Origin of the sequence: Pandoraea sp. LA3 (assembly GCF_022696215.1) — a bacterium.
In the GTDB taxonomy this organism is placed as follows: domain Bacteria; phylum Pseudomonadota; class Gammaproteobacteria; order Burkholderiales; family Burkholderiaceae; genus Pandoraea; species Pandoraea capi.
Genome location: NZ_PTPY01000035.1, coordinates 402465 through 517323, shown reverse-complemented (window position 1 = coordinate 517323; position 114859 = coordinate 402465). Strand labels below are relative to the sequence as shown.

Annotated in this window: 104 protein-coding genes and 1 pseudogene (2 of these 105 only partly in view); 56 read left to right on the top strand and 49 right to left on the bottom strand. The window is 64.1% G+C overall.

Features of this window, described 5'->3' with window-relative positions:
- The 4 genes from C5N93_RS17685 to C5N93_RS17670 all read right to left on the bottom strand — a co-directional run.
- A protein-coding gene (locus tag C5N93_RS17685; protein ID WP_242560314.1) for an MFS transporter crosses the window boundary here: on the bottom strand, positions 1 to 573 show its 5' portion. Its footprint begins 792 nt before the window's first position; the window shows 573 of its 1365 coding nt (coding positions 1-573); the start codon lies at positions 571 to 573; its stop codon lies off the left edge, out of view.
- A gap of 145 nt (positions 574 to 718) precedes the next feature.
- Positions 719 to 2044, bottom strand: a complete 1326-nt coding sequence (locus C5N93_RS17680) for a pyridoxal phosphate-dependent aminotransferase (RefSeq protein WP_242560313.1) — start codon at positions 2042 to 2044, stop codon at positions 719 to 721.
- Between the two features lie 9 nt (positions 2045 to 2053).
- Positions 2054 to 3022, bottom strand: a complete 969-nt coding sequence (locus tag C5N93_RS17675; protein ID WP_242560312.1) for a threonine/serine dehydratase — start codon at positions 3020 to 3022, stop codon at positions 2054 to 2056.
- Between the two features lie 2 nt (positions 3023 to 3024).
- Positions 3025 to 3957 (bottom strand): 3-hydroxyacyl-CoA dehydrogenase NAD-binding domain-containing protein, encoded by a 933-nt coding sequence (locus C5N93_RS17670; RefSeq protein WP_242560311.1) that lies wholly within the window; start codon positions 3955 to 3957, stop codon positions 3025 to 3027.
- Between the two features lie 125 nt (positions 3958 to 4082).
- Here C5N93_RS17670 and C5N93_RS17665 point away from each other — a divergent pair, with 125 nt between their 5' ends.
- Positions 4083 to 5486 (top strand): PLP-dependent aminotransferase family protein, encoded by a 1404-nt coding sequence (locus tag C5N93_RS17665; protein ID WP_242560310.1) that lies wholly within the window; start codon positions 4083 to 4085, stop codon positions 5484 to 5486.
- A gap of 94 nt (positions 5487 to 5580) precedes the next feature.
- Here C5N93_RS17665 and C5N93_RS17660 read toward each other — a convergent pair whose 3' ends face one another.
- Positions 5581 to 6498, bottom strand: coding sequence for a LysR family transcriptional regulator (locus C5N93_RS17660; RefSeq protein WP_242560309.1), 918 nt, complete (start codon positions 6496 to 6498; stop codon positions 5581 to 5583).
- A gap of 137 nt (positions 6499 to 6635) precedes the next feature.
- Here C5N93_RS17660 and C5N93_RS17655 point away from each other — a divergent pair, with 137 nt between their 5' ends.
- Positions 6636 to 7400 carry an SDR family oxidoreductase gene (locus tag C5N93_RS17655; RefSeq protein ID WP_242560308.1) on the top strand — a complete coding sequence of 255 codons (765 nt, stop codon included), beginning with the start codon at positions 6636 to 6638 and terminating at the stop codon, positions 7398 to 7400.
- Between the two features lie 160 nt (positions 7401 to 7560).
- On the opposite strand, the gene C5N93_RS17650 is transcribed toward C5N93_RS17655, so the two are convergent.
- The 4 genes from C5N93_RS17650 to C5N93_RS17635 all read right to left on the bottom strand — a co-directional run bounded on the left by C5N93_RS17650 (position 7561) and on the right by C5N93_RS17635 (position 10388).
- On the bottom strand, positions 7561 to 8220 hold the full coding sequence (locus C5N93_RS17650) for a carbonic anhydrase (RefSeq protein ID WP_069341249.1): 660 nt from the start codon (positions 8218 to 8220) through the stop codon (positions 7561 to 7563).
- Between the two features lie 138 nt (positions 8221 to 8358).
- Positions 8359 to 8991, bottom strand: a complete 633-nt coding sequence (locus C5N93_RS17645; RefSeq protein WP_242560307.1) for a DJ-1/PfpI family protein — start codon at positions 8989 to 8991, stop codon at positions 8359 to 8361.
- A gap of 156 nt (positions 8992 to 9147) precedes the next feature.
- Entirely contained in the window at positions 9148 to 9819 is a 672-nt protein-coding gene (locus C5N93_RS17640; RefSeq protein ID WP_242560306.1) for a helix-turn-helix domain-containing protein, read from the bottom strand.
- 128 nt (positions 9820 to 9947) lie between these two features.
- Positions 9948 to 10388, bottom strand: a complete 441-nt coding sequence (locus C5N93_RS17635; protein ID WP_242560305.1) for a cupin domain-containing protein — start codon at positions 10386 to 10388, stop codon at positions 9948 to 9950.
- A 296-nt stretch (positions 10389 to 10684) separates the two neighbouring features.
- Between C5N93_RS17635 and C5N93_RS17630 the strand changes: the two genes are divergently transcribed.
- On the top strand, positions 10685 to 11950 hold the full coding sequence (locus C5N93_RS17630; protein WP_242560304.1) for an MFS transporter: 1266 nt from the start codon (positions 10685 to 10687) through the stop codon (positions 11948 to 11950).
- A gap of 130 nt (positions 11951 to 12080) precedes the next feature.
- Positions 12081 to 12416, top strand: a complete 336-nt coding sequence (locus C5N93_RS17625) for a ferredoxin family protein (protein WP_242560303.1) — start codon at positions 12081 to 12083, stop codon at positions 12414 to 12416.
- Between the two features lie 35 nt (positions 12417 to 12451).
- On the opposite strand, the gene arsH is transcribed toward C5N93_RS17625, so the two are convergent.
- The 5 genes from arsH to C5N93_RS17600 all read right to left on the bottom strand — a co-directional run bounded on the left by arsH (position 12452) and on the right by C5N93_RS17600 (position 16065).
- Positions 12452 to 13222 (bottom strand): arsenical resistance protein ArsH, encoded by a 771-nt coding sequence (arsH, locus tag C5N93_RS17620; RefSeq protein WP_242560302.1) that lies wholly within the window; start codon positions 13220 to 13222, stop codon positions 12452 to 12454.
- Positions 13222 to 13644, bottom strand: coding sequence for an arsenate reductase (glutaredoxin) (gene arsC, locus C5N93_RS17615; RefSeq protein ID WP_242560301.1), 423 nt, complete (start codon positions 13642 to 13644; stop codon positions 13222 to 13224). The genes arsH and arsC overlap by 1 nt, the downstream gene beginning before the upstream one ends.
- A gap of 17 nt (positions 13645 to 13661) precedes the next feature.
- A complete protein-coding gene (gene arsB / locus C5N93_RS17610; RefSeq protein WP_242560300.1) occupies positions 13662 to 14726 on the bottom strand; it encodes an ACR3 family arsenite efflux transporter in 1065 nt (354 codons plus the stop codon).
- Positions 14723 to 15064, bottom strand: coding sequence for a metalloregulator ArsR/SmtB family transcription factor (locus tag C5N93_RS17605; protein WP_242560299.1), 342 nt, complete (start codon positions 15062 to 15064; stop codon positions 14723 to 14725). The genes arsB and C5N93_RS17605 overlap by 4 nt, the downstream gene beginning before the upstream one ends.
- 101 nt (positions 15065 to 15165) lie before the next feature.
- The gene (locus C5N93_RS17600) at positions 15166 to 16065 is read right to left on the bottom strand and encodes a LysR family transcriptional regulator (protein WP_242560298.1); all 900 of its coding nucleotides are present in this window, start codon (positions 16063 to 16065) and stop codon (positions 15166 to 15168) included.
- 134 nt (positions 16066 to 16199) lie between these two features.
- On the opposite strand from C5N93_RS17600, the gene C5N93_RS17595 reads away from it, so the two are divergent.
- Entirely contained in the window at positions 16200 to 16937 is a 738-nt protein-coding gene (locus C5N93_RS17595) for an SDR family oxidoreductase (protein ID WP_242560297.1), read from the top strand.
- A gap of 70 nt (positions 16938 to 17007) precedes the next feature.
- Positions 17008 to 17892 (top strand): SDR family oxidoreductase, encoded by an 885-nt coding sequence (locus tag C5N93_RS17590; RefSeq protein WP_242560296.1) that lies wholly within the window; start codon positions 17008 to 17010, stop codon positions 17890 to 17892.
- Between the two features lie 22 nt (positions 17893 to 17914).
- On the opposite strand, the gene C5N93_RS17585 is transcribed toward C5N93_RS17590, so the two are convergent.
- The 6 genes from C5N93_RS17585 to C5N93_RS17560 all read right to left on the bottom strand — a co-directional run bounded on the left by C5N93_RS17585 (position 17915) and on the right by C5N93_RS17560 (position 23942).
- Positions 17915 to 18556 carry a DUF1109 domain-containing protein gene (locus C5N93_RS17585; protein WP_242560295.1) on the bottom strand — a complete coding sequence of 214 codons (642 nt, stop codon included), beginning with the start codon at positions 18554 to 18556 and terminating at the stop codon, positions 17915 to 17917.
- Positions 18553 to 19098 (bottom strand): sigma-70 family RNA polymerase sigma factor, encoded by a 546-nt coding sequence (locus C5N93_RS17580; protein ID WP_277990366.1) that lies wholly within the window; start codon positions 19096 to 19098, stop codon positions 18553 to 18555. The genes C5N93_RS17585 and C5N93_RS17580 overlap by 4 nt, the downstream gene beginning before the upstream one ends.
- A gap of 260 nt (positions 19099 to 19358) precedes the next feature.
- The gene (locus C5N93_RS17575; RefSeq protein WP_242560294.1) at positions 19359 to 20138 is read right to left on the bottom strand and encodes a YkgJ family cysteine cluster protein; all 780 of its coding nucleotides are present in this window, start codon (positions 20136 to 20138) and stop codon (positions 19359 to 19361) included.
- A gap of 121 nt (positions 20139 to 20259) precedes the next feature.
- The gene (locus C5N93_RS17570; RefSeq protein ID WP_242560293.1) at positions 20260 to 21141 is read right to left on the bottom strand and encodes a CoB--CoM heterodisulfide reductase iron-sulfur subunit B family protein; all 882 of its coding nucleotides are present in this window, start codon (positions 21139 to 21141) and stop codon (positions 20260 to 20262) included.
- Between the two features lie 9 nt (positions 21142 to 21150).
- Positions 21151 to 22158, bottom strand: coding sequence for a 2Fe-2S iron-sulfur cluster-binding protein (locus tag C5N93_RS17565; RefSeq protein ID WP_242560292.1), 1008 nt, complete (start codon positions 22156 to 22158; stop codon positions 21151 to 21153).
- 32 nt (positions 22159 to 22190) lie between these two features.
- Entirely contained in the window at positions 22191 to 23942 is a 1752-nt protein-coding gene (locus tag C5N93_RS17560) for an FAD-binding protein (RefSeq protein ID WP_242560291.1), read from the bottom strand.
- A gap of 308 nt (positions 23943 to 24250) precedes the next feature.
- Here C5N93_RS17560 and C5N93_RS17555 point away from each other — a divergent pair, with 308 nt between their 5' ends.
- From C5N93_RS17555 to acnB, 3 genes are all read left to right on the top strand, one after another.
- Positions 24251 to 25552, top strand: a complete 1302-nt coding sequence (locus tag C5N93_RS17555; protein ID WP_242560290.1) for an MFS transporter — start codon at positions 24251 to 24253, stop codon at positions 25550 to 25552.
- 204 nt (positions 25553 to 25756) lie between these two features.
- Positions 25757 to 26584 (top strand): helix-turn-helix transcriptional regulator, encoded by an 828-nt coding sequence (locus C5N93_RS17550; protein WP_150722980.1) that lies wholly within the window; start codon positions 25757 to 25759, stop codon positions 26582 to 26584.
- Positions 26585 to 26816: 232 nt separating this feature from the next.
- Entirely contained in the window at positions 26817 to 29402 is a 2586-nt protein-coding gene (acnB, locus tag C5N93_RS17545; RefSeq protein WP_069341267.1) for a bifunctional aconitate hydratase 2/2-methylisocitrate dehydratase, read from the top strand.
- Between the two features lie 103 nt (positions 29403 to 29505).
- On the opposite strand, the gene C5N93_RS17540 is transcribed toward acnB, so the two are convergent.
- Positions 29506 to 30372 carry an endo alpha-1,4 polygalactosaminidase gene (locus C5N93_RS17540; protein WP_242560289.1) on the bottom strand — a complete coding sequence of 289 codons (867 nt, stop codon included), beginning with the start codon at positions 30370 to 30372 and terminating at the stop codon, positions 29506 to 29508.
- 209 nt (positions 30373 to 30581) lie between these two features.
- Between C5N93_RS17540 and C5N93_RS17535 the strand changes: the two genes are divergently transcribed.
- From C5N93_RS17535 to C5N93_RS17475, 13 genes are all read left to right on the top strand, one after another.
- Positions 30582 to 31196: a 3'-5' exonuclease gene (locus C5N93_RS17535; protein ID WP_150722978.1), complete on the top strand. Its 615-nt coding sequence runs from the start codon at positions 30582 to 30584 to the stop codon at positions 31194 to 31196.
- Between the two features lie 133 nt (positions 31197 to 31329).
- On the top strand, positions 31330 to 32112 hold the full coding sequence (locus tag C5N93_RS17530) for a GntR family transcriptional regulator (protein ID WP_242560288.1): 783 nt from the start codon (positions 31330 to 31332) through the stop codon (positions 32110 to 32112).
- Between the two features lie 205 nt (positions 32113 to 32317).
- Positions 32318 to 34099 (top strand): fumarate reductase/succinate dehydrogenase flavoprotein subunit, encoded by a 1782-nt coding sequence (locus C5N93_RS17525; RefSeq protein ID WP_242560287.1) that lies wholly within the window; start codon positions 32318 to 32320, stop codon positions 34097 to 34099.
- Between the two features lie 26 nt (positions 34100 to 34125).
- A complete protein-coding gene (locus C5N93_RS17520) occupies positions 34126 to 34371 on the top strand; it encodes a ferredoxin family protein (protein ID WP_242560286.1) in 246 nt (81 codons plus the stop codon).
- Positions 34372 to 34442: 71 nt separating this feature from the next.
- On the top strand, positions 34443 to 35888 hold the full coding sequence (locus C5N93_RS17515) for an ABC transporter substrate-binding protein (RefSeq protein ID WP_242560285.1): 1446 nt from the start codon (positions 34443 to 34445) through the stop codon (positions 35886 to 35888).
- Between the two features lie 11 nt (positions 35889 to 35899).
- Positions 35900 to 36748 carry an ABC transporter permease gene (locus C5N93_RS17510; protein ID WP_242560284.1) on the top strand — a complete coding sequence of 283 codons (849 nt, stop codon included), beginning with the start codon at positions 35900 to 35902 and terminating at the stop codon, positions 36746 to 36748.
- Positions 36745 to 37611 (top strand): ABC transporter ATP-binding protein, encoded by an 867-nt coding sequence (locus C5N93_RS17505; protein WP_242560283.1) that lies wholly within the window; start codon positions 36745 to 36747, stop codon positions 37609 to 37611. The genes C5N93_RS17510 and C5N93_RS17505 overlap by 4 nt, the downstream gene beginning before the upstream one ends.
- Positions 37608 to 38636 carry a HEAT repeat domain-containing protein gene (locus tag C5N93_RS17500; RefSeq protein WP_242560282.1) on the top strand — a complete coding sequence of 343 codons (1029 nt, stop codon included), beginning with the start codon at positions 37608 to 37610 and terminating at the stop codon, positions 38634 to 38636. The genes C5N93_RS17505 and C5N93_RS17500 overlap by 4 nt, the downstream gene beginning before the upstream one ends.
- Positions 38637 to 38695: 59 nt before the next feature.
- Entirely contained in the window at positions 38696 to 40135 is a 1440-nt protein-coding gene (locus C5N93_RS17495) for an allophanate hydrolase (protein WP_242560281.1), read from the top strand.
- 158 nt (positions 40136 to 40293) lie between these two features.
- Positions 40294 to 41742, top strand: coding sequence for an amidase (locus tag C5N93_RS17490; protein WP_242560280.1), 1449 nt, complete (start codon positions 40294 to 40296; stop codon positions 41740 to 41742).
- A gap of 275 nt (positions 41743 to 42017) precedes the next feature.
- On the top strand, positions 42018 to 42947 hold the full coding sequence (locus C5N93_RS17485) for an NrtA/SsuA/CpmA family ABC transporter substrate-binding protein (protein WP_242560279.1): 930 nt from the start codon (positions 42018 to 42020) through the stop codon (positions 42945 to 42947).
- On the top strand, positions 42944 to 43804 hold the full coding sequence (locus C5N93_RS17480; RefSeq protein ID WP_242560278.1) for an ABC transporter ATP-binding protein: 861 nt from the start codon (positions 42944 to 42946) through the stop codon (positions 43802 to 43804). Before C5N93_RS17485 ends, C5N93_RS17480 begins: the two co-directional genes overlap by 4 nt.
- Complete coding sequence (locus C5N93_RS17475) at positions 43801 to 44637, top strand: ABC transporter permease (protein WP_242560277.1); 837 nt, start codon at positions 43801 to 43803, stop codon at positions 44635 to 44637. Before C5N93_RS17480 ends, C5N93_RS17475 begins: the two co-directional genes overlap by 4 nt.
- An 89-nt stretch (positions 44638 to 44726) precedes the next feature.
- On the opposite strand, the gene C5N93_RS17470 is transcribed toward C5N93_RS17475, so the two are convergent.
- The 4 genes from C5N93_RS17470 to C5N93_RS17455 all read right to left on the bottom strand — a co-directional run bounded on the left by C5N93_RS17470 (position 44727) and on the right by C5N93_RS17455 (position 49034).
- The gene (locus C5N93_RS17470) at positions 44727 to 46079 is read right to left on the bottom strand and encodes an MFS transporter (protein WP_242560276.1); all 1353 of its coding nucleotides are present in this window, start codon (positions 46077 to 46079) and stop codon (positions 44727 to 44729) included.
- A gap of 306 nt (positions 46080 to 46385) precedes the next feature.
- Positions 46386 to 46547, bottom strand: coding sequence for a hypothetical protein (locus tag C5N93_RS17465; RefSeq protein ID WP_174981417.1), 162 nt, complete (start codon positions 46545 to 46547; stop codon positions 46386 to 46388).
- Between the two features lie 52 nt (positions 46548 to 46599).
- Complete coding sequence (locus tag C5N93_RS17460) at positions 46600 to 48069, bottom strand: putative sulfate exporter family transporter (protein ID WP_242560275.1); 1470 nt, start codon at positions 48067 to 48069, stop codon at positions 46600 to 46602.
- 281 nt (positions 48070 to 48350) lie between these two features.
- Positions 48351 to 49034, bottom strand: a complete 684-nt coding sequence (locus C5N93_RS17455; protein ID WP_242560274.1) for a TetR/AcrR family transcriptional regulator — start codon at positions 49032 to 49034, stop codon at positions 48351 to 48353.
- Between the two features lie 182 nt (positions 49035 to 49216).
- On the opposite strand from C5N93_RS17455, the gene C5N93_RS17450 reads away from it, so the two are divergent.
- Genes C5N93_RS17450 through C5N93_RS17420 form a run of 8 tightly spaced genes read left to right on the top strand, consistent with a single transcriptional unit; the run spans position 49217 to position 57161 of the window.
- On the top strand, positions 49217 to 50503 hold the full coding sequence (locus tag C5N93_RS17450) for an alpha/beta hydrolase (RefSeq protein ID WP_242560273.1): 1287 nt from the start codon (positions 49217 to 49219) through the stop codon (positions 50501 to 50503).
- Positions 50504 to 50547: 44 nt separating this feature from the next.
- Positions 50548 to 51195, top strand: coding sequence for a VOC family protein (locus C5N93_RS17445; protein ID WP_347403314.1), 648 nt, complete (start codon positions 50548 to 50550; stop codon positions 51193 to 51195).
- A complete protein-coding gene (locus C5N93_RS28475; RefSeq protein ID WP_347403313.1) occupies positions 51192 to 51476 on the top strand; it encodes a hypothetical protein in 285 nt (94 codons plus the stop codon). Before C5N93_RS17445 ends, C5N93_RS28475 begins: the two co-directional genes overlap by 4 nt.
- A 54-nt stretch (positions 51477 to 51530) precedes the next feature.
- Positions 51531 to 53243 (top strand): AMP-binding protein, encoded by a 1713-nt coding sequence (locus tag C5N93_RS17440; protein WP_242560272.1) that lies wholly within the window; start codon positions 51531 to 51533, stop codon positions 53241 to 53243.
- Positions 53240 to 53752: an acyl-CoA thioesterase gene (locus tag C5N93_RS17435; protein WP_242560271.1), complete on the top strand. Its 513-nt coding sequence runs from the start codon at positions 53240 to 53242 to the stop codon at positions 53750 to 53752. The genes C5N93_RS17440 and C5N93_RS17435 overlap by 4 nt, the downstream gene beginning before the upstream one ends.
- On the top strand, positions 53749 to 54528 hold the full coding sequence (locus tag C5N93_RS17430; RefSeq protein WP_242560270.1) for an Asp/Glu racemase: 780 nt from the start codon (positions 53749 to 53751) through the stop codon (positions 54526 to 54528). Before C5N93_RS17435 ends, C5N93_RS17430 begins: the two co-directional genes overlap by 4 nt.
- A gap of 42 nt (positions 54529 to 54570) precedes the next feature.
- Positions 54571 to 55722, top strand: coding sequence for an FAD-dependent monooxygenase (locus C5N93_RS17425; protein ID WP_242560269.1), 1152 nt, complete (start codon positions 54571 to 54573; stop codon positions 55720 to 55722).
- A 56-nt stretch (positions 55723 to 55778) separates the two neighbouring features.
- Positions 55779 to 57161 (top strand): MFS transporter, encoded by a 1383-nt coding sequence (locus tag C5N93_RS17420; protein WP_242560268.1) that lies wholly within the window; start codon positions 55779 to 55781, stop codon positions 57159 to 57161.
- Between the two features lie 109 nt (positions 57162 to 57270).
- On the opposite strand, the gene C5N93_RS17415 is transcribed toward C5N93_RS17420, so the two are convergent.
- From C5N93_RS17415 to C5N93_RS17385, 7 genes are all read right to left on the bottom strand, one after another.
- Positions 57271 to 58509 (bottom strand): AMP-binding protein, encoded by a 1239-nt coding sequence (locus C5N93_RS17415; RefSeq protein ID WP_242560442.1) that lies wholly within the window; start codon positions 58507 to 58509, stop codon positions 57271 to 57273.
- A gap of 122 nt (positions 58510 to 58631) precedes the next feature.
- Entirely contained in the window at positions 58632 to 59444 is an 813-nt protein-coding gene (locus C5N93_RS17410) for an ABC transporter ATP-binding protein (RefSeq protein WP_242560267.1), read from the bottom strand.
- A gap of 146 nt (positions 59445 to 59590) precedes the next feature.
- Complete coding sequence (locus tag C5N93_RS17405) at positions 59591 to 60865, bottom strand: ABC transporter substrate-binding protein (RefSeq protein ID WP_242560441.1); 1275 nt, start codon at positions 60863 to 60865, stop codon at positions 59591 to 59593.
- A gap of 138 nt (positions 60866 to 61003) precedes the next feature.
- Positions 61004 to 62080 (bottom strand): branched-chain amino acid ABC transporter permease, encoded by a 1077-nt coding sequence (locus C5N93_RS17400; protein ID WP_242560266.1) that lies wholly within the window; start codon positions 62078 to 62080, stop codon positions 61004 to 61006.
- A 55-nt stretch (positions 62081 to 62135) separates the two neighbouring features.
- Positions 62136 to 63050, bottom strand: a complete 915-nt coding sequence (locus C5N93_RS17395) for a branched-chain amino acid ABC transporter permease (protein WP_242560265.1) — start codon at positions 63048 to 63050, stop codon at positions 62136 to 62138.
- A gap of 41 nt (positions 63051 to 63091) precedes the next feature.
- Positions 63092 to 63898 carry an ABC transporter ATP-binding protein gene (locus C5N93_RS17390; protein ID WP_150722964.1) on the bottom strand — a complete coding sequence of 269 codons (807 nt, stop codon included), beginning with the start codon at positions 63896 to 63898 and terminating at the stop codon, positions 63092 to 63094.
- 102 nt (positions 63899 to 64000) lie between these two features.
- On the bottom strand, positions 64001 to 65974 hold the full coding sequence (locus C5N93_RS17385; RefSeq protein WP_242560264.1) for an AMP-binding protein: 1974 nt from the start codon (positions 65972 to 65974) through the stop codon (positions 64001 to 64003).
- Between the two features lie 346 nt (positions 65975 to 66320).
- On the opposite strand from C5N93_RS17385, the gene C5N93_RS17380 reads away from it, so the two are divergent.
- Together C5N93_RS17380 and C5N93_RS17375 are read left to right on the top strand one after the other, a co-directional pair.
- Entirely contained in the window at positions 66321 to 66992 is a 672-nt protein-coding gene (locus C5N93_RS17380) for a Crp/Fnr family transcriptional regulator (protein ID WP_069341281.1), read from the top strand.
- A 26-nt stretch (positions 66993 to 67018) separates the two neighbouring features.
- A pseudogene (locus tag C5N93_RS17375) lies at positions 67019 to 67582 on the top strand (GNAT family protein); the annotation flags it as partial.
- A 577-nt stretch (positions 67583 to 68159) separates the two neighbouring features.
- Here C5N93_RS17375 and C5N93_RS17370 read toward each other — a convergent pair.
- The 9 genes from C5N93_RS17370 to C5N93_RS17330 form a co-directional block, all read right to left on the bottom strand.
- Positions 68160 to 69260: a diguanylate cyclase gene (locus C5N93_RS17370; protein ID WP_150722961.1), complete on the bottom strand. Its 1101-nt coding sequence runs from the start codon at positions 69258 to 69260 to the stop codon at positions 68160 to 68162.
- Positions 69261 to 69550: 290 nt separating this feature from the next.
- A complete protein-coding gene (locus C5N93_RS17365) occupies positions 69551 to 69907 on the bottom strand; it encodes a RidA family protein (protein WP_069341285.1) in 357 nt (118 codons plus the stop codon).
- 55 nt (positions 69908 to 69962) lie between these two features.
- Positions 69963 to 71396 (bottom strand): NAD(P)/FAD-dependent oxidoreductase, encoded by a 1434-nt coding sequence (locus C5N93_RS17360; RefSeq protein ID WP_242560263.1) that lies wholly within the window; start codon positions 71394 to 71396, stop codon positions 69963 to 69965.
- Entirely contained in the window at positions 71393 to 71701 is a 309-nt protein-coding gene (locus C5N93_RS17355; protein ID WP_069341287.1) for a (2Fe-2S)-binding protein, read from the bottom strand. The genes C5N93_RS17360 and C5N93_RS17355 overlap by 4 nt, the downstream gene beginning before the upstream one ends.
- Positions 71679 to 72779: an FAD-dependent oxidoreductase gene (locus C5N93_RS17350; protein ID WP_069341288.1), complete on the bottom strand. Its 1101-nt coding sequence runs from the start codon at positions 72777 to 72779 to the stop codon at positions 71679 to 71681. Before C5N93_RS17350 ends, C5N93_RS17355 begins: the two co-directional genes overlap by 23 nt.
- Positions 72780 to 72782: 3 nt before the next feature.
- Positions 72783 to 73598, bottom strand: coding sequence for an ABC transporter permease (locus tag C5N93_RS17345; RefSeq protein ID WP_069341289.1), 816 nt, complete (start codon positions 73596 to 73598; stop codon positions 72783 to 72785).
- A gap of 14 nt (positions 73599 to 73612) precedes the next feature.
- Positions 73613 to 74437 carry an ABC transporter permease gene (locus C5N93_RS17340; RefSeq protein WP_242560440.1) on the bottom strand — a complete coding sequence of 275 codons (825 nt, stop codon included), beginning with the start codon at positions 74435 to 74437 and terminating at the stop codon, positions 73613 to 73615.
- 110 nt (positions 74438 to 74547) lie between these two features.
- Positions 74548 to 75657: an ABC transporter ATP-binding protein gene (locus C5N93_RS17335; protein ID WP_242560262.1), complete on the bottom strand. Its 1110-nt coding sequence runs from the start codon at positions 75655 to 75657 to the stop codon at positions 74548 to 74550.
- 49 nt (positions 75658 to 75706) lie between these two features.
- Positions 75707 to 76771 carry an ABC transporter substrate-binding protein gene (locus C5N93_RS17330; protein ID WP_242560261.1) on the bottom strand — a complete coding sequence of 355 codons (1065 nt, stop codon included), beginning with the start codon at positions 76769 to 76771 and terminating at the stop codon, positions 75707 to 75709.
- Between the two features lie 172 nt (positions 76772 to 76943).
- Between C5N93_RS17330 and C5N93_RS17325 the strand changes: the two genes are divergently transcribed.
- A complete protein-coding gene (locus C5N93_RS17325) occupies positions 76944 to 77834 on the top strand; it encodes a LysR substrate-binding domain-containing protein (protein WP_240493466.1) in 891 nt (296 codons plus the stop codon).
- A 12-nt stretch (positions 77835 to 77846) separates the two neighbouring features.
- Here C5N93_RS17325 and C5N93_RS17320 read toward each other — a convergent pair whose 3' ends face one another.
- Entirely contained in the window at positions 77847 to 78743 is an 897-nt protein-coding gene (locus C5N93_RS17320; protein WP_242560260.1) for a LysR family transcriptional regulator, read from the bottom strand.
- Positions 78744 to 79021: 278 nt separating this feature from the next.
- Here C5N93_RS17320 and C5N93_RS17315 point away from each other — a divergent pair, with 278 nt between their 5' ends.
- The 4 genes from C5N93_RS17315 to C5N93_RS17300 all read left to right on the top strand — a co-directional run bounded on the left by C5N93_RS17315 (position 79022) and on the right by C5N93_RS17300 (position 83232).
- Entirely contained in the window at positions 79022 to 80284 is a 1263-nt protein-coding gene (locus C5N93_RS17315) for an amidase (RefSeq protein WP_242560259.1), read from the top strand.
- 95 nt (positions 80285 to 80379) lie between these two features.
- A complete protein-coding gene (locus C5N93_RS17310) occupies positions 80380 to 81732 on the top strand; it encodes a dicarboxylate/amino acid:cation symporter (RefSeq protein ID WP_242560258.1) in 1353 nt (450 codons plus the stop codon).
- 168 nt (positions 81733 to 81900) lie between these two features.
- Positions 81901 to 82641 carry a response regulator transcription factor gene (locus C5N93_RS17305; protein WP_242560257.1) on the top strand — a complete coding sequence of 247 codons (741 nt, stop codon included), beginning with the start codon at positions 81901 to 81903 and terminating at the stop codon, positions 82639 to 82641.
- A gap of 165 nt (positions 82642 to 82806) precedes the next feature.
- Positions 82807 to 83232, top strand: coding sequence for a cupin (locus C5N93_RS17300; protein ID WP_242560256.1), 426 nt, complete (start codon positions 82807 to 82809; stop codon positions 83230 to 83232).
- Positions 83233 to 83396: 164 nt separating this feature from the next.
- Here C5N93_RS17300 and C5N93_RS17295 read toward each other — a convergent pair whose 3' ends face one another.
- The 4 genes from C5N93_RS17295 to C5N93_RS17280 all read right to left on the bottom strand — a co-directional run bounded on the left by C5N93_RS17295 (position 83397) and on the right by C5N93_RS17280 (position 94460).
- Complete coding sequence (locus C5N93_RS17295) at positions 83397 to 84596, bottom strand: cytochrome P450 (protein ID WP_150722950.1); 1200 nt, start codon at positions 84594 to 84596, stop codon at positions 83397 to 83399.
- Positions 84583 to 85719 (bottom strand): hypothetical protein, encoded by a 1137-nt coding sequence (locus C5N93_RS17290; RefSeq protein WP_150722949.1) that lies wholly within the window; start codon positions 85717 to 85719, stop codon positions 84583 to 84585. Before C5N93_RS17290 ends, C5N93_RS17295 begins: the two co-directional genes overlap by 14 nt.
- Before the next feature lie 7 nt (positions 85720 to 85726).
- The gene (locus tag C5N93_RS17285; protein WP_240493467.1) at positions 85727 to 86284 is read right to left on the bottom strand and encodes an RNA polymerase sigma factor; all 558 of its coding nucleotides are present in this window, start codon (positions 86282 to 86284) and stop codon (positions 85727 to 85729) included.
- Between the two features lie 223 nt (positions 86285 to 86507).
- Positions 86508 to 94460, bottom strand: a complete 7953-nt coding sequence (locus C5N93_RS17280; RefSeq protein WP_242560255.1) for a discoidin domain-containing protein — start codon at positions 94458 to 94460, stop codon at positions 86508 to 86510.
- A 565-nt stretch (positions 94461 to 95025) separates the two neighbouring features.
- On the opposite strand from C5N93_RS17280, the gene gspG reads away from it, so the two are divergent.
- The 12 genes from gspG to C5N93_RS17220 are packed head-to-tail and all read left to right on the top strand — an operon-like array spanning position 95026 to position 105706.
- Entirely contained in the window at positions 95026 to 95484 is a 459-nt protein-coding gene (gspG, locus tag C5N93_RS17275; protein WP_242560254.1) for a type II secretion system major pseudopilin GspG, read from the top strand.
- Positions 95485 to 95522: 38 nt separating this feature from the next.
- Positions 95523 to 96737, top strand: a complete 1215-nt coding sequence (locus C5N93_RS17270; RefSeq protein WP_242560253.1) for a type II secretion system F family protein — start codon at positions 95523 to 95525, stop codon at positions 96735 to 96737.
- Positions 96734 to 98437 (top strand): GspE/PulE family protein, encoded by a 1704-nt coding sequence (locus C5N93_RS17265; RefSeq protein WP_242560252.1) that lies wholly within the window; start codon positions 96734 to 96736, stop codon positions 98435 to 98437. Before C5N93_RS17270 ends, C5N93_RS17265 begins: the two co-directional genes overlap by 4 nt.
- Positions 98430 to 99299, top strand: a complete 870-nt coding sequence (locus C5N93_RS17260; protein ID WP_242560251.1) for a hypothetical protein — start codon at positions 98430 to 98432, stop codon at positions 99297 to 99299. The genes C5N93_RS17265 and C5N93_RS17260 overlap by 8 nt, the downstream gene beginning before the upstream one ends.
- Positions 99296 to 99859 carry a PilN domain-containing protein gene (locus C5N93_RS17255; protein WP_242560250.1) on the top strand — a complete coding sequence of 188 codons (564 nt, stop codon included), beginning with the start codon at positions 99296 to 99298 and terminating at the stop codon, positions 99857 to 99859. The genes C5N93_RS17260 and C5N93_RS17255 overlap by 4 nt, the downstream gene beginning before the upstream one ends.
- Complete coding sequence (locus tag C5N93_RS17250; protein WP_242560249.1) at positions 99835 to 100431, top strand: hypothetical protein; 597 nt, start codon at positions 99835 to 99837, stop codon at positions 100429 to 100431. The genes C5N93_RS17255 and C5N93_RS17250 overlap by 25 nt, the downstream gene beginning before the upstream one ends.
- A complete protein-coding gene (locus C5N93_RS17245) occupies positions 100428 to 101084 on the top strand; it encodes a hypothetical protein (protein ID WP_242560248.1) in 657 nt (218 codons plus the stop codon). The genes C5N93_RS17250 and C5N93_RS17245 overlap by 4 nt, the downstream gene beginning before the upstream one ends.
- A complete protein-coding gene (locus tag C5N93_RS17240) occupies positions 101081 to 103243 on the top strand; it encodes a secretin N-terminal domain-containing protein (RefSeq protein WP_242560247.1) in 2163 nt (720 codons plus the stop codon). Before C5N93_RS17245 ends, C5N93_RS17240 begins: the two co-directional genes overlap by 4 nt.
- Positions 103243 to 103791, top strand: coding sequence for a type II secretion system protein (locus tag C5N93_RS17235; protein WP_277990338.1), 549 nt, complete (start codon positions 103243 to 103245; stop codon positions 103789 to 103791). Before C5N93_RS17240 ends, C5N93_RS17235 begins: the two co-directional genes overlap by 1 nt.
- Positions 103792 to 103827: 36 nt before the next feature.
- Positions 103828 to 104376: a prepilin-type N-terminal cleavage/methylation domain-containing protein gene (locus C5N93_RS28470; protein WP_347403312.1), complete on the top strand. Its 549-nt coding sequence runs from the start codon at positions 103828 to 103830 to the stop codon at positions 104374 to 104376.
- Positions 104363 to 105175, top strand: a complete 813-nt coding sequence (locus C5N93_RS17225) for a type II secretion system protein (RefSeq protein WP_242560246.1) — start codon at positions 104363 to 104365, stop codon at positions 105173 to 105175. The genes C5N93_RS28470 and C5N93_RS17225 overlap by 14 nt, the downstream gene beginning before the upstream one ends.
- A 6-nt stretch (positions 105176 to 105181) precedes the next feature.
- Positions 105182 to 105706: a lytic transglycosylase domain-containing protein gene (locus C5N93_RS17220; protein ID WP_242560245.1), complete on the top strand. Its 525-nt coding sequence runs from the start codon at positions 105182 to 105184 to the stop codon at positions 105704 to 105706.
- A gap of 67 nt (positions 105707 to 105773) precedes the next feature.
- On the opposite strand, the gene C5N93_RS17215 is transcribed toward C5N93_RS17220, so the two are convergent.
- Positions 105774 to 106310 carry a cytochrome b gene (locus C5N93_RS17215; RefSeq protein WP_242560244.1) on the bottom strand — a complete coding sequence of 179 codons (537 nt, stop codon included), beginning with the start codon at positions 106308 to 106310 and terminating at the stop codon, positions 105774 to 105776.
- Positions 106307 to 107338 (bottom strand): catalase family peroxidase, encoded by a 1032-nt coding sequence (locus C5N93_RS17210; RefSeq protein WP_301232333.1) that lies wholly within the window; start codon positions 107336 to 107338, stop codon positions 106307 to 106309. Before C5N93_RS17210 ends, C5N93_RS17215 begins: the two co-directional genes overlap by 4 nt.
- A 286-nt stretch (positions 107339 to 107624) precedes the next feature.
- Here C5N93_RS17210 and C5N93_RS17205 point away from each other — a divergent pair, with 286 nt between their 5' ends.
- From C5N93_RS17205 to C5N93_RS17175, 7 genes are all read left to right on the top strand, one after another.
- A complete protein-coding gene (locus tag C5N93_RS17205; RefSeq protein WP_242560242.1) occupies positions 107625 to 108161 on the top strand; it encodes a sigma-70 family RNA polymerase sigma factor in 537 nt (178 codons plus the stop codon).
- Positions 108158 to 109096, top strand: coding sequence for an anti-sigma factor (locus C5N93_RS17200; RefSeq protein ID WP_242560241.1), 939 nt, complete (start codon positions 108158 to 108160; stop codon positions 109094 to 109096). The genes C5N93_RS17205 and C5N93_RS17200 overlap by 4 nt, the downstream gene beginning before the upstream one ends.
- Positions 109097 to 109226: 130 nt before the next feature.
- On the top strand, positions 109227 to 110258 hold the full coding sequence (locus tag C5N93_RS17195; RefSeq protein WP_242560240.1) for an acetamidase/formamidase family protein: 1032 nt from the start codon (positions 109227 to 109229) through the stop codon (positions 110256 to 110258).
- A 28-nt stretch (positions 110259 to 110286) separates the two neighbouring features.
- Positions 110287 to 110544 carry a DUF1427 family protein gene (locus tag C5N93_RS17190; protein ID WP_242560239.1) on the top strand — a complete coding sequence of 86 codons (258 nt, stop codon included), beginning with the start codon at positions 110287 to 110289 and terminating at the stop codon, positions 110542 to 110544.
- 10 nt (positions 110545 to 110554) lie between these two features.
- Complete coding sequence (locus tag C5N93_RS17185) at positions 110555 to 110746, top strand: DUF1427 family protein (protein ID WP_039397456.1); 192 nt, start codon at positions 110555 to 110557, stop codon at positions 110744 to 110746.
- 87 nt (positions 110747 to 110833) lie between these two features.
- Positions 110834 to 113221, top strand: a complete 2388-nt coding sequence (locus C5N93_RS17180; RefSeq protein WP_242560238.1) for an acetamidase/formamidase family protein — start codon at positions 110834 to 110836, stop codon at positions 113219 to 113221.
- 96 nt (positions 113222 to 113317) lie between these two features.
- Complete coding sequence (locus C5N93_RS17175) at positions 113318 to 114151, top strand: AraC family transcriptional regulator (RefSeq protein ID WP_242560237.1); 834 nt, start codon at positions 113318 to 113320, stop codon at positions 114149 to 114151.
- On the opposite strand, the gene mnmH is transcribed toward C5N93_RS17175, so the two are convergent.
- A protein-coding gene (gene mnmH / locus C5N93_RS17170) for a tRNA 2-selenouridine(34) synthase MnmH (protein WP_242560236.1) crosses the window boundary here: on the bottom strand, positions 114087 to 114859 show its 3' portion. Its footprint extends 331 nt past the window's final position; 773 of the gene's 1104 nt are visible here — the last part of the coding sequence; the start codon falls outside the window, past its right edge; its stop codon occupies positions 114087 to 114089. The two genes, C5N93_RS17175 and mnmH, sit on opposite strands and share 65 nt — an antisense overlap.

The following is a 114859-nucleotide window of genomic DNA, read 5'->3' as shown; positions in this document are numbered from 1 at the left end:
GTACCCGGCCACACCTTCCATCGAATGAAGAATCATGCCGGTCAACGGACCGCCGATCACACCGGCAACGCATAACGAAACCATCAGCAACGACGTCACGCGAGCACGTCTTGCCTCGGGGAACCAGTAAGTGAGGTACAACACGAGTCCCGGAAAAAAACCAGCCTCCGCAATCCCAAGCAATGTCCGAACAACATAAAATTGCATTGGAGTACTTACAAATGCAGTCGAAGCTGAAACTAGCCCCCAAAGCACCATGATCCGTAACAGGGTCTTGCGTGCACCGATCTTCTCCATCAAGAGATTGCTCGGCACTTCGAACAGGATATAACCCACAAAAAATATACCGGCGCCGAATCCATAGGTGACGTCGGTCAAGCCCACGTCGTCCTTGAATCGGAGGTAGGCGTAGCTGACGTTCGAGCGGTCGATGTAGCACACGACGTACGCAATGAAGAGAAGCGGAATCAGGCGCCACACTATTTTCCGGTAAATTCGCGCCTCCTCCGATACGGTCGGCATATCGCCGACGACGACCGAAGGAATGGCTCGGCTTTGGGAAAGATTATTCATTTATGGTCTCCTCGAATCCCAGTAGTGCGCTTGGCGCACGCGGCCAGCACAACGAGGGACCCTGGTAGGGAGCGGCCTTCCGCCGGTCATATCCCGTACGGAAGGCAATAGAGTTGACGAGGTCGAAAGACTGATCGCTGAACGCTTACCTGTCGCGGGTTCGCAGAAACTGCTGGAGACGTTTCATGCCCGCCTCAAGCTGTGGCGGCTGTCTCGCAATATTGATCCGGATGTAAGGCGACGCACCACAATCCGCACCCGGCAACACCAGCACACCGGTGTCGTTGAGCAATGCCTCGGCAAAACTGCGATCATCGTCGGCATAGGCGGAAACGTTCACAAATAGATAAATACCGCCAGCACCGGCGGCAACCCGGAGTCCCTCCATCGCACCGATCATATCGATGGCCAGCCTGCGATTTTGAGCCACGCGCTGGACAATCGCTTCCCGCGCCGTACCGCCATCGACAAGCGCGGCAAGCGCTGCGGCCTGCCCAATGCTCGAAGGCGACGACGTGATCTGCGACTGAACCTTGGCCATTTCAGCGATCAGTTCCGGGGCACCGATGCCCCAGCCAATACGCCAGCCCATCATCGCGTAGGACTTGGAGACGCCCCCGACGCTCAGCACGCGGTTCTTGAGCGCCGGCGCAATCGCTGCCAAAGCCACATTTTTCTGGCCATCGCAAACAAACGCTTCATAAAGCCCATCCCACATGACCAGCACATCGGGATGCTCAATCAGCACCCCGGCCAGCGCCAGCAAATCCTCGGCGCCGTAGACCGCCCCCACGGGACTCGATGGGCTATTCAGGATCAACCAGCGCGTACGCGGGGTAATGGCCGATGCCAAAGCTGGGGCAGTGAGCTTGTAACTGCTCGACGCGTCACACGAAACGATGACCGGCGTACACCCCGCCATGACGGCCATATCGATGTATGACGACCAGTAAGGCGCGGGAATGATCACTTCGTCGCCGGGCTCAGTCGTCACGAAGAGCCCGTTGTAAAGCGCCTGCTTCGATCCTGTCGAAACAATGACGTTGCTGTCGTCGACCGGCACGGCGTATGTCGTGCAATAGGCTTGGGCGATTGCGACCTTGAGTTGCCCTTCACCATCCACATTCGTGTAGCCAACAGTGCCCGAGCGCGCCGCCTTCAGGGCCGCATCGATGGCGATTTGGGGGGTCGGGAAATCGATGTCACCCGATGCGAAATTAATCACGCTTTTGCCTTGCGCAATCATTGCGCGAGCCCGCCTGGAAAGCGTCGTGGCGGGGCTTTCTTTGATTTCCAACGTCCGTGATGAAAGGTGCACACCCACCTCCTCATGAAATCTGCATTTCGGTGCCATCGGACACCAGCTCAACGCCATGACCGCCGTCATGGATAGCCAACTTTGTGTCGATTCCCGCCGCTGCCCCCGTGATTTTCGGCAGCCCCCGTCCAGTCGGATGTCGATCGAGTTCACGTTGCAAGGTCATTGCCCGATACACTCCATAAACGTATTCCGATCAACGTTCCCACCCGACAGAATCGCGAGAACCCCTGAAGGTTGATGCCTGAACTTGCGGGTCAGGAGCGCTGCCAGCGCCACCGAGCCACTCGGTTCGAGAACCAGTTTCAGCTCGTTGAAGGCGAAGCGCATGGCGGCTCGGACTTCGTCGTCCGACACCCGAATGCCTTCGACGTCACAGCGACGCATGACATCGAACGTCATCACCCCCGGTGTTGGCACGACAAGCGCGTCGCAAATCGTCCCGGACTTCCTTGCGTTGGACCGTCGCACGCCCTGTTCCAGGGATCGACCGGTATCGTCGAAGCCTTCTGGTTCCACCGCATAAATACGGCTCTGCGGGATGAGCGAGCGGAACGTCGTCGCCCAGCCCGAAGTCAGTCCCCCGCCGCTACAACACACCATGGCGGTGTCGATACCGGCGTAATCGCCGATCTGTTCGAGCGCCTCAAGTGCCCCGGTGCCAGCCCCAGCCATGACGTCGTAGTCGTCGTAAGGCGGAATGAGCGTCAGACCTCGCTCCTTTATCAACGCAGCACAGAGATGCTCTCGATCATCGCTCTCCCGGTCATACAGCATGACCTCGGCCCCATTCGCTTTAGCCCCCCGAACCTTGACCGCCGGCGCATCGTGCGGCATCAGCACGACAGCATGAACCGAGAACTGTCTGGCGGCGACCGCCACGGCCAGCGCGTGATTGCCCGACGAATAAGCGATCACTCCCGCCTTCCGTTGCTCAGTGCTCAACGTCAATATCTTGTTGACAGCACCGCGAAACTTGAAGGCACCGGCTTTCTGCAAATTCTCCGCTTTGAGCAGCACCCTGGTGCCGGCAATACGATCGAGTTCGGCAGACTGGATGAGCGGCGTAGTGAACGCGATGCCCGCAATTCGTGCGGCCGCTTCGCGTACGCTTTGCATCGTGATCGACATGTTCAGCCCTCCTCAGCGCTCGGCACAGGCCCCAGCACCTGAGCAGCGCGCATGAGCGCCGTTTCGTAGCGTGCCCGCTCTTCAGCAATTTCCGCGTCGGTCCAACTGCGCATGCCTTGTTTGGCCTTCATACCGAGATGACCTCGAGCGACCAGTCCGGCGAGCGTTCTGCTCGGCACAGTGTCGTTGCACAGCGACGGATAGATCACCGTGGCAGCGGCATGCTGTGTGTCGAAGCCAGCAAACTCCTTGAGCAGAATCGGACCTGCCGCTGCGTACCGGAATCCAAAGCCGAACTGCACGGCAATATCGACATCGCCAGCACTTGCGAGTCCACTATCGATCACCGAGAAGGCCTCGCGCATCAGCGCATGCTGAATACGATTCGCGAGAAAGCCCGGCACATCCTTGTTCACACGCACCGGAGCGCGTCCCAACTCGCGGAAGATCGCATGCAGCGCATCGATCGTTGCCACATCGGTTCTTTCCCCCTTGGCAATTTCGACGAGCGGGACCAGATGAGCCGGCTGAAAGAAGTGCGTGTTGGCCATCCGAAACGCGGTCTCACAGTGTTGTGCCAGGTCGCTGATTCGCATGCTCGAACTGTTCGATCCAATCGGGACGTGGGGCGGAACCATATGGTCCAACGATTCGAAGAGCTTACGTTTCGCCTCAAGATTCTCCGAAATAGCTTCCAGAACCACATCGACATCGCTCCAAACCACGTCGCTGAGCCCGGTTCGGAAAACCAGTCTGTCTCGCTCGAATGCCCCACCCAGTTGTTGCACGGCTGCCGCGATGAGCTGTGCGGCTTCGGCCCATTTCGCCTCGTTCGCCTCGACGACCTGCACCGTCCATTCTCCGGCCAGAAAAATCGCTGCGATGTCGCGGCCCATAATCCCGCAACCAATGATGACACCTTGCCTGTATTGCATACACCCACCTTAATTAGCTATAAAATTACATACACCAATCACTGAGCAATCCCTTGAAAGTGCTCGAATTTTTCACTTACAAGTAGAAAGCGTAGCGGTCGAAAATTGTGGTCACAAGGATCTGTATGGAAAACCACGTAGCGGTGTATGTAGCCAATCACATGACCACGGGCCATGGGCCGGCCTACATCCGAATCGTCAAAGCGCTTGCAAGCGGCATCGATTCCGGAGAACTCAGAGCGGGTTTGCCGATGCCATCTCAACGAGAACTGGCCCGCCACCTGGGTCTGCACTTCACAACCGTGACGCGGGCGTGGGGCGAAGCACGGAAAAGAGGATTGGTTCACACCCGGCCGGGGCTGGGAACCACGATCGCTGCCGGAGGCATGCGCCCCGGCTCAACACGAGAAGACGCCGTTACAGGATCGGAGGTGATGGATCTTTCTTCGGTATGGTCGCCAGTGCTGAAAATTCCCTTTGATCTGTCAAGCGCATTGGTCGCGCTTGGTGGGGATCAAGGTATTGCCCTGTTCTCGGCCCGGACAGGACGCAAGGAGAATCGCGTAACTTCGGCGGCGACCGAATGGCTACAACCGCGATTCACAAAGTCGATCGAGGCGCGCGTGGTCACCAGCGCTGGTGCGCGGGCTGCGTTGCTCGCCATGATGCGACTTGTGGTGGGAAACGGGGGCACGCTACTCACAGAATCGATGACTTGGCCGACGGTCCGGGGTATGGCCAGCATGCTCGATATCCGGTTGCGCGGCGTCGCAATGGACAACGAGGGAATGATGCCGGCTTCGCTTGAGCAAGCTGTGCGTGAAACCGGGGCTCGGGCTTTGTATTGCGTTCCGACGTCCCAGAATCCTACGAACGCCGTGATGTCGGCCACTCGCCGAATTGCAATCGCGCAGATCGCTGTCAGACTTGGCCTGACCATCTTCGAAGATGACGCCTATGGTCAACTGGTCGAGCATCCATTACCACCACTGGCCGAGTTCGCGCCGGAGTCCACGTACTACATCGCGGGCCTCACCAAATGCCTTTCGCCAAGCATGCGCGTCGCGTACGTCGTCGCACCGAGCGTGCGTGCAGCCTCCCAACTCGATGACTTACTACGTACCACCATGCTATGTCCCGCGCCCATCGAAGAGGCGTTGGCCAACCAGACCATGGCCGATCATTCCGCCACACGGCACATCGCAAAAGTCCGTGCGGAAGCACGTCTTCGGATGTCGATTGCCGAGTCGGCTTTCGCTGAATTTCGCCATCTCGTGAACGTCGGTCCGCTCTTTATCTGGTTGAAGCTACCGACTTACTGGCATCGAGCTCAATTTGTCGAGGCCGCCCGAACTCGAGGCGTCATCGTCTTGCCAGCCGATATCTTCGCTGCAGATGGCGAGTGCAGTGAGAACTGCGTACGGATAGCGACAGGTTCCGCGCAGAATCAGGCACGGTTGCGCAAGGCGCTTCAGATCATCGCAGATATCGTTTCCACGCCGGCAGCGCTTTCCGTCTCCGGCAATTAGCGGTTTGATCCGCGTCGATGCGACGGACGGTTGAAGACGAGATGCCCGGCAGGGTCGTACGCCGTACTTCGTCACATTAGCGGCAACGCCCCTGCTACTTCGGCCATCGCCAAACCGGATCCGAAAGATGCTCAGCGAAGTAGTCCGACAGCGCCGCCACCTTCGCAGGGCGCGCTCGCGCCGATGGCGTGACGAAGTACAAACCACCTTTGGTGAGCGACCAGTCGGTCAGCAATGCTTCGAGGCGTCCGTCGGCGAGATATTCACCCGCCATGAACTCCGGCAATTCCGCGATGGCGAGACCGTCGAGCAGCATCGGCAGCAGCGCCTCGGAGTTGGTCACACGCAACGGCCCCCTCGGGCTGATGGCCTCCTCTTCCCCCGCGTCGTTCGTGAAACGCCACACATCACTGCGGGCGCGGTACGCGTAAGACAGGCACGGCCGATCCGCGAGTTCTCGCGGGTGCACCGGCCGCCCTTCCCGCTTCAGATACGCAGGCGACGCCACGACGAATTGCGTCACCGCACACAACCGTCGGGCGACCAGGGACGAATCCGGCAGCGCGGCAATACGCAGCGCCGCGTCAAATCCGTCCGCCACGATATCGACCGATGCATCCGACAGGTGCAGGTCGATAGACACCTCGGGATACGCCCGGAAGAACCCCGGCAGCAGCGGCGCGACCCAGCGCAGCCCGAACGCCATCGGCACCGCCAGACGCACCAGCCCCCGCGGCTTCACCGACATTTCCCGAGCAGCGCTTTCCGCCTCCTCCGCCTGACGGTAGATATCCCCGGCCTTCTCGCAGATCGTCCGGCCGAACTCAGTCAGCGAAAGCTGCCGGGATGTACGGTTGAAGAGCCGCGCGCCCAGCCGGTCCTCCAGCCGCGCAACGCCACGCGACACCGTCGCCACGGAAACCCCCATCGTCCGCGCCGCCGCCGCGAACGATCCCTCCTCGGCAACCTTCGCGAACATCGCCAATCCTTCGAAGTCAGGTAGCTTCGCCATTCGCCCTCATCATTTCATTTTTGCAATGTTTGTTTGCAATTGATTCTATTTCGAAAAGATCGGGGCGTCGATATTCTCCTTACATCGCAGCACGCAACACCTCGCGCGCTCACTCACTGGATGGAAGGAGAAACATCATGGCAAGCAAGCTCGACCGCAAGATCGCACTCGTCACCGGCGCCAGCAGCGGGATCGGCCTCGCCACCGCACAGCGTTTCGCGGCAGAAGGCGCACACGTCTATCTCACGGGACGCCGTCAGGCAGAACTCGATGCCGCCGTCGCAGGCATTCGCGAAGCCGGCGGCAGCGCCACGGGCGTCAACGTCGATTCCACGAAACTCGACGAACTCGACGCGCTCTATGCGCAGATCGACAAGGAAAAGGGACGTCTCGACGTACTGTTCGTCAACGCCGGCGGCGGGTCGATGCTGCCGCTCGGCGCTATCACCGAGTCGCACTATGACGACACGTTCGATCGCAATGTGAAGGGGGTGCTGTTCACCGTGCAAAAAGCACTGCCGCTGCTTGCCGAAGGCGCATCGGTGATTCTCACGGGCTCAACCGCTGGCAGCGCGGGTACGGCGGCATTCAGCGTGTACTCGGCGTCGAAGGCTGCGGTGCGGGCCTTTGTCCGTAGCTGGATTCTCGATCTCAAGGACCGTCGGGTGCGTGTGAACACGATCAGCCCGGGCGCAACCCGCACGCCAGGCCTGCTGGATCTCGCTGGCAACGACGCCGCCCAACGTCAGGGCCTCGCCGATTATCTGGCCGCACAGATTCCGATGGGACGTCTGGGTGAGCCCGGCGAAATCGCCAGTGCCGCACTCTTCCTCGCCTCCGACGACGCGAGCTTCGTCAACGGCATCGAGTTGTTCGTCGACGGCGGCCAACAGCAAATCTGAAAGCACTTCGGGCGTGGAGGCCATCTTTGTAGATCGCATCCACGCCCGAAATGTCTGGCGCCCATCACGGACACCACCTGACCGACACTCGCCCGCGACGCGCTTTCACGGCAATGACTCCGGCATCGCCTGAAAACGCGGACTTGCGGGCTAATCCAACTTAACGTCCGTCGAGATTACGCGACGTGACCGCCACGGTCGTCGGCGAATCCGCCAGCGAGACGAACTGACGCGTTGCGCCGTCGAGCGCTTCGATGCCGCCAGTCTCGATGTCGTAGACCCAACCGTGCAGATTCATGCGCCCCTGCTCCAGCGCCAGCGCCACGGACGGGTGCGTGCGCAGGTTGGCCAACTGAGCAATGACGTTCTCCCGCACCAGCCCGTCGAGCTTGGCATGCGGCGTATCGAACGAGTGCGCTGCGTTGATCACTTTCGCGGCATCCGCATGGCGCAACCAGTTGGCGACCGCCGGCATATGGTCCAGACACGTGCACCGCGAGATGGCCCCCATCGCGCCACAGTCCGAGTGACCGCAAATCACGATGTCTTTGACGCCCAGCACGGCGACCGCATATTCAACGGTCGCGGAAACGCCACCAGGCTCAGGGCCGTACGACGGAACGATATTGCCCGCGTTGCGGATGACGAACAGTTCACCGGGCTCGCGCTGCGTCAGCAGCTCCGGCACGACGCGGCTGTCCGAACATGTCACGAACAGCGCTTTGGGGTTTTGGCTTGTGGCGAGCTGTTTGAAAAGCTCGGCACGCTGAGGATAGGCCTCACGCTGAAATCGCAGGAAGCCGTCGATGATGTCACGCATAGCGAATCTCTGAGTTAAGACGCCGACACAGGCGTGCCCCAGTGCGCGAAGCAACGTCCGGCCTGCCGACGGACGCCCATTATCGCCGATCTCTGCGAAAGGCAAAATGGCGTCGCATCATCAGCCCTGCGATCAGTCCTACGCGCCCGATGCGCCAACGATAACGGGGAGCCGTAACCGATTGGCCGCCCACGACGCCGCATACTCCATGATCCGCGCCGTTTCCCGCGCCACATCGGCCCCAAGAAAGCGTTGCAGCAGATACAACGTCGTGTCGATCCCCAGCGTTACGCCCCCGCCGGTGACAATCCGCCCCTCGTCGACGACCAGCGCCTCGGTCGAGGCGATGCCGAAGCGCTCACGCAACACTGTCAGCGGCGGCCGTTCGGCGGGCGTCACCTCGAACTTGGTCGTCGCGCGTTTGCCGTCCAGCAAACCCGCCGCCGCCAGAATCATCGCGCCGGTGCAGACACTCGCCACCACCTCGCCGGCAGCATACCGACCTCGGACGAAATCGAGCATCGGCGGATGTTGGGCCTGCGCCTGCCATCCGGGACCCCCGGTCACGATCACTACGTCCACGGGCGGCGCCGACGCAAAGTCGTGATCGACCTGCACGGTGAACCCGTTTTGCAACGTGAGCGCGCCCCTCTGCTCCGCGACCGTGAAATATTCAAGTTGATCGGTCACACGGGTCGCCATGGACAACACCCCCACCACGGCAAGATCGATCGGCTCAACAGCCTCATACAACACTACGGCGACTTTCAATTGGCATCTCCCAGGAGAAATCGGGGCAAATCATTGCGAATTAAATTCGGATTCCGAATTAAATAAGAGAATTTCTACCGCACCCATCACCCCATCCTCCATCGTCGCCCACGTCCGGCCATGGCATCCCCATGACCTGAACGCGGGCCTTGCCGGTCAATGCTCGTCCGCCTCGCCCTCGGCCGCCCCCTGCATGACGACCATCGCTTGCGCCTCGCCTTCCAGGCTGTAGCCACGATGCGGCAGACTGGAGTCGAAGTAGATGCTGTCACCGGCTTCGAGCGTATAGGTTCGCTTGGCGTCGCCCAGCATGACCTCGAACGCCACCTTGCCCGACAGCACGTAGATAAACTCCTCGCCCGCGTGCTGAAAGAACTGGTCGACGTCGCCCGACGCCGGGAATGTGAACGCAAACGGCTCCATCAGCTTGTTGGCGCGCTTGTGCGCCAGACTGACATAGTCGTACCCGAACGCCGAACCGCCGCGCGTCACAGGTTTGCGCTCCCACTTGTGCACCACGGAGACGCGGGACTCATCCAGTCGGGCAGACGTGCTGGTGACGTCGTCGACGAAGAAGCAGCTCAACTCCTGCCCCAAGGCCCGCGCGATCTTCGCCAGCGATGCGATGGGAGGCGCCTTGCCACCGTTTTCGATCCGGGACAGGTATCCCTTCGTGAAACCGGAGAGCGCCGCCAGCGCTTCGAGCGTCAGTCCCTTTTCCGTGCGAAGCGCACGCAGTCTGCGACAAACGGCCTCTTCATCGTCGTTGAACAACTCGCCGTTGGTTTCGATGGAACGGATGTGTGCTGCGGTCTGTTTCTTGGTCATATTGCAGTGTGTGCCCGGATTCCAGGAAGCGCGAACGGCGCACCCTGTCTCGAAGGTGCACCGTTCAACGCCCCGATTGTAACCCTTTTGGGAAACTCTCGGCACCACACTGGTGCTGATGTTTCCGATCAGTACTTCTTATTCTCGAAACCAGCGACCGCATTGAAGAACGTATTCGGCTTGCGGTAGACGGCGAGAAGCAGGCACCCTTCGTCGGAATGGGTCTCGTGCAGCGACCCCGGCACGCGATACACATATTCACCTGCCCGGCAGATCCCGTCGTGGTCGTAAAACGACCCTTCGAGCACGAAACTCTGCTCGATTTCCGGATGACGGTGAAACGGCAGCGTCGCGCCCGGCTCCCACTTCAGCAACACCGTCATCTCCCCCTCCTGATCGTTGCGGTACAGCACCTTCATCCAGATCTTGTCGAACTGGGACTTCTGCCACTCCATCGACTTCGGGTCGACGTACACGGACCCGCCCTTCGTCGGCTCCAGCTTTCCCTGCAACCGCTGGTTGAAATGTTTCGCAGGAGTGTTCTCTGCCATCGCTTCAATCGTGTCCATAGCTTCGTTTCCTTGACTGGATGAATCGCCCCGCCTGTGCCGGCGGGGGGTTAGCTGCACTGTACGTCCGTGTTTCCTAATAAGACATCAGTGTTTACGATTATGAAACTATTTTTGATTTGTTTTTTATCAGGGCTACGCTTGTTTCATGTTTGTGTTCCTCGGGCAGGACCGAAGTCCCGCGTCAAGACGGCGCATTCATTTTTTGGAGAAGGGAAATGGCACTTACGGGCGTAGAACACCTGGACTCGCTACAGACGGCAGCCAGCCGGACGGCCGCCGCCGAGCGATCTCGAATGCGAACCATCATGTTGTCGAGCGTGATCGGCACGACGGTGGAGTGGTATGACTTTCTGCTTTACGGCGCAGCAGCGGCCCTGATTTTCAACAAACTGTTCTTCCCCGCGTTCGACCCGCTGGTGGGGACGATTGCGGCGCTTGCGACCTTCGCCGCCGGCTTTGTCGCACGCCCGCTGGGTGGCGCGATCTTCGGCCATTTCGGCGACAAGCTCGGGCGCAAGACCATGCTCGTCATCACCATGTTCATGATGGGCGGTGCCACGTTTCTGATCGGCTTGCTCCCGACGTACGACCACATCGGCGTCTGGGCGCCGCTCGCGCTGGTCTTCCTCAGAGTGATTCAGGGTATCGGGCTTGGTGGCGAATGGGGTGGCGCGGCGCTGATGGTGATCGAGCATTCCCCGCCCGGGCGGCGCGGACTCTACGGCGCCATCGTGCAGGTGGGCTTTCCGCTGGGCATCGTGCTATCGACCGCCGCGTTCGCGCTCGTGAGCCGATTGCCCGACGCGCAGTTCCTCACCTGGGGCTGGCGCCTGCCGTTCATGGTCAGCATCGCGCTCGTCTTCGTCGGTCTGCTGATCCGTCTGCGCGTGACCGAATCCCCCGAATTTCTGCGTGCCATGAAGGATGAACACGCCATCAAGCTCCCGCTGGTCGAAGTCTTCCGGTCGTACAAGCGCAGCCTGTTCATCTCCATCGGACTGAAGGTGTCGGAAGTGGCGTGGGTTTACCTGCTGTCCGTATTCGTCGTGATGTACGGCTCGCAGGTCGTGGGCATTCCGCGTGACGTCATGCTCAACGGCGTGCTCATCGCCGCCGTGCTGGAGTTCGTGACGGTGCCGCTCGCCGGATGGCTCTCCGACAGGATCGGCCGGCGTCCGCTGTACTTTTTCGGCGCATTCTCCACGATCGTCGCTTCGCTGCCGCTCTTCTATTTCGTTCAGACGGGCAGCCACACGGCCGTCATCGTCACGATGGCCGTCTGCATGAGTCTGGGGCACGCCACGCTTTTCGGGCCGCAAGCGGCCTTCGTTCCGGAGCTTTTCGGCACGCGTGTGCGATGCAGCGGCGCCTCGCTGGGCGTGCAGATCGCCGCCGCGCTGGGCGGGGGACTCACGCCGATGGCCGCCACCTGGCTGCTCGCCAGGACCGGACACATCGAATCCGTCGCAGCACTCATGGCAGCGCTCGGGTTCATCACGCTGGTCGCCACGTGGGCCGCGCGTGAAACCTATCAGGAGAATCTTTCGGAAACGCCGTAAGTGATCGGGGAACGCTGACCAGATGACGCTGGCAGACGAACCGCCTGCGATGGTCCGTCGATTGCGACGGCCATCGCGCTAGCGCTTGCGTGCGCACCACTCGTGCGCCGCGCGATTGAGGAGACACGCAATGACTTGCGTCGTAACGGAACCCTGCATCAAATGCCGCTTCGGGGACTGCGTTTTCGCATGCCCCGTCGGCGCCTTTCACGTCGGACCGGAATTCGTGGTGATCAACCCGGCCGTGTGCGTCAATTGCACGACTTGCGTCATCGTCTGCCCGGTAGGCGCGATCGTGCCGGACTATGAGCTGCGCCCCGATCAGAGGTGGTTTGCCGAGGAAAACGCCCGGCTCGCCGGCGTCTATCCGCAAGCCGACGAACCGGTCACACCGCTGCCCGATGCCGAAGCGTGGGCGCTCAGGACGGACAAGAAAGCATGGCTCGCGACGCCTTCGGGCAAATAGCGCACGGCCATCCTCATCGCAGCCGGACGGGCGCGTTATTCGGCGTCGCTTCCGCCGGCGTCGCTCGTTTGCGCGGCAGCCTCATGACGCATGGCGGCCGCGGCCAGCGACGCCGCAACCGCAGGCGCAGCATCCTTTCGTTCACTGTACCGGTTCGTGAGGTATTCGCTCCGGTCCCTGACCAGCAGCGTGAACTTGTAGAGCTCTTCCATGACGTCGACGACCCGGTCGTAATACGGCGACGGCTTCATGCGCCCATCCGCATCGAACTCCTGATACGCCTTGGCCACGGACGACTGATTCGGGATCGTCACCATCCGCATCCATCGTCCCAACACGCGCAGCGCATTCACCGAGTTGAACGACTGCGAACCGCCGCTCACCTGCATGACGGCAAGCGTGCGTCCTTGTGTGGGACGCACCCCGCCCATCTCCAGTGGCAACCAGTCGATCTGATTCTTGAAGACCGCCGTCAACGTGCCATGACGCTCCGGACTGCACCAGACCTGCCCCTCGGACCACTCGGAGAGCTTGCGCAGTTCCACCACCTTGGGATGATCGGCCGACACGCTATCGGCCATCGGCAAACCGGACGGATCGAAAATGCGCGTTTCCGCACCGAAACGACGGAGAATCCGCTCCGCCTCCTGCACCAGCAACCGGCTATACGACGTGGCTCGCAACGAGCCGTAAAGCAGCAGGATTCGCGGCGGATGAGCGCTAGGGGTCACCGGATTGAGCTTGGAAAGATCCGGCGTATCGAAGACGGATTCCCTGACGTTCGGCATATTCAGCATGTCGGACATCACGCAATCCTCCGGCCGTTGACGTCCACTACCGGCTGACCATCCTCTTTGACGAAGGCCCCCTTCTGCGGCGACGGCAGAATGTCGAGCACCACTTCCGACGGGCGACACAGCCGCACGCCCAGCGCCGTCACCACGAAGGGCCGGTTGATGAGGATCGGATGCGCGAGCATGGCGGCGAGCAGCGCATCGTCAGACAGCGACGGATCACCTAGCCCCAACTCGGCGTATGGCGTGCCTTTTTCCCGAATGGCGTCGCGCACCGTCAGGCCCGCGTCGCAAATCATCGACTGTAAGGTCTGGCGGTCCGGCGGCGAACGCAGATACTCGATCACCGTGGGCTCGATACCGGCGTTGCGAATCATCGCCAGCGTGTTACGCGACGTCCCGCAATCGGGATTGTGATAAATAGTGACGGACATGATGCTCTCTCATTGCCTCATGGCGATTCATACCAGCGTTGCGATCGATTGACGACGCCGACGACCAGCAGCATCACAGGGACCTCGATCAGCACGCCCACCACGGTGGCGAGCGCAGCGCCGGACTGGAAACCGAACAGACTGATCGCCGTGGCGACCGCCAGCTCGAAGAAATTACTGGCGCCGATCAACGCCGACGGCCCCGCCACACAATGGACGACCCCCAACTTTCGGTTGAGCCAGTAGGCGAGCGCGGAATTGAACAGCACCTGAATGAGGATCGGAATCGCCAGCAGCGCAATGATCAGCGGTTGCTTGACGATGGCATTGCCCTGAAAGCCGAACAGCAGCACCAGCATGAGAAGCAATGCAGCAACCGAATAGGGCCCCAGTGCGCCGACGACTCGCTGGTAGGCGGCCTCGCCGCGCGCCAGCAACGCTTTGCGAACGACCTGCGCGATCACGACCGGCACAATGATGTACAGCCCGACCGAGATCACCAACGTATCCCAGGGCACGGTAATCGACGACAACCCGAGCAGCAGCGCCACGACAGGCGCGAAGGCCACGATCATGATGGCGTCGTTGAGCGCGACTTGCGACAGCGTGAAATAGGGATCGCCCTTGCACAACTGCGCCCAGACGAAAACCATCGCCGTGCATGGCGCCGCCGCGAGCAGGATCAACCCGGCAACGTAGCTATCGAGCTGATTCGCAGGCAGCCATCCGGCAAACAGATGGCGAATGAAGATCCAGCCCAGCAGCGCCATCGAAAACGGTTTGACGAACCAGTTCACGAATAGCGTGACGCCGATGCCGCGCCAATGTCCGGCTACCTGCCCCATCGCGCTGAAGTCGATCTTGATGAGCATCGGAATGACCATGACCCAGATCAGCAGCCCGACCGGCAAGCTGACCTGCGCGACTTCCATCGTGCCGATCGTCTGGAAAAGCCCCGGCAGCCATTGACCGAGCAAGACCCCGGCGACGATGCACAATGCGACCCACACCGTGAGATAGCGCTCGAAAAATCCGATGGCTGGCGGTGGCGGCGCGACGACCGTCTTTTGCGAAAGGCTCATCGCGACTTCCCGGGCGTTTCGCCAACCTTGCAGGCGGCATCAGGCAAACACGGCACACCGCCGCAGCAGTTTTCCGTGAGGTAGCCGAGCAATCCGTTCATGGTCTCGAAGTGCGCCATGTAGATGATGGAGCGGCCTTCCTGACGGCTCGTCAGCAAATCGGCGCGATGCAGTTCCTTGAGATGGAACGACAAAGACGACGCCGGCATCGCCATCAATTCCGCAATGCGACCGGCGGGCAACCCTTCGGGGCCCGCCTGGACCAGCAAGCGGAAGACCGTAAGTCGGACGGAATGCGCGAGCGCCGCCAGGGCAGTGAGTACGTTGTTAGTTTCCATATTTCGAATTTAGTCGAAATATGGAAATGTTGCAAACGGAAATTTCAGAACAGCGGCAGCACACCGGGGAAGCATTGACGGGCGGGCATGCTCCCGCCGAGTCAAAGCGACACGTTTCTCGATTTGAATTCGTCGCCCGCCCACTCCAGGAAGACGCGAACACGCGGCGACAGTTGACGTTTGCGCGAATAGAGCAGCGACACCGGGGCAGACGGGGGTCGTGCATCCGCCAGAATTTCGATCAGCTTGCCGGTTTTCAGATCGTCCTCGACATGGAAACGCGGGACCTGCGCAATCCCAAGGCCCAGCCGGATTCCGGCGAGATAACTCTCGGTGCCGGTCACGATGAGCGGCCCTTTGAGCGACAGCGTCTGCAATCCGTTCGCGTGCTCGAACTCCAGAGGCGTCACCAGCCCCGTCGTAATGGAGCGCAGCCCCACCATGCGGTGCCCATCGAGCGCATCGATGCTGGCAGGCGTGCCGAACTTCGCCAGATAGCCGGGTGTTGCACAGGTCAGTCGCGTCAACGTCGCGACACGCCGCGCCACGAGATCGCTGTCCGGGAGATGTCCATATCGCACCGCGCAATCCACGCCTTCGTGCACGAGATCCACCCATCGATCGCTTTCGCTCATTGAAAACTCGATTTGCGGATAGCGCTCAAGAAACGCGGACAGGCCCGGCATCAGGAAATGACGCGCCAGCGTGCCCTGCACTTCCACGCGCAACTGCCCCGTGGGATGCGCGCCCCGAAATGCCCCTTCGGCGTCTTCCAGATCGTCAAGGATACGCACACACCGCAGGTGGAATGCCTCGCCGTCAAGCGTCGGACGCACCACACGCGTCGTGCGTTGAAGCAGCCGCACGCCCAGTCTCGTCTCCATCTCCGCGATCACTTTGGTCGCCGTCGAGCGGGGAATCTCCAGATCGTTCGCGGCCAGGGTGAAACTGCGCCGCTCCACGATTCGGACGAAAAGCCGCAGGGCATCCAGACGGTCCATGACGCGTTCTCCCGATCCGTTATTGTTCGCCACAAGGAAACAGTGACGTGCAATGTACACCGATTATCTCTGAACCGAAAGATCGCATAGTTCTCTCAACGCCGCGATCCCGCGGTCTCAATCGGAGAACTGCCATGACTTCCCTCACCAAAGTTGCCATCGTCACCGGCGCGTCGCGCGGTATCGGCGCCGCCATTTCGCGTCATCTGGCGCGCGACGGCTTCACCGTCGTCGTCAACTACGCAGGCAGCACCGCAGAAGCGGAACGCCTCGTCGCTGACATCGAAGCCGCCGGTGGCCGCGCCATCAGCGCGCAGGCCGACGTCAGCAAGCCCGCCGACGTCGCGCGCCTGTTCGACGCCACCGAAGCGGCCTACGGCGGCGTCGACGTTCTGGTCAACAACGCCGGCATCATGAAGCTCGCCACGCTTGCCGACAGCGACGACAGCCTGTTCGACAGCCAGATCGCCATCAATCTGAAAGGCACGTTCAACACGTTGCGTCAGGCTTCGCGCCGACTGCGCGACGGCGGCCGGATCATCAATCTGTCCACCAGTGTGGTCGGGCTGAAGCCGGAGACGTATGGCGTCTATGCGGCAACGAAGGCTGCGGTGGAGACGATGACGGCCATCCTCTCGAAAGAACTGCGCGGCCGCTCGATCACGGTCAATGCCGTGGCCCCCGGCCCGACCGCCACCGACCTGTTCCTCAACGGCAAGTCGCCCGAACTGATCGACCGGCTGGCGAAGATGAACCCGCTGGAACGCCTCGGCACCCCCGACGACATCGCCCACGCCGTTGCCTTCCTTGCCAGTCCGGCTGGGAGCTGGATCAACGGGCAGGTGCTGCGCGCCAACGGCGGCATGGTCTGAGTGCCGTCCGCCTTGCTATCGAATACCGAAACCTCGTCACCGACTACCTAATCAGCCAAGGAGAATCACCATGAGCAAGATCATCCTCATTACGGGCGCATCGAGCGGCTTCGGCCGCCTTAGCGCTGAAGCGCTCGCCCGGGCCGGCCACACCGTCTACGCATCGATGCGCAACACGACAGGCCGGAACGCCCCGGTCGTCGAGCAGATGGCCGACTTTGCGAAGCGCTACGGCGCAGACCTGCGCACCGTCGACATGGACGTGCAATCGCAGGCCTCGGTGGACGCCGCCGTCGCCCAGGTCATCGCCGACACCGGCCGCATCGACGTCGTGATGCACAACGCCGGTCACATGGTGTTCGGCCCGGCCGAGGCGTTCACGCCGGAGCAGTACGCGCAACTCTATGACGTCAATGTCCTGAGCGCCCAGCGGGTCAACCGCGCCGTGCTGCCGCAACTGCGCGCGCAGGGTCAGGGGCTGCTGGTCTGGGTGTCCAGCAGCAGTTCTGCCGGTGGCACGCCGCCCTATCTGGCGCCGTACTTCGGGGCGAAGGCGGCCATGGATGCGATTGCCGTGCAGTACGCCCGTGAACTCTCTCGCTGGGGCATCGAGACATCGATCATCGTGCCGGGCGCCTTCACCCACGGGACAAACCACTTCGCCCATTCGACGACGCCAGCCGATCAGGCGCGCGTTGCCGAATACGAAGCCGGCCCCTATGCCGGGTTCGGCGAACAAGTCCAGAAGGCCTTCGCCGAGATCGTGCCCGAAGACGCCGACGCCATCGTAAAAGTGGTCGACACCACGTTCGGCAAACGTCCGTTTCGCGTGCATATCGATCCGTCGGAAGACGGTGCGGACGTCGGCTTCACCGTACTCGATCGCCTTCGTGCCGAAATGCTGCATCGCGTCGGGCTGTCGGATTTGCTCAAGCCTCGCGCCAATGCACGTTGACGGATGTTGACCGGTGCCTCCCTCACCAACGCAGCAACCTCGGCCCGAGCAGCGCACCGATGAGCGTGGGCAGCGACAGGCCGAGCAAGTACCACAGGCCCCAGAACGCCGGGCTCATCTCCGGGCAATGCAGGCAATAGACCAACGTGCCGATGGCGCTCGCCAGCAATCCCGCCGCAGCGCCCGCCCGACGCGGGCGCGTCGGCGCCAGCCCTCGCATCGCCCAGATCATGGCGACGAAGCCCGGCGTCGACAGCAGCAGGATGTTGAACGGGCACGAGCGCCACGTCTGCCCGAGGAGCAGGCCAAGACGCGCCTCCGGCACCGCCGTCGCCACCACCGCTGCGGCAGCCAGCCAGACGACGAGCACCGGTGCGCTCATCAACGGCAGCCCCATGCCCACACGCGCTGCCGGTCGCGCGAGTCGGCCGACAGCAATCGCCGCGCCGACGGCCAGACTCAGCGGGAACGCCACCTTTGCCCAGAAAATCGGCGTCCGGGCCACCAGACCGATGTCCGGCCGAATCCCGTAGAGCGCCAGCATCAGCACCGCACCGCCCACCAGCGCAACGGCAATCGCCACGGAAAACCGCCGGGCCGCCACACCGCGCGGCACAGGCGACTCCCCCGCCGCGAGGAGACTCACGAATTCATCCGTTCTCATATCGCGCCCCTCACCAATGCCGCCAGCGCCTTCAGCCCGCGATGGATGCTGACCTTTACCGCCGACTCGCTCAATCCTGTCAGATGCGCGGCCTCCGCCACCGACAGCCCCTGCAACTTCACATGTTCGATCGACAATCGCTGCTTGTCCGGTAACCGCGCGAGCAGCGTGCCGATGTCACGACGCGCCTCCGCTGGCTCATCGTCGGCATACGCGAAGATGTCCTCGTCGCCGTCCAGTGGTTCATGCAGGGCGTCGCGTCTCGAATGGGCGCGAAAGAAGTCCATCAGCTTGTAGCGGGCGATCGCATGAACCCACGCCGTCAAAGGCTCGTCCGGGCGGAACGTATGACGGGCGTTGTGCACGGCCAGCAGGATCTCCTGAACGAGATCCTCCGTATCGTCGCGAAAATGCGGAATCCGCTTGCGGAGATAGCCACGCAAGTGTCGGGTCAGCTCGATGAGGAACGAGCGATAGTCGGCCGAATTACCGGAAAGCCCGCTGGCAAACAGGGTTTTCAGGCGCGGCTCTGCGGAATACAAGGTCCAGCCTCCAGAATCACGGCACGCGTCGATTCCCGGTCCATGGCTGCCCGACAGGGGCGAGCTTGCGACGTCGCCGGTCGTGCCTATCGGACATATCGCATGCATCGACCTCAACGCCGCGGCCACCGCCAGGCGAGCGGTCGCTCACACCCGACGTCAGCCGGAAATCAGCCGGAATCTTATAACGCCACAATTCGGTAAGTTCGCTGGAAAACCTCCCCCGGTTACATCGCCTGAGAAAAATATCGTCCGGCGGATCATCCCGCCGGATGAAACGGCAGATAGCCGATGGTGTCCGGCAGACCGTCGCCCGGCAGCACAGCCAGCGCCCCGGCGGCCTGAAGCACGTCCCGTGTGGGCGACCGGTTCGTCAGGAAGATCCATTCCTGATGGATCGAACCGGCGTCGACGTCCATCCCCTGCACTTCGACGAGTGCCGACTCCAAAGCGTGCGAGGGCGGCGTATGCACCGCGAAGCCCTCGTTCGCCAGCGACGCGACGAACACGCCGAGACGATGGCACAGCCACGCCTTGCGCCCCATGTCCTCCACGCTCACCTGACGCGAGTGCGCCACCAGTGCCGCCGTCGGCGCATCGACCAGTGTCCCGTCGGTCATCAGACGCGGCATCGACGGCGCCCACGCCTGCGGCGGGCACGCCTTCTCCATCGGTACGAACGGCACGAACGGATTTACCTCTGCCGGATAGATGCGACAGACGCGTGGACGCACCTCGTACGCGCCGCACTTCATATCGGGCTCAAGATGCGGGCACGCCCCCTCGAACGCCGCCACCAGCGTAATCACCACGCGCACCGGCAACCCGCCGCTGATTGCAGCAACGGACCGCTCGCGCTTGTAGCCGGCCATCCCGTCGAGGTTCTCCGGGTCTGCCGGCCACGGGATCGCCTCGCACAGCACCTGCACCTCGCCGCCGTTGCGGATCCATTGCAGCGCCTCGCCGGTATCGACGGGCAATCGCAGATCATGGCAACACTTGCCGCACATCGTGCAGGAAAAATGGTGAGTCGATGTCATGGGGATGCCGCGCGGGCGGCAGGAAAGGCAAAGTAAGACTCAGTTCGTTCCAGCCTTCCCGCCGGTTACATCCCATGACGAAATCTCCGTAGCCCGCCGAGCGAACGGGGACGGCCCGGGATTATGACGCCTGCTCACGCGCCCATCGAATCGGCTTTACCGGCACCACGTGCCGTCCCAGCCCGAGCGCCTCGGCGTCGAGCCCCAGGGCGAGCCCGACCAATTGCGGCAAATGCAGCACCGGGAGGTCCAGCGACTGTCCGAGATCCTTTGCCATGTCGTCCTGATAGGTATCGAGCACCGTATGGCACAGCGGGCAAGGCGTCACGATCGCCTCGGCCCCTGCGGCCTTGGCCGAGGCCACATGACGGCCGCTCAGCTTGACGGGGATCACGTCGCTCTGGGCGGAGCAGTGAAAGCCGCAGCACGACGTTCTGCCGGAATACTCGACGGTCGAGCATCCGAGAATCTGCGCCAGCGTCTCGATCGAGCGCACCTCCCGCGCGTCGGTATCGCCATACAGCGAGGGCGGCCGCACGATATGGCAACCGTAGAACGCCGCGATCCGATGCTCGCTCAGCGGCGTTCTGACCAACGAACGCAGCCTCGCCTCACCGACCTCTTCGAGCAGATACCAGAGGAAATGCGTGATGCGCGCCGTGCCCCGGTACGTGAGCCCCTCCTGCGCCAGCCTGACATTCACACGCTCGCGCAATGCGGGGTCGTCGTCCACCCGCTGCTTCGCTTCGATCAGATTCAACGTGCAGGTGTTGCAGATCGTCATCAGATCCAGCCCCTGCGCCTCGGCCATCGCGATGATGCGCACGTTGAGCGCCACGAAACGCTCGACATCGGCGGCGCGAATCTCACGACTGCCGGTACACGTTGCAGAACTCAGCGCGACCAGCTCGATGTCGAGACGATCGGCTACCGCTTGTGTCGCCAGCAGCAACTCGCCGCATGTCGTTCGGGCGCTACACCCCGGGTAAAAAGCAATTCGCATGACCATCCCTCAACGGAAGAAGATTTGCCGGATCTTTTCGATGCCCGCCACCGGCCTGCGAAGCAGCGCCGCCATCGGGCGGACCTTGCCGCGCAGCAGTAACCTGAGCGTGCGCGCCGGACGTTGCAACACCGCACGCCAGCCGCGCGTGCCCAGCACGAGCAGCATGGGCTCGATGCGCCCCCGTCGCGAAACGATCTCCATGAACGTGCGCGTGTGCGATGACGCCTGCGGATCGCTCGCATAGGCCATGCGCTTGAGCGGCTCGATGGCCGCGCTGACGATCGGAATATGCGCGGGGCATACCGCCTCGCACTGGTAACAGCTCACGCAGTGGTGCACGTGCGCTTCTTTCAGAATCGTCGACACACGCGAGGCGTCGTCGCGAGCGTCGAGCGCCACGCGAGCGAGGTGCACCAGCGGGGCTGGCCCGGCGAACGCGATTTCGTCCGGGAAATCGAGCACGGGGCACGCCGAATAGCACGCGAGACAGCTCAGGCAATCCATCGTCGATCTGAGGCTCGCCGCGTTGGCCGCATCGACCGGCTCCGGAAAGCCGCCATACGGACGTGAGCGTTGAAGCCAGGTTTGCAGCGACACCAGCTTCGCCTCGGCCGGCCCACGATCCACAGCCAGATCCCGGATGCGCGGCAAGTGCCGCAGCGGTTCAAGAGACATCTCCGCCTCGGCCGCCTCCCAGCAGGCGAGCACTTCTTTGCCATTCATGCGCACCGCGCAAGTGCCGCACTTCTTGGTACCGCAATACCAGCGGTAGCCGATGTCGACGCCGAGCGTTTCCTGCACATAGTTCAGCGCATCGATAATGCGCATGTGCGGCACGTGCGGCACCTGAAAGGTCTGGATGTACGGCGCAGCATCCGTCTGCGGATCGAAACGCGAGACGTGCAGCGTCACCATAGTCAGCTCGCTGCCACTGCGATTGCCGTCGCATTTGCCGTCGCTTTCGCCGCCGGTCTTGCCAACTTCTCCCTGAAATTGCCTGACGTCCGAATACATGTGTCCCCTCGGTAAGAATGATTGGGTACGGCTCACCACGGCACGCTGAAGTACTCCTGCCGCGCGAAGTCGGGGGCAATCGTGCCCGCCGGATACGACGCTTTGCGGAACCGGTAGTCGGCGCCGTCGCGCGCCACGATGTTCTTGCACTGCCACTCGGTGTTGTCGACATACGGGAAGTCGGTGCGATAGAAGCTGCCGCGACTCTCCTCGCGCCGCAGCGCGCTGCGCAGCGTGACGTCGCAGACGTCGATCAGGTTGTGCACGTCCAGTGCGTCGAGCCACGCAGTGTTGAAGCAGCGCGAGGCACTCGGCGGCGTCATGCGCGGCAACTCGCGCTCGCGAAGCGCATCGAGCTGCGCCAGTCCGTCGCGCATCGTCTGTCCGCTCTTGATGAGGCCGTACGCCTCGCCCATCACGTCCCAGATGGCCGTCTTGACGTGCATGGGCGCGATGCCCGGTTGACCCGCCGCCTGTGCGGCGCTGCCGCCTGCGCCGGCCCCGACCCGAAGCCCCTCCACCCGGTGCGCCTCGTCGCGGATTTGCTGCGCAGTGAATTCGTCGTGACGGTGTCCGGTCGGCAGATTGCCGGCGACCGACTCTGCGGCGAGCCCCCCGTCGTAGATCGCGACGGCCAGACTGCCAGTGACATGCGCCCCCACGCCTCCGGCCACCCACAACCCCGCAACGCTCGTGCGCATGGAGTGCGGATCGGACTCGATCCCGCCTTGCCGGTAGTGCATGGTCGTGCGTGCCTCGACCTTGTCTCGCGTGATGTCGAGCCCCAGCTTCTCGAACGCCGAGCCGGCATATTGATAACGCCGCAGCACATCGGCATCCACGTGGCTGTAGGACGTGAAATACCCGCCGCTAAAGCGCGCCTTCCCGGCCAGCACCTGTTGCGTGAGCCGCTTGACCTGAAGCGTGTAGGGGGCGAGCGCGGCCGGTGCATCGCGCGACTGTTCGAAGAAGCACTCACCCTGCGCGTTGTACACGCGCGAACTCTGATCGGTGCCCACCAGCGGATTCGGATAGATGTGCAGACGCTGCCACGTCGGCGGATTCGCGAAGTCGCTGATGTGCCAGAACTGCATCTCCAGATTGGTCATCTCGGCGCCGGCGCGCAGCGCCAGCGCAATGCCGTCGCCGGTCTGCTCGCGCGTGCCGGTCGAGCGACGCACCAGCCGGTCGGCATGCCCCGTCGCCATGACGACGGCCTTGGCCTGCACGGCAAACAACTCGCCACGCACGTAGTCGAGGGCCACCAGCCCGCACACGTCGCCATTGGCATTGCGCAGCAGCGAGGTGACCACGCACTCTTCATGAATCGGAATGCCCAGCGCCTGCAACTGCTTGCGCCGGATATCCATGAGCAGAATGCCGGTCTGCCCCTGCATGGGCGCAACGGCCCACCGCACCGGCGAATGGCTCATGGCGATATTGCCGTTGTCGTCGCGCGAGAACAGCAAGCCGAGCGACTCCATCTCAGGATAAAACGTGTTCTCGATCCACTGCCCCGCCGCCGCCAGATAAGACTGATCGACGAGAAAGTGGCTGTAGTACTTGGCAAAGAATTCGAGCGAGCTGGCCGCGTTCTCCTCGGTGCCGCCCAGCATCTTCGAGCCGACGATCACGGCGCCGGCCATGATCGACGCGCCGCTCTTGCCTACGAGCCCTTTGGAGATCAGCATTGGCTTCAGACCCAGGGCGTGCAGACGCAGCGCCGCATAGGTGCCGGCGCCTCCCCCGCCCACAACCACGACATCGCACTCGATCACTCTCATCGGAGCAGCGCCCTCCTTGGGCTGGTAGTGAACCGCAATACCTTCATTGTCGGCAGCCGGGCGCTGGGCAATGCAGCCATCGGGACACGCGGTCCACCAATCCGGCCAAGGTGACGGTGGCGGTTGAAGCGATTCAAGCGCTGGATGTGCTTGAAGTGCAGGAGGACGGGAAGCATCGAAAGCGTTGGTTTTGTCCGCTTTGCGATATGTGTTGTCCCGGCAGCGGTGTCCGCGATGCCCGGGAAGCGGTACGTTGAGGTGGGCCTTCAATCCCCTACGACAACGATCAGCCAACAGGAGACAACACCATGGATGCGACCCTGCGAGCCGTGCCGCACAACGAACGTGCGTCGCCCGCGAAATCGGTCATTCTGGGCGCGGGTATCGGCAACGCGCTGGAGTGGTACGACTTTGCGTCGTTCGTGCTCTTTTCCCGCTACTTCTCGACCCAGTTCTTCCACGCGGAAGACCCGACCGCCGCCTTCCTCTCGACCCTTGCCGTCTTTGCCGTCGGCTTTCTGCTGCGTCCGATCGGCGGCATTTATTTCGGCTGGCTGTCGGATCGCCGGGGACGACGCCTCGCCATGGTCGCCTCGATGGCCGTGACGGCCGCCGGCTGTCTCGTGATCGCCGTCGCGCCCACGTACGCGTCGATCGGCGTCATGGCGCCCGCCCTGCTCGTTTTCGGCCGTCTGCTGCAAGGCTTCGGCCTGGGCGGCGAAATCGGCGCTTCGTTCACGTTCCTCGTGGAAAGCGCCCCCGTCGAGCGCCGGGGACTCTGGTCGAGCAGCATGTTCATCGCGATTACCGGCGGCTCACTGCTGGCCACTGCGGTCGGACTCATCCTCACGCAAGTGTTTTCCGCCGACGAGATGACCCGCTACGGTTGGCGGATCCCGTTCTTCTTCGGCGCGGCGCTCGGCGTGTATGCGCTTTTCCTGCGCGGCAGACTCAAGGAGACGTCGGCCTTCGAGCAGGAACAACACGACGCGCGCTCGGGCACGCACGAGCAAACGATGGTGCAGGCCATCTGGGAACACCGTGCGTCGGTGCTGCGGATCATTGCGCTGACCGCCGGGCCCACGCTCACGTTCAATACCTGGATGTCGGGGGCGATCACGTTTGGCACCCATTTCAAGGGAGTCGACGCCCGGCAGGGGTTGTGGGCGCTCACCATCGGGTGTCTGGTCTATATGGCGGTACAACCGTTGTGGGGAGCGCTCTCGGACCGCGTCGGCCGCAAGCCCAACCTGTTGCTGGGCGCAGGAGGCTCAGCGCTCGTGATCGTGCCGTTGCTGCTGCTCATCGATAACTCGTTTGCCCGGTTGACGCTCGCCATCTGCGGCGGGCTGGTCGTGCTCGCCGCATGGACCGCCATCGCCCCGGCCGTCTACGCCGAACTGTTCCCGACGCGCATTCGCGCCACGGGCGTGGCCATCCCCTATTCGCTGACGGTGGCGATCTTTGGCGGCACAGCCCCCTATCTGCAAAACTGGCTTGCAGATCACGGCCATCTGGGATGGTTCGCCGCCTACCTGATCGCGCTTAACCTGCTCACGGTCGTGGCGGTGTTGCGCATGCCCGAAACCCGCGGCCAGCCGCTCGAATAAGCCCGCAACGACTCACCGGGCGGCCCGCCGGCGCGGGACCGCCCGTCTCACCTGACCTGGCCCTGATTCACCATTTGCATAAACTCGCCATCTCCCGCGTTGCGTGCTTTATCTCGCGTCACCCTGCTTGACCTCGCTTGACCTCGCTTCACCCCGCCATCCCCATGTTTACCCCCATGTCCAGCGTTGAGGGTTCGAGAAAAAATGAAACGGGCATCTCTCTCCCTTTCGGCCATGGGGCAAGTCATGCAGACCCGGATCATTACCGCGCAGGATGTCGAGTTCTTCGAGTCCCGCATCTCGCCAGCCCCCATGGTGGGGCTCGCGTTCGAGTTCCCGTCAGGCGGCGGCGTCGAGCCGCACGTGCATCCGTACGGTCAGGTGCTCTTCGGCGGCGACGGCATCATGTGCGTCGACACCCCACGCGGCACGTGGGTCGTGCCCCCGCAGCGCGCCGTCTGGATTCCGCCGATGACCTTGCACGCTGTGCGGGGGCGGGCCTCGTTCGGCATGCATAATCTGCTGATCTCTCCGCACGCGGTCGCAGATCTGCCCAAGACGTGCGAACCGCTGGTCGTCTCGAACCTCATGCGCGAACTGATCCTGCGCGCCGCTTCCACCGAAGAACCGTTGCTGCGCAAACGCCACGTCGACAAGTTCTTCGAGATCATTCGCGACGAACTCGAATTCATCGACGAAATGCCGCTTTCGCTGGAGATTCCCCGCGAGCGCCGCCTCGCGCGACTGTGCACCGAGTTTCTGCGCGAGCCGTCGGACAATCGCACCTTGCAGGAATGGGGCGATCATGTCGGGGCGAGCGCCCGCACACTGTCGCGCCTGTTCACGCGCGAACTCAACCTCACATTCGACGAATGGCGGCGACATGTCCGCCTGCAGGAAGCGCTCTACCGACTGGCCGAAGGCCGCGCGGTCTCGGCGGTGGCCAACGAACTCGGCTACGAGAGCACGACCGGCTTCATCGAAATGTTCCGCAAGTCGCTCGGACGCACGCCCGGCCAGTATTTCGCCTGAATCCACCGCTTGACCGATAGGCGCTGCGCCCGAACCGGCAACCCGGCTCACCAGCACCGCATGCCGTCGCCCGGTACCGCATCGACCGCCTTGTCGCTTTTAAGTCTTATATAAGACATAAGACATTTGACCTTACCTGCCATAGGGACTAAAATCTCGCCAAAAGCAGTACTGGAACGAGCCTTGGAGGCCTCAAAACCTCCCCCGAAACGCAACATCAGCAGGTCTCCTCATGCTTGAAAACTATCGTGCTCACGTGGCCGCTCGCGCCGCGCTTGGTATCCCGCCCCTGCCGCTGACGGCCCAGCAGACCGCCGAACTGGTCGAGTTGCTGACGAATCCGCCGGCCGGCGAAGAACAAACCCTGCTTGACCTCATCACGAACCGTGTGCCCGCCGGCGTGGACGAAGCCGCCCGCGTGAAGGCCGGTTTCCTGGCCGCCGTCGCCAAGGGCGAAACGGCTTGCGCGCTGATCTCGCGTGCACGCGCCACCGAACTGCTCGGCACGATGCTGGGCGGTTACAACATTGCGCCGCTGATCGAACTGCTGCCGGACGCCGAAGTCGGCGCCGTCGCGGCCGATGCGCTCAAGAAAACCCTGCTGATGTTCGACCAGTTCCATGACGTCAAGGAACTCGCCGACAAGGGCAACGCCAACGCGAAGGCCGTGCTGCAAAGCTGGGCGGACGCCGAATGGTTCACGAGCCGTCCGGAAGTGCCGGAAAGCCTGACCATCACCGTGTTCAAGGTCACGGGCGAAACCAACACCGACGACCTGTCGCCGGCACCGGACGCCACGACCCGCCCGGACATCCCGATGCACGCGCTGGCCATGCTCAAGAACGCACGTCCCGGCATCACGCCGGAAGAAGACGGCAAGCGCGGCCCGATCAAGTTCATCGAATCGCTCAAGGAAAAGGGCCATCTGGTCGCCTACGTCGGCGACGTGGTCGGCACGGGTTCGTCGCGCAAGTCGGCCACCAACTCGGTGCTGTGGTTCACGGGCGAAGACATCCCCTTCATTCCGAACAAGCGCTTCGGCGGCGTGTGTCTGGGCAGCAAGATCGCTCCGATCTTCTACAACACGATGGAAGACGCCGGCGCCCTGCCGATCGAACTCGACGTGTCGCAGATGGAAATGGGTGACGTGGTCGAACTGCGTCCGTATGAAGGCAAGGCCTTGAAGAACGGCGCCGTGATCGCCGAATTCCAGGTCAAGTCCGACGTGCTGTTCGACGAAGTGCGCGCTGGCGGCCGTATTCCGCTGATCATCGGTCGTGGCCTGACGTCCAAGGCACGCGAAGCCCTCGGCCTCGCCCCCTCGACGCTGTTCCGCCTGCCGCAGCAACCGGCCGACAACGGCCGTGGCTTCTCGCTGGCACAGAAGATGGTCGGTCGCGCCTGCGGTCTGCCGGAAGGTCAGGGCATTCGTCCGGGCACGTATTGCGAACCGAAGATGACCTCGGTCGGCTCGCAGGACACCACCGGCCCGATGACCCGCGACGAACTCAAGGATCTGGCCTGCCTCGGCTTCTCGGCCGACCTCGTCATGCAGTCGTTCTGCCACACCGCCGCTTATCCGAAGCCGGTGGACGTGAAGACGCACCAGACGCTGCCGAACTTCATCAGCAACCGCGGCGGCATCGCCCTGCGTCCGGGCGACGGCGTGATCCACTCGTGGCTGAACCGCATGCTGCTGCCCGACACCGTGGGCACCGGCGGCGACTCGCACACCCGCTTCCCGATCGGCATCAGCTTCCCGGCAGGTTCGGGTCTGGTCGCCTTCGCCGCCGCCACCGGCACGATGCCGCTGGACATGCCGGAATCGGTGCTGGTCCGCTTCAAGGGCAAGATGCAGCCGGGCGTCACGCTGCGTGACCTCGTCAACGCGATCCCGCTGTATGCCATCAAGCAAGGCATGCTGACGGTCGCCAAGCAAGGCAAGAAGAACATCTTCTCGGGCCGCATTCTGGAAATCGAAGGCCTGCCCGATCTGAAGGTCGAGCAAGCGTTCGAACTGTCGGATGCCTCCGCCGAGCGTTCGGCTGCCGGTTGCACGGTGCACCTGAACAAGGACCCGATCATCGAGTACCTGAACAGCAACGTCACGCTGCTCAAGTGGATGATTGCGCAGGGTTATCAGGATCCGCGCAGCCTGCAACGCCGTATCGCGGCGATGGAGCAATGGCTGGCCGACCCGCAACTGCTGTCGCCGGATGCCGACGCCGAGTACGCCGCTGTCATCGAAATCGATCTGGCGGACATCCATGAGCCGATCGTTGCCTGCCCGAACGACCCGGACGACGTGAAGACGCTGTCCGACGTTGCCGGCGCCACGATCGACGAAGTGTTCATCGGCTCGTGCATGACGAACATCGGTCACTTCCGTGCTGCGTCCAAGCTGCTCGAAGGCAAGCGCGACATTCCGGTCAAGCTGTGGGTCGCGCCGCCGACCAAGATGGACCAGAAGCAACTCACGGAAGAAGGTCACTACGGCGTGTTCGGCACGGCCGGTGCCCGCACCGAAATGCCGGGCTGCTCGCTGTGCATGGGTAACCAGGCACAAGTGCGCGAGGGCGCCACGGTCATGTCGACGTCGACCCGTAACTTCCCGAACCGTCTGGGCAAGAACACGAACGTGTACCTCGGCTCGGCGGAACTGGCAGCGATCTGCTCGCGTCTGGGCAAGATCCCGACCAAGGAAGAGTACATGGCCGACATGGGTGTGCTCGCCAGCAACGGCGACAAGATCTACAAGTACATGAACTTCGACCAGATCGAAGACTTCAAGGAAGTCGCCGACACGGTGCAGATCTAAGTGTGCTGTCGGATGACGGCGTAATCGTTACGCCGTAGCCCGATGAAAAAGGCGCCGCTGGCCAATGGCTAGCGGCGCCTTTTTTATTGATCACAGAAATACATCACCTGCCGTCGCAACTGAATCGATAGCTGTTATCGAGTTCCCTGGCCAGCACCAGCGTGCGCAAATTGGCCTGGCTCGCCGCGTCGCACAGCGTGCGTTGCAATGCCGGCGTTCGATACGGCAGCCAATACTCCGCATTGAGCACCGGCTTGTTCTTCGCCGTGAAGACGGCATAGCCCTCGCACTCCTTCTGCTCGTTGCACTCCTCGTTGACGGCGAAATCGAACCACGGCTCCAGGGCGGCGAGTTGGCTCACGTCGTTCTTGAGCCCGACGGCGAGCTCGCGCCAATGGGCTTCGTTGGCAATGAAGGTGTTGAAGTCGAGCTGATCGCGCGCCGTCAGCGAGAACCCCGTGTCGTTCACATAGCCGTCGAGGTTATCGGGCTCAACGCCGTCACACCCCTTCGCCGCCGCCCGGTCCAGGCGCTGCTTGACGATCCTCCGAACGTTCTCCGAGCGGATGTCCAGCCAGCGCTCGCCCTTCCATTCGTGAAGACGCTTGCCCATCTCCGCCGCCTTGAACTGCGGGAAATCCGGCCGCCAGTCCTCCGAGCTTCCCGCAGAGAAGTAGCACACGACCTTGCGGCCCGCGCGCTTGAGCGCATCGATGGTCGACGGGTCCACATCGAACAGATCGACGTCGTAGATCTTCACGTCGTACGACGTATCGATCTTGCCCCGAAGCTGCCATTGCCAGGTGTCGGAGACATGAGGTGTCCAGTGTGCAGGCACATTCGCCGGCGCGGCCTTCACAGGACTGGCTGCAATCATGGCAACGGGCACGGTGGACGCCGACGCATCGGACAGAAATGCAGCACAGAACAACACAGCGGTGACACGGGACAGGACTTTGAGGGTTTTCATTACGTGAGCGAATTTACCGTTGTCGACGAATATCCCGGGAGATGGTAGATGCCGTCGCGTTCGGCGCTATGGACAAATCGTGGAGTTTCTGCGGAGTTTGCCCGCGCCATCGAAGTTCGGACCGGCGGCAGAAGCACTGTAGAATCGCAAACAAATTTCGACCTTGAACCACGGTGCCGCCAGTGCGGTGGCCCCGCTTGAGAAGCGGCATGCAGACAGTAGCGATCCTCGACTTCGAAACCACCGGCCTCTCGCCCACTCAAGGCGACCGGGCAACGGAAATCGCCGTTATCCTCCTGCGCGACGGGCAGATCGTCGACCGTTATCAGAGCCTGATGAACGCCGGACGGCGCATTCCGTCGGACGTCGCAGCACTGACCGGCATCACGAACGACATGATCGCGTCGGCACCGCCCGTGGCGCAGGTGATGCGCGAGGCGGCCGCGTTCGTCGGTCGATGCCCGGTCGTCGCTCACAATGCCGGGTTCGACAAACGCTTCTGGCAAGCTGAACTCGCCATGCTGGGCACACGCGCCGATCATGCGTTCGCCTGCACGATGCTGACCGCGCGGCGCCTCTATCCGAACGCACCGAATCACCGTCTCTCCAGCCTCGCGGATCTGCTCGCACTCCCGAAGACCGGCCGTGCCCACCGGGCCATGGTCGACGCGGAAATGACGACCCACCTCTGGCGTCGTATGCACGACGACATCTCGCGCACCTACGGCCTGAAGCGAGTGGACCACGCCCTCATTTCGCGCGTGCAGAGCACGAGCAAGGACAAAGTGCCGACGCTGCTCAGATCGCTTGCACAGGACACCTGACGTTTCGGAACACGCGGCGCCTCGATCCGATCGCTTCGCGGTATGAAATATCTCGTCCCGCTATAATCCGTCGCAGCGCATCGCCCCGTGCACGACGCCCCGCGTCGGCACGCTCCTTCCGCCACGTCTTTCCATGCTCACTCGCCGCCTGAAACTCGAACCCGATTCGCCTGTTCCGCTCTATGCGCAAATCAAGGACATGCTGCGCAGCGGCATCCTTGACGGCCACTACGCACCGCTTAGCCGCATGCCGTCCGAAAGCGAATTGCAGGCGATGTTCGACGTGAGCCGCATTACCATCCGACAGGCCCTCGGCGACTTGCAGAAGGAAGGCCTGATCTTCAAGGTGCATGGCAAGGGTTCGTTCGTCTCCCAGCCGAAGGCATTCCAGAACGTGACGTCCCTTCAGGGTTTTGCCGAAGCGATGTCGCGTCAGGGCCATGAGATCGTGAACCGTGTGATGCACTTCCGGTTCGTTCCTGCCGCTGCCAACGTCGCGCATCGGCTCGGCGTGGACGAAGGGGCGACGGTCACGGAAATCCATCGGGTACGGCGGCTCAATCGCGCGCCGGTATCTTACGAAATCACCTACCTCCCGGAAGCGCTCGGGCGTCAGTTGCAACGCGCCGATCTGGTCACGCGCGACATCTTCCTCATTCTTGAAAACGACTGCGCCGTGCCCCTCGGGTCCGCCGATCTGAGCATCGATGCCGTGCAGGCCGACGCCGCACTCGCCAGCGCACTCGACATCGCCGAAGGCGCCCCCCTGCTGCGCATCGAGCGTCTGACGCACGACAAGGACGGACGCCCCGTCGATTTCGAGTTCCTGTATTTCCGGAGCGACACCTTCCAGTACCGGCTGCGCGTCGACCGCGAACACGCCAAACCCTCGAAGTCGTCGCCGAAGCGTCGGTAGGCTTCGGTAAACGTCGCTGAGCGCCGCTGCCCCCCTGCGCTCACCGCTCGCAACCCGCGTGCCGCAATGCTTATCACCGCGCGACGAAAGCTAAGCAATAACAATTCATTTCGCTTCGGAGATCTCGCTCCTACAATCAGGTCCTTACTTGTTATAACAAGTTGCCGCACAGATCGATATCAGCGACGGCGGTGGCCCAAGGACCATGCAGACCCACGAACTCGAATACGACATCGTCGTGATCGGCGGCGGCACCGCCGGCCCCATGGCGGCCGTCAAGGCCAAGCAGCGCAACCCCCATCTGCGCGTGCTGCTGCTCGACAAGGCGCACGTCAAGCGCAGCGGCGCCATCTCGATGGGCATGGACGGCCTGAACAATGCCGTCATCCCCGGGCATGCCACGCCCGAGCAGTACACCAAGGAAATCACCGTTGCCAACGACGGCATCGTCAATCAGGCGACGGTGCTGGCATACGCACGTCATAGCTTCACCACCATCGAAGAACTCGACCGCTGGGGCGTGAAGTTCGAGAAGGACGAAACCGGCGACTACGCCGTGCGCAAGGTGCATCACATGGGCGCGTATGTCCTGCCGATGCCCGAAGGCCACGACGTCAAGAAGATCCTCTATCGCCAGCTCAAGCGCGCGCGGGTGGCGATCACCAACCGTGTGGTGGCAACGCGTCTCCTTACGGGACCTCTTGGTGAAATCGCTGGCGTCATGGGCTTCGATTGCCGTACGGCGGACTTCTACGTCATTCGCGCCAAGGCGATCATCCTCTGCTGCGGTGCGGCCGGCCGCCTCGGCCTGCCCGCCTCCGGCTATCTCATGGGGACGTACGAAAACCCCACGAATGCCGGCGACGGCTATGCCATGGCATATCACGCCGGCGCGGAGCTGTCGAATCTCGAATGCTTCCAGATCAACCCGCTCATCAAGGACTACAACGGTCCGGCCTGCGCCTACGTGACCGGCCCGCTCGGCGGCTACACCGCCAACGGTAGCGGCGAGCGCTTCATCGAGTGCGATTACTGGAGCGGTCAGATGATGTGGGAGTTCTATCAGGAACTTCAGAGCGGCAACGGCCCCGTGTTCCTGAAGCTGGACCATCTCGCGGAAGAAACGATCCAGACCATCGAGACGATTCTGCACACGAACGAGCGCCCCAGCCGCGGCCGCTTCCATGCGCGACGCGGTAACGATTACCGCACCCGCATGATCGAGATGCACATCTCCGAGATCGGATTTTGCAGCGGGCACAGCGCGTCCGGCGTCTGGGTCGACGAGCATGGTGCAACCTCAGTGCCGGGCCTCTACTCCGCCGGAGACATGGCCGCCGTGCCGCACAACTACATGCTCGGCGCCTTCACGTACGGCTGGTTCGCGGGCGAGCACGCCGCCGACCGGGTGTCCGGCACCGATTTCGCGCCCATCGATGCCGCCCAGGTCGAGTCCGAACGCACGCGGGTCTTCGCACCGTTGCACCGTGCCCATGGCTTGCCCCCGGCACAGGTCGAGTACAAGTTGCGACGCTTCGTCAACGACTACCTGCAACCGCCGAAAGTCACGCGCCGCATGGAAATCGGCCTGCAACGTTTCGACGAGATTCGCGAGGACATCGATCAACTGAGCGCCGCCAACCCGCACGAACTCATGCGTGCCGCCGAAGTGTCCGCCATTCGCGACTGCGCCGAAATGGCGGCGCGCGCCTCGTTGTTCCGCACGGAAAGCCGTTGGGGCCTGTATCACCATCGGGTCGATTTTCCCGAACGCAACGATGCCGAGTGGTTCTGTCACGCGCATCTGAAGAAAGCCGACAACGGCGCCATGACGTCTTTCAAGAAGCCCGTCGAGCCGTACCTCGTGCCGGTCGACGACACCGAGCGCGGTGCCTATTCGCGTCTTCGCGTCGCCACCGCACCCACCGCCACCGCACCCGTCCCGCGCCGCCCGGCGGACAGCGCAGCCGAACGCCTCACCGCATAGCCCGCCACCGTTCAGGAAACTCTCTTATGGCCCTCGTTCCCCGCGAAGCGCAATCGCGCTCCAGCGTGCCCGTGACTATCGACGAAGACAAATGCATCGCCGACAAGGGATGCACGGTGTGTATCGACGTCTGCCCGATGGATCTGCTCGCGATCGACCCCGAGACGGGCAAAGCCTTCATGAAGTTCGACGAATGCTGGTACTGCATGCCCTGCGAGAAGGACTGCCCCACAGGCGCCGTTCACGTCGCCATTCCCTATCTGCTTCGCTGACACGACCGCTTCCACACGGCCGCTTCGCCTGCCTCACCGCTGCGCATAACAACACGCTAAAGGACGACCTGATGACCCGCCTTCACCTCAGCACCTTCGCACTTGCCTCGCTCGCTTCACTCGCATCGCTCACGTCGCTCACGCCACTATTCGCGGCCGACGCCCACGCCGAGACCATTCGTGTCGCGATCGGCACGCAGGACACCACGATCAACACCGCCACGGGCGGCGCGTTGATCCGCGAACTCAAACTGATCGAGAAGTACCTGCCGCACGACGGCAAGTACAAGGACGTGACCTACGACGTGCAGTGGAAGAACTTCACCAGCGGCGCGCCGATCACCAACGAGATGGTCGCAGGCAAACTCGATTTCGGATCGATGGCCGATTTCCCCGGCGTGAACAACATCGTCGCCACGACCAAGGCGGGCAAGCCAAGCATCTTCATCAATGTGCTCTCGGGCAGCGTGCATGGCAGCGGCAACGGCATTGTCGTGCCGACCGACTCGCCGGTGCAGTCGCTGGCCGACCTCAAGGGCAAGACGATCTCCGTGCCGTTCGCCTCGACCGCTCACGGCATGCTGCTGCGCGCCGTGGCCGCACAGGGCTGGGATCCGGAGAAGGACGTCAACATCATCACGCAAGCGCCTGAAGTGGCAGGCCCCGCGCTTCAGGCCCGCAAGATAGATGCTCATGCTGACTTCGTGCCGTTTGCCGAACTGTTCCCGTACCGTGGCTTTGCGCGCAAGATCTACGACGGTTCGCAGGCCGACGCGCCGACGCTGCACGGCACGCTCGTCGGCAAGGCCTATGCAGAGCGCTACCCCGAAGTGGTGGTTGCCTATCTGCGCGCCGTCATCGAAGCGAATCGTCTGATCGACGCCGAGCCGGAAAAGTACAGCGAACTCATCGCCAAGGTCACCGGCGTCGAGCCGGAGGTCGACTATCTGTTTCACGGCCCGCTGGGGCTGCAAACGCGTGACCTCACCTGGAAGCCCGAGTACCGCAAGGCCGTGCAGACGTCGTTCGACACGCTCAAGCTCATGGGACGCGCCGAAGGTAACTTCGTGGCCAACGACGTGATCGACGACCGCTACGTGCGCGCCGCGTTCAAGGCGGAGAAGCTCGACTACGACGCCGCGTTGCGCAATTACGCCCAATTGCCGCTCAAGGCGAAGGATGCGAGCACCGGCAAGCCCATCACCCAGTTCGAACGCGTCGCGCAAATCTGGGTACGCGGCGAACCGAAAGTGCGTAGCTACGCATCGCCCGAAGAAGCGTTCGACGCCCTTGCCAAACTGCAACGCGAGAACAAGCCGGTGCGCGCGTTCTACGTGCAGGATCGCGACTCAGGCATCAAGCTGCTGGGCAATCAGGCGTGGTTTGCGCGTGACAAGCAAGGTCAGTTGAGCGCCTTCCTGCTCAAGCAACAGGCGCAGGCCTGGGCAGACAAACACGGCGCGCAGGTGGTCGACTTCGCTGGCGCGCGTCAATCCGCACCGCTCGCGGCGCGCTGAGGATCGTCGCCATGGCATCGAACCTCGCGCCCGACCTGACGCTACCGCGTACGGCAGCGAGAGGCCGTGCACTTCCCCGTGCCCGGTCGTTTAAAGTGCTGCTGCAATGGGCCTCGCTCGCCGTATGCGTGCTGGTGTGGCATTGGGTGACAACCCACCGCATCAATCTCGGCATCGTGAATTTCGAGAACGTGCCGTCACCCGCGCAAACGCTGGAAGCCGCGTGGTCGCTGCTGCATTCGCCGAAGCTCGCGCGCCACCTTGCCAGCAGCCTGCAACGCGTGGCGTGGGGGTATGCGATCGCGGCCATCGGCGGCATCGTTTGCGGCATCGCCATCGGACGCGCCTCATGGGCGCGCATCGCGCTGTTGCCGCCACTCGAAGTCCTTCGGCCGATTCCGGCCGTCGCATGGATTCCGCTCGCGATTCTGATGTTTCCGTCTTCCGAGCTGTCGATGATCTTCATCACCTTCACCGGTGCGTTCTTCCCGATTCTGCTCGGCACGATTCACGGGACCGAATCGGTGGATGCCCGGCTGATCGCCTCGGCGCGCAGTCTGGGCGCGGGCCGATGGGGCGTGCTGCGCGAGGTCGTTCTGCCGGGCGCGGCACCAGGCATCGTCACCGGACTGGCGATCGGCATGGGCACGTCGTGGTTCTGCCTCGTGACGGCCGAGATGATTTCGGGACAGTTCGGCATCGGCTACTACACCTGGGAGTCGTACACCGTGCAACGCTATCCCGACATCGTGGTCGGCATGCTCATCATCGGCTTGCTGGGCATGGGCAGCAGCGCCCTGATCCGAATCATCGGCCAACGGCTCACGCCGTGGCGCAATCCGACGGGAGGCCGCCGATGAATCGTCCGCTGTCAAACCGCGCGGGTGGCCACGTCGTCATCGAGAATCTACGCATCACGCTGGGTGACGACATGCACCGTTTCGTCGCCGTGCAGGACGTAAGCATCGACATTGCACCCGGTGAATTCGTCTGCTTGCTGGGTCCGTCCGGTTGCGGAAAGTCCACGCTGCTCGGGGTGCTCGCCGGTCATATCGCGCCCAGTCACGGCCACGCGACGCTCGACGGCAAGCCCATCGAGGGACCGCGTCCCGAGCGCGGCATGGTCTTTCAGCATCACACGTTGTTTCCGTGGCGCAAGACGCTCGAGAACGTCGCCTTCGGTCTGAAGATGCAAGGCATGGGCAGGTCGGCCCGTCATCATCTCGCGACGCAATGGCTCGAACGCGTCGGCCTTGGCGACTTTGCCGGGCGTTATCCGTCGCAGCTTTCCGGCGGCATGCAGCAACGTGCCGAGATCGCCCGCGCGATGATCACCGGGCCGCGCATCCTGCTCATGGACGAGCCGTTCGGCGCGCTCGACGCCCAGACCCGCGCCATGATGCAGGCGCTGTTACTCGATGTCTGGAGCGAACAACGGCCCACGGTCGTGTTCGTGACGCACGATATCGACGAAGCGCTGTTCCTCGGTGACCGGGTGCTCGTCATGAGTCCCGGGCCCGGCACGATCATCGAAGACTTGCGGGTGCCGTTCGCCCGTCCGCGTCTTCGCGACGAAGCGCAAGACCTCGTCACACAGCCGGAATTCGTCGCGCTCAAGCGCCACCTGCTCACCCGGCTGCGTCACCAGCAAAGCCCCCTGCCCGCCCCGCGCCTGAACCCGCTGGGCGACCTCCGTTCCTCCCCTGCTTCGCTCGCCTCATGACGTCTTCCCTGCCCTCCCCGGCGGCTTCATCCGCCTATCTCGTTCGCGACGCCCTCGACGTCGACACCACCGATGCTGATAACGTCAGGCTGCTCGCGCGCCTGTCCGACGGCGACGCCACGCTCCGGCGCCTCGCGGTGCTCGACGTCGCCGAACTGGAGGACGACGCGTGGCTGCCGCTGCTGGTCGAGCGACTGCGGACCGACACCGACGCCGACGTGCGCAGGACGGCTGCCGAGCGGCTGTCCGGATGGGAGACGGACGAGGTCGTCGAGTCGCTGTGCGATGCGCTGCACGACAACGACGAGGCGACGCGCGCCGCCGCCGCCGACAGTCTGTCGGCACTCAAGCAGGCCGATCCCGGTCGCGCGCTGGTGCGTCGTCTGCTTGCGGAGCACGACACGTTTGCCCGCGCCGCCCTGTTGCGCGCGCTGCGCGAACTCCGGCTGCCGGAAAGCGCCGCCCCCGCCCTCGGCGCGCTTGAAGACAGCGTCGCCACCGTGAGACGCGAAGCCGTCGCGGTACTGGGCTGGTTGCGACACACCGACGCGCTGCCTGCGCTCGCCACGCTCGTGCGCTCCGACCCGTCGCCGGAAGTCCGCAAGGCGGCTGCCGGGGCGCTCGGGTTTGCGGCAGACGACAGCATTCAGCACACCTTGATTGCCGCGCTGAACGATGTGGAATGGCAGGTGCGCGAGGAAGCGGCCGCCACGCTGGGTAAATTGCGGCTCGTCGCCGCACGCGACGCACTGGCGCTCGCGCTCGACGACGAGTACTGGCAAGTCACGCTGCAATCGGCGCGCGCCCTCGGCCGGCTGAAGCTGGCGGCCAGCACAGCCGCGATCAGTGCCCTGCTCACGTTTCCGATCAGCAACGTTCGCAAGGAGGCCGCGCTGGCGCTCGGCGAGATCGGCGACGTGACGGCGCTCGCCGTGCTGGAAGCGGCACTGGGCGACGCCGATCCCGAAGTGCGCAAGGCCGCGCGCATCGCCATCGCGCAGATCGGCGCAGCGCCGCACGCGTAATCCGCGCGCGCCTGCCCGACGGATCGTCATATGACGTCCCTTTCTTCCCGCTTACCGACATGTCTCTGCCTGCCCTGAGTTTCGATTTCGCCGCCCTGCGCCAGGCTTACGCCAGCGGCGAGATTCGCCCGACCGACGTCGTCCACGAAATCTATCGTCGTATCGACGCGGACGATGATCACCACATCTGGCTGCACGTCGTGTCTCGCGAGCGGGCGCTCGCGCAGGCCGCCGCCATCGAGACGTTGCGCGCTCACGGCGCCTCGCTACCGCTGTTCGGACTGCCCTACGGCGTGAAGGACAACATCGATGTCGCGGGACTGGCCACCACGGCGGCTTGCACGGCATTCGAGCGTCATCCCACGGAAGATGCCACGGTGGTCGCGCGACTGAACGCGGCTGGCGCCCTCTTTATCGGCAAACAGAACATGGACCAGTTCGCCACGGGACTGGTCGGCACCCGCAATCTCACGGGACATTGCCGTAACGCACTGAGCGCAGCGCATGTGCCCGGCGGCTCCAGTTCCGGGTCGGCGGTCGCCGTCGCGAAAGGCCACGTCGCATTCTCGATCGGCTCGGATACGGGCGGTTCCGGACGCGTACCGGCCGCCTGCAACAACATCGTCGGGCTCAAGCCAACGCCGGGGCGCATCAGCACCGCCGGGTTCGTCTACTGCAATCGCACGTTCGACGTCGCACCCGTATTCGCGCTGACGGTCGACGATGCCTACGACGTGTTCGACGTGCTGGCCGACAAACCCGACCTGCGCGACGCTTATCTCCGGCTGCCCGGCGAGGCCTTGCCTCGCGACGTCGACCTCCCCTCGGAGCAACCGCTGCGCGTCGGCGTGATCGACGACACCCAGCTCGAATTCTTCGGCGATACGCAGGCCCAACGTCAATACGCCCGCGCCATCGAGCATCTGCGGGCCCTCGGCGCAACGCTGGTGCCCGTCGACTTCACCGTGTTTCGCGAAGCCGGCGAACTGGTATTCGGCAGCGCCCTGGTGGCGGAACGTACGCTGGCCTACGGCGACACCGCACGCCGCTTTCCCGACGCGGTGCATCCCGTGGTGCGCAACGTGCTGGAAGCGGCGTCACATTACGACGCGCCGGACGCATGGCACGCGCTCTACCGCCTGCGCGAATTGCAGGCGGAAGCGGCGCACGTGTTCGCTTCGGCATCCATCTCTCTTCTCGCGATTCCGACCTGCGGCACGCTGCCCACCTGCGCGGACATCGAAGCCAACCCGGTCGAGGGTAACGCCCGCATGGGTCGCTACACCTACTTCGCCAATCCGCTGCGCCTGCCGGTCATCAGCGTGCCCGCCGGGTTGCGCGACGACGGCCTTCCCTTCGGCCTGAGCCTCGTCGGCCAGCCCGATACCGACACGCAATTGCGAACATTGGCGGTGCGCCTTCACGCGCGCTGCGCCGCCCGACTCGGGGCGACAGCGCATCCCTGGCCGCGCGAGCGCGACAGCGCGTCGATTTGCTAGTGACACATATGACGATATCGATAGCGGCAATGATTGGTTGGGCGGGCATCGCGTGCACGCGAAAATGGCTCGACAACTTGTCATGACATGACAGACCAATGACCACCGCCACACGCGCCGTCGATACCTTACGACCGCCGATTGCCCGGAGTTTCCCTATGAGCCAAAACCCGCCGCCCACCTCCGCTGCCGCCGCCCGGCGTCTGGCGCATTACACCGCGGCCGAACTCGTGAGCGGCTACGCGACGGGAGCGTTCTCGCCCGTCGATGTGCTCGACGACGTGCTTGCCGTCATTCGTGCGCACGAGCCGCAGATCAACGCCATCGCGTGGCTCGACGAAGGTCCGGCGCGTGAAGCCGCACAAGCCTCGGCGACGCGCTGGCGCAACGGTACGGCCATCGGGGGTGCGAACGGCGTGGACGGTGTTCCCGTCACGCTCAAGGACTTGCTGCTCGTCAGAGGCACGCCGACGTTGCGCGGCAGTCATCTCGTGGACCCGGACCAGCCGTGGGACGAGGACTCGCCCGCGGCCGCTCGCCTGCGAGCGCACGGCGCCGTGATTCTCGGCAAGACGACTACGGCCGAATATGGCTGGAAGGCCCTTGCCGACAGCCCGCTTACCGGGATCACACGAAACCCGTGGAATCCGCAGCACACGCCCGGCGGCAGCAGCGGCGGCTCGGCGGCGGCCACGGCGATCGGCTACGGCCCCCTGCACGTGGCCACCGACGGCGGTGGCTCGACGCGACTGCCCGCCGCACACGTCGGTGTCTTCGGCTTCAAGCCGAGCTTCGGACGTGCCGCGGGATATCCGGCAGCGCATACCGGCACCTTGTTCCACATCACCCCGATGACGCGCACGGTGAGCGATGCCGCGCGACTGCTGAACGTCATCGGACACCCTGACGCCCGCGATCCGCATTCGCTGCCGCACACCGGGAACGATTGGCTCGACGGCATTGAGGACGGCGTCGCCGGTCTGCGTATCGCGTTCAGCCCGACGCTGGGCTATGCGGATGTCGCGCCTGAAGTGGCTGCCCGCGTCGCGCAGGCAGCCCAGTGGTTCACTGCGCTGGGCGCTCACGTCGAGCAGGTTGATCCAGGCATCGACGATCCGCTGCCGTTCTACCGGACGCTGGTCGACGCAGGCGTCGCCCGCCTGTTCGAAACGCTTCCCGAAGCGCGTCGCGCCCGGGCCGAACCGGGCTTTCGGGAGGCCGCAGCGCGCGGCGCGAAGCTATCTGCCTCGCAGTATCTGGCGGCCGTTCAGGCGCGCGAGCATCTCACCCGCACGCTGCATGACTTCATCGGACGGCAGTGGGATCTGCTGATCACACCGGTGACCGCTGACACGGCACCGCTGGCCGATCCTGCCGGAGATGTCGCCAGCGCGCGCACGGCCATTTCGCCGTTCACCTATCCGTTCAACCTGTCCCAGCAGCCCGCAGCGTCGGTCCCTGTCGGGCTGAGCGAAACGGGGTTGCCCATCGGGCTACAGATCGTCGGCCCGCGCCTGGGCGACGCGCTGGTACTGCGTGCTGCCCGCGCCATCGAACGTCATCACCCGTTCCCCGGCATCGCCCGGCCGGCGTCTGCACAGCGTTAGTCTGAATGAGACGACACCGGCCAGTATCGTCCGTCGTCACGCTCGCCGCCGCGGTCGATCGGGTCCTTCGCTTTCGTAGAACGCGCCCCGGGAAGCGCTGATCGCTTCACCGGGGACACCCCCAACTTCCCACGCTCTGGATGTCCCTTATGTTCGCCTGCGCTTCAGCTTCGGTCTCCTCATCCTGTCCCTCGCTTCCCACGCGTGTCTCGGCACACGCACGCCCCCCTCGCCTGACCCACCTCAAACGTCTCGCCGCCGGATGTGTGGCCGCCGTGACGCTCGCCCTGAGCCACGCGACGGCCGCGCATGCGCAGGCCGTCGCCATCGGTGAAGGGCTGTCGCTCGGCTGGGCGCAGTTCTTCGTCGCCGACGCTCACAAGCTCTGGCAAAAGGAAGGCTTGCAGCCGAACTCGGTGACGTTTGCCAGCGGGCGTCTGGTGCTCGATGCCGTCGTCGGCGACCGCGTGCTGATCGGCACGGCGGCGGAAACACCGGTCGTGTTCGCCGCGCTTAACGGCGTGCCGGTGCGCATCATCGCCACGACCAACAACGGCAGCGGCGCGCCTTACGAACCGTTCGAGATCGTCGCCAACGCCTCGATCAAGACGTCGGCGGACATCAAGGGCAAACGCATCGGTTACTCGCAAGGGACCAACGCGCATTACTACCTCTCGTTGCTGTTGGGCAAACTCGGATTGAAGTGGACGGACATCAACGCCGTGAGCCTTTCGCCGGGGGACTTCGTCAGCACGCTCAGCAACGGCTCCATCGACGCCTTCGTCTGGACCGAACCGGCGCTTTCACAGGCCGTAGCACTTGGCAACGGTCGCTTCCACACGATCCGTACGCCCGGCGTGTATCACGCGCTCTCGACTGTCATCACGCTGCAATCGACCATCGACAAACAGCCTGACCTGCTGCGTCAGGCACTGCGCGCCCTGTATGCCGCCGACGCCGTCAATGCCACCGATCCGACTGCGGCATCGGCACTGGTCGCGCCGCGCGTGAACTTCGACCCCAAGCTGGCGGCCAGCTACTGGTCGCAACTCAACCTGCGCGTCGGGCTGGACAAGGCTGCGGTCGTGCAGGAACTGGAACGTCAGGCGCGATGGGCGATCGATAACAAACTCGTGCGCCCCGATGCGAAGTTGCCCGACTTCAATCAGGTGGTCGTCACGACCGTACTGGACGGCCTGAAATGAGCACCGCCACGACGGCCCGCGTCGCGTCGCCGGTCACAACACTGACGCCCGACACCGCGCGCGCGGGCGCAACGGCACGCCAGGCACTCACGTCAACCACGTTGATCGAATGCCGGGGCGTCGGTCATCGCTACGCGGCCCGCGACGGATCCGTGCATGCGGCGCTGGCCGATGTGCAACTGGAGATCGCCGCTGGCGAATTCCTGTGCCTGCTGGGGCCGAGCGGTTGCGGAAAGACGACGTTGCTTAACATGCTGGCTGGCTTCTTCGCGCCGACGCAGGGCGAGATTCTCGTGGGGGGCGAGCGCATCGACGGCCCGTCGCCCACACGCGGCGTCGTGCTACAGGAGTACTCGCTGTTTCCGTGGCTGACCGTAGCAGGCAATGTGGCGTTCGGCCTGCGCATGGCGGGCGTGCCCGCCACTCAGCGCAAGCAGCAGGCGCAGGCCTTGCTGGAGAGCGTTGGATTGTCGGCCGCCGCTCGCCGCTATCCCTTCGAGTTATCCGGTGGCATGAAGCAGCGCGCGGCCATCGCGCGAGCTCTCGCGACAGACCCCGCGATTCTGCTCATGGACGAACCCTTCGCCGCCCTGGACGCCATGACGCGCAACGAGCTGCAAACCCAGTTGCTGGAGATTGCCCGGCGCACGGGCAAGACCATCGTGTTCGTGACGCATAACATTGCCGAGGCGATCTACCTCGGTTCGCGCATCCTCGTGATGTCGTCTCACCCGGGGCGCATCGTCGAAGATGTGTCGCTTGCGGACTATGCGCGCCCTCGTCGACGCACTTCGCCAGACTTCAATGCCCTGTACGAACGACTCGGGAGAGCCATCGGGACCGAGGTGATGGAATGAGCGACGTCATCCGTCAGGCAGCGAAGCCCACGCCGTTGAAACCTGCCGCCGTGCGGGCGCAGGCGCCTCGCGATCCCTATGCGCGATGGGGCTGGCTGGGGCTTGTGGCCTTCTTCGGGGGATGGGAAGCGATCAGCGACAGCGGACTGGTGAATACCGTGATGGTGCCAGCCCCCTCGGCAGTGCTGCGCGCCGGCTGGGCACTGGCAGCGAGCGGGGAGTTACTGCATCACCTGATCGACAGTCTCTGGCGGGCATTGGCCGGCTTTGCGCTCGGCGCCGCCTTCGGGCTCCTGCTGGGCATCGCCATGGCCCGTCTGCCAAGGCTGAATGCCTTCATCAATCCGCTGATGCAGATGTTGCGTGCCATTCCTTCGCTGGCGTTCGTGCCGCTCGCGATCTTCTGGTTCGGTATCGGCGAGGGATCGAAGATCTTTCTGATCGCCTGGGGCGTGTTCTTCCCGGTGTGGGTCAACACATATCTCGGCGTGAGTCACCGGAACCCACAGTTCGAACGCGCAGCGGCCAGTCTTGGTGCGACCGGTTGGCGCCTGTTGTGGTTCGTGACCTTGCCAGCGGCGCTGCCCTTCATCATCGCTGGCATTCGCGTGAGCCTGTCGATGGCGCTGGTGCTGCTCGTCGCGGCAGAGTTGACCGGTGCGAACTACGGCGTGGGATATCTCATCCAGATGTCGCAGCAGATCTTTCGCGTCGACAACATGTTCGTCGGTCTGATTGCGCTGGGTGTGCTCGGCTTCGCCGTCGATCACCTGTTCGACCGTGGCGTGCGGCGTCTACTGCCCTGGTACGGCGCGCAGAGCAACGCGCGCTGAGCGTCTTCGCCATCGCCTGCGGCAACGTCCCGAGCGCCTTGCCTGCACTTCGGGACGTTGTCATTTGATGCGTCGGCTTGAGTTATCGACTAACGCCCCTTCACCGCGTCCATGACAGGGACAGACGAGACTTCCGGCAACTGGCGATTACGCAGCTCCCTGCGCGCGACCCGAGGACCGTACCAGACGGCCACCAGGCTGACGAGAATCAACGCCGAGTAGAAAAGCTGGATCGGCAGGATGCTCGGCGAATAGGCACTCACCAGCGCAACGGCCCCCAAAGGCACGATGCCCGACACCAAGGCACCGGAGAGCTGATACCCGAACGAGATGCCGGTAAAACGCAACTCGACCGGATACAACGTCGTAAAGAATCCGGAGAGCGTGGCGTAATACAGGCCGTGCCCGACATACGAGAGAATCACGCCCGCAAACACGCTGACCGCGCTACCGTCCTTGATCAGCGCGATGAGCGGCACCGGTACACAAACGAGGTACAACACCGTGAAGATGATCTGTGCCCGTTGTACGGAAATCCTGTCGGCGATCATCGCGGCTACGGGGGTGACGAAAATCTGCACGAAAGCGCCCGCCAGCAACGCGCTCAGGAACAGGCTTTTGTCGATGCCCAACGTGCCCGTCGCCCAGTTCAGCGCAAAGATGTTGCGGAAATAAACACCCGCCACGGCAAACGAACCGACGAACACACAAAGGCTCGTCAGCGGAAACTGTCGGAGCACATTGGTGAGCGGCGCGCTCGCTTCCTTCATCTTCTTCTGACGCTCGCGAGCGGCGATGAACTCCGGATTCTCTTCGAGCGTCATGCGGATCAACAACCCCACGATCAGCAGCACGCCGCTGAGCAGGAACGGGATTCGCCATCCACCGTTGATCAGGAAGTTGTCGCTCATGGCCATGAACGTCAACGTCGCGAGGCACGAACCGGCCGGCGAGCCCATCTGTGCCATCGATGCGGCAAGCGCCTTGCGATGCGGCGGCGCCGCCTCCGAAGCCACGAGCACCGCTCCGCCCCACTCGCCGCCGACGGACAGGCCTTGCGCCAGACGAAGCAGCACGAGCAGTACCGGCGCCCAGATGCCGATCGACTGGTACGTCGGCAGCAGACCGATACACATCGTCGATCCGCCCATCAACAGCAGAGTGATGAGCAGCGACGACTTGCGGCTGATCTTGTCGCCGATGTACCCGAAGACGATCGCCCCGATGGGACGCAGCAAAAAGCCGAACGCAAACGTGCCGAGCGCGAGCAGCGTCTGTGCGAGGTGATCGTCCGAGGGGAAAAACAGTTTGCCGATGATCAATGCGGCAGCGGTACCGTAGACGTAAAAGTCGTACCACTCGATGGTCGTGCCGATGAAGGCGCCGAGGGCGGCGCGACGCGCCTGACGGGATTTGTCTTGCGAATGATTCAACTCCGACATCATTGTCTCCGGGGGTGATGTTTTCGGAACTTGTTATCCCCCTCTTCGTCGACTGCGAAGTGTTATTGGCCGAAGCCTGGATCTTTGACCTGCGTGTGCGAGCCGCCAAGAGGGTCGCGTATTATTCGGACACCCGGCGCCAGCGGTAAAGCAACATTAAATTATCGGGTGATGCGTTTTTGTCAGCATCGCCCCTTCGTACACCGCACTACACCTCGCCGGCAGCCCCAAAAACAAACCGCCCCGATGCACGGTGCTGTATGCACCGTTTCGGGGCGGCGAATCGGAACAATCGGAACAGCGTGATCAGACCGAGGCGACAGGCAGGAAGTGATTCACGATGCCGAGCACGATCAGCAAGACGATGCCGAGCGTGAGGCTGCCCGCAATCAGTTTCTTTTCGATGGGGAGCAACGGCTCTTCCGGAATTTCGGCGATGCTCTTCGACAGTTCGTTGAGATCGGACATACGAATGGGACTCCTCGAATAAGACGGCGAATCAGTAAAGGGCGGCACAGTGTCAGGCCAACGGCGGCTTCACGCCGTGGAAGAACAGCCACGAGATCAGCAATCCGACCCAGATCACGAAACCGAACAGGCTGATGACGTAGACGGCGGCGAGCTTGCCGATACCATCTGCCCATAGCTTGCGGAAATTCGACAGCAAGCCGATGGAGAAGAACGTCAGCACGAAGAAGATCACGCGAAAGTTATTGGCCTCCCCGACCGCACCTTTGATCTTCGCGGCCACTTCCGGGCCAGCGCTCAACGAGAACACGAGCGCCACCGCAAACGTCACGACGAAGCCGATGATGAACTTCGGAAAGCGTTCCCAGATTTCACGCGGGCGCGCACGGTTCGACGGGTCGGTGACGTTGATGTGATTCGTCCAGATCCACGCGAGGATGAACGACCAGATGCCGATGAACACATCGATGAACACCTTGATCGTGGCCGTCGTGCCGACGATCCAGCCTGCGGCGTAGTGCGTGCCGCCGGCGGCCGCCTTGGCGTTGATCAGCGCTTCGGTGATCGCGCCACCGGCCACGGCGGCGCCGTCGGTCTTCACCGCAAGACCGAGCCATGCGGCGGCGACCAGCGGATCGTCCGCCAGAAAGTGCTGCGCGAGGAACGGGAGAATCAGCAGTTCGATGACCGCGAACACCACCACCAGCGACGACACGAGAATCGGCACCGCCGGGCGCGCACGAATGGCGCTCCCGGTCGAAATCGCAGCGGCGACACCGCAAATCGAGATGCCGGACGCCAGCGGTACGGCCCACTCGCGCGGAAACTTGAACCACTTGCGCGCGATGAAGTACACGACCGCCCAGTAGATCAGATACGCCTCGACGATGGCCGCGACCCCGCGCAACAGAATCGACGACGCGAACGACAGCCGCTCGGCGACCGTCACGGCAATGAACGCGCCCAACACCACGATGGCCGTCTTGATGTACCACTCGGGGCGCACTGCATCGGAGAGCCAGGCCGTGGCGCCCGGGAAGACGTTGGCGATCACGAGCCCGGCGAGCAGCGCCACGATGTAGCCGCCTTCGTTGGTCAGACGCAGCGACCAGTCGATGCCGAACTTCGCCTGTTCCGTCGGGGTGACGGCTGCCAGATGCGCGTAGCTGCCGACGAACCAACTGGCGTAGGCAAGCCAGAACAGGACCGAGAACCGCACGGCAAAGCGCTTGACGTCCTGTTGCAGCGACGCCGCACCGAGCGACAGCACGACCGTCAGCACGATCCATGTCGCAAGAAAAGCGCCGATGCCGCCGAGCCGTCCATAACCGGCCGTGGCCGGTGCCAGCGCCGCCGCCGGATCGGTCCAGACGCGCGTGGTGACGACCCAGCCGATCGGGTCGGCCCCCGAGACGCCGATCAGTCCTGCGGCAACGATGACGAGTCCGATGATGACCGCCAGCCAGTCTTCACTGAGCGGCTTCGCAGCGACGAGCTGCGGTGTAGTGGTGGCTTCCGCCATAACGCATTCCCCCAAAAGTACGTGTTACGTGACGTATTGAACGATGGCCTGAGTGCACCGCCTGATGACTGTTGTGGGTGTCGTTGCGCAGAAGCCGTAGCACTGGCAACGCAGGCGGGCGAGCCCATCCTAGGCATCGGACGACGCCGGGGGAACCAACGATTTGCGCTTTGGATGAATGCGCAACGCGCGCATGCAAATTCGCGCGTGGGAGATAACGTTAGCGGGATTTTCGCTTCGCGTTTTGCCTGTCGAGACTACGAGAAACGACGGCGGAATGCCTACGACTTGATGTGCCTTTCAAGCAGATCGATATCGTCGCGCAGCAGTTTCAACACGCCCGCTGCGCTCTGCTCGCTCAACTGACGTCCCGCTTCCTGCTCGACCGAACGCAACGCCATGTCGGCAATCTGCTCTGCGATTTCCCCGGCGTTTCGCGAGCCCGTCGGCGTGAACCACCACGCTGTCCAGTTGCACATCCCGATGATCGAGAACGCCGCGACCCTCGCATCCATCACGCGAAACTGACCGCGCTCGATGCCCAGCTCGATGGCGTGCCGGAATTGCTCCAGCACCGCGCGCCGCGACTGCTCCGCCAGCTTTCGCTGCGCCGGCGGAAGGTTGTCTTCATTGCGCTCCACGACCCGGAATTGCAGCGGGTGAGTGAGGATGAGATGCGCATGCCGGAGCACGAGATGCCTCAGCATGGCCGATGGTTGCCGCAGATTTTCGGGCAATGCCTCCGACACCAGATCGCCGGCGGCGCGCGTGACGACCGCCGTCAGCACTTCAAGGATCGCTTCCTTGCTCTTGAAGTAGTAGTAGAGCGCGGGGCGGGTCACGCCGACAACGTCGGCAATGTCGTTAAAGCTCGTGCCGTCAAACCCGCGCTCGATGAACAGCTTCGTCGCGACATCCAGGATGTTCTCCCGCAGCGCGTCGCTTTTCGTCTGCGTCTTGCTCATGGCCAATGTCCGTTCAATTTTTGACGCTTGTGTCAGAAGCACCCACGATAACCGAATCCGATTCACCAGAAAAGCACTACGCCTCGGCATCTCCGGGTTTTTACGTAAACGTCAAATTTCGTCAAAAATGTTTACTACTTTGTAAAAATTTGGACTAGCATGTAAAAAAAGGAGGTGGAGAGATGAGTCATCAACAACCGGTTCGCGCCGCAGGACAGGCCGCGACGGCAGGATTTCTGAACACGGACTGGAACCCGCGCGATCTGCCGCTCGGCACGACGACACGCAACGTCGTGCTGCGCACGGCGGACGGCGCGGCCACGAGCGGTTCGCTTTACGGGGCAGGCTCGGCCGATACGGTGGTGTGCATCATGCATCCGCGTGAATTCATGGCCTGCCATTACCTGATTCCGGATATCGTCGAGGCCGGATTCGCCGCCTGGACGCAGGCGCCGCGTTCGGTCGGTAACGACATGCGACTCGAACACGAATTCGCGCTCTACGACGTCGCCGCCGGTATGCAGTTTCTGCGCGAGGCGGGGTTCAGGAAGATCGTGCTGCTCGGTAACTCGGGCGGCAGCGGCCTGTATGCGCTATACGTGCAGCAGTCCAATCTCGCGCCGGCCGAGCGCATCGAACGCACCCCGGGCGGGCGCCCGACGCGTCTGGCTGCGCTCGACATGCCGCAGATCGATGGCGTGGTGTTCGTCGCGCCGCACCCCGGTCAGGGCGCATTGCTGCAATCGTGCATCGATCCCTCGGTGACCAACGAGCACGACGCCTTGAGCGTCGATCCGGCGCTCGATCCATTCGACACCGCCAACGGTTATGCCCCCCGTCGCGCCGACGGTGCCACCGAGACCCGCTACACCGACGACTTTGTCACGCGTTATCGCTCAGCACAGGCCGCGCGCGTTGCCCGACTCGACGCCACCGCGCGCGACCTGATCGCTGCGCGTCAGGGCGCACGCGAGCGCTTGAAGCGCGACCCCGCCAATACCGACGCACGTCTGCACCGCATGGCCGCGCACACGCCGTTGATGACGATCTGGCGCACCGACGCCGACCTGCGCTGCTTCGATCTGACGCTCGATCCGTCTGACCGGCGCTATGGCTCGCTGTGGGGCAGCGACCCCTTCACGTCGAATTACGGCTCCGTCGGCTTTGGCCGTGTGTGTTCCCCCGAGGCCTGGCTCTCGACGTGGTCCGGCCTGTCTTCGAATGCCCTGCTATCGAAGACCGCGCCCGCCATCGTGCAACCCACGCTGCTGATCGAGTACACCGGCGATCAGGCGTGCTTTCCCAGCGTGATCGCCGATATCTACGAGCGCCTCGGCACGTCGCATAAATCGCATCGCCGTGTGCGAGGCGACCATCACGGTCGTGCGCTGGCCGAAGGAGAGGAAGCCGGGCGTTATGTTGCCGGCCGACTGCTCCGGGACTGGCTGCGCGAAACGTTCCCGTCATGAATCGACGTCTTCCCTGACGCCCCAATGCCTCTACTGAACCCGCTATGAAACTGAACGACATTCCGGCGACCGATCTCGCCCTGCGCCTGCACGGCGTCGACCACACGGCGCGCCCGACTTGGCGGCTGCGGCAAACCGTCGAGTTCTACCGCGACGTCCTCGGCCTGCCGTTGATCCACACCATCTCTGCCCGGGGCTGGGGGCCGGCAACGCACCCCGACTTCCTGCACTTCTTCTTCGACAGCGGCAACGGCAGCACGATTGCGTTCTTCTATTACCTCGGCGCCAAAGAACCGGCGTCGCTCAGCGAGCGGCCCGGACGTGCCCCGCTGCCGGAAGATCACGTATTCGATGCGACACACACCGCATGGCTCGTCGACACGCAGGACGAACTCCACGCGTGGAAAACGCGACTGGAAGCGCGCGGCGTCGAAGTCTCGGCGGAGACGGCCCACGAAGTCATCGAATCGATCTACTTCCGCGACCCTAACGGCTATTTCATCGAGATCACGCGCAAGCTCCGCCCGTTGGTCGATATCGACGCCCGCGATGCCGCGCTCACGCTCGAAGCCGCCATGGAGATCGAAGACGAAGGGCTGGCGAGCGGTCAGCCAAATACCTGTATCGACACCGTTTGGCAGCGCAAGGCGCAACACCACCTCAACGCCCTTCGCCCGGAGCGCCAGTCATGAACGCACGCGCATTGCATATCTTTGTATTGAACGTTCCCGAGTTCGCCACGCTCACGCAGACGGCTCGCGAGATGGCGTCTTGCCGTGTGGAGACCACGGGCGACTACACGGTGATTTCGAGCGACGTACCGATCGCATTCGAGCGCCGTGCGCTCGGTTTGAAACCCGCCGTCTGGTACGGCCTCTTCACCGGCGGGCTCGACGGCCAGATCGAGAGCTACGGACGCGACACCGTACGCATTGCACCACGCGCCGGGTCCGCGGAATCACCGGGCCGCTGAACGGGCACCGTCAACACGTCACAACACAATGAAAACCGTGGTGCAGGAGACAACATGAGCGGTATCTATCACCCTATCGACGGCGTCACCTACTGTCCGCCGGATCTGGCGCGACGGTACTTCGCGTCGAACGCATGGCGCGACACCACGCTCGGCGACGCCTTGCGCGCCACCGCCGCGCGCGTGCCCGAACGCCCGGCCTACCTCAGCGACGAAGCCACCCTCACCTTTGCCGAGCTGGATGATCGCAGCGAACGGCTCGGCGCGGCCCTGCTCGAACTGGGCTTGCGCCCCGGCGATCGCGCGATCTTTCAGATGGGAACGACCGTCGACACCGTCGTCGCCCTGATGGGCGCGTACAAAGCGGGTGTCGTCCCGGTATGCGCAGTGCCGCAGTACCGGGAAGTCGAGATCGGCCAGTTGGCGTCTCAATCGGACGCGCGCGCTTACTTCGTGCAGGCCGATTTCTCGGCATTCGATCTCGTCGGATTCGCCCGTCAGATGATGGATCGCCATGCTTCGCTGCGGCATTTGCTCGTCGCCCGTGGCACGACGGGGCACGCAGGCGTCGCCGGATATTGCGCCATCGACCGGCTGATCGACGCCATGCCGATCGAGCAAGCCCGCGCGGTACTGGCGGGTGTGACGATCGGCAGCGAAGACGTGCTGAGCTTTCAGCTTTCCGGCGGCACGACCGGTGTTCCCAAGATCATTCCGCGCTTTCATGCCGAGTACATCGGCCACTCACTCGCGTGGATGCAGCACATCGGCATGACGGAGCACAGCCGCATGATCTGGTCGCTGCCGTTGCTGCACAACGCCGGTCAGCTTTACGTGCTCGTCTCGACCGTCGTCACGGGCATGACGACCGTACTGATGCCGCGCGTCGACATCGCCCGCATGCTCACGCTGATCGAGACCCATCGCGTCACGCACGGGCTGTCGATCGGCCCGGTCGCGCCGCAGATGATCGCGTACAAGGATGTCGCCCGACACGACCTGTCCTCACTGCAACTCTTCGGCACGATGAGCCGTGCCGACTCGCTCGAAGCGCATCTGGGCGTGCCGTGCTTCAACCTCTACGGCACGACCGAAGGGTTGCTCATGGGCGCGGGCGCACGCCTCCCGGCGAACCTTCGGCACCACACGCAAGGGCATTCCGGCTGTGAGGACGACGAGATCCGCGTGCTGTTTCCCGGCAGCGACACCGCCGTCGCCCCGGGCACGCCGGGCGAGCTTTGCTTTCGCGGCCCGTCGAGCCTACGCGGTTACTTCAACGCCCCCGAAGCCACGTCGCAGACGCTCACGCCCGACGGATTCGTGCGCACCGGCGACATGGTGACGGAGCGGATCGTCGACGGCGTGCGCTGCTTTGCCTTCGAGGGACGCCTTCGCGACAACATCAATCGTGGCGGCGAGAAGATCGGGTGCGAGGAGGTCGAGGCGTTCGTCAGCCATCACCCCGCCGTTGCGGACGCCAAGCTGGTCGCCATGCCGGACCCGGTCTACGGCGAGCGTGGCTGCGTCTATCTCATTCTCCGCCCCGGGCAGCGGGCGCCGACGGTCGGCGAACTCGTCGAATTTCTCGTCGGCCACGGATTGGCGAAGTTCAAGTGCCCCGAGCGCATCGAAATCGTCGACGAGTTCCCGGTCACGCGTGTCGGCAAGGTCGACAAGGCGTCGCTGCGCGCAGCCATTGCCGCCCGGATCGCGGCTGAGACATCCCCGCACGAGAGCGCCGGCCAACCGGCCAAGGAGGGCGCATGATCAGCACCGAATACGTCGTGAGCGAGCAACCGTTCGTGGTGCGCCGACAGGTGCGATGGGGTGAGTGCGATCCGGCTGGCGTGGTCTATACCGCGACCTTCTCTGACTACGTCATCTCGATTGCCGAACTGTTCTACGGCTCGCTGTTCGGCGGCACGCCCCAAGCCGTCAAGAACCGGCATGGCTTCGGCACGCCCACGCGCGCACTTGACTTCGATTTCCGCCGCTCCCTGTGGCCCGACGATGTCTTCGACGTCACGGTCGAGGTCGCCGACATCCGCACGAGAACCTTCACCTTGCAGATGACCGCGCGCAAAGCCGAAGGCGATGTCGCGTTCATCGCGAAGCTCACGCCGATCTGCATCCAGCGGGGCGCGCGCGAGTCCATTGAAATGCCGCCCGTGCTGCGCACGGCGCTCAAACGATACCGGACCGACTGCGCCGCCAGCGCCCCTGGCGTCGCGGCATCCGCCCCCACTTTCCCGACATTCGCCGGAGACCCGACATGACGCAACGCCCTTTCCGCATCGGCCAGATCGTGCCCAGCTCGAACACCACGATGGAAACCGAAATTCCCGCGATGCTGCGCGCACGCGAGCAAATGCTGCCGGAGCGCTTCACGTTCCACGCAAGCCGGATGCGCATGCACCGCGTGGTGAAAGAGGAACTGGAGGCCATGAATCGTCAGGGTCTGCGCTGCGCAGCTGAACTGGCCGACGCGCGTGTCGACGTGATGAGCACGGCCTGCCTCGTCGCCATCATGGCCATGCGGCCGGGCTATCACCGTCAGGTCGAAGCGGACCTGGCGCAAGTGGCCCGGGAGAACCATTGCGACGCCGCCGTCATGACCTCGGCAGGCGCGCTCGTCGCCGGGCTGAAGACGCTCGGCGCCCGCAAGATCGCGCTCATGGCGCCCTACATGAAGCCGCTCACGCAAGCCGTGGTCGAGTACATCGAGCATGAAGGCATCGAAGTCCTCGACGCCCTGTCGTTCGAAATTCCCGACAACCTCGCCGTCGGGCAACGCGATCCGATGCAGTTGCTCAACGACGTGAAACGACTCAACACCGCGAACGCCGACGCCGTGGTGCTCTCGGCCTGCGTGCAAATGCCCTCGCTGCCCGCCATCCAGATCGCACAGGACCGTATCGGACTGCCCGTCACGTCGACGGCCGTGAGCACGGTGCGCCAGATGCTCGATCACCTGGGGCTGGCACCGGTCGTGCCGAATGCGGGCGCGCTGCTGGCCGACACCGACGCATCCCGACGCGTGCAAGTCGCCTGAGCCCCGCTCCATCGATCTGCATCCCCCTTTGAGGAGACTCTCATGAAAATCGCCGTCATCGGTGGCGGGCCCGCCGGCCTGTATTTCTCGCTGCTCATGAAGCAGCGTCATCCGGAAGACGAAATCGTCGTCCATGAACGCAATGCGGCGAACGCGACCTATGGCTGGGGCGTTGTCTTCTCCGACATCGCGCTCGCGTTTCTGAAGGAAGCGGACGAAGCCTTCTTCCGAAAGTTCACCGCGCACCACACCCGCTGCGACCACATGGAAATCGTGCATCAGGGCGTGCCGGTACGCCTGAGCAACAACCATTTCTCTCGCACCTCTCGTATCGACATGCTGCGCGTGCTGCAACAGGCGTGTGAAGACGCCGGTGTCGACGTGCGTTATCAGAGCCACGTCACGGACCCCGCACAACTCCCTGACGCCGATGTCGTCATCGCGGCCGACGGCGTGAACAGCGAAGTGCGCACACGCATGGCCGAGCACTTCTCACCGAGCTTCGACGAACGCCGCAACAAGTTCGCGTGGTACGGCACCTCGCAGTTGTTCCATCCGGTGTCGCTGATTTTTCGCGAAACGCCGCACGGCGTATTCATGGCGCACGCCTACCAATACAGCCCGGAGCGCTCGACGTTCCTCGTCGAGGTCGATCCCGAGACGTGGGCGCGCTGCGGTCTCGACACCGCGACCGAGGACGAAAGCCGCGCCTTGTGCGAGCAGATCTTCGCGCAAGAGCTGGGCGGTCACCCGTTGCTGACGAACCGCTCCCACTGGTTTCAGGCACGCGTGGTCAGCAATGCCCGCTGGTCGCACGGCAATGTCGTGCTGCTCGGCGATGCGCTGCGTAGCGTGCACTTCTCGCTCGGCTCCGGCACCCGCATGGCGATGCAGGACGCCATCGCGCTGTTCGAGGCGATCTGCGCCAATCGCAACGACGTACCGGCGGCCTTCGCGGCGTTCGAGCAGAGCCGCCGCAGCGCGTCGGATCGCTTTCAGGATGCCGCCCGGCGAAGCCTCGACTGGTACGAATCGGTCGATCGACGCATGCACCTCGACCCGGTGAGCTTCGCCTACGACTACATGCTGCGCACCGGCCGTGTGACGCACGAGGACCTGCGCGAGCGCGATCCAGCGTTCATCGCGCAGGTGGAAGCGAACGGCGCCACCTCACTCCACGGGCACGCCGCATAGCGGCGGTTGCCGCCACAAGCCCACGACAAAGCAAAAAACACAGACAGGAGACTTTCATGGAACAGCCGACCAGCAGATCCTCGCCCGTCGACGTGCGGGACTTCATCAACGCGAGCCCCGTCTCTCGCTTTCAGATCATGATCAGCGCGATGTGCTTTCTGATCGTCGCGCTCGACGGTTTCGACATCGCCATCATCGGCTTCATCGCGCCACACATCCGAAGCGAGTGGCAGTTGTCGATGGTCTCGCTCGGGCCGCTGTTCAGCGCCGGGTTGCTGGGCCTGATGGTCGGGGCGTTCTGTAGCGGCCCGGCGGCCGACCGCATCGGACGCCGCCTGGTGCTGATCCTGTCCGTGGCGGGCTTCGGGGCCGCGAGCGTGGGCGCGGCGCTGGCGCCCAACGTCGAATGGCTGATCGCCATGCGCTTTCTGACGGGACTGGGCCTCGGCGGTGCAATGCCCAACGCCATCACCCTCACCTCGGAATTCAGCCCCGAACGGCGTCGCGGCACGCTGCTCACGCTCATGTTCTGCGGTTTCTCGCTCGGCTCGGCGCTCGGCGGCGTGGTCACGGCGTATCTGGTGGCCGGCATCGGCTGGCGCGGCCTGCTCGCGCTCGGCGGGCTGCTGCCCCTCGCGCTCGTGCCCGTGCTTTGGTTCACGTTGCCGGAATCGGTGCGCTTTCTCGCGATTCGCGGTGGGACGCAGGCCCGGATCGCAGCGATTCTCTCGCGCGTCGCGCCTGGACGCATGCACGCCGGTCTGCATTTCGTCGCCACCGACGACCGCCTGCCGTCTTCGCCCGTGGCGCAACTGTTTCATCGCGATTACCGACGCGGCACGTTGTTGCTCTGGCTGGCGTTCTTCATGAGCCTGTTGCTGCTGTATCTGCTCATCAACTGGCTGCCGATTCTCGCCCAGCGTAGCGGGCTCACGCTCAAGCAGGCGTCGATGTTTGCGGGTTTGCTGCAAGGCGGCGGCGTGCTGGGGGCGATTGTGCTCGGCGTGCTGATCGACCGGTTCCATCCATACAAGGTGGTGGCGGCGGCGTACGTGCTGGGCGCCATTTCGCTGGCCTCGCTGGCGGTCGCGGGCAGCGCCACCTGGCTGGCCATCGGCATCTTCGTGACGGGCTTCTGCGTCAGCGGCTCGCAGGTCTGTGCGAACGTCATCGCCTCGGCCTATTACCCGACCTCCAACCGGGCGACGGGCGTGGCATGGGCGCTCGGCATCGGCCGAATCGGCGCAGTCGCGGGATCGTTCGGCGGCGCCATTCTGCTGGCCGCCGGCTGGAGCAACGCGGGGCTGTTCTCGCTGCTCGCCCTTCCCGCGATACTCGCCGCACTCGGTATCCTGCTGGCCGGGTCGACGCATCGCAAGACCGTGCCAGCGGACGCGCCCGTCGGCAAGCCAGCGTCGGCAACCCTCGCAAAGTTGTGATCGAAGCGGCGCGGCGTTAGTGCCACGCCGCCCGAAAATGCAAAGGCGCGCAGAGGCTTACCCCTTGCGCGCCTTGTTGATGAAAGACGTCAGTGTCGTTCGGTGTCAATCAGTCGTAAGCCCGCGCATCCTCCACCAGCTTTCCGTCCGCCGGCAGCGAGCCTGCGGCGACGAAGTCGACTTCGCCGCGCAAGCGCGTCACGTCGCGGAACGTCTCCTGAACCCGCGCGGCGAGCCCTTCCGGCGGCGTATCGGTGGTCTCGCAGAGCAGACGCATCCGGTCGTCACCGACACGCCCTTCCACCCGCAGACGCACGCGGACCAGCTCCGGATAGCGCTTGCCGATCTCGCCGATCTGCCCCGGATGCACGAACATGCCCCGCACCTTGACGGTCTGATCGGCGCGCCCCAGCCAGCCCTTCAGGCGCACGTTCGTCCGCCCGCACGGACTGATGCCCGCCTCGATCGCCGACAGGTCGCCAGTCGCGAACCGGATCAACGGATAGTCCGGATTGAAGTTCGTCACCACGACCTCGCCGACTTCACCGTCCGCCACCGGCTTCGTGCCGCCCGGCTCCACCAGTTCGACGAGCACGTTCTCGTCGACGATCAGCCCCGCCTGCGCGTCGCTCTCGAACGCGATCAATCCGAGATCCGCCGTGCCGTACAACTGGCGCGCCGTAATCCCCCGCCCGTTGAACCACTCGCGCAACGACGGCGGCAGCGCCTCGCCGGATAACGTCGCGCGCCGGATGCTGCTGATGTCCGCGCCGGCCGCCTCGCTCTTCTCGATAAGAATCTTCAGGAACGATGGCGTCCCGGCGTACGCCACCGGCCGTAGATGACGAATCGCTTCCAGTTGCAGCTCCGTCTGCCCGACACCCGCCGGGAACACGCAGCAGCCCAGACGCGTTGCCCCCGTCTCGATCATCATGCCCGCCGGGGTGAAGTGATACGAATACGTGTTGTAGACGAGATCGCCCGCGCGTAATCCGGCGGCGAACATCGCCCGCGCGAAGCGCCACCAGTCGCTGCCGCGCCCGTCCGGCTCATAGATCGGGCCGGGCGATTGATAGACGTGAGCCAGCCCGCTGACCGGCGTCGCGTTCAGACCGCCCAACGGCGGGTGCCGCTGCTGGAAGGCCGACAGATCCGATTTGCGCGTGACGGGCAGGCCGGCCAGTGCGTCGCGCGAACCGATCTGGCTCGCATCGACGTCGCCCAGCGTCTCGGCAAAGTAGGCCGCATGCGTGCGGGCGTGGGCCACCTGCCCGGGCAGCGCGGCGAGCAGCGTCTGCTCGCGAAGCGCCGGCGCACGCGTTTCCAGCGTATCGAAGTATTGGTTCATATCCACGATGAGGCGATCAGGATTCAGGGACCCGCGCATGGCCATGCCCCTGGCAGCGTCTGGACATGCCGGCGTTCTTCCGGGTGCGTTCGGGTTCGTTTGTCTATCCGTTGTCTATCCGCTCAGGCGATCCAACGCTTGCGACGCCGGTAGCTCTTGACGTTACGGAAACTGCCCGCGCTGCTCGCGCCGTCCTTGGCGATGCCGAGATAGAACTCCTTGACGTCCTCGTTATCGCGCAGCACGTCGGCATCGCCGTCCATCACGACGCGACCGTTCTCGAGGATGTAGCCATAGTCGGCATAACGCAGGGCGGCCATGGTGTTCTGTTCGGCCAGCAGGAAACTGACGTTCTCGCGCTGGTTCAGATCTCGCACGATCGTGAAGATCTCTTCAACGATCTGCGGCGCCAGCCCCATCGACGGCTCGTCGAGCAGAATCATCGACGGCTGCGCCATCATGGCGCGCCCGATCGCACACATCTGCTGCTCGCCGCCCGACGTATAACCGGCCTGCGACTTGCGGCGCGTCTTCAGCCGCGGGAAATAGGCGTAGATGCGCTCCAGCGCGTTCTGCTGCGCACTGCGCGACGCGTGCCGCACGTAGCTGCCGGTCAGCAGATTCTCTTCGATGGTCAGATGGCCGAAGCAGTGGCGCCCCTCCATTACCTGGATCACACCGCGCTTGACGAGCCCGTTCGGGGTGAGCTTCTCGACTCGCTCGCCGCGATAGTCGATCGTCCCCTTCGTCACTTCGCCCCGCTCGGCATGCAGCAGGTTCGAGATGGCCTTGAGCGTCGTACTCTTGCCCGCGCCGTTGGCGCCGAGCAGCGCCACGATCTTGCCCTCCGGCACGATCAGCGACACGCCCTTGAGCACCAGAATGACGTGGTCGTAAATGACTTCGATGTTATTGACGCGCAAACTCGCTTCCATGCGTGACTCCGCAATCGTTGCTGCCGGGACCGGTGGGCGGTGGCGTCCCCCCGCCGGATCGTCCGATGTCTCGATGCGCCCCTCGCCCGTGCTGCGTGCCGCCATGCGGCGTCGGCGAGGGGCCTTACCTGAGCCTCTACCCGTCCTTACCCCTTGAAGCACGCCGGCGTCATGCCCTTTTCCTTGGCGTATTGCTTGGCCGACGCTTCGAACAACGGGTGGATCAGACGACGATTGCCCTCGATCCAGTCGGACACCATCACCCACTTGGCGCCGTCCCACTGCTGAATGCGCACCTTGCCCGAGCCTTCGTGGTCTTCGCAGCTCGTCTTGATGTCCGGCAGCAGGCCCGTCGCGCCGAGCGCCTTGAGACGGGCAGCGTCGATGTTCAGGTTCTCAAGCGCCCAGCGCACCTGCACCGGCGTGGAAACCTTGCCTTTACCGAACTTGTTCTGTGCGGTGTTGAGCGCCTCGACCGTCGCCACGGCCGCCGACACGCCACGGTTGTACAGGACCGAACCGACTTTCGACGGGTCCTGCATATTCCCCTTGCCCGCGCCGTACACGACCTTTTCGATGTCGGCGATGAGCGGCACCTGCTTGCCCGCCACGTTCCACGTCGCGCTCATGTAGCCTTTGGCCGCAGGCCCCGCCGGGATCGTGTCTTCCTCCGATCCCGCCCACCAGCTACCGACGATCTTCTCGCGCGGATAGCCGACCTTCTGGGCCGCCTTGAGCGCCGTCTGGTTCATCACCCCCCACCCCCAGAACACCACGTAGTCGGGGTTCTCCTGACGAATCCGCAGCCACTGCGCGCCCTGCTCGTTACCCGGGTGTGCCACCGGAATCTCGATCAGGTTGAACTTGTGAATCTTCGATTCGGCCTGCATGGCGACGATCGGCTCCTTGCCGTACGCCGAGTCGTGGTACAGGAACACGATCTTCTTGCCATTGAGCGATCCGCCGTTCTTGTCGGCGAGGAACTTGATGATGGCCGACGCCTGCATCTGGTACGTCGTCACCAGCGGGAACGCCCACGGGAACACGCTGCCATCTACGGCGTCGGTGCGCCCGTAGCCCATCATCACGAGCGGCACCTGATCGGTGGCCGTCTTGTCGATCAGCGCGTACGAAATGCCCGTCGCCATCACGTGATAGGCGGTGCCTTTCGTCACGGGGTTCTTGCCCTTGAGACGCTCATAGCACTCCACGCCCTTGGCGTTGTTGTACTCGGTCTCGCACTCTTCCCATGTGAGCTTGACGCCGTTCACCCCGCCGTTCTTGAGGTTGACGTATTGAAGATAGTCGATGAACCCGCCATAGAACGACTGGCCGTTGGCGCCATACGGACCGACGCGATAGTCCGCCAGCGCGATGAACTGCTCGTTCGACTGCGCGAACGACGTCCCTGCCACTCCCATCGCCCCTGTGCCGAGCGCCAGCGCCAGGCCCAACGATGTCGTCAACTGTTTCGTGTTCATGCTGTGTCTCCATCTGTGGTTTTGTGTGTGACCGAACTTGCACCGGCAATACGTGAATACGTGCCGGCTTGGCGAACCTCAATGCGGGAAGGGCCAGATGCGAAGCTTCTCCTTGGCGATCTGCCACAGCCGCGCCAGCCCATGCGGCTCGACAATCAGAAAGAAGATGATGAGACCGCCGAACACCATCATCTGGATGTGTGAAACCGTGGCGTTGGTGAACGGCAGATGCAGGAAAGTGGCGATGGTCGGCAAGGTGCTGTCGAGCAGGATCGGCAGCAACAGAATGAACGCCGCGCCCAGAAAGCTGCCGAGAATGCTGCCCACGCCACCGATGATGATCATGAACAGAATGCGGAACGACAGGTCGAGCGAGAACCCGTCCGGCTCGACGGAGCCGAGATAGCAGTACGCGTACAGTGCGCCGGCCACGCCGCAGTAAAAGGAACTTACCGCGAACGCGAGCAGCTTCACGCGCATGAGCGGAATGCCGATCACTTCGGCAGCGACGTCCATGTCGCGCACGGCCATCCAGGCGCGACCGATATGCGAGCGCACGAGGTTCTTGGCGATCAGCGCCATGACCGTCACCACGCCCAGCACGAACAGGTACTTGCGCACGGGCGTGTCGACGTCCACGCCAAACACGGAGATCTTCTGCGCCGTGATCACGCCCGACGAACTGTTGTTCGACAGCCAGGGAAATTTCGTCAGCACCCACAGCACGAAGAACTGCGCGGCCAGCGTCGCCACCGCCAGATAGAAGCCCTTGATGCGCAAGGACGGCAGCCCGAACGCAATGCCGACGAGCGCGGCACACACGCCGCCCAACGCGAACGACGCCAGAATCGGCATGCCCTCGATGCGCAACTGGAAGTTGTATGACGCGTAAGCGCCCACGGCCATGAATGCCGCCGTGCCGAGCGACAACTGCCCCGCGTAGCCCGTCAGCAGATTCAGGCCAAGCGCGGCGAGCGAGAATACGAGAAACGGCACGAGGATGGCGGTGAGCCAGTATTCGGAGGCAATCCATGGCAGCACCCCGAACGCCACCACGAGCAAGGCGCTCACGGCGAAGCGGTCCTGCCGGATCGGGAAAATCTGGCTGTCGGCAACGTAAGACGTCTTGAACTGCCCAGCTTCGCGATAGAACATGTGTGGCCTCTGCAATGAATGCTTACGCGGACATTCCGGATGGATCGCTCACCGCTCAGACGCGGTCAATGTGCCGCTCGCCGAACAGCCCTTCCGGGCGTACCAGCAGGAACAGCAACGCGAACACGTACGGGAACCAGCCCTCGATGCCGCCGAAATTTCCACCGAACTGGGCTTGCAACAACTGCGGCACGTAAATTTCCGCGAGCTTCTCCGCGGCGCCGATGATCAGCCCGCCTACAATGGCGCCCGGAATCGACGTGAAGCCGCCGAGAATCAGCACGGGCAGCGCCTTGAGCGCCGTCATCGTGAGCGCAAACTGCACGCCGTTACGCGACCCCCACAGCATGCCGGCCACCAGCGCGACGAAGCCCGACACGCTCCACACGACGACCCAAATGCGCTGCAACGGAATGCCCAGCGAGAGCGCCGCCTGATGGTCGTCGGCCACCGCGCGCAACGCGCGGCCGATGCTCGTCGCCTTGAAGAACAACGCCAGCAGCGCGACCAGCACGGCGGCGATACCGGCGGCCGCGAGGTCGAAGCTGCTCACCAGCACGCCGGTCGAGTCCATGATCGAAGCGATGGGCTCGTCCACGATGCCCAGCGACAGCGGACGCACCTCGTTGCCCCACAGCAGCGGCGCGAGGCCTTCGAGGAAGAACGACAGGCCGATCGTCGCCATGAACAGCGTGATGGGCGACTGGTTCACGAGCTTGCGCAACACGAAGCGTTCCGTGGCCATGCTCATGAGCACCATGACGACGAACGCCCCGATGGCGGCCGCCCACAGCGGCAGGCCGCGCTCCATGAGACCGACGACCGACAACGCCGCGAAATACACCATCGCGCCCTGCGCGAAGTTGAAGACCCCGGACGCCTTGAAGATCAGCACGAAGCCCAGCGCCACGAGCGAATACATCACGCCCGAGAGCAGACCGCCGATCAGGATTTCGAAAAAGAACTGCATCGATGTCTCCAGGTTACCTATGCGTCGGCAGCGGTCTACCGTCAGGCTGCCGCCGGCATGCCATGCGACGCGCCGAGATACGCGCGAATGACCTCGGGGTCGGTGCGCACTTGAGCCGGTGTGCCGTCGCCGATCTTCTTGCCGTAGTCGAGCACCACCACGCGATCGGAGATGTCCATCACCACCCCCATGTCGTGCTCGATCAGCACGATCGTCGTACCGAACTCCTCGTTCACTTCCAGGATGAAGCGGCACATGTCGCGCTTCTCTTCGAGGTTCATGCCGGCCATGGGCTCGTCGAGCAGCAGCAGCTCGGGCTCGGCAGCCAGTGCGCGCGCGAGTTCGACGCGCTTTTGCAGGCCATACGGCAACCGGCCGACCGGCGTCTTGCGGATGTGCTGGATTTCGAGGAAGTCGATGATCGCTTCGACCTTCGCGCGATTGGCCATTTCCTCCTGGCGCGCCTTGCCCCACCAGATCGCGCTGGCGAGCAGCCCGGCGCGCATGCGGGTGTTGCGTCCCGTCATGATGTTGTCGAGCACGGACATGCCCTTGAACAACGCAATGTTCTGGAACGTGCGCGCTACCCCCTGCCGCGCGGCAGCCGTGGGATGCATGCGCTGACGAACCTCGCCGCGAAAGACGATCGTCCCCTGCTGCGGGTGATAGACGCCGTTGATGACGTTAAGCATCGAACTCTTGCCAGCGCCGTTGGGGCCGATGATCGCGCGGATCTCGTGCGCCATCACGTTGAACGAAATGTCCGTCAACGCCTTCACGCCGCCGAACGACAAGCTGATGTGCTGCAAATCGAGTAAAACGTCGCCAGTCTTGCGGGGCTCACTCATACCGTCTCCTGCGGCAATGCCGGGCTGAAGTCAGTGCGGGGTCGGCGCAAACGCTGCGGCCTGGGGTTCACGACGCGCACGAGTGTCGTGAATCCGGGCATCTCAGGCCGCACAGCGCAATGTCGCAGGCGCAGGGTCGTCGACCGGGGCTCGCACCCCGACCACGCGCGCCGGATGAATCGTCAGCGTGGCGCTTACGCTGCCCTCGCGTCCGTCTTCGAATTTCACCGGCGTCTCGATGAACTGCGAGGCCTTACCCGTGTAGAACGCGTCGATCAGCACGTCATACTTCTGTGCGATATACGCGCGCCGCACTTTGCGCGTGCGCGTGAGCTCGTCGTCGTCCGGGTCCAGTTCCTTGTGCAGAATCACGAAGCGCTGAATCTGCGCGGCGGCGAAGGCCGATTCCTTCGCGAGATCAGCATTGACTTGCTCGATGCAACCGAGGATCAGATCCGCCACGAGCGGGTTGCTGGCGAGATCGAGGTAGCCGGCATAGGCGAGGTTCTGCCGCTCGGCCCAGTTGCCGACCGCATCCATGTCGATGTTGATGAACGCGCAGACACCGTCGCGGCCATCGCCAAACGCCACCGCTTCCTTGATATACGAGAAGAACTTGAGCTTGTTCTCGATGTACTTGGGCGCGAACAGCGATCCGCAGGCGAGTTTGCCGACGTCCTTGGCGCGGTCGATGATGCGCAGATGCCCGTCGGCGTCAATGATGCCGGCGTCGCCCGTGCGGAAGTAGCCCGCTTCGTCGAGCGCTTCGCGCGTGGCGTCCGGGCGCTTGTAATACTCCTTGAGCAACCCGACACCGCGCACGAGCACCTCGCCGTTCTCGGCAATCTTGATCTCCATGCCCGGCGCAACCGGCCCCACGCTGTCGAAGCGCACCTGACGATCCGGTTGCAGGCAGACGTAAGCACACGTCTCGGTCTGCCCGTAGAACTGCTTCAGGTTGATGCCGATGGCGCGATAGAAACGGAACAGGTCAGGGCCAATGGCTTCGCCTGCGGTGTACGCCGTGCGGATGCGGCTCATGCCGAGCGTGTTGCGCAGCGGGCCGTACACGAACAGATTCCCGAGCGCATATTGCAGCCGGTCGAACACCGGCACGGGGCGGCCGTCGAGCACGGCGGCGCCACAGCGGTTCGCCACGTTCATAAAATGCGCGAACATCTTGCGCTTGATACGACTCGCGTCCTCCATGCGGATCATGACCTGCGTGAGCACGTTTTCGTACACACGCGGCGGCGCGAAGTAGTAGGTCGGGCCGATTTCGCGCATATCCGTCGAAATCGTGTCGGGCGATTCGGGGCAGTTCACGGTAAAGCCCGCCACGAGCGCCTGTGCGTAGGAAAAGAGGTGGTCGCCGACCCAGGCCATCGGCAGATAGGACAGCACTTCGTCGCCCGGGCCGAGCCGGTCGAAGGTGCTGCCGTGATACGCCGCGCCGATCAGCCCCGCGTGAGAGTGGCACACGCCTTTGGGCTTGCCCGTCGTGCCCGAGGTGTAGAGGATGGTGGCCGTATCGTCGGGGTCCACACCGGCGACGGCGTCGTCGAAGTACCGCGGATGCTTCGCGTCGAACGTGCGCCCCTGCTCCAGGGCGGCATCGTAAGACTGCAAGCCGGCGGCGTGGTAATTGCGCAGACCGCGCGGGTCTTCGAAGATGATGTGCGACAGCCGCGACACCTGCTCGCGCAGCTCCAGCATCTTGTCGACCTGCTCCTGATCTTCGACGACGACGAAGTCGATCTCCGCGTCTTCGAGCACGTGCGCCATTTCTGCGGCAACGGCGTCCTGATACAACGGCACGGCGACACCGCCGAGCGCCTGCGCGGCCGTCATCGCCCAGTACAGTCGTACGCGGTTGTTACCGACGATGGCCAGATTGTCACCCCGTTTGAACCCGGCAGCCGCGAGCGCACAGGCGAGCATGCGCACTTCCTGCGCAGCCTCCTGCCAGCTCCAGCTTTGCCAGATCCCGAGATCCTTTTCCCGATACGCCGTGCGGGCGCCCCGTGTCGCGGCATGCGCCAGCAACAATCGCGGGAAGGTAGTCCGCTCCTGCATGCCAGTCTCCTGTGTCTCGCCACATTTCGACGTCAGTCGAGGGGGAGTGGCGTGGCTCGGTCGGCTCGCGTGCTTGCGGCACGCGACTTGTGGCTCGCAGCGTCTTCGTCCGACGCTATTTTTTGATTTGGAATGCCATACAGCGCGTACAGCAATAAAGCATATGCCATCAACAAGCGACTACGGCGACTACCGATATGCCGGGTAAATTTCAGCTTCTATACTTGTGTTTCGGCGCCATTTCAGAGCACCGTGAATGCTTGTCTCGCTTACCAGGCAGGGCCAAGATACCGCATGGCTCACGGCGGGTTTGTCACCAGGATGACAATCAAGGGAAAGTCCCTATATGTCGCTCGAAAGCTTGTTGCAGCGCAGCGTGTGGGCGCAAGGACTGACACCGGAACAACGCGCGCGCGTGATGGCGGAAATCCAGGTGCGCCCGGTCGAAAACGGCGGTTACGTGTGCCGCAAGGGCGACCCGACGCACGCCTGGTTCGGCGTGATCGAAGGGCTCGTGAAGATTACGACGGCCTCGGCGAGCGGCAAGTCCGTGACCTTTACCGGCGTGCCGGCCGGGGCATGGTTCGGCGAAGGGTCCGTGCTCAAGCACGAGATTCGCAAATACGACGTCATGGCGTTGCGCGATTCGGTTCTCGCGCATATGCCGATCGCAACGTTCGACTGGCTGCTCGACACCAGCATCCCGTTCAATCGCTTTCTCACGCTGCAACTCAACGAGCGATTGGGACAGTTCATTGCGGCGGTCGAACACGAACGCCTGCTCGATACGGATGCCCGCGTGGCACGCTCGCTGTCGTCCATGTTCAATCCGAACCTTTATCCGTCGGACGACAACACCGTACAGATTTCGCAGGAGGAGCTGAGCTATCTCGCCGGCGTGTCGCGGCAACGTGTGAACCTCGCGCTCAAGGTGCTGGAGCAGGCCGGGCTGGTGAAGGTAGACTACGGGGTGTTGACGATTCTCGATCTCGAAGGCCTGCGCGAATTCGGCATGTAGGCCTTCTCACCCCAACCGCACGACCCATGTCCACCCTTGCCTCCCCGGCCGTCGATTTCCGGCCCACGCTGCTCGGCAGCAGCGTCGAACTCCGTCCCCTCGAACGGCATCACGCGCCGGACCTCGTCGCAGCGGCGGCAGATGGCGAACTCTGGAATCTGAAAGTGACGGTCGTGCCGAACACCGACACCGTCGACGCCTACATCGACAAGGCGTTGAAAGGCCGCGACGACGGCACCGTCATCCCCTTCGTCATCGTCTCCACGGCCACCGGCAAGGTCGTCGGCCACACCCGCTTCTGGAAAGTGGACCTGGTGAACCGTAAGCAGGAAATCGGGCACACATGGGTCAGTGCGTCGGCACAGCGCTCGAGCATCAACACCGAAGCCAAGTCCTTGCTGCTGACCTATGCGTTCGAGACGATGCGTTGCGTGCGCGTGCAATTCACGACGGATGAGCTCAACGAGAAATCGCGCGCCGCGATTTTGCGCATCGGCGCGAAACAGGAAGGCATTGTCCGGCACGAACGCATCATGCCGGATGGCCGCAAGCGCAATTCGGTGCGATTCAGCATCATCGACGACGAATGGGGCCTCAACCCTCAGGCCACAGCAGTCACCGGGCCGAGCGGGCCGGCGGCAAACAGCACCAGACAGGGACAAATCATGCGTCGCGCGATGTCCAGCGCCTCGGTCTTCGTTTCGAGAAAGGCCGCTTCCCACGGATTCTTGACGTGATCGCTCACATAGATATTTAACTTTGGGTCGTACTGCGAACCGAAGAACTCGTTCCGAAAGTAGAACCAGACGACGTAGCCGCGTCGCGGTAGTTTCTCGGGAATCGGATGCACCGGGTACTCGTTTGCGGGCACCCGCTGCCTGAGCGAGATCCAGCGCTGGTAGTCCACACGTGTCGCAGTCATTCCATGCCTCCTTTGAAGAAAGGCCCCCACGGGGCGAGGCTTCATGATGCGGAAGAACACGCGACAAGAGTTACAGAAACTTCCGAATCACTGCGACTCGTGATCCGTCAATCAAAAGCGCCACGACCGGATTCGAAAGTTGCACTCAGGTGAACACGCAGATGGGCGACGGGCGGCGTCGGTATGCCGTCGTCCTGCTCCCCGCTTGACGGGGTCAATCGCGGTGTCCCGGCACGGCACCGCTGTCAGCGGAGCACCACGCCTTCGAAACCACCGTCGATATCGGCAATGACGATCCGGTCTTTCCCCGAGCGCTTGGCGGTGTACAACGCGTGATCGGCCATGGCCAGCCACGACGTCGGCGACACAAGATTCACTGTGTAATTCGCCACCCCGACGCTCAGCGTCACATTGCGTGACGCGTCGAGCCCTTGTGTCGCATCCGAAAACACGGCACAGACCTTCTCCAGCTTGCGGCGTGCCTTTTCGGCGGATTGCCCGTCGAACAGTACGCAGAATTCGTCACCGCCATATCGACCGATGACGTCATGACTGCCCAGTTCGGTCGAGAGGACATCCGACAGAATCCGGATCAGCGAGTCGCCCTGAAGATGGCCGTGCAGGTCGTTGATTTCCTTGAAACCATCGATATCGATCAGCGCGATGCTCGCGGTGCCCGTGCGTCCCAGTCGCTTGTCCGCAAAGCAGTTCGTGAGCGCTCGCATCCAGGATCGGCGATTGAGCAGCGACGTCAGATCGTCCTGATCGCTGATGCGGCGCAGCGTGCGCTCGCTTTTCGACAAGCGCTTCGCCAGACGAAAACTCGCAAGTCCAACGAGCGTCGGGTAGATCAGCAGCAGCGGCAGGCTCGCCACCAACTCCCGGAGCTCAATGCGGGTCTGCACCGTAAAGCCCAGCACGGTGCCGGTCAGGAGCGCACCGACGATCAGTGCCAGAAGGCCGTCGCGCAACATCCGGTACCCGCCAATGGACGCGTTGTGCATGAGCAGCACCGACACCAGCACGGCGGATGGCACACCGCTGAACTGCATGGCGACCACCCAGCCGCCGCCGAAGGCCGAATCGCACAGCAGATTGCGCCGCTCGGCCTTGACCGGATCGGGCGACGCCATGGCGATGACGTGGGCGAACGCAGGCCAGAGAAACGCGTTGAGCGCCCAGATCCCATAGCCGACGTGCGACGCCCCGGCCCGCTGGATGGCCGTGAATACCGCGATAGCGCTCAGGACACATCCCAGACTGCGCAGCCCCAGCACATGGCGCGAGAAGTCTCGCGCCTTCTGGGCCTGAGTACGCGTGGGCTGGTCTGTCGATGGATCCGTCATGTCGCCTGAGCTTTCGGCGGATACACGGTAGTTCGTGCCGAATTCGCTCGAAAAATGAGATAAATGTGCCGACTTGCTGCCGATAATGTGCCGGCTCGCGCATTATGCCTGCGCTCGCTGACTTCCAGCCGAACATCGCGACGCTCATTGGAAGCATTAAATTCACCAGTGCGTTGACCGTTTCACCGAGTTCCGGCGGTGATCGCGCCACGATGCGGCTGCGCCCGATGAAAAAGGCCCGCAGATGATCTGCGGGCCCAGGGTCTTTCGTACTGCCGATGCCGTACCTGTTATTTCGCCGCAGCGATCACGGCGATTTCGACGAGCAGGTCCGGCGCGGCCAGCTTCGACTCGACCGTCGCGCGCGTCGGGGTGTTGCCCGGGCTCGTCCAGGCGTCCCACACGGCGTTCATCCCGGCAAAGTCCGACTCGATATTCTTGAGCCACACCTGTGCGGACAACAGTCGCGACTTGTCGATACCGGCGTCCTTCAGATAGCCGTCGATCTTCGCCAGCACCTGCTGCGTCTGACCCGTGATGTCCTGACTACGGTCGTCGGCGGTCTGGCCACCGATGTAGACCGTTCCGTTATGCACCACCACACGGCTCATCCGTGCATTCGTGTGATGACGTTGAATATCGCTCATTACCACGTCTCCAAAAGGAATAAAAAGAGTAGATGAAAGGCGTTTGCCGTCTCACCTACTTGGGGAAACCTGCGCGTTCACTCAGGAATTCGGGCGCTTCGATCGCCGACGCCAGCTCACCCAGCGTGACCGGCTTGATCGGCGGACGGATGCGGTAGTAGCCGACTTCCGGCACCGGGCAGCCCTGCGCCTGCGCCAGCAGTTCGGCCACGGTCATGCCGCAGAACCGGCCCTGACACGGGCCCATGCCGCAGCGCGAGAAGGTCTTCGTCTGGTTCGGTCCGACGCACCCCAGTCCGGCCATGCGGCGCACGTCGCCTGCCGTGACCTCTTCGCAGCGGCACACGATGGTGCTGTCGTCAGCCGGCGCGCGAAAGCCATCGGCCGGCCGATACAGCGCGTCGAGGAACGGACGGATCGACGTGTGCGAGGCCAGTTCGCGACGCAGCGACAACGCCCGCGAGTCGCGCTTGGCGGCATCGAGCCTGCCCAGCTTCACGGCGGCCTGCGCGGCGGCGAGACGCCCGGACGGCTCAGCCGCCAATGCCCCGCCGATGCCCGCGCCGTCGCCTGCGACAAAGATGCCCGGCACACTGGTCTCGCCCCAGCGATCGGTTTTCGGACGCCAGCACAGCTGTGCCTCGTCCCACTCGTGATCGCAACCGATCGAGCGCGTGACCTGCGTATTGGGAATCACGCCCTGATGCAGCAACACCAGGGCCGTATCGATGCGTTGCGTCTTGCCGTCCACGACATATTCGATGGCTTCTGCCTGCGTCTTGCCGAGCACGCGCAACGACGACACCTGCTTGACGTGCTGTACGCCTGCCGCGCGAATCGCGCTCAGCAACTTGAAGCCCTTGAGCAGATAGGACGGCGCGCGCAAGGCGCCACCTGCGTGACGCAGCGCTTCGCGGCGCGCGCTCGCCTCGGCCGTGTCGAGAATCGCCCGCACCGGCACGCCGGCATTGATGAGCTGCCACGCGAACAGGTAGAGCAACGGGCCGCAGCCCGCCAGCACGGCCGGGGTATCCGGCACCAGCGCCGAGGCCTTGAGCAACGTCTGCGCCGCCCCGACCCCCATCACGCCGGGCAACGTCCATCCCGGAATCGGGAACGGACGCTCCTGTGCGCCGCTCGCGAGCACGATCGCGCCCGCTTCGATTTGCAGCGTGCCGCCGCCCGCACTCTGGCGCGTGACCGAGACGCGCTTGTCCGTGCCGATCTGCCAGGCGAGCGTTTGCGGCCAGTAGGCGATGTTCGCTTCGGTGAACGCGTCGACGAGCGCGCGTCCGCGCAGATAATCCGGCCCGAGCACGCCCGGATCGGCGAGCGGCGAGCGGCTCACGCTGCGGTAAATCTGACCGCCGGGCAGCGCGTTTTCATCGACGACCAGCGGCTCCAGTCCATGACGCTTCGCTTCGAGCGCCGCCGCCAGTCCCGCAGGTCCGGCGCCGACGACCAACAAATCCACGTGCTTCGTGCTCATGCCAAACTCCTTGCGCCATCCATGCGACGTACCTGCATTCCCTCGCGCACGGGCGTCATGCACCCCTGCCGGTTCGGTACCCCGTCGATCTCCACGAGACAGTCGAAACACACGCCCATCATGCAAAACGGCGCGCGGTCGCTGCCGGTCACGGGCGTCGTGCGACATGCCGTCACACCCGCGAAGAGCAAGGCGGCCGCCACGTTCATGTCCGTCGGCACATCGACCGGCGTCCCTTCGATAAACATCCGCACCGTCGCGCCATCCTTGCGCGCCAGCGACTTAAGCAGCGAAACGTTTGGCATAGAAATGATCCAGAAGCGCGGGGCGTTCGGCGCCGAGAATCCACGGCGCGATGGTTTCACAATGCGCAGCGGCAAGCGTCACGCCGCTGTGGCAGGTCGCGAGGAACGCGCCCGGACAGGCTTCCGATTCCTCGTAGATCGGCAGACCGTCGGCGGTCATCACGCGCAACGCGCCCCACGCGCGCACCACGCGCACATTCTTGAGAATGGGGAACGGTGCAATGCCCCGCCGCGCGATGTCGGCGAGCACGTCCGGCGTCACGCCATCGTTAAAACCCACGTCTTCGGCCGAGTCGCCGAGCATGACGGAGCCTTCAACGGTCTGACGCACATAGATGGTCGGATAGTCGAGGAACGGTTTGACACGCTCGGTCACGAGAATCTGCCCGCGCAGCGGCTTGACGGGGGCATTGAGGCCGACCATCGGTGCGAGATCGCGATTGCCCAGCCCGGCGGCAAGCACCACGCGGCCGGCTTCGAACGACACGTCGCCCATGCTGACGCGAAAGGCATTGCCCAGATGACGGATGTCGGTCACACGGCCGTTGGGCGCATACTCGCCCCCCGCCTGCTCGAACGCGGCGAACAGCGCGCGCAACGTGTAAAGCGGGCTCACGTGGCCGTCGTTAGGGGAATAGATCGCGCCGTGCACGTCGGGACCAATAGCCGGCAGACGTTCGGCAAGTGCATCGTGATCGAGCACTTCGTAGACGAGCGCGGGCTCGGCTTCCTTGAGCTTGCGCATGCTCTCGACCTTCACGGCAAGCTCCTCGGCGGTCTGCGCGATGTTGAAGCCGCCCGGCCGTTGAAAGCCGACGTCCACACCGGTACGCGCAAACAGCTCGTCGGCCATGCCCTGCCAGGTGTTCGCCGAGTGCAGCGACCAGCGTGCATAGTTGGTGCAGGTGCCTCCCTTGCCCTGCACCCAGACCAACCCGAAGTTGCCGCGAGCGGCGCGCAGCGAGTTGTCTTCGCCATCGCAAACGACGACGCGTTGTCCGCGCTTGGCGAGCCCGTAGGCAATCGCCATGCCGACGAGGCCACCGCCGATGACGGCGATATCGTATGTCTTTTGCATGTTTTAGTGATTTCCAACCAGAACTTTGTTCAATCCGTAGATGCGATCGAGCACCAGCATCACGGCGAGCGTCAGGCCGATGAGCAGCGTCGAAATCGCCGCCACGCTCGGGTCTACCGTCTCGCTCATGTTCATGTAGATGCGCACCGGCAGCGTGATCGTCTCGGGCGACGTGACGAAGATCGTCGCCGTGAGTTCGTCGAAACTGTTGATGAACGCCAGCACCCAGCCGCCCGCCACACCCGGCAGGATCGCCGGCAGCGTGATCCGGCGGAAGGTCGTCCAGCGCCCCGCGCCGAGCGAGCGCGCCGCACGTTCGCCTTCATCCGCCTGACCGACGAGCGCCGCCATGATCAGACGCAGGGCATACGGGAAGATGAGCAACGCGTGACAGGCGACCAGACTTTCGAACGAGCCGCCCATGTCCAGCAGCGTGAACAGCCGCAGGAAGGCGATACCCAGCACCACCGGCGGAATCATCAGCGGCGAGAGCAGGAACGAGTTGATCGCGTCGCGCCCCGGAAAGCGATAGCGCGCGAGCCCCATCGCGGTGGGCACGGCCAGCACCGTCGACACCGTGGCGGACATCACGCCCAGCCAGAGGCTGGTGCGCAATGCCGACTGGAAGTCCTCGTCGCCCATGAGCGACTTGAACCAGCGCAACGAGAAGTGCTGCGTCGGAATCGAGAGGAAGTTGTCCGGCGTGAAGGCCACCAGACACACGACGACCAGCGGCGCCAGGATGAAGACGAGAAACACCCCATGGAACACGAGCGCACCGAAGCCGTTGCGATCGTACTGAGAATCTTGCGAAGACATGTGAGGGCCTCCCGTCAGCCGAGACGGCGCGTAAAGCGCTTCTCGAGTGCGCGGTTGTAACCGCTGATGATGAGCACGTTGACGATCAGCAGCACGATGGCGATCGCCGCGCCCAGCGGCCAGTTCAGCGTGCCGAGGAATTCGTCGTACGCCGTGGTCGCCACGACCTTCAGGCGACGTCCCCCGATCAGTGCCGGCGTGGCAAACGCGCTTGCCGTCAGGGCGAACACGATCAGGCTGCCGGAGAGAATGCCCGGCGTGATCTGCGGCAACACCACGCGCCACATCACCGTCGCGCGCCCCGCACCGAGCGAGCGTGCGGCATGAGCCACGGCCGGGTCGAGCCGCGTGAGCGACGTCCACACCGAGAGCACCATCAGCGGCACCAGCACATGCACCAGCGCCACCGTGACCGCGCCCATCGTGAACAGCATCTGCAACGGATGATCGACGAGACCGAGCTTCGTGAGCACCGTATTGATGAGCCCTTCACGGCCGAGCAGAATCGACCAGCCGAGCGTGCGCACGACGACCGAAATCAGCAGCGGACCGAGCACGAGCACCAGGCACAGCGAGCGCCACGGGTCACGCATGCGGAACAGGAAATACGCCTCGGGCACGCCGACGAGCACGCACAGCAGCGTGACGCCGACCGACAACAGCAACGTTCGCAGGAAGATCTCGTAGAAGTAGCTGTCCGTGACGATGTCGAGGTAATGCTGCAACGACACCGTCGGCAAAATGCCGCCCGAATTCGGATCGAAGCCATGCAGGCTCAGCACGAAGGTCAGGACGAGCGGGACCGCGAGCAAGACGAGGAAGTACAGCGTCGCCGGCATGACCAGCGTCCAGGCGGCACGCCGCTGGCTGGCGATCTCCGGGGAGACCGCCGTCGACGGCTTCGCCGCTTGCACGGCACTCGCGCCCGGTGGCGTGGACGTCGCGGCGTTCATGCGCTCTCCTGTACCAGACGCAGGGCGTCGTCGGCCCAGTCGAGCCCGACGGCGTCGCCGTCGTTGGCGGCGACCACGCCGTCGTTCGATACGAGCACGCGCAGATCGCCCAGCGCGGTCGACACGGTGAGCAGCCAGTGGTTGCCGTGGAAGCTGCGCTGTGCAACGCGCCCCGGCACGCGCCCGGCAGCGGCCGACGTCAGCCGGATTCGCTCAGGACGCAGACAGAACGTGACCGCAGCATTGGCTGCCTCCGCCGACGCGAGCCCCGCCTGCGCCGGCGACAGCACCAGCCGCAGGCCCTGCACTTCGAGCAACGCCACACCGCCGCGCACGTCGAGCTGACCGGTGATGAGATTGGTCTGCCCGATGAAGCTCGCCGCAAACGTGGCGCGCGGGTCTTCGTACACATCATGCGGCGTATCGATGCGCACCACACGCCCGGCGTTGAGCAACACCACGCGGTCGCTGATGGCGAGCGCTTCGGCCTGATCGTGCGTGACCATGATGGTGGTCGTGCCGACCTTGCGCTGAATCGCGCGCAACTCGTCCTGCATCTGCTCGCGCAGCTTGGCGTCGAGGTTCGAGAGCGGTTCGTCGAGCAACAGGACCGGCGGCGCGATGACCATCGCGCGCGCCAGTGCCACACGCTGACGCTGCCCGCCCGAGAGTTCGCGCGGATAGCGTTGTGCGTGCTGACCGAGGTGCACCAGCTCCAGCGCGTCCTTCACCCGGCGTTGCTTCTCGCCGGGATCGACGCGCCGCATGTCCAGACCGAACGCCACGTTCTGCGCCACGGTCATGTGCGGAAACAGCGCGTAGCTCTGGAAGACGATCCCGAGCCCGCGCTTTTCCGGCGGCACCGGCGTCAGATCGCGCCCTTCGAGCAGAATCCGGCCGGACGTCGGCGTCACGAAGCCAGCAATCATCTGCAACGTGGTCGTCTTGCCGCAGCCGGACGGCCCCAGCAAGGAGATGAACTCGCCCTGCGCGATCGAGAGATCGACGCCCTCGACGGCGACGGTGTCGCCGAAGCGTTTGCCGAGTTGTTCGACGCGCAGATACGGCGTCGTCGCGGGTGTGCTCGTGGGGGTGCGGGTGCTCATGACGCTTGTGTTCTCCAACGGACGCTCAAATGAAGGCTCGACCAACGACTCAACGCTCGATCTGACGATTCCAGCGCTGCGTCCAGTCGGCACGCTTGGCGTTCACCACGTCCCAGTCGACGCGCACGAGCTTGTCGATCTGCGCCGGCGACGGTACACGTGCAGCCACGGCCATCGACAGTTGCGTCTTCTTGTTCGACGGCGCGACGCCCTGGCTTTCCGCCAGCACGGCCTGCGTCTGCGGCGAGAGGATCATCTGGATGAACTTCTGCGCGAGCGCGTCGTTGGCCGACTTGTCGACCGCACACATACCCATGCCGAGCGCGACGGCGCCTTCCTTCGGATAGACGAATTCGACCGGAATGCCCTGCTGACGCAGCGCCTGCACGCGGCCGTTGCCCCACACGGCGATCGCAACTTCGTCGGCCTGGAACAGTTCGGCGATCTTGCCCGGCGACGGATCGAACGACAGCACGTTCGGCGCGATCTTCTCCATCTCCTTGAAGCCCGGATCGATGTTCGAGTCACTGCCGCCGTTGAGCTTCGACTCGACGAGCAAGGCATGCAGACCGTAGGTGTTCTTGATGCTCGGCATCACGAGCTTGCCCTTGTACTTCGGGTCCGACAGTTCCTTCCACGAGGTCGGCGCCGGCCAGCCCTTGGCCTGGAACAGACGCGTGTTGTAGGCGATACCCGTGGCGATCAGCCCGGCCGCCACGGCGTTACCGTTCTTGAACTTCGCGATGTCGTACAGATCCTGATAGACCGGCGCGTCGGCGAGCTTGCCGCAGAAGCCCATCTGTATGGCCTGATACATCGGACCGTCATCGAGGAAGACCACGTCCATACCGGCCTTGCCCTTTTGCGCCTGGAGCTTCGCGAGCGTCGTCGTCGAATCGCCCGGCACGATCACCACCTTGGTGCCCGGGTTGGCCCGTTCGAAGCCGGGAATGACGTCCTTCTTGAGCATCTGCTCGAACGACCCGCCATAGGCGCCGACGTACAGCGTGGTGTCGGCGTGCGCAGCGGTAGCGCCAAAAACGAGACCGGCAGCAGCGCAAACGACAGCGGTGCGACCTAGCTTGCGAAACGTTTGGGGAACGACAGTCTTCATCGGGAAGCTCCTTGCGTGATGCAGTGTTATGTGATGTTATGGCCCGGCATTACGAAAAAAAATCAAACTATTGCGTGGTTTTCGTAGGGTCATTTTCGACACACGCAGGGTCAAATCACATTTTTTTGCTCCGCCATACGTAAATGTTATGGCGCAGGGAGACGAGGCTTCGATGAAGATCCGGCAGTTGGAGGCATTTCGTGCGCTGATCCTGCGCCAGACGGTCACCCGCGCGGCGGACATGCTTCATATTTCGCAGCCGGCGGTCACGCGCCTGATCAACGATCTGGAAGCCGACGTAGGGTTTTCCTTATTCGACAGAAGCAACGGTCGGCTCAATCCGACGCCCGAGGCGATGGTCCTGTTCGAAGAGGTGGAGCGCTCGTTTGCGGGCATCGACCGCATTGCGCAGACGGCAGAGCAGATCAAGTCGTTACGGCGCGGCTCGCTGCACATCGCCGGGGCGCCCGCGCTCGCGCTGGAGTTCCTGCCGACGACGCTGACCGGCTTCATGCGGGAGCATCCGGGCATCAGCACGACGCTGCTGATTCATGCGTCGAGCATCGTGGTCGACATGGTGGTGGGCCGACGCTGCGACGTCGGTTTCATCGCGCACCCCCTCACGCATGCGGGCGTGGATGTAGAAACGCTGCATCGCGCCCCGATGCGGTGCATCCTGCCGCTCGGTCATCGGCTTGCGGATCGCGACGTGATCCGCCCGGAGGATCTGAGCGGCGAGTCGTTCATCTCCTATCCGAAGGAATTCGATAACCGGATGTACATCGACCGGCTCTTCGCGGAGCGGCAGATCGACCGGGTGATGAGCGCGGAGTCGCAGTTGTCGGCAGCCATCTGCGTGCTGGTGCAGCACGGGGCGGGCGTGGCGATCATCGATCAGGTCACGGCGCGCTACGCGGCCGGGCGCGTCATCGTCAAGCCCTTCGAGCCTGTGGTCATGTCGGGCTTTTCGCTGGTCACCTCGACTCAGCACCCGCCGTCGCGACTCGCACAGGCATTCGTCGACTATACGAAGCAGCGCATGATCGCGTTGCTCGACGACTGACGCGGCACTGACTCAGTCCGGTAGCGGCGCCCCGGTCAGCGTTTCGATGAAGGCACGCACGACGGGGTGCCGGGCGAGCGTTTCCGGTCTGACGCAAATGCGGTGATGTCGCTCGGCCCACGGCTCGTTGAATTCGATGACGGCCAGCCGCTCGCGATCCGCCGGCGCGATCACCGAAACCGGCACGATGCTCACGCCCACCCCAGCCGCGACCAGCCGCACGATGGCCGGATAGTCCGAGACTTGCACGCAGACGTCGAGCCGGGCACCCAGCGCGTCCGCCTGGTTCATCAGGTACGTATGCAACGCCGTACCGTTCGGCAGCGCGATGAAGGGCTCCTTGAGGCAATCGGCCAGACGCACACGTGTCTTGCGCGCCATGGTCTTTTGCGCGGCCGCGATAACGACGAAACGGTCCTCCCGATACGGCAGATACGTCAGATCGGGATGATCGGGCCCCAGCGCCACGATCCCCAGATCGGCCTGCCCGGCGGCGACCGCACCGCCAATCTCCGTCCCCAGTCGCTCTTCCATCGCGATACGCACACGCGGGTGCGTGCTCAGAAAGCGGGCGAGATCGTCGGGCAAGTGCGCGTGAATGGCGTTGTTGTTCGCGAAGAGCGTGATGTGCTGCGCCGCGCCCTGTGCGAACGGCAACAGATCCGCATGCATCTGCCCTAGTTGGGCGATACAGCGGCGCACGTGTTCGAGCACGACCACGCCCGCCCGCGTGAGCGTGACGCCGCGCGCCTGCCGTTCCAGCAAGGTCACGCCGAGCGTCTCCTCCAGCCCGCGAATGCGCAAGCTGACCGACGACGGGGCGAGGTGGCAGCGCCGGGCGCCACGCGACACATTGCCCTCCTCGGCTACCGCCAGAAAAACACGCAGGTCTTGCAGGTCGTAGTGCATTGCTTGTCTCGCGGATCGCTGAATCGGAAGGGTTTGAGGAGGTCGTGGCGTGAGGACATGAGGACATCGGCACGGCGAGGCAAAGCCCACCGTTCGTGTGTGCCGAACGCTCCGTTCGCCAATGCTCGCTTCTGTGTCGCCCCCTATTTTCCGATACTTCAAGGCATTCGGGCACGCGGTCTTCACCGGGCTCACGTGCCAATTCCGACATCTTCGAGATCTTCGATATTCGGGCTCTCACACCGCTCACACCCAACGCCCCTGCAGGAAGTCCCCCTATGCCGATCGCCTCTCTCGCCCGCCAGTCAACGCTGCTTCAACCCGGCCATGCCAATGCTTTCGTGGCGGAAGGGTTCGGTATCGCGCCTCACGTGGTGGCGTCGAGCGACGAACTTCGCGGCCTGCGTCTGGCCGTCAAGGATGTTTTCGACGTCGAAGGCCAACGCCTCGGTGCAGGCAACCCACTCTGGCTCGGGCAGCAGACGCCCGCCACCTCGACGGCACTGATCGTCGCCCGCTTGCTGGAAGCCGGCGCGCAATGGATCGGCAAGACAGTGACCGATGAGCTGGCCTTCAGCCTGCTCGGCATCAACACGCATTACGGCACCCCGGACAATGCCGCGAGCCCGGGACGCATCGTCGGTGGCTCGTCGTCCGGCTCGGCCGCCGCCGTCGCAGCAGGCTTCGCCGACATCGGTCTGGGTACCGACTGCGGCGGCTCCTGTCGCCTTCCCGCCAGTCATTGCGGCGTGTGGGGCATCCGCCCGACGCAAGGTCGCATTGCGGGGCGGGGCGGCTTCTCGCTCGCGCATAGCTTCGATACCGCCGGCTGGTTCACGCGAGACGCCGACACACTCGCCAGCGTCTTCACCGTGCTGACGGAAGAGGTCGTGCCGACCCTGAGGGACACGGCATCCACGCCGCTCAAGTGCCACATCGCGCTCGATGCGGTTGCCGATTGCACCCCGGCCGTGCGTGCCGCGCTACCGGATTTGCTGGCCCGGCTAGGTATGACGATGTCGCTGACGACGCTGTCCGAAGGCGAACTGCCGCTCGACGACTGGGCGAAGGCGCATCGATGGCTGCAAGGCGCTGAAATCTGGCAACAGCACGGGCACTGGGTCCGCGAGCACGGCCACTCGCTCGCCCCCGATGTCCTGCGGCGCTTTCTCGCAGGTGCTGCGGTCTCGCGTCAAGAGGTCTCTCGCGCGCAGCGCACGCGCGTACATGCGATGCAGCATCTGGCACGGGTGCTGGACGATCCCCACGCCGTGCTGATCTTCCCGACGTCGCCCGACACAGCCCCCGCCCGACATGCCACCCAAGACGCACTGGAAGCGCATCGCAGCCGAGCGCAGCGCCACCTATGCATCTCCGGACTGGCGGGACTGCCCGAAGTGAGCCTGCCCTGGCTACGCGTGGCCACCTCGGACGGCCCCGGCGGCGAGGCGCCCGTCGGCCTGTCCGTGGTCGGCGCCCGGGGCAACGACGCCCTCGTCATCGCGGCAGCCAGCCGGCTGGCGGACATCGGCCTGGCTTAACGCTGGGCCGTCCCGTATCCGCCTGCCCCAAAAGACAACCCGAGACCGCGTCGTCCCATGACCAGCGCGGCCACCCCGAATCTTCAGGAGACATCATGACCAAACCGTTGCATCGACAGTTGTATGTCCAGGTGCTCGCCGCCATCACGGCGGGCATCCTGCTAGGCCACTTCTGGCCCGCCCTCGCCATCGACATGAAGCCGCTGGGCGACGCTTTCATCAAACTCATCAAGATGATCATCGGGCCGGTCATCTTCTGTACGGTCGTGAGCGGCATTGCCGGTGTCGGCGACCTGAAGAAAATCGGCCGCGTCGGCGGCAAGGCGCTCATCTACTTCGAAGTGGTGTCCACGTTCGCGCTGGTGCTCGGACTGCTGGCCACACATCTGTTCCGCCCGGGTGCCGGACTCGACATCGATCCGGCCACGCTCGACAGCAAGGCCGTCGCGGCCTACGCGAACGTGGCGCATGAGCAAACCACCGTCGGGTTCCTCATGCACATCATTCCGGATACGCTCGTGTCGGCATTCGCTCGCGGCGAAATCCTGCAAATCCTGCTGGTGTCGATGCTCTTCGGGGTCGTGCTCGCGCACGGCGGCGAACGGGGACAGGTGTTCACACGCTTCGTCGACAGCGTCTCGCATGTCCTGTTCGGCATCGTGCACATGATCACGCGACTCGCGCCCATCGGCGCATTCGGCGCCATTGCATTCACCATCGGCAAGTACGGTGTAGGGTCGCTGCTACCGATGCTCAAGCTCATCGGCACGTTCTACCTGACCGCCGCCGTGTTCGTGATCGTGGTGCTCGGCGGCATCGCCCGCCTCATCGGCGTGAACATCTTCCGGCTGCTCGCCTACTTCAGGGAAGAGTTGCTGATCGTGCTGGGCACCAGTTCCGGCGAGCCGGTGCTGCCCTTGCTGCTGCGCAAGCTCGAACGGCTCGGTTGTGCCCGTCCGGTCGTCGGACTCGTGATTCCGACCGGCTACTCCTTCAATCTCGACGGCACCAATATCTATATGACGATGGGGGTGCTGTTCATCGCGCAGGCGACGAACATCGAATTGACGTGGGCGCAGCAACTGACGATTCTTGCCGTGGCGATGGTCACATCCAAGGGCGCGAGCGGCGTCACGGGGGCGGCGTTCGTTACCCTCGCCGCCACGCTCGCCGTCGTTCCCGGTGTGCCGGTAGCGGGTCTCGTGCTGATCCTCGGCATCAACCGCTTCATGAGCGAAGTCGTGGCGCTGACCAACGTCATCGGCAACACCGTGGCGACCCTTGCCATTGCCGCCTGGGAAGGCGAACTGGATCGCGACCGGTTGCATGCGGAACTGGCTGGTCATCGATTGACGACCGACCCGGACGCGGAAAATATCGCACCTGCGGCGGCATCGACGACCCACGCACCAAAGTTGGGCGCAGGATTATCGGAATCCGTCAACTAGCACCCCTATCAATTACGATAGGCTTTCAACAGGTCGATGCAAAATCCTCAAGTTTCTTTTGGCGGACTGAAGTGTTTTAAGCATGACAACGCGAAACCCGACAACTTCTCTTTCGGGCGCGCCAGATGCATGAAACAACGAATTCGAGTTCGGCAATAGGAGCATGAAGTGAAGTTTGCAGTTCTAACGTCAGACATCGGGCTCTACGACGCCATTCGCAACCGCCTCAGCGCCGACGGCGACTGTCAGCGATTCGACGACGCCGCCCAGTATCTTGTGGCTGCCTCGCGCATTCCGTATTCGGCGGTACTCGTCGATGCGGCGCTCGGCCCTCTGGACTTGCAGGGCGTGCTCGCCCGCCGTCGAGGCACGCGCAGTGCCGGTGCACCGGTCATCGGTTTCGGCACGCCCTCGTGGATGCTCGACCTGTCGTTTCGCGCCGGGTGCGACGACGTGCTGCCGTTCCCCGTCGACGTGGCAGAGTTGCAGATCCGCCTGGCCACGACACTCCACCGACGCGCCACAGCCAACGCCGCACGCAGCGATGACCTGCTGGAAGTCGGGGCCTACCAGCTCGACCGGGGCCGCGACACCGTTGCAGTGAACGGCATCGAAGTGGAGCTCACGGCGCGCGAGTTCGCGCTCGCCTGGCTGCTGTTCTCGGCGCCGGACATGCGCGTGAGCCGTGCCCGCATCGCGTCGCTGATCTGGCGCAGCGACGAAGCGGCCGCCGCGCGCAGCATCGAACAGCACGTCTATCTCCTGCGCAATCGCCTCGGTCTGCGCGGCGAACACGGTCTCGTGCTGCGTGCAGTGTACGGCGGGGGCTACTGCCTTGGCGCGCGCCCGCGCCGGATCACGCGTGCCGCGCCGCGCGTGCAAGCCTTGCCTGAAGCCCCGCGCGATTGATATGCTCTCGCCCGGCCGCACGGCCCACGCTCGCGGCCGCCGGGAGCAGGCCCGGGCGCACGCACGACAATAGAGACAACAGAGACGACGACAATGCTGCAACGCAGTTCCCATCGAACCCGCCGCCCTTATCAATCCAATCGGTCCCTGGCGGCCGCCGCGTTGATGACGCTCGCCCTGTGCGCGGGCGGCGCCGTCGCGCAACCGCTGCACCCCATCAAGGTCAACAAGCAGGAGTTGGCGGGGCCGGTGTTCGAGCGCGCCGATGCCGTGCACGAGAATGAAGACGGCAACGATACCGTCGACGTAACCACCTTCACCTCGCCCGACAAGGCTTTCCAGACCGGCGTGTTCAAGTCCGGTCCGGTGCGCGAGGAGATTCGTTCCGCCCCGGGCTATCCGTACACCGAATTGCTCGTCTTTCTCACCGGCGGTGCGAAGTTCACGTCAAGCGACGGCACGGTCGTCGAGGCGGGCCCCGGTGAAGCCGTCACGCTCCCCAAGGGCTGGACCGGCGTGTTCGAGTCCAAGGGCTACACCAAGCTCTATGCCGTGTACGACACCGACGCACCTTCGCATATCGGGCAGTAAGACCGTAAGAGAGTGAGCCCCGGACATTCCGGGCAGACCGCGTGAGCGCCTGAGCGTGCTCCCGCCAAAACGAATCGGCCCGTCACGCTTTGTCGTGACGGGCCGATTTGCATTGCAGCCGGGTCAGAGACGACGCGACGCCACGCGGCGTCGCGGTCGACCGCTCAGTAGTTCGCCATCAGCGACGCCACGCCGCGCAGACTGTGACGACGATGCCAGCGCAGGTCATCGAGCCCGGTGATTTCCAGCTTCGGGAAGCTGCCGAGCAGCTTGTCGAGCGCGATTTGCAGCGTCGCCGTCGCGAGCCGCGCGCCGAGACAGTGGTGAATGCCGGCGCTGAACGAGATCAGTCGACCGTGATTCTCGCGGCGGATGTCGAAGCGATCCGGGTCCTCGAATCTGGCCGGATCCCGGTTGGCCGCGCCCAGCAGCATGAACACCGTCGTGCCGGTCTCGATGGCGACATCCCCAACGCGCACCGGCGAGAGCGCCGTGCGGGCCACCATCTGCACCGAACTATCGAAGCGCATCGCCTCGACCACGGCCGCCTGCGTGAGCGACGGATCGCTGCGCAGCGCCTGCCATTGGGCCGGATCGCGGTAGAGGTGAATCAGCGCGTTGCCGAGCATGTTCGACGTGGTTTCATGGCCCGCAACGAACAGCAGCAACATGTTCGCGACGATCTCCTCGTCGGACAGACCGCCCTCGCCGCTCGTCGCCACGATCAGCGCGGAGAGCAGGTCGTCGCCCGGCGCCCGGCGGCGCACGCGCAACAGCCGGTCGAAATACGATTCGAGCGTGACGGCGCCCTTGTTGGCCTGTGCCAGCCCGGCTTCGTCGAGCGGCGCCAGATCGAACGCGCGCACCAGCGCCGCGGCGCTTTCGCCGAGGACCTGACCGTCTTCGATGGGCACGTCGAGCATGCGGCAGATGATGCGCAACGGCAGCGGCGTGCAGTAAGACGACATGAGATCGACCGGCCCCGTCGCGGGCATCGCCTCGATGAGACGGGCGGCCTGCTCGTGCATGTCGTTCGACAGGTCTTCGATACGCCGCGCATTGAACGAATGCATCAACAGCGTGCGCAAACGCGTGTGCTCCGGCGGGTTCGCCATCAGGAACATGCGGCTGATCGCGCGAAACACCGGCTGCTCAGTCGCGAGCGGGCCGTACCGGGCGATCACGCTCGGCATGTAGGCCTTGCCCATGCGGCGATCGTGCAGCAGCGCTTCGATCAGATCGTAGCGCCCCGTCATCATCAGCGAGGGGCCGATCGGGACCAGATCGCCAGCCTGGCGCAAACGTTCGTAGACGGGATAGGGATTGTCGAAAAATGCGGGGGAAGAAAAATCAACGAGATTCATAAGTCGGAGAAAGGGGGGAGTCTGCCATCACATCGGTGAACGGCTGCAAGACACCACCGGCTTGCAGACCCGGCGGCGTAGCGCCACCGTCGTAGAGCACCGGCACGACGTCGTTGGCGAGCGCCCGGGCGATCGGCAGGAGATCGCTCGACCCGGAGGGAGCGACCAAAGCGAACATCTGCCCATCGCGACGCCACGTCACCGTGTCCATGGGGGGAATGACCTGTGCGGAAGGCCCGTGATCCAGACGCGTGTCCTTGACGACATACAGCGCCACCGGCGGTCCCTCGCGCGGCAGATAGGCAATCTGCACGACGGCCCGGCCGTCGAACTGCAACCGTTGCAGGCGCTTGAACTCCATGTTCGCGCGACGCAGATCGGGCACGATCAGCGGGATGTCGTCGCGATGACGGATCGCACGCACCGTGGCAATCGCCTCGGCCGGCTCGTCGTCGAGCGGGTCGAGCGTCGCACGGGCAATCAGCGTCTGATAAGACACGAACGCCCGCACCCACGGCTCGTACGAGCCATGCCACACGTTGGGGGCTTCCGGCGGCGACGCCACGACACTGTCGACGTCCAGATTACCGGCGGCCACCATGGCCCGGGCGAGCGGCAACGGAGTCGGTGCCGGCCCGTCGGTCAGGAAGCGCGCGCCCGCGCTGGCCACGAGTACGGCAAACGCCATCGCACCGGCCGAGAAGCCACCGATCTGCCACCAGATAGCGCCCGGGCGCCGACGCGCGCTCGCCCCGCTGCGCTCGCCGCCGTTGCGGTCGCGATCGAGCGAGCTGCGACGTGGGACTGCACTGCGGCTGCGCACGTGCACGCGATGCCGCGCACGCGCGAAGCGCGCGTCGTTGGCACTGGCCACATGGGAGGGAACATCGAGCGTCGTGCGTCCGCGCACCAGCGTGCGCAACGTCGACACGAGTTCGGGCGGTACCGGTTCGGAAAAACAGTCGTCATACGCGGCGCGAAACGGCAGATCGGACGCGCGCAACGCCGCCACACGCGCCGCGAGGGCGGGCGAGCGGGCAATGGCAGCTTCGACCTTCGCGTTCACATCGTCGCTCAGGCTGCCATCCACGTAAGACAGGAGGGTCTGGTCGGTGATCACCATTACGTCATTACGTGGGGGTTTCACCCACGCCAACGCCGCTGCGCCGGCGCGGCGCGACATCGAACTGCACGCCGAGGCGCTGACGGGCGGCGGACAGGCGACCCATGACGGTCGCGACCGGGACATCAAGAATCTGCGCGGCCTCGCGGTAGCTGAAGCCTTCGACGGCCACGAGCAACAACGCCACACGCTGCGGCGTGGGCAAGCGCTCGACGGCGTCCACGATCTGACGGTGCCCCACGTGCTCGTCCGGCAATCCCGACACGGAGTCGGCAATGTTTTCGAGCAGCGCGTCGTCCCAGGCCACACCGCCGCGATTGCGCACGTTGCGCGCACGCAGTTCGTTGAGCCAGAGGGAATGGACGATGGAATAGAGCCAGTTCAGCGGCGCACTGTCGGGCCGCAGTTGGGCGTCGGCGCGCTCCAGTGCACGCACGCAGGCGCGTTGCACGAGATCTTCGGCGTCATGACGATCGCCGGTCAGCCGCAGCGCGAACGTCCACAGCTTCGGCAGCATGGGGAGCAGCAAACGTGCAAACCCCGAATCGTGCTCGAACTGCATCATGTTCACTCACCACCACGGCAACAGGCCGAAAGATTCGCATTATTCACAAGTCGGTGTATCGAAAGAATAGAAATCATTCCAAATTCCCTTCAATACCGGCCGCAATACGGCTCATCCACGTATAGATGACCAGACCATGCGGCAAACGGGCGTTTCACAGAAAAAACGACGGGATGCCATGACTGCGCATCCCGTCGTCTATTTGCTACACAACCTCAAATCGTCAGAAGCCGATCCCCAGAATCAGGTGCTCCGGCGTGGGCGAAACCAGGGTGGAACTCTGGTCCGACACGTCGTCGTACGAGAAACCGTAGGCCTTGCGATCGATGCTGTGGTCATGCCAGAACTTCGCATAGGCGTTGTAAGGCGCCTTGGCATACCAGGTCGACGACGGTGCTGCCCACTGCGTGTCGTCTTCCATGATGTGGCGGTTCAGTGCGGCCGCCACCTGCGCTTCGATCGCCAGCTCCGTCGCATTGCCGGAGGCCAGCGGACCCTTCGCTTCGAGCATGTCCTGCGTGTTCGGATGGTTCACGTAGTACTTGCCGCCCACAAAGGCGCCGTTGCCCTGATCGACTTCGGTGAACACCAGCTGGTCGCCGACCGTCTGGCCGACGAACTTGCGGGCGTTACCCCACATCAACAGCGTCAGCGTGTGCGTACGGTAGTACTCCCACATGCTGTCGATGTACCCGTCGAAGTACTTGCCGTTCGGTTGTCCCGCGTCGAAACCACCCTTGCTCGGTGCGGCGATGCGCAGCGGCGACGGGTTGATCGGCTGGAACTCCGCCGGCACTTCCTTCTGGTACGCCGCGAAGATCGAAGCGCGCGACTCGGTGATACCCGAGCGAACGTGCGTCGTGCGGTTGCTGCCGTACAGGTCTTCCGTCAGCGGGAAGCCGAACTGGTCGACCTGCGTGTTGTTGAACCACATACCGTTGTCGCCGTACGTGAATTCATACCAGTCGAAGAGCACATCGATGTTGGGATCCGTCGGGTTGCGCAGGTCGGGACCTGCAAAGCCGAGATTGCCGGCCTCATCCTTGTTGATCTTGATGTACAACGGCGAACCCAATGCCACGAACGCACGCGCGCCGAAGATCTTCGGGAACTTCAACTGCTTCGCCTGTGCCAGCGTGAAGAAGTAGTTACTGAAGTTCTGTCCGTTCTTCGTCAGGTGCCCCGGCGCATCGTTATCTTCGACCGCCATCGGCACGATCGTGCCATCGGCCTTCAGATACACGAATCGACCGTTGTTTGCCGGATCATGCGCGATCACCGCCACGTAGATCTGATCGTCCGTGTAAGCGCCCTTCGTGTTGTTGCGAAGTTCGACGCCGACCTGATTCGGATAGATCGGATAGTTCGGGATGGTGCCGTCATCCGGCGGATTGGTGTTGCCCGGATCGCCCGTCACCGGCGGCGGCGTCACCGTCAGCGTTGCCGCCGACGAGGTCACCGTCTGACCGGCCGAGTTCGTCACGTCGACCGTGAACGTCGCGCCGTTGTCGGCGGCCGTCGTGGGCTGCGTGTCGTACGTCGACGCGTTAGCACCCGGAATCAGGTCACCACCACGACGCCAGCGATACGTCATCCCGTCCGGGTTGGCGAGCGCGACGGCGAAGTGAGCCGTCTGCCCCTGCTGCACCGTGATACTGGCCGGCTGGCCGGAGATAACGGGCAACGGCGGCGGAGGCGGCGGCGTGCTGCCGTCCGTGGGGCCGTACACTTCGAACTCGAACAGCGAATAACCGTACGGCGACGAGCGCTTGACGCCCGCCATGCGCACGTAACGCGCCGACGTGGTTGCGAACGAGACCGTTTCGACGCCGCCCTGGCCGTTCGGCTGCGAAGCCACACGCGTCCAGTTCTGGTTGTCGTTCGACACCTGAATCTCGTAAGCCGCACCGTAAGCACGCTCCCAGCGCAGCACCACCTTCGACACCGGCACCGAAGCGCCCAGATCGACAGCGAGCCACGCGTCATCGTTAAAATCCGACGACCAGCGCGTACCCTGGTTACCGTCCACCGCAAAACGTGCCGGCGTACCGTCGTTCTCGGCGCCGCTCGCAAAGGCAGACTTGCCCTTCGCGAGGTTGCCGTTGCTGCTGCCGTCAGACGGGGTTTCCGTGGCCGGATTGGTTACCGGAACGGTACCGCCTGCCGGGCCATACACTTCGAACTCGAACAGCGAGTAGCCGTAGGGCGTGGCGCGCTGCTTGCCGGCCATGCGCACGAAGCGCGTGGTGACCGGCGTGAACGACACCTGCTCCGTGCCGCCCTGACCGGCGGACTGGCCGCCGACCTTGCGCCACGTGTTGCCGTCGTCCGAGATCTGGATCTCGTACGCCGTCCCGTAAGCCCGCTCCCAACGCAACTGGACTTCCGAAATCTGGGTGGGGGCACCCAGATCCACGGCGATCCATGCGTTGTCGTTGAAGTCCGACGACCAGCGCGAGTCGGCGTTGCCGTCGACCGCGTTGGTCGCAGGCGTACCCTGCGGGTTTTCTGCACCGCTGGCCGACACGCGCTTGCCGAGTGCCAGGTTCACGGCGGTAGCGCCGTTGTTGCCGTCGCTACCATTTCCACCATTACCGCCATCACCGGTGCCGCCTTGCGGCGGGGCACCGTTGTTGCCGTTGTTGCCGCCCCCGGCCGTAGCCGGGGTCACCGTCAGCTTCGCCGGCGTGCTGGTGATGTTCGAGTTACCGTCATCAGCCACCACACCGTACTGCGCGCCATCGTCGTCCATCGTCGTGGCCGGCGTGTCGTACGACGGGTTGGCCGTCACCGCCACTTGCTGGCCGTTACGGAACCACGTGTACGACAGGTTCGTCGCACCGATCACCGACACCGAGAAGTGCGCCGGCTGGCCCACTTGCACGGATTGCGGCTGCGGCTGCTGATCGAAACTCAACTGCGGACCATAGACTTCGAACTCGAACAGCGAGAAGCCGTACTGCGTTTGACGCTTGACACCCTGCATGCGGACATAGCGTGCGGAGACCGTCTGGAAAGACAGGTTTTCCGTACCGCCACGCCCCGTGTTCTGGGTGTAGACCGTCTTCCAGTCACCGTCGTTGCCGGTGTCGGACACCTGGATCAGGTACTGCTTGCCGTAAGCGGCTTCCCACTTCAGGCGCACCAGATTGACCGCCTGCGACTTGCCGAGGTCGATCGTGATGTTGGCCTTGTCCGCATCCGGATTGTCCTGGAACAGCGAGGACCAGCGCGTCGCGATGTCGCCATCGTTCACGTTCGTCGCCGCGCCGAAGCCCGGATTTTCCACAGGCGTCGACGTCACCGTCTTGCCCAGTGCGAGGTTCGTATCGTTGGACGGCACGCCATCCACGACATTGAGCGTTGCACCGTCGCTCAGCTTGCTTGCACCGCCCGCGCTGACGAGCACGGTGAACTGCGCACCGTTGTCCTCCAGCTTGACGGCCGGCGTGGTGTAGCTCGCCGACACGGCGCCGTCGATCTGCGCGCCATCGCGATACCACTGATACGACAGCGTGCCGTTGCCGGTAGCACTCACCGTGAACGTTGCCGTCTTGCTGATGGCAGCCGACTGGCTCACCGGCGGCGTGACGATCGTCGGCGGCGGCACCTGCGGGTTGTTGCCGCCCGGATCCTGCTGGGGCGCCGTCACCGTGAGCTTGAACTTCTGGCTCGTGACGCTGCCTGCGGCATTGCTGGCGATGACGTAGTACTGCGAGCCGTCATCTTCCTGCTTGACCGCCGGCGTGTCGTAGATCGGCTCCGACGACGTGTAGACCAGCGTATCCGAGGTCTCACCGGCCTTCGCCACGCGATACCACTTGAACGTGAGCGGGGCCGAACCGTTGATGCCGAGGCCGAAGTGCGCCGACGTACCGCGCGTGGCACTCACGTCACCCGGCTGCACCGACACCGTCGGTGCCGTCACCTGCGCCGTGCCCGAGACGCACAGCACCCAGCCCGGAGCGTTGTCGACCAGACCCTGACGATCTTCACCGGCCGACGTGATCAGGTAAGCCTGACGCTGGTCGGTGGCGAGGAGCGTCGACGTCCACGTCGTCCACTTTTCCGGGAAGGCGCACGCGGCGCTGTTGTTGCCGGCGATCGACAATGCTTCGTCGCGCGTCGGCAGGCGCTTGCCCTGTGCAGCACAGTAGTCGGCAGCGGAAAGCTGCGTGAACTGGTGGTTCGGATCCGTCGTCGCGTACTGCTTGCGGTTCCAGATCAGCGTGCTGGCCTTGTCCTGCGCTTCGCCCGGGTTGAGCACCGTGTAACGTTCGTTGGTATAGAGACCGCCGTCGTTACAGTTCGGGACGTTGTAGACCTCGATTTCATACAGCGAGTAACCATAGGTGCTCGCGCGCTTCTGACCGACCATGCGGACATAGCGTGCGGTCACCAGCGGGAACGTGAAATCGTCCACGCCGCCGCTGAAGCCGGCCGCCGATTCGTAGGCCTTCGTGTACTGAACGTTGTCGTTCGACACTTCGATGCGATACGAGCTGGCGTATGCGGCTTCCCAACGCAGGATCATGCGGTTGATCGGCATCGGTGCGCCGAGGTCGACCGTGATCGATGCGGTGTCGCCATCCTTCTGGTCCGAGCTCCAGCGCGAGCTGACGTTGCCGTCGGTCACGTTGCTGGCCGGCATGCCTTGCGGATCCTGATAGCTGCTGGCGAACGCGCGCTTGCCCTGCGCCAGGTTCACACCCGGTGCGGCCTGGCTCAACGTCGCCGGATCGCTCGTCACGCTCTTGCCCGAGGCGTTCGACACCGTGACGGTGTACTTGCCCAGATCCTTCGGGGCGACGGCGTCGATCGTGAGGCTCGGCGAATCGCCGCCCACCACGCCCGTCGGGCCGCTCCACAGGTAATGCAGGGGCTTCGAACCGTCGGCCACGACCGTGAAAGTCGCGCTCTGGTTGAGCATCGCCACCGTGTTGGCCGGCGGGGTCGTGATCGTCGGCACGGTCGCCGCGTTGACCTTGAGGGCCACCGGGGTCGACGTCACCTGCGCCAGCGGGTTCTTGACGAACACCTTGAACATCGCGCCGTCGTCGTCCGGACCCAGCACCGGAGTGGTGTAGGTCGGCGACTTGGCGCCATCGATGGCGACGTCGTTGCGGAACCACTGGTACTCGATCACCGGCGAGCCGGTCACCGCGACGCTGAACGTCGCCGTCTGGCCGACGAACACCGTCTGCGCGGCCGGCGGCGTGTCGATCGTGACCGCGCGCGCCGGAATCACCGACAGCACGGCATCGTTCGACGTGATGACGCCCACGCCGTTGCGAACACGTACACCGTAGACATGGCCGTTGTCGTCGCCGATCGCGGCCGGGGTGTCGAGGCTGCTGCCCGTCGCTCCCGGAATGTCCTGATGGTCGCGCTGCCACTGGAACTGCATGGGCGCGGCACCCGAGACCGTCACATCGAAGTGAGCGGGCTGGCCGACGCTGACCTGCTGGCTGGCCGGCTGCACCACGATTTGCGGTGCCGAGGTCGCGGCCTGCACCGGCACGATGACCGGGGCCTGCACGTCGTACGAGGCCGTACCGCTGCCCAGACCCGGCGACGTTGCGGTGACGTTCACGTGGCCCGTCTGGAACGTGCTGCGAATCGCAATACGCGTCAGACCGCCTTCGGCTGCGAGCTCATGGTCGCCCGGCGCGTGATAGCTCGCGGGCTTGTCCATCGTCACGATGTGATCCCAGCCGCCGCGATAGTTCGCGACTGCCGTGTTGTCGACGGAGAACGTGATGAGGTTCGAAGCGTTCGGCACGACGACGCCCTTGGCATCGACGACCATCGCCGTCACGAACACGGCGTCGGAGCCGTTGGCCGTGACCTGGAACGACTGACCGTTCGGACGAAGCACTTCCGGCACCACCGACAGCACGATGTGGTCGGGTGCGCCAGCCGTGTACTGCTCGTCGAGCACGGGGCGGCCGTTGTACGTCACCTGTGCACCGAAGCCGTCCACGCACAGCGCCTGAATATGGCCGCCGTTCGCTTGCACGTCATCCCAGTGCGCCTGCCCCACGAGCCCCGTGGTCGTGCCGGCCGAGTTGTCGGTCGACGTCGAGAGGTTGTTCGGCTTCTGATCGGCGCCCTGCACCACGTCGTTGATGACGAGACGCACGGCCGGGCAGTTGCTGAACACGTTCACGCGCACCGGACCGCTACGGTTCCAGGTGTTCGCAAGGTGCACCACCGGCTTGATCGAGAACGGCGTCCACGCGGCTTGATACGCGTAGTACAGCAAGCGCGGGAAGCGGTTGCCGTCGGTCATCGATTCGCCCAGCGAGCGAACCATCGGACCGGTCGGATTGAGCTTCGCGTCGTAGGTCTTGCCGCTCCAGTAGAAGCTGTCTTCACCCGGCGTATCCGCCAGATACCAGTGAGCGATACCGAAAGCGTTGACCAGAACACCGCTGCGCCAGTCGTTCAGGAACGACGCCACCTGATCCATTTCGAAGTCGTAGTTCTCGCGGAACTCACCACGACCCCAGTATTCGGCAGACCAGGCCGGCTTGTTCGGGAACTGGTTCTTCACGCCAACTTCGCAACCCTGACGCGAGCAGCTCAGGATGTCGCCGTTGAGCGCGTTCGGCGTACGGTCCGCCTGTGCGCGCGTGTTGACCGGATCCCACTGACGACCGATGGCGGCGAGCAGCGGCGCGAACGACGTGTTCATGATGCCGTTGTTCGCTTCCCAGGCCAGCACGGACGGGTTGTTGCGATCGCGCAGGATCATGTCGCGATGCAGCTCGAGCTTCAGCGCGTACTTGTCGATCTTGTTCTGCGGACAGTCCGCCGTCGGCGACGCCAACTGGTAGCAATCGTTGAAGCCGTTCTCACCGTCGCCGCTCGGTTGCACGACGAAGATCCCCAGCGCGTCGGCCGCGTTGAGGAATTCGGTGCTCGAGGACGAGTGGCCCGGACGGTACAGGTTGCCGCCGGCATCGGCCAGCAAGCGCAGATCGCGCCACTGCTGCTCTTCCGGCACGGCGGTGCCGAGGCCCGGATAGTCGTAGCGGCCCGAAGCGCCCCACAAATGGGTCGGATAGCCGTTGATGCTCGGGAAGTTGTTGTCCCAGGTAATCAGGCGGATACCGAGCGGGCTTTCCGTCGCATCGACCACGACACCGCCCACGCTGACCATGTGGAACACACGGTACATGTACGGACGGCCGCGCGGCACGTTGTTCGGATACCAGAGCGTCGGTTTGTCGACGACCAGATTCTGACGAACGAGCGTCGGGTGATAGCCCGGGCCGGCATTCGGCGGCAGGACCACATCGTCCTTCGCCTGCTTGACCACCGTGCCCGACGCGTCGACGATCTGCGTGGTGACCTGTGCGGTCTGCGCAGCGCCCGACTCGTTGAGCACGTTCGTTTCGATCTGGATGTTCGCCGACGCCGCCGTGCCCGAGCCATCGGTGGCCGGGCTGTCGATGCTCACGGTGGAGACGTGCGTCCCCCACGTCTGCATGACCGGGTAGTCGTTCAACGGAATGTGAACCGGATCGGTGACGTACAGATACACGGGACGGAAAATCCCCGTGTCGCCCTGACCGAAGCGGAACGCGCCCGAGAAGTCCGGATCCTGGAACCAGTCGCCGTTGGCCGCAACGCGCACGGCGATCACGTTGTCGGTCACGCCGTCGGCCGTCACCATGTTGGTGATGTCGATGGCGAACGGCAGGAAGCCGATCACGTGCGTGGCGTCCGGACTGCGAACGCTGCTGCCCTTGACCGGCGTGCCGTTGACGTAGACCTGCGCGCCCATGTGCGCGCCTTCGAACTCGATGATGACCTTGCGGCCAGCATAGGACTTGTCGAGCTTGAGATGCTTGCGATACCAGCCGCGCCCATTGGGCACATCGCCACCGCTCTGCGTGTTCGAGAACATGCTGTTCTCGTTCATCGAGTGCGGAATCCCCACGTTCTTCCAGCCGGAGTCGTCGAATCCGGGCTGTGCGTAGGCAGTGGAGTCATCACCCAGGAACTTCCAGGGTGTGGCGCCGAGGTTGATCTTTACGCGTCCTGACGCCGGTATGGGTATCGGCGCCGCGCCCGCGTTCGTCTGAGGCGTGGCAGTGCCCGCCATCAGGAACATCCACGCGAGCAGCAGCCCGGTGCATGTCCACGCTAATGAGTGTCGTTTTCTCATTTCGTCATTGTGGTTCCGATTGAACCCGTGCAACATTCGCTCCCGCCATCTCGAGACCACCGGAGATGCGTTCGAAAAATGTCGACGGTTAGATTGAACTCCAAACGAGTTGCAGTGGTCTGACCCACTTCGGGCGCAATACTAAGTTGGCTTTACGCGACGGATTTTTCACGAGTGTCATTAATAGTTTTCATTTGAACGACCTCGCAAGGCGCTGAATTCTCAAGCACCAAAACCGTGAAATCCTCGCGACCCCAGCGCCGACAAGGCGACTTTGGATGCAGCGCAACAATCCTCAAATTTGCGCTGTAGGACAAACCACCCGCGACTTGGTAAATGCGCGGAGACATTCGGATCCCTGTCTTCTTCGCGCCTCCTCGCACTGAATTTTTTGCAATTCACTGCTGAGGGATTTACATCTTCCCCACCCTTCGCAATTCCACGATGATGCGTGCGGCCGCATTCTGTTCGGCCCGATTTCGTTCGCCGATTTTTTCGACGTGTCTTGCACGTCGTTTAGTTCGGGCAACGATCCGCCGTCACACTCACTTCGAGCTCACGCGTCATGAAACTCAGCCTGCCTGCCCGCCGTCGCGCCTCCGCCTTCAGTCAACGTCGCGCTCAGCGAGGTTTCACGCTGCTCGAATTGCTCGTGGTCGTGGTCATCATCGGTTTGCTCGCGGCATATGTCGGACCGAAGTACTTTGCGCAATTGCGAAAATCCGAAGTGACGGTGGCCAAAGCGCAAATCGACGCGTTCACCAAGTCGCTCGACGCCTACCGTCTCGACGTGGGCCGCTACCCCACCACGGCCGAGGGACTTAATGCGCTGATGGTCGCGCCGACCTCCGCCGGTCAGGCGTGGAATGGCCCGTATCTGCAAAAGGCGATTCCGCTCGACCCGTGGGGCCATCCCTATCAATACACGTCGCCTGCCACGAAGGGCGAGTACGAGGTGATGTCCTACGGTCGCGACGGCCAGCCGGGCGGCACCGGCGACGACGCGGACATCGTCTCGCAGTAAGCGCCCCCCGTTCGCCCATCCGCGATATCCGCCGGCGCATGCATTTCGACGTCCGCACGATAGGCCCGCAAGGCACGATCGAGACCCTTCGTATCGAGGCAGACAGCCCCGAGGACGCGCGCCGTCGCGCGCAGGCCGACGGCCGCTTCGTGAGCGAAGTCCGGACCGTGAGGGTGTCCGGGTTGCCCTTGGTTCGCTTAGGTCGCGGCAAGGGCGTGACCGGTGCGAAGAAGCTCTCGCTGGTGCTCTTCAGCCAGGAGTTGCTCGCGCTCATCAACGCGGGGCTTGGCGTGGTCGAATCGCTCCAGGCGTTGCACGAGAAGGAGAGCAATCCGGGCGTTCGCGAATGTCTGCACCGGCTGCTCGAAAGCCTGTCGTCGGGCAAGCGCTTCTCTGCGGCACTTGCCGAACAACCGCGCATCTTCCCGCCGCTCTACGTCGGCATCGTGCAGGCCGCCGAAGGTACGAGCGATCTGCCGCGTTCGCTGGCCCGTTACGTGGACTACCAGCAGCGCGTGGACAGCGTGCGCAACAAGGTCGTGAGCGCCGCCATCTATCCCTGCATCCTCATGTCAGTGGGCGGCGCGGTGAGCTTCTTCCTGATGATGTACGTCGTGCCGCGCTTCGCCGAGGTGTATCAGGGCGCGGGGCGGCAACTGCCGTTCGCCTCGCAACTGATGCTCGACTTCGGGCAGCTTGTGAGCGGGCACACCACGCTGTTCCTCGCAGCGCAAGGCGCCTTCGTGCTGTCGCTCGTGATGCTCTGGCGACGGCTGCAAAGCCGGGGCGGTGTCGTGCTGCTGCTCTCGCGCATTCCGGTGCTGCGTGAGCGCGTGCGTATCTACGAACTGGCGCGCGTGTATCTCACGCTCGGCATGCTGCTCGAAGGCGGCATCACGATCCTGCGCGCGCTGGCGACCGTGCAACCGATGGCGTCCGTCAATCTGCGCGCCGCGCTCGCCACCGCGTCGGCAAGCGTGGATGCGGGCACGCCGCTGTCCACCGCTTTCGAAGCCGCAGGCCTCACCACGCCGATCTCGCTGCGCATGCTGCGCGTGGGCGAGCGTACCGGTGAGATGGGCCCGATGCTCACCCAGTCGGCGGCGTTCTACGACGGCGAAATCGATCGCTGGATCGACCGCTTCACGCGCTCGTTCGAACCCGTGCTCATGGCGGCCATCGGCCTTGTCGTCGGCGCCATCGTGATCCTGCTTTACATGCCCATCTTCGATCTGGCGGGAGATCTCTCGTGAGCACGCTCGACCTCAGCCCTCCCGACACGCTCATCGACGCCGCACAGGTCGCCCGCGCCCGCGAGATTCAGCGCGAGACGGGACAGGATCTCGTCGCCGCGCTGCACTCGCTCACGGGCGGCGACCTGCGTGACGTGGTGCTAGCCCTCGGCACGCAACTGGGCTTGCCGGTGATGGATCTGGCCGACATGCTCGCCGCGAAACCGGCGTTCGACACGGTATCCCTCTCGCAGTCCTTGCAGCGCCATTGCGTGCTGCTCGCGCGTGCGGACGGCGCGCTCGTGGGCGTCGTCAGCGATCCCTTCGATCTGGACTTGCGTGTCTGGCTCGGCGCGCGCGCGTCGACCCCGGCGCCCCTGCCCTTCGCGCTGGCGTTGACCGACGACCTCCGCGCCTACCTCGCCAAACAGGAGGAGACGGCGCGGGCCATCGATCACGTGGTCTCCGCAGACGGCGAGAGCGTGGGGAGCGACCGTACGTCGACTCGCCTGTCATTCGCCAGCGTTGCCGAAGGCGCAAGTCCGGCGGTCAAGCTCGTCAACTCGACGCTATACGACGCCCTCAAGGCGGGCGCGTCGGACATTCACCTCGAGAGCACGGCGACCGGACTGGCCATCAAGTATCGTGTGGACGGCGTACTCGATCATGCGGCGTCGGCACGCGGCACGGACCTCGCCGAGCAGGCGATTTCGCGCCTGAAGGTGCTGGCGGAACTCGACATTGCCGAGCGACGCATTCCGCAGGACGGCAGCTTCCGCGTGGAGGCGGCCGGGCGCGACATCGATTTGCGCGTCTCGATCATGCCGAGCATTCACGGCGAGGACGCCGTGATCCGGATTCTCGACAAGCGCGCCATGATCGAAGCGTACGGTGCGCTCACGCTCGAAGCGCTCGGCTTCGATCCGGCGTCGCTCGTCAGCCTGCGGGCGCTCGCGCGCGAAGCGTACGGCATGCTGCTCGTGACCGGCCCGACCGGCTCGGGCAAGACGACCACGCTCTACGCCGCGCTCACCGAGATTCACGACGGCCGCGAGAAAATCATTACCATCGAAGACCCGGTCGAGTACCAACTGCCGGGCATCCTGCAAATCCCCGTGAACGAGAAGAAGGGCCTGACCTTCGCGAAGGGCCTGCGCTCAATCCTGCGTCACGACCCCGACAAGATCATGGTCGGCGAAATCCGTGACCGCGAGACGGCGGAAATCGCCGTGCAATCTGCATTGACGGGTCACCTGGTGCTCACCACCGTGCACGCGAACAATGTGTTCGACGTGTTCGGCCGCTTCAACCACATGGGGATTGACCCCTACGCCTTTGTCTCGGCACTCAACGGCATCTGGGCCCAGCGGCTCATGCGCGTGAACTGCCCGCATTGCCGGGAAGACGCCCCGACGCCCGACGACGCCGAGCTGGCCAGCGTGGGCCTGACACGCGCCGACGTCGCCGACTTCCGCTTCATGCGCGGTCGCGGCTGTTCGCAGTGCCGTGGCTCGGGCTACAAGGGACGCCGCTCGATTGCCGAGATCCTGATGCTCAACGACGAGCTTCGCGAACTGGTCGTGGACAAGCGCCCGATCCGCCAGATCAAGGCCGCAGCACACGCGAACGGCACACGCAGTCTGCGCCACGCCGCACTGATGCTGGTGCGCGCGGGCGACAGCACGCTGGAAGAAGTGCGACGGGTGACGACGAATGCTTGAATGGCGAGCGCAATCCCTGCATCTGGGCGTGTCGCGCGATGCGGCAAGTCTGGTACTGCGCGAACACCCGTCGCAGAAGTCGCACAAGTCGCAGAAGTTGCAGACGTGGCGGGTGCTCGGCTCGTCGTCGCTCGCGGCGTTCTCCGGCGAGGCTTATGTGCCTGCGCTACGCGACGCCGTGCACGATCTGCTCAGCCAGCATGCCGCGCGTCGCGCCACGCTCGACATCGTGTTCGACGACCGCCTCGCACGCCTGTGGATGACCACGCCGCCCGCCGGTGCGACACGCCCATCCGACATCGAGGGCGCCGCCATGTTGCGCTTTGCCAATCTGTTCGGCGAGACACCCGAGCACTGGCAGATCGCCGGGGACTGGCAAGTCACGCATCCGTTCTGCACGGCAGCTTTGCCTCGTGCACTCGTCGATACGCTGGTCGTGACGGCGCAGGCGTGCCGCGTCCCTGTCACGAGCATCGCGCCGCAATTCGTGCGTGCGTGGAACCGCTGGCAGCGGCAATGCCGCACACCCGGCTGGTTTGCCGTCATGCATGACGATCTGATGCGCATCGGCATCGCCAACGGTAGCGACGCGCACCATCGACTGCATGCGATTCACGAGGTAACCATGCCATCGGACCGCGACATCTACTGGCTCGCCCAGACACTGGCGCGCACCGCCATGCTCATGGGGGTCGCACCGGCCACGACACTGCATCTGTGCGGCACAGTGCGGAACGACGCACGTGTCACGCTCGCGGCACTGCATGTGAACACGCTGGCGTCGGCGGCGGTGCATGAAACAAGCGACGGACACGACTGGCAGGCCACCGATGTCCTCGCGACGGGCGGAGCGCTGGTATGAGCGGCATGACACGCATCGCCATCGATTTCGCACCGCGCGGCTGGCAGCGCACGCTACGACAACTATCACCGCGCTGGTGCGTGGTGCTGGCGCTCGCCGTCGTGATCGCCACGGTGGCGGCGGTGCTCGGTTACCGCGTCTATGTGCGCGACCAGGCGCGGCAAGCGGCCGCACAGCGCGTTGCACAACGTGAGGCTGCGCACGCTCGCGCCAATCCACCGGTCGCCCCCATCGTGGTGCCCGTGGCGCAGGCGAACGCCATCAACGCCATCGCCCGCACGCTCAATCTGCCGTGGCGCGAACTGCGCGATGCACTCGACGCCTCGGCCATGGCGAACGTCGCCCTGCTCTCGCTCGCCCCCGACGTCAACCGGCATTCGGTGCGCATCACGGCAGAGACGACGTCTCCCGACGACATGATCATTTACCTGCGTGTGCTGCGCGAACAGCCCTTCTTCTCCGACGTGCAATTGACGCATCACGAAATCAACGAACAGGACATCAACCGTCCGATTCGCTTTGTCCTGGAGGCCGTATGGACGGTATCGGCCGCTCACTGAGCCTGCGTCTGCCTGCGCGACCGACTGCGCCGTTGCTGCGCGCGCGCATCGCGTTCGCCCGTCTGGGTGTCGCGCGAGCGGCAGTGCTCGCATGCTTGCTGTGTGCGCTGATGGCGCTCGCGGCGTTCGGTCTGGCATTGACGCGAGACGATACGTCGTCAGTCGTGGCCGCGGTCTCCGGCAAGCGCCGCCCGTACGGTCCATCGCAGGCATCGGCCCCCGTGGACGCGGGACTGCTGGCGTTCTTCGAGACATTGGGCAACCGTCGTCAGAACGACCTGCACATCAAGCTGTTCTTCGATCTGGCGAAGCAGAACGGCCTCACGCTCAAGCAGGGTGAGTATCAGTACGGCTACGACAACGCCGCGCACGTCGCCACGTGTCAGGTCGTGTTGCCGCTCAAGGGCAACTACGACGCCATCTGGCATTTCGTGCTCGAAGTGCTGAAGACGCTGCCGTTCGCGGCCTTGCAGGACATCAACTTCAAGCGCGACGCCATTGGCGACGCCGCCGTGAGCGCGCAGGTGCGCTTCACGCTCTATCTCCGGGACGGCCCGGTGCGTACCCCATGACGCGGCGTAGATGGCTGCTGTGGGGCTCGCTCGCCGCCAGCATTGCGGCTGCGCTCGCGGATCCTTCGTTTTTGCCGTTCCTCGATACGTCGTCGAGCGCGCCGGTTGTCTCGCCTGCGCTGCCGGTCACGCACGCGCGGGTGCGTCCGGCTCCCGGGGCCAGTCAAGCGATGGCCGCAAGCACGGCGGACACACATACCGAAGCAGACGACCTTGCCGCCTACCGACGCGAACTGCTCGCGCAGGTGCGTGCGTTCGTGTCGGGCAGCGGCCCGAGCGTCGGCGCATCGTCCATCGTCGCGCCGACGCCGCGCGAGCATCTCGTCGACACCGACGGAGCACCTGCATCATCGGCGCGCCTGTTCGCCAGTCAGAACTGGGGGCCACCGCCGCCCGCGCCGTCATCCGCGCCCGCGCCCCTCGCACCGCTGCCGCCTACCGCGCCGCCGATGCCGTTCACGTATCTCGGCAAGGCGCAGGCCGCCGGGGCTTGGGAGGTCTATCTGGCGCGCGGCGAGAAGACCTTCATCGTGCATGAGAACTCGGTCGTCGACGACGTGTACCGCGTCGAGTCGATCAAGCCGCCTCGCCTGTCGCTTATCTACATCCCCATGAACCAGCAGCAAGAGTTGGATATCGGAGGCGCGCAGTGAAGTTGCCCGTCGCATTCTTTTCGTCGTCGCCTTCGTCACGCTCGTCGCACCTGGCCCGGACCGTGACCTTGCGCGCGACGGTGGTGCTTGCACTCCTCGCGCTTTCCGGTTGCGCGGCCCAAATGGCGCTGCGCGACGGTCGCGACCTCATCGCTCATGACCAGCCCGAGGCCGGTCTCAAGAAGTTGCAGGAAGCGAGCCAGCGCGATCCGGCCAACGGCGAGTACCGCCTGATCTACATCAACGCGCGCGACAAGACCTTGCTCGACTTCATCAACAACGGCGAGAAGGAGATGACGGCGAACAAGCTGCAAGCCGCCCGGCCGTGGTTCAAGCGCGCGCTCGATCTCGATCCGAACAACGAGAAGGCGAAAGCCGATCTGCGCACGCTCGACGCCCTGCTGCGTCACCAGAGCATGATCAAGCAGGCGTCGATTTCCATGGACGAGCGACGTTTCGACGCCGCGCGCAAGACGCTCGAACAGATCCTGCGCGAGCGGCCCGACAACGACGCAGCCCGTGCCATGCTCGCCGAAGTGGAGTCACGCGCGGCGCAACCGGTACTCAGCGCGGAACTGTCCGACGCCTACCGTCAGCCGTTGTCGATCGAATTTCGCGACGCGCCCCTGCGTCAGGTGTTTCAGGTCATCGCCCAGCGCTCGGGGCTGAACTTCGTGTTCGACAAGGACCTGAAGGCGGACACCAAGGTCTCGATTGCCCTGCGCAACAGCACCGTGGAGCAGGCGCTGTACTTCCTGCTCGTGACCAACCAGCTCGAACAGCAGGTGATGGACAACAACACGTTGCTCATCTACCCGAATCTGCCCGCGAAGGTGCGCGAGTACAAGGAAATGGTCGTGCGCACGTTCTTCCTGAACAATGCGGACGCCAAGCTGGTCGCCGCTTCGCTCAAGACGCTCACCAAATCGACCGACATCGTCGTCGACGAGAAGCTCAATGCGGTGATCGTGCGCGACTCCCCCGAGGCGATCAAGGTCGCCGAGCAGGTCGTCGCGCTTCAGGACCGCGCCGAGCCGGAAGTCGTGCTCGACGTGGAAGTGATGGAAATCACGCGCAGCCGGTTGCAGAACCTCGGCATTCAGTGGCCGGACAAGGTGGTGCTCACGCCGCTGTCGTCGGCAGGCAGCGGTTCGGCGCTCACGCTGGCCGATCTGCTCTCGCCCACGCGCAATACCGTCGGCGTGGGCTCGCCGTCCGCGACCGTCAACCTCAATGCCACCGACGGCGACACCAACATCCTCGCCAACCCGCGCATTCGCGTGCGCAACAAGGAGAAGGCGAAGATCCTGATCGGCGACAAGGTGCCGGTCATCTCCACGACCGTGGGGGCCGGGGTCGGCGCGTTTGCGTCGGAATCGGTGAGCTATATCGACGTGGGCCTCACGCTCAATGTCGAGCCGACCATCTACATGAACGATCAGGTCGGCATCCGTATCTCGATGGAAGTCAGCAGCCTGGGCGCGAAGACGACGACGAACTCCGGCAGCACCGTGTTCCAGATCGGCACGCGTCAGGCCTCGACCGTTCTCCAGTTGAAGGACGGCGAGAATCAGGTCCTCGCCGGTCTGCTCAACAATCAGGAACAGACCTCGGGCAACAAGATTCCGGGCCTTGGCGACTTCCCGATTCTCGGCCGCCTGTTCGGCAACACCACGAACAACGATCAGAAGACCGAGATCGTGCTGTCGATCACGCCGCACATCGTGCGCAACGTAGTGCGCCCCGCCGAGCGCGCCACCGAGTTCCTGTCCGGCACGCAAGGCAACTTCCGTCGTCGTCCCGCACCGGCACTGCCGGACGCCACGCCGCGCCCGCAAACCGCTACCGTCGTGCCGGGCGTGGTGATGACCACGTCAGGGGCAGGCGGTGCCGCTGTGGCGGCCAACGGGCTGTCGCTGTACGAGGCGTCGCACGGCGCACCGGCTGTGGCTGCGCCGACGCAGCCGGCACCGGTGGCGCCGCTGCCGCCGCCCGCTGCCGCCGCTCCCCCTGCCGGCGGTGCGGTACCGCCACCGCCCGGCAATCCCGTGCCGCCGCCTGCGCCGACACCCACGACCGTGCTCGGCCCGACCAGCGACCCCGTGCCGCTTTCGTCGCAACAACCGGTGCCCGTGGGCGGCGCGCCCGCGCCGCGCTGATGCCCAAACCGATGCCGACGCCTCGCCTGCCGCGCCGCGCTCACCACGCTCACCGCGCCACACGACGCCCGTGCGGCGGGCGTCAGCGCGGCTTCACGATGATCGAGCTGCTGGTCACGCTCGCCATCATGGCAATGCTCGCCGCGCTCGCCGTGCCGGTATCGCAACTGGCCGTGCAGCGTCGCCAGGAACAGGAGCTTGCGCGCGATCTGCGCGAAATCCGCCACGCCATCGATGCCTACAAGCGCGCGTGGGATACCGGTCACATGGAGAAGAAGGCCACGGAGACGGGCTACCCGCCCTCGCTCGAAATCCTCGTGCAGGGCGTGCCTGACATGCGCGATCCGAAGCGCAAACGGCAGTACTTCCTGCGACGCATTCCCCGCGATCCGTTCAACAACGACGACTCGCTCACGGACTCGCAGACATGGGGCAAGCGCAGCTACGCGAGCCCGCCCGACACGCCGGCCGAGGGCGAGGACATTTACGACGTCTACACCCTGTCGCAGGGCGTGAGCCTGAACGGCGTGCCCTATCGGCTCTGGTAACGACACCGGGAAAGACACTGCTGCGTGGACTTCGACATGAACCGCCTACCGAAAACCCGTTCGTCCCGATCCCATCGTGCATCGCGTGGCGCTCGTGGCGCGCGCCGCTACGGCGGCTTCACGCTGATCGAGCTGCTGGTGGTGCTGGGCATCATCGCCACGCTCGCAACGCTGATGATCCCGAACTACGTGCCCGCCATCAGCAAGGCGAAGAACACCGTGCTAGCCGAGAATCTGCGCACGCTGCGCAAGGTCATCGACCAGTATTTCGACGACACCGGCCACTACCCCGCGAATCTGAACGAGCTGGTCGAGCGCAAGTATCTGCGGGCCGTGCCCGTCGACCCGGTGACGGGCAGCGACACCACCTGGATCACCATGACGCTGGCCGAGAACGCCGCACAGGACCCGAGTGCACAAATTCTCGCCACAACGCGCGCCGCGCAGGAATCGGCGCGCTTCGGCGCCTCCACCCCGACGCCGCCGCCCGGTGCGATTCCCGTGATCGAGGACAAGGGCGTGTGCTGCGTGAAGAGCGGCGCGACGGGCACCGACCCGGCGGGCAAGGCGTATGCGGACTATTGAACGACGCGCACGCCCTTGCCGGCGCGCCCGTCATGCCCAGCGTGGCTTCACCTACGTGGGGCTGCTGATTCTGGTCGCCGTGCTGGGACTGGTCGCGGCGCTCACCATCCGCGTGGGTGCGCTATGGCAACGGGCCGCGCGCGAAGCGCAGTTGCTGGAGATCGGGGCCCAGTTCAGCGACGCCTTGCGGGCCTATGCGGACGCCACACCCGCCGGTCAGTTGCCGCAGCCGCCGAATCTGGCTGCGCTGCTGCTCGATCCGCGTTTTCCGACGCCGCATCGCTATTTGCGCAAGATCTTCGCAGACCCGATCACCGGCAGTACGGACTGGGGCATAACGTACGTGACGACGAACAAAGGCGTGCTGGAGGTGTACAGCCGCTCGTCGGCAACGCCCCTGAAGGCAGGCCACTTCGACGAGCAATTCGGCACATTCGGCGGAAAGACGCATTACTACGACTGGCGCTTCTCGGCGGCGACAGCGACGCCGGTCGTGCTGCCGTCTACCCCGACGCCGGGTTCCGGCCCCGGGACACCCGTGGACGATTCGATGAACAATCCGTTCGGCAATGCCTTCGGAGGTCCGCAAAGCCCCTCGAACGTATCCAACTCGCCGAATGCCAACGTCGGCAACACCGCCCTCGGTGGCAATAACTTCGGCAGCAGTTTCAACAGTCCGCAGAATAATTCGTTCGGCAGTGCGCCAGAGAATCCTTCGGGGAATGCGTCGGCAGGATCGCCGCCGTCCGCCTCACCGTTCTCGTCATCGCCAGCCCCGCAATCCAAGACCGATTTCTGACGCCCCATGCGCCCGAGCCTTCCTCTCGATCCGCCCTATCCGCCCGATCTGCCCGACCATCGATTCGTTCCGCGTCGTTACCGCTCGCGGGCGCTCGCGTTCGCGGGCCTCGCCATCGTGGCGCTAACCATGAGTCGGCCGTCGCACGCCGACTGTTTCGACGACGCCGCAACCTATCACCATGTGAACGCCGATGTGCTGCGCGCCATCGCGTGGGAAGAATCGAACAACCGGCCCGACGCCCGCCGCACGAACACGAACGGGTCGGTCGACTACGGCCTGATGCAGATCAACTCGGTGCATCTGGAAGCGCTGGCGCGCTTCGGCATTGGCACCGACGACCTCATGGTGCCGTGCAAGAGCGTCTACATCGCCGCGTGGCACCTGCAACGTCAGATGGCGAAGTACGGCAACACGTGGGCCGCCATCGGCGCCTATCACTCGGCCACACCGGCCCTTCGCGACGCTTACGCCACACGCATCGCCGCCAAACTGAACGCGATCCGGGACGCGCGGGAGAATCGGCGCTAAGTTCCTGAGTCCCCGGGTCATCCGCCCCCTCGGCGCACCGAAGGAGCTGCTCCTCAAAGCGATGCGTTCACCGGCCCCGCGCCATGCTGGAGAACACGCCGTCACGCCGGATCAGGCCGTGCATGAGCGCGGCGGCCAGATGCCCGATCACCAGCGCGAACAGCGCAAAGGCGAGCCACGTGTGCAATGCACGCAGCAGCGCGAACAAACGCGCGTCGGTCGACACCAGCGGCGGCAGATGATAGGCGCCGAACAGCGTCACCGGATACCCACCGGCCGACACCATCGCCCAACCGATCAGCGGCATGATCAGCATCAACGCATACAGCAGCAAGTGCGACGCCTTCGCTGCCGTTTGCTGCAACGACGGCACGCTGTCGGGCAGTGGCGGACTGCCGCGCGTCACCCGCACGATGATGCGAACCAGCACCAGCGCGAGAATCAGGATACCCAGCGGCCGATGCAACGCGATCAGCAACGTGTGCGCCTGCGACAGCGTGCTGACCATGATCACGCCGATGAACAGCATGGCAAGCATCGCCACTGCCATGCTCCAGTGCAACCAGCGCTGAAGTAAGCTGAAATGAAGATGGGGACGAGTCATTGGGCACCTCCCTGAGCAGACGTCTTGACCGACGGCGCACCACTCAGCGCCTCTTCGCGCGTGCGACGCTTGTACGACAGCGCATACGCCGCCGAGCGTGCCGCGAGCAGCGGATCGCCGGACGGCTCGATGCCCGAAGGCAGGATCGTCGGATCGAAGTTGATATCGCGGCAGGCGCCGTCATCCTGCGACGTCGCCTGCGAGAGCACCAGCGTACCGGCATCGATCTGCTGCCGCGTGGCAGGCCACTGACGTGTCGCATCGTCAATCGGATCGCCGGGCTGCGCCACCGTCAGCATCAGATGCCACCGCACCGGTCCCTGCTTCAGGCGCGTGAACAGCTCCCCGGCGAGGTAGTTCGCTTCCCCCTTCTCTTTGTCCGACACGGTGTCGAACGGCAATTCGGGCTGCATCGACCAGCGAACGGCCTGGCGTTGTCCGTTGGCGTCGACGAAATAGAACGCGTTGATGCCGTAGTACGCCGCATTGGCGTAGCTCGACGACGGCGGATGCCCCTTCACCCAATCGCGAAACGCCTGCGTGTCGGGGTGCGCCGCGAAGAACGCCTGCAACTTCGCGGGATCGGGCTTGCCCGTGGCCGGATCAGGGCGCGAGGCCGCAAGCTGAGCGTAAAACTCCTCCGGCGTGCGCACGGCGAACAGCGGCGTGGTGTTCATGCCGGTGCGCCATTGCTGGCCGTCGGCTTGCGTGAACATGAGGGCCATGCTGCGAATCGGCACGCTGTTGTCGGATGCTGTCGGGTTCGGGCCGGGAATCGCAAAGCGTCCGGTCACCGGCGTGCGGCCCGGCGCGAAGACGGCGGCCTTCGAAAGCGCGACGGCGTTGCCATTGCTCTCGAAATAGCCGTCCACGCAAAGGCCCTTCGCGTGATTGCGGCGAAAGCCCTCGTGGACACCGGCATTGGTCTCGAAGGTGTCGATGACGGTGTTCGCACTGAGGCGCTGCGGGGTCAGCCAGCCGGCGGCATAGGCGAAGCCACCGGCGAGCAGGCCGACGACGGCGACGATGGCCGCCGCCCGGCAAGGCACGCAGATGGCTCGGGGGTCAGACGGGGAAGGTTCTGTCACGAAGGAGGCTCCTTGGGATGACGTCGGGGGGATCGTGCGACTTTCGGGAATCTCAAAACGGCGTTGCCATCAAGGTAGAACACCTCACGCACCGGCTTATTCCCCGACGCCCGAAATTTTTCCGTCGCATGGAATAAGCTGTCGGGAAAAGGTGTTGACCCGGATATGACCCCGATCCTCATTCGGATGACCCCGAACCACCCGGCCCCAGGCCTCAATTAACAGCATGGACATCCGCGACCAGCTGTACGACCACGTTCCGCGCCTGCGGCGGTATGCGCGCGCGCTCACGGGCAACCCCGAGTTGGCCGACGACCTCGTGCAGGACACGCTGGAGCGCGCGCTGAGCCGTCACACCATGTTCGAAGCGGGCACCGACGCCCGCGCATGGCTCTTTACCATCATGCACAACCTGTTTCTCAATCAGCAGCGCCGCGCGCCCGCGCAGGCAGCGCACGTGTCGCTGGACGAAACCGACATCGCCGAGCGCGAAGTCGCCGTGCCGGTCGACCCCGCACGCCGTCTCGAAATCCGCGATCTGGACGAAGCTTTGCGGCACCTGCCGGCCGAGCAACGCGCCATCGTGCTGCTCGTCGGACTGGAAGACATGAGCTATGCGGATGTCGCCGCGTCGCTGCAAGTCCCCATCGGTACCGTCATGTCGCGCCTCTCGCGCGGCAGGCAGCGGCTGCGCGATCTGATGTCGGGCATCTCGCCGTCCGGCGGGATCCAGCAACCCGCGAAGCTGAAGGTGGTGCGATGAACGACCGGAACCGTACGATCGACGACAGCGAGCTGCATGCTTACGTCGACGGAGAACTGCCACCGCAACGCCGCGCAGAGCTGGACCGCGCGCTCGCCGAGGACCCTGCGCTGGCGGCGGCCGTAAGCGAGATCGTCGCGCTCAAGCGCGCACTGCACGCCCGTTACGACGACGTGCTCGACGAGCCGATCCCCGCCCGTCTGCAACGGCCGCAGCCGCGCCCGGGGCAGATGCCCGGTGCGCCTGATATGCCTGAACTGACGGAACCGCAACGAGCCCGGCGCATGAGCGCCGCCAATTGGCCCCATTGGCCACGCGTCGCCGGACTGGCCGCCGCGCTGGTCGTGGGCATCGGCATCGGCGTGCAGGGCAACCGGATGTGGTCGACCCCGTCGTCACCCGCCGCGCCGTCGCTGGCGATGACCGATGGCGCCGGTGACATCGGTGGCAGAGCGAACGCCGTCACGGTCGCCGACAGCGCCGTGCGCTTTGCCCGGCGCGCGGCCGTCGCCCACGTCGTCTACATGCCCGAGATCCAGCGGCCGTCGGGCGTGGACGGACAAACCGAAGCCCGTTTCTCGCAGTGGATCGCCGGCCGTCTCGAGACCACCGCGCATGCGCCCGACCTCAGCGCGCGCGGCTTCCAGTTGAGCGGCGGGCGCGCACTGCCCGACAGTGACGAGCGCGTGATCCAGTACATGTATCGCAACGACGCGGGCGAGCGCATCACCGTGTGCATCTCGCCGGCCGGCGTGGAGGGTCAGCCGGCGGCATTCCGCTTCTATGAGGATGGGCCGGTCAAGGTCTTCTACTGGGTCGACAAGACGTTCGGTTATGCCATTTCGGGCGGCATCGACCGGCAAACGTTGCTGGGCCTGTCGCAAGACATCTACACCCAGCTGGAGGCGCGCGGGCGGGCGGCGCAGCACGGGTAAACGTTAGTTCCTCCCAGCAATAGAGAAGGTGTCAAACGCTCCTAATGGTGCGTTTTTGTCGGGCACTACCATGACTTCACCGTGAACAGTGTTTGCGGGCAGTCCGACAAAAATTCTCAGGAGACATGGCATGCTTCACGACCTTCCCGCACGGCCCGACACGGTGCATTGGGGCTACTTCGACGCGACACAGAAACCGGCGCTGACGATCAGGAGCGGCGATTTCATTCGCGCCGAAGCGGTCACGCATCACGCGGGCGACGCCCCCGATCTGATGATGGACGACGCCGTGCGCGCCATCTACGACACGATTCCTCACGAAGATCGCAATCCGGGCGTGCACATCATGACCGGCCCGATCTACGTGGAAGGCGCGAAGCCGGGCGACATGCTCGAAGTGCGCTATCTCCAGATGATTCCCCGCTTCCGTTTCGGCGCGAACGTCGCGGCGCATTGGGGGCAACTCTACGACGACTTCCAGAAGGAACGCGTCACCATCTACGAACTGGACAACCGTTCGAACACCGCTCACGCCCTGTACGCCTACGACTATCCGGGCAAGCTCACGACACCGGGCAAGGTCGTCGACCATCGCGAGTGCTGCAAGCAACCGGCACTGGCCGGCGTGCGTGTGCCGGTGCGACCGCACCTCGGCACCGCAGGCGTCGCCCCCGACGCGCAGGGCCGTGTGACGACCGTCGAGCCGGGATTGCACGGCGGCAACATCGATAACTGGCGCATCGGCGCCGGCGCGACCATGTATTACAAGGTGCAGGTCGACGGCGGGCTCTTCTCCATCGGCGACCCGCACATCTCGCAAGGCGACGGCGAAATCAGCGGCACCGCCATCGAAGCCTCGCTCAACGTGCTGTTCCAGGTCGTGCTGCGCAAGGATTTCGAGTTCCCCTCGCCGCTGCTGGAAACCCCCGACTGCTGGATCGTGCACGGCTTCCATCAGGATCTGGACGAAGCGGGCAAGAACGCCGCACGCGACATGATCACGCTGCTCACCGACCAGCAGGGACTGTCACGCGACGACGCCTACTCGCTCATGAGCGTGGCGGCCGACTTCGGGGTGACGCAGGTCGTCGACGGCACGCAAGGAGTGCACTGCACCATGCCGCGCGGCATGTTCCCGCCCAAGACGCCCAAGTCGGATTAAGTCCTGACGGCACCCGGAGGACCCACCCATGCAATACGTCTACGTCGGGCGCAACGAGCTTGTCGCCCTGATCGTCGGATTGGTGACGGGCACGCTGTACTCGTGGCTCGATCTGCCGATTCCCGCACCGAATGTGCTCGGCGGCATCTTCGCCATCATCTTCACGTATCTGGGCTATCTGATCGTGAACGTGTGGCGCCGCTCGGTCACGTTCGGACGTCCGCCCGCTGACAGCCTGTCGGGTGCCGGGGCATCGCCTTCGTCCCCTTCTGCCGGTCAGTTCTGAGGAGCGCATCATGGTCGAAATCACGCTCGGGGCGACCGAGTTGCAGGCCGCGGCGGTCGGGCTCGTCACCGGTGTGCTGTACACCGGCGTGCGGGCGCCGATTCCCGCGCCGAACGTGCTCGGCGGCATCTTCGCCATCGTCGGCACGTTCGTCGGCTTTGCTTTCGTGGCGGCAATGCGCGGCCAGTTACACTTCGGCTAGCGCAGTTGCACGTCTGACGTGTGGCCCCGGCACGGTCGACGACGGCCGTGCCGGGCCGCCGTCGTCATTTCCGAAGGAGGCCGGATTTTGGATCGCGCGCACTTCTCAACCGAGTCCTACGCCCAGGATCAGCGCGGGCCTGCGTGGCAAGCGCGCCTGCTCGACGCACGTCTGCATTTTCGCGCCCCCTCCGACGCCCAGCCGCTGCACGGCACGCTGCTCACGCATCGCACGCCCGGCGGCATCGAACTGTCGGTGATCGCGTCCACGCCGCAAACGGTGTCGGCACGCGCGGGCGGCGAGCGTGGCTTCCTGCTCGTCATGCTGCTCGACGGTCAGGCGGCGCTGACGGGCGCGGGCGTGCCCGAGGGCGAGACGCTCGTGGCCGGCGACATGGCCTGCATCCCCGGCACGCACAGCGCCGATCTCGTCGCCCGAACGCCGTTCCGGCTGATCTCGGTGCATGTGCGTCACGCGCTCATCGCCCCGCGTCTTGGCGCAGCGCCGCCAACGCATGCGTGCAAACTTCCCGAGCGCGTGTCGGGTCTGTTCGGCGGCCTGCTCAGCGGGCTGGCCCTGCAACTGGACACGATGCAAGACACCGATCCGCATGCGCTCGAACCCGCCGAGCGCGTGATCCTCGAATGCCTCGCTTCAGCGCTGACGGCCGTCAGACCGCAGGCCTCGCATCTGTCGACATCGCGCACCATCGTGTTCACGCGCATCTGTCACCGGATTCAGGCGCGACTGGCCGAACCCGACCTGTCGCTCAGTGCGATTGCCAAAGACGAGCATGTGTCGGATCGCTACTTGCGAAAACTCTTCGAAGACGCGGGACAAAGCTTCTCGTCCTATCTGCGCAACAGCCGTTTGCAGCGCTGCCACGCAGATTTGCAGAATCCGGCGTACGAGCAATTGACGGTGGCGGACATCTGTTATCGCTGGGGGTTTAACGATCCGTCGTACTTCAGCCAGGCATTTCGCGAGCGCTTCGGCGTGTCGCCCAAAGCCAGCCGCGATCAGGCGTTGCGCGAGCGGGTGTTGCCGGAACGCGCCCGCATCTCGCGCGGCCATCCGGATGTGCCCGCCGGACTCGCTCCACATGCGCCCCATGCCGCCCACGCGGCGCACGCCCGTCTGCCCTCGCACGACGCAACGCCCGGCGGTGACGCGCTGCGCGGCGCGCTCCCCCACGACGCGGGCCGCCATCACTACCTGCGCGCAACGTGCGATTCGGTGCACTGGGGCTATCTGAGTCATGACCTTGCGCCCGTGCTGACGGTCGCGTCCGGGGACACGGTCACCATCGAGACTCTGACGCAACACGCGACCGACGACTGGGCGCGCATGATCGAGGGCGACCCCGGCGCCGAGAGCGTGTTTCACTGGACGGCAACGCAGAAGAACGTCGACCGGCGCGGCGCGGGGCCGATGGATGCGTCGGTCTACGGACGCGGCGCCGGAGAAGGTTTCGGCGTGCACATCTGCACCGGCCCCATCGCGGTGGAAGACGCCATGCCCGGCGACGTGCTCGAAGTGCGGATTCTGGACCTGCAACCCCGCCCGAGCGCCAACCCCGAGTTCGCGGGCAAGGCCTTCGGCAGCCATGCCTCGACATGGTGGGGCTTCCACTATCAGGACATGCTCACGCTGCCGCGCGAGCGCGAAGTCGTGACGGTGTTCGAGATCGATTGCCACGACGGCACCGGCAACGAATCGATGGACGAAGGCAGCGACGTCGCACGCGCCATCTACAGCTTCCGTTGGACACCGCAGCAGGACCCGTTCGGCGTCGTGCATCCGACCATCGACTATCCGGGCGTGCCGGTCGATCACACCCGCATCACCAAGAATTACCGCACGCTCCGGAATGTCGAAATTCCGCTGCGGCCACACTTCGGGGTGCTGGCGGTAGCGCCCGCACAGGACGGCCTGATCGACTCGATTCCGCCGTCGAGCTACGCGGGCAATCTCGACAACTGGCGCGTGACGCGCGGCGCGAGCGTGTTTCTCAAGGTCGCAGTGCCGGGTGCCCTGCTGTCCATCGGCGACCCGCACGCCTCGCAGGGCGACGCTGAACTCGGCGGCACCGCCATCGAATGTTCGCTCACGGGCAACATCCAGTTGATCCTGCACAAGAAGGCGGCGATCGAGGCGAGCGCACCGTATGCCGACCTGACCTATCCGCTGGTCGAGACCCCGACCGAGTGGATCATCCACGGCTTCAGTTCGCCGAATCATCTTGCCGAGCTGGGTCAGAAGGCGCAGAGCCAGATCTACATGAAATCGACGCTCGACAGCGCCCTGCGCGACGCCTTCCTCAAAGCGCGCCGCTTTCTCATGCAAGTCAAACGGCTCACCGAAGACGAAGCGACTGCGATACTCTCGGTGTCCGTCGACTTCGGGGTGACGCAGGTCGTCAATGGCAACTGGGGCGTGCACGCCATCATCCGCAAGGGAATGTTTAACGATTGATCGGCCGCCGCAGGCGTCCGCCAGCGAAGACCCGTCGCGGGAAAATCGCAAAATCGGCAAAGTGCCGGTCGTTACATTGGCGTCCAAGGAGCGCAAATGAAACCCGAGACCCGTCTTCGCTACGCCCAACGCATGGAGCCTGTGCTGCGCTGGCTGGCCAGTCATCCGGAGAGTCCCCCGGATCTGTACCACCTCGCCGAACTGGCCTGCCTGTCGCCGTATCACTTCCATCGTGTCTACCGCGCATTGCTCGGCGAGACGGTGAACGGCACGGTGCAGCGCATTCGCATGCATCGTGCGGCGATCGCGCTGGCGGACTCGGAGGATTCGATGCGTGTTGTGGCGTCGCGCGCCGGCTATACGTCGGACGCCGCGTTCAACCGGGCCTTCGGCGCGTTCTTCGGCATGCCGCCGGGACGCTATCGGGACACCCGCTCCGAAACCATCGATCCTCAGGAGCCCAACATGTACCCGATCTCAGTCGAATCGTTTCCCGCCACGACCCTTGCCGCGCTGCGACACAGCGGCGACTATCAGGCCATCGGCCCGGTCTTCGTCCGCGTTTTCATGCTGGCCGCCGCGCACGGTCTGGCGCGACCGGACACCACCGGCTTCGGCGTCTATTTCGACGATCCGGAACAGGTGCCGACCGAACAGTTGCGCTCGCTCGCCGGCGTGTCGGTCGCAAGCGATGCCGACATCGGCGGCGATCTGGAAAGGTTCGAGATTCCGGCCGGACGATGTGCCGTGCTGACGTACACCGGCCCGTACAACGAGATGAGCAAGCCGTATCAGTGGCTCTTTTCGGAGTGGCTGCCGAACAGCGGGCTGGAACCAGCCAACTTCCCGATGTTCGAGCAGTACCTCAACGACCCGCGTTCGACCCCGGCGGCACAGCTTCAGACGAAGATATGTCTGCCGGTGAAATAACGGCGAGCAGGGCCTGTGCCTGCGGGCGCAGGTCTGGCGCTCCGGGATGAAACGCGAACGGCATCGCCTGCGTCAGCCCTTTGAGCAGCTTGCGCGAGCTACGCGTGTAAGCCGGGTCGTAGTGCCGCGTGATGAGCGCTTCAGAGAGTTCGCGTTGCTGCCCCTGATCGAGCATCGCCAGCCACTGGTCGACGACCGCCCTGCCATGCAACGGAACGAGCCGCAGCAACTGCGCGCGAAAGGCTTCCGGTTGCGCGAGCAGATGACCGTACTCCTGCGTGAGCAATGCCACACGCTCGTCGATGGCGACGCTGACCTCAACGCAGCGCATGGTGCCGCGCATCGCGCTCATCAGCGACTCGGGCAGCGTCACGAGGCCGATGCGACGACTCTCCGCTTCCACGAACACCGGACGCGCCGGATCGAGCGCACGCAGCGCACCCATCAACCGCGTGTCGAAAGCCTTTTGCGACGGCTGCGGCGCGTCGGGCATCGCCCCGAGCAGCGACCCGCGATGCACGGCGAGGCCTTCGAGATCGAGCGTCTGCGCCCCGGCGTCGGCCAGCGCGTGCAGCAGACGTGTCTTGCCGCTGCCGGTGTGTCCGGCGAGGACCACGTAGTCGAGCGTCGGCGGCAATGCCGCGAGCGAGGCCACGACATCGCTGCGGTAAGTCTTGTAGCCGCCTTCGAGCTGACGCGCCCGCCAGC

What these genes read in the sequence shown, in the direction of transcription:
- C5N93_RS17330 (WP_242560261.1), bottom strand. Translation starts at nt 76,771, where the DNA reads ATGAAGACTGTCGTTCCCCAAACGTTTCGCAAGCTAGGTCGCACCGCT.
- C5N93_RS17370 (WP_150722961.1), bottom strand. Translation starts at nt 69,260, where the DNA reads ATGACGGATCCATCGACAGACCAGCCCACGCGTACTCAGGCCCAGAAG.
- C5N93_RS17350 (WP_069341288.1), bottom strand. Translation starts at nt 72,779, where the DNA reads ATGCAAAAGACATACGATATCGCCGTCATCGGCGGTGGCCTCGTCGGC.
- C5N93_RS17280 (WP_242560255.1), bottom strand. Translation starts at nt 94,460, where the DNA reads ATGAGAAAACGACACTCATTAGCGTGGACATGCACCGGGCTGCTGCTC.
- C5N93_RS17200 (WP_242560241.1), top strand. Translation starts at nt 108,158, where the DNA reads ATGAACGACCGGAACCGTACGATCGACGACAGCGAGCTGCATGCTTAC.
- C5N93_RS17605 (WP_242560299.1), bottom strand. Translation starts at nt 15,064, where the DNA reads ATGGAAACTAACAACGTACTCACTGCCCTGGCGGCGCTCGCGCATTCC.
- C5N93_RS17500 (WP_242560282.1), top strand. Translation starts at nt 37,608, where the DNA reads ATGACGTCTTCCCTGCCCTCCCCGGCGGCTTCATCCGCCTATCTCGTT.
- C5N93_RS17625 (WP_242560303.1), top strand. Translation starts at nt 12,081, where the DNA reads ATGACTTGCGTCGTAACGGAACCCTGCATCAAATGCCGCTTCGGGGAC.
- C5N93_RS17325 (WP_240493466.1), top strand. Translation starts at nt 76,944, where the DNA reads ATGAAGATCCGGCAGTTGGAGGCATTTCGTGCGCTGATCCTGCGCCAG.
- C5N93_RS17310 (WP_242560258.1), top strand. Translation starts at nt 80,380, where the DNA reads ATGACCAAACCGTTGCATCGACAGTTGTATGTCCAGGTGCTCGCCGCC.
- C5N93_RS17320 (WP_242560260.1), bottom strand. Translation starts at nt 78,743, where the DNA reads ATGCACTACGACCTGCAAGACCTGCGTGTTTTTCTGGCGGTAGCCGAG.
- C5N93_RS17490 (WP_242560280.1), top strand. Translation starts at nt 40,294, where the DNA reads ATGAGCCAAAACCCGCCGCCCACCTCCGCTGCCGCCGCCCGGCGTCTG.
- C5N93_RS17555 (WP_242560290.1), top strand. Translation starts at nt 24,251, where the DNA reads ATGGATGCGACCCTGCGAGCCGTGCCGCACAACGAACGTGCGTCGCCC.
- C5N93_RS17530 (WP_242560288.1), top strand. Translation starts at nt 31,330, where the DNA reads ATGCTCACTCGCCGCCTGAAACTCGAACCCGATTCGCCTGTTCCGCTC.
- C5N93_RS17560 (WP_242560291.1), bottom strand. Translation starts at nt 23,942, where the DNA reads ATGAGAGTGATCGAGTGCGATGTCGTGGTTGTGGGCGGGGGAGGCGCC.
- C5N93_RS17410 (WP_242560267.1), bottom strand. Translation starts at nt 59,444, where the DNA reads ATGGAAGCGAGTTTGCGCGTCAATAACATCGAAGTCATTTACGACCAC.
- C5N93_RS17515 (WP_242560285.1), top strand. Translation starts at nt 34,443, where the DNA reads ATGACCCGCCTTCACCTCAGCACCTTCGCACTTGCCTCGCTCGCTTCA.
- C5N93_RS17575 (WP_242560294.1), bottom strand. Translation starts at nt 20,138, where the DNA reads ATGACATCGACTCACCATTTTTCCTGCACGATGTGCGGCAAGTGTTGC.
- C5N93_RS17195 (WP_242560240.1), top strand. Translation starts at nt 109,227, where the DNA reads ATGCTTCACGACCTTCCCGCACGGCCCGACACGGTGCATTGGGGCTAC.
- C5N93_RS17315 (WP_242560259.1), top strand. Translation starts at nt 79,022, where the DNA reads ATGCCGATCGCCTCTCTCGCCCGCCAGTCAACGCTGCTTCAACCCGGC.
- C5N93_RS17640 (WP_242560306.1), bottom strand. Translation starts at nt 9,819, where the DNA reads ATGACCAAGAAACAGACCGCAGCACACATCCGTTCCATCGAAACCAAC.
- C5N93_RS17260 (WP_242560251.1), top strand. Translation starts at nt 98,430, where the DNA reads ATGCTTGAATGGCGAGCGCAATCCCTGCATCTGGGCGTGTCGCGCGAT.
- C5N93_RS17655 (WP_242560308.1), top strand. Translation starts at nt 6,636, where the DNA reads ATGGCAAGCAAGCTCGACCGCAAGATCGCACTCGTCACCGGCGCCAGC.
- C5N93_RS28475 (WP_347403313.1), top strand. Translation starts at nt 51,192, where the DNA reads ATGAACGCACGCGCATTGCATATCTTTGTATTGAACGTTCCCGAGTTC.
- C5N93_RS17360 (WP_242560263.1), bottom strand. Translation starts at nt 71,396, where the DNA reads ATGAGCACGAAGCACGTGGATTTGTTGGTCGTCGGCGCCGGACCTGCG.
- C5N93_RS17440 (WP_242560272.1), top strand. Translation starts at nt 51,531, where the DNA reads ATGAGCGGTATCTATCACCCTATCGACGGCGTCACCTACTGTCCGCCG.
- C5N93_RS17415 (WP_242560442.1), bottom strand. Translation starts at nt 58,509, where the DNA reads ATGAACCAATACTTCGATACGCTGGAAACGCGTGCGCCGGCGCTTCGC.
- C5N93_RS17650 (WP_069341249.1), bottom strand. Translation starts at nt 8,220, where the DNA reads ATGCGTGACATCATCGACGGCTTCCTGCGATTTCAGCGTGAGGCCTAT.
- C5N93_RS17300 (WP_242560256.1), top strand. Translation starts at nt 82,807, where the DNA reads ATGACGCTCGCCCTGTGCGCGGGCGGCGCCGTCGCGCAACCGCTGCAC.
- C5N93_RS17220 (WP_242560245.1), top strand. Translation starts at nt 105,182, where the DNA reads ATGCGCCCGAGCCTTCCTCTCGATCCGCCCTATCCGCCCGATCTGCCC.
- C5N93_RS17225 (WP_242560246.1), top strand. Translation starts at nt 104,363, where the DNA reads ATGCGGACTATTGAACGACGCGCACGCCCTTGCCGGCGCGCCCGTCAT.
- C5N93_RS17435 (WP_242560271.1), top strand. Translation starts at nt 53,240, where the DNA reads ATGATCAGCACCGAATACGTCGTGAGCGAGCAACCGTTCGTGGTGCGC.
- C5N93_RS17445 (WP_347403314.1), top strand. Translation starts at nt 50,548, where the DNA reads ATGAAACTGAACGACATTCCGGCGACCGATCTCGCCCTGCGCCTGCAC.
- C5N93_RS17600 (WP_242560298.1), bottom strand. Translation starts at nt 16,065, where the DNA reads ATGGACCGTCTGGATGCCCTGCGGCTTTTCGTCCGAATCGTGGAGCGG.
- C5N93_RS17290 (WP_150722949.1), bottom strand. Translation starts at nt 85,719, where the DNA reads ATGGTGATCACCGACCAGACCCTCCTGTCTTACGTGGATGGCAGCCTG.
- C5N93_RS17540 (WP_242560289.1), bottom strand. Translation starts at nt 30,372, where the DNA reads ATGAAAACCCTCAAAGTCCTGTCCCGTGTCACCGCTGTGTTGTTCTGT.
- C5N93_RS17460 (WP_242560275.1), bottom strand. Translation starts at nt 48,069, where the DNA reads ATGGCGGAAGCCACCACTACACCGCAGCTCGTCGCTGCGAAGCCGCTC.
- C5N93_RS17535 (WP_150722978.1), top strand. Translation starts at nt 30,582, where the DNA reads ATGCAGACAGTAGCGATCCTCGACTTCGAAACCACCGGCCTCTCGCCC.
- C5N93_RS17425 (WP_242560269.1), top strand. Translation starts at nt 54,571, where the DNA reads ATGAAAATCGCCGTCATCGGTGGCGGGCCCGCCGGCCTGTATTTCTCG.
- C5N93_RS17630 (WP_242560304.1), top strand. Translation starts at nt 10,685, where the DNA reads ATGCGAACCATCATGTTGTCGAGCGTGATCGGCACGACGGTGGAGTGG.
- C5N93_RS17405 (WP_242560441.1), bottom strand. Translation starts at nt 60,865, where the DNA reads ATGGGAGTGGCAGGGACGTCGTTCGCGCAGTCGAACGAGCAGTTCATC.
- C5N93_RS17420 (WP_242560268.1), top strand. Translation starts at nt 55,779, where the DNA reads ATGGAACAGCCGACCAGCAGATCCTCGCCCGTCGACGTGCGGGACTTC.
- C5N93_RS17495 (WP_242560281.1), top strand. Translation starts at nt 38,696, where the DNA reads ATGTCTCTGCCTGCCCTGAGTTTCGATTTCGCCGCCCTGCGCCAGGCT.
- C5N93_RS17475 (WP_242560277.1), top strand. Translation starts at nt 43,801, where the DNA reads ATGAGCGACGTCATCCGTCAGGCAGCGAAGCCCACGCCGTTGAAACCT.
- C5N93_RS17665 (WP_242560310.1), top strand. Translation starts at nt 4,083, where the DNA reads ATGGAAAACCACGTAGCGGTGTATGTAGCCAATCACATGACCACGGGC.
- C5N93_RS17355 (WP_069341287.1), bottom strand. Translation starts at nt 71,701, where the DNA reads ATGCCAAACGTTTCGCTGCTTAAGTCGCTGGCGCGCAAGGATGGCGCG.
- C5N93_RS17430 (WP_242560270.1), top strand. Translation starts at nt 53,749, where the DNA reads ATGACGCAACGCCCTTTCCGCATCGGCCAGATCGTGCCCAGCTCGAAC.
- C5N93_RS17390 (WP_150722964.1), bottom strand. Translation starts at nt 63,898, where the DNA reads ATGAGTGAGCCCCGCAAGACTGGCGACGTTTTACTCGATTTGCAGCAC.
- C5N93_RS17635 (WP_242560305.1), bottom strand. Translation starts at nt 10,388, where the DNA reads ATGGACACGATTGAAGCGATGGCAGAGAACACTCCTGCGAAACATTTC.
- C5N93_RS17345 (WP_069341289.1), bottom strand. Translation starts at nt 73,598, where the DNA reads ATGTCTTCGCAAGATTCTCAGTACGATCGCAACGGCTTCGGTGCGCTC.
- C5N93_RS17520 (WP_242560286.1), top strand. Translation starts at nt 34,126, where the DNA reads ATGGCCCTCGTTCCCCGCGAAGCGCAATCGCGCTCCAGCGTGCCCGTG.
- arsB (WP_242560300.1), bottom strand. Translation starts at nt 14,726, where the DNA reads ATGAGCCTTTCGCAAAAGACGGTCGTCGCGCCGCCACCGCCAGCCATC.
- C5N93_RS17235 (WP_277990338.1), top strand. Translation starts at nt 103,243, where the DNA reads ATGCCCAAACCGATGCCGACGCCTCGCCTGCCGCGCCGCGCTCACCAC.
- C5N93_RS17270 (WP_242560253.1), top strand. Translation starts at nt 95,523, where the DNA reads ATGCATTTCGACGTCCGCACGATAGGCCCGCAAGGCACGATCGAGACC.
- C5N93_RS17505 (WP_242560283.1), top strand. Translation starts at nt 36,745, where the DNA reads ATGAATCGTCCGCTGTCAAACCGCGCGGGTGGCCACGTCGTCATCGAG.
- C5N93_RS17245 (WP_242560248.1), top strand. Translation starts at nt 100,428, where the DNA reads ATGACGCGGCGTAGATGGCTGCTGTGGGGCTCGCTCGCCGCCAGCATT.
- C5N93_RS17380 (WP_069341281.1), top strand. Translation starts at nt 66,321, where the DNA reads ATGTCGCTCGAAAGCTTGTTGCAGCGCAGCGTGTGGGCGCAAGGACTG.
- C5N93_RS17190 (WP_242560239.1), top strand. Translation starts at nt 110,287, where the DNA reads ATGCAATACGTCTACGTCGGGCGCAACGAGCTTGTCGCCCTGATCGTC.
- C5N93_RS17525 (WP_242560287.1), top strand. Translation starts at nt 32,318, where the DNA reads ATGCAGACCCACGAACTCGAATACGACATCGTCGTGATCGGCGGCGGC.
- C5N93_RS17285 (WP_240493467.1), bottom strand. Translation starts at nt 86,284, where the DNA reads ATGATGCAGTTCGAGCACGATTCGGGGTTTGCACGTTTGCTGCTCCCC.
- C5N93_RS17675 (WP_242560312.1), bottom strand. Translation starts at nt 3,022, where the DNA reads ATGTCGATCACGATGCAAAGCGTACGCGAAGCGGCCGCACGAATTGCG.
- C5N93_RS17660 (WP_242560309.1), bottom strand. Translation starts at nt 6,498, where the DNA reads ATGGCGAAGCTACCTGACTTCGAAGGATTGGCGATGTTCGCGAAGGTT.
- C5N93_RS17670 (WP_242560311.1), bottom strand. Translation starts at nt 3,957, where the DNA reads ATGCAATACAGGCAAGGTGTCATCATTGGTTGCGGGATTATGGGCCGC.
- C5N93_RS17585 (WP_242560295.1), bottom strand. Translation starts at nt 18,556, where the DNA reads ATGAGAACGGATGAATTCGTGAGTCTCCTCGCGGCGGGGGAGTCGCCT.
- C5N93_RS17175 (WP_242560237.1), top strand. Translation starts at nt 113,318, where the DNA reads ATGAAACCCGAGACCCGTCTTCGCTACGCCCAACGCATGGAGCCTGTG.
- C5N93_RS17185 (WP_039397456.1), top strand. Translation starts at nt 110,555, where the DNA reads ATGGTCGAAATCACGCTCGGGGCGACCGAGTTGCAGGCCGCGGCGGTC.
- C5N93_RS17400 (WP_242560266.1), bottom strand. Translation starts at nt 62,080, where the DNA reads ATGTTCTATCGCGAAGCTGGGCAGTTCAAGACGTCTTACGTTGCCGAC.
- C5N93_RS17550 (WP_150722980.1), top strand. Translation starts at nt 25,757, where the DNA reads ATGAAACGGGCATCTCTCTCCCTTTCGGCCATGGGGCAAGTCATGCAG.
- C5N93_RS17470 (WP_242560276.1), bottom strand. Translation starts at nt 46,079, where the DNA reads ATGTCGGAGTTGAATCATTCGCAAGACAAATCCCGTCAGGCGCGTCGC.
- C5N93_RS17205 (WP_242560242.1), top strand. Translation starts at nt 107,625, where the DNA reads ATGGACATCCGCGACCAGCTGTACGACCACGTTCCGCGCCTGCGGCGG.
- C5N93_RS17255 (WP_242560250.1), top strand. Translation starts at nt 99,296, where the DNA reads ATGAGCGGCATGACACGCATCGCCATCGATTTCGCACCGCGCGGCTGG.
- C5N93_RS17215 (WP_242560244.1), bottom strand. Translation starts at nt 106,310, where the DNA reads ATGACTCGTCCCCATCTTCATTTCAGCTTACTTCAGCGCTGGTTGCAC.
- C5N93_RS17250 (WP_242560249.1), top strand. Translation starts at nt 99,835, where the DNA reads ATGGACGGTATCGGCCGCTCACTGAGCCTGCGTCTGCCTGCGCGACCG.
- C5N93_RS17395 (WP_242560265.1), bottom strand. Translation starts at nt 63,050, where the DNA reads ATGCAGTTCTTTTTCGAAATCCTGATCGGCGGTCTGCTCTCGGGCGTG.
- C5N93_RS17595 (WP_242560297.1), top strand. Translation starts at nt 16,200, where the DNA reads ATGACTTCCCTCACCAAAGTTGCCATCGTCACCGGCGCGTCGCGCGGT.
- C5N93_RS17365 (WP_069341285.1), bottom strand. Translation starts at nt 69,907, where the DNA reads ATGAGCGATATTCAACGTCATCACACGAATGCACGGATGAGCCGTGTG.
- acnB (WP_069341267.1), top strand. Translation starts at nt 26,817, where the DNA reads ATGCTTGAAAACTATCGTGCTCACGTGGCCGCTCGCGCCGCGCTTGGT.
- arsH (WP_242560302.1), bottom strand. Translation starts at nt 13,222, where the DNA reads ATGTCCGACATGCTGAATATGCCGAACGTCAGGGAATCCGTCTTCGAT.
- C5N93_RS17340 (WP_242560440.1), bottom strand. Translation starts at nt 74,437, where the DNA reads ATGCCGGCGACGCTGTACTTCCTCGTCTTGCTCGCGGTCCCGCTCGTC.
- C5N93_RS17465 (WP_174981417.1), bottom strand. Translation starts at nt 46,547, where the DNA reads ATGTCCGATCTCAACGAACTGTCGAAGAGCATCGCCGAAATTCCGGAA.
- C5N93_RS17335 (WP_242560262.1), bottom strand. Translation starts at nt 75,657, where the DNA reads ATGAGCACCCGCACCCCCACGAGCACACCCGCGACGACGCCGTATCTG.
- C5N93_RS17455 (WP_242560274.1), bottom strand. Translation starts at nt 49,034, where the DNA reads ATGAGCAAGACGCAGACGAAAAGCGACGCGCTGCGGGAGAACATCCTG.
- C5N93_RS28470 (WP_347403312.1), top strand. Translation starts at nt 103,828, where the DNA reads ATGAACCGCCTACCGAAAACCCGTTCGTCCCGATCCCATCGTGCATCG.
- C5N93_RS17510 (WP_242560284.1), top strand. Translation starts at nt 35,900, where the DNA reads ATGGCATCGAACCTCGCGCCCGACCTGACGCTACCGCGTACGGCAGCG.
- C5N93_RS17480 (WP_242560278.1), top strand. Translation starts at nt 42,944, where the DNA reads ATGAGCACCGCCACGACGGCCCGCGTCGCGTCGCCGGTCACAACACTG.
- C5N93_RS17295 (WP_150722950.1), bottom strand. Translation starts at nt 84,596, where the DNA reads ATGAATCTCGTTGATTTTTCTTCCCCCGCATTTTTCGACAATCCCTAT.
- C5N93_RS17565 (WP_242560292.1), bottom strand. Translation starts at nt 22,158, where the DNA reads ATGTATTCGGACGTCAGGCAATTTCAGGGAGAAGTTGGCAAGACCGGC.
- C5N93_RS17590 (WP_242560296.1), top strand. Translation starts at nt 17,008, where the DNA reads ATGAGCAAGATCATCCTCATTACGGGCGCATCGAGCGGCTTCGGCCGC.
- C5N93_RS17570 (WP_242560293.1), bottom strand. Translation starts at nt 21,141, where the DNA reads ATGCGAATTGCTTTTTACCCGGGGTGTAGCGCCCGAACGACATGCGGC.
- arsC (WP_242560301.1), bottom strand. Translation starts at nt 13,644, where the DNA reads ATGTCCGTCACTATTTATCACAATCCCGATTGCGGGACGTCGCGTAAC.
- C5N93_RS17385 (WP_242560264.1), bottom strand. Translation starts at nt 65,974, where the DNA reads ATGCAGGAGCGGACTACCTTCCCGCGATTGTTGCTGGCGCATGCCGCG.
- gspG (WP_242560254.1), top strand. Translation starts at nt 95,026, where the DNA reads ATGAAACTCAGCCTGCCTGCCCGCCGTCGCGCCTCCGCCTTCAGTCAA.
- C5N93_RS17450 (WP_242560273.1), top strand. Translation starts at nt 49,217, where the DNA reads ATGAGTCATCAACAACCGGTTCGCGCCGCAGGACAGGCCGCGACGGCA.